107 protein-coding genes, 2 tRNA genes and 1 pseudogene (1 of these 110 running past the window's edge) are annotated in these 110546 nt (G+C 68.8%); 50 read left to right on the forward strand and 60 right to left on the reverse strand.

The annotated features are described in order from the left end of the window. Positions 1–31: 31 nt before the first annotated feature. Genes H6A23_RS03505 through H6A23_RS03520 form a run of 4 tightly spaced genes read right to left on the reverse strand, consistent with a single transcriptional unit; the run spans position 32 to position 4068 of the window. Positions 32–1519, reverse strand: coding sequence for a nicotinate phosphoribosyltransferase (locus tag H6A23_RS03505; protein WP_204830822.1), 1488 nt, complete (start codon positions 1517–1519; stop codon positions 32–34). An 8-nt stretch (positions 1520–1527) separates the two neighbouring features. Next, the gene (locus tag H6A23_RS03510) at positions 1528–1839 is read right to left on the reverse strand and encodes a hypothetical protein (protein ID WP_204830823.1); all 312 of its coding nucleotides are present in this window, start codon (positions 1837–1839) and stop codon (positions 1528–1530) included. A gap of 38 nt (positions 1840–1877) precedes the next feature. After that, a complete protein-coding gene (locus tag H6A23_RS03515) occupies positions 1878–2882 on the reverse strand; it encodes a radical SAM protein (protein ID WP_353653002.1) in 1005 nt (334 codons plus the stop codon). A gap of 1 nt (position 2883) precedes the next feature. Beyond that, positions 2884–4068, reverse strand: a complete 1185-nt coding sequence (locus tag H6A23_RS03520) for a glycosyltransferase family 4 protein (protein ID WP_204830824.1) — start codon at positions 4066–4068, stop codon at positions 2884–2886. Positions 4069–4843: 775 nt separating this feature from the next. Between H6A23_RS03520 and H6A23_RS03525 the strand changes: the two genes are divergently transcribed. After that, positions 4844–4919, forward strand: a tRNA-Ala gene (locus tag H6A23_RS03525). 152 nt (positions 4920–5071) lie between these two features. Here the strand turns inward: H6A23_RS03525 and H6A23_RS03530 are convergent. Continuing rightward, a complete protein-coding gene (locus H6A23_RS03530; RefSeq protein ID WP_204830825.1) occupies positions 5072–5926 on the reverse strand; it encodes an ABC transporter ATP-binding protein in 855 nt (284 codons plus the stop codon). Positions 5927–6045: 119 nt separating this feature from the next. On the opposite strand from H6A23_RS03530, the gene ilvA reads away from it, so the two are divergent. Next, complete coding sequence (gene ilvA, locus H6A23_RS03535) at positions 6046–7266, forward strand: threonine ammonia-lyase (protein ID WP_204830826.1); 1221 nt, start codon at positions 6046–6048, stop codon at positions 7264–7266. Positions 7267–7349: 83 nt separating this feature from the next. Here ilvA and H6A23_RS03540 read toward each other — a convergent pair whose 3' ends face one another. Continuing rightward, positions 7350–8090, reverse strand: coding sequence for a transposase (locus H6A23_RS03540; RefSeq protein WP_204830827.1), 741 nt, complete (start codon positions 8088–8090; stop codon positions 7350–7352). Between the two features lie 427 nt (positions 8091–8517). Here H6A23_RS03540 and ilvD point away from each other — a divergent pair, with 427 nt between their 5' ends. The 4 genes from ilvD (at position 8518) to ilvC (ending at position 13673) form a co-directional block, all read left to right on the forward strand. After that, the gene (gene ilvD / locus H6A23_RS03545) at positions 8518–10182 is read left to right on the forward strand and encodes a dihydroxy-acid dehydratase (RefSeq protein WP_204830828.1); all 1665 of its coding nucleotides are present in this window, start codon (positions 8518–8520) and stop codon (positions 10180–10182) included. Further along, entirely contained in the window at positions 10179–12059 is a 1881-nt protein-coding gene (gene ilvB, locus H6A23_RS03550) for a biosynthetic-type acetolactate synthase large subunit (protein WP_204830829.1), read from the forward strand. Before ilvD ends, ilvB begins: the two co-directional genes overlap by 4 nt. Beyond that, the gene (gene ilvN, locus H6A23_RS03555) at positions 12059–12538 is read left to right on the forward strand and encodes an acetolactate synthase small subunit (protein ID WP_204830830.1); all 480 of its coding nucleotides are present in this window, start codon (positions 12059–12061) and stop codon (positions 12536–12538) included. Before ilvB ends, ilvN begins: the two co-directional genes overlap by 1 nt. Positions 12539–12674: 136 nt before the next feature. Continuing rightward, a complete protein-coding gene (ilvC, locus tag H6A23_RS03560) occupies positions 12675–13673 on the forward strand; it encodes a ketol-acid reductoisomerase (protein WP_204830831.1) in 999 nt (332 codons plus the stop codon). 513 nt (positions 13674–14186) lie between these two features. On the opposite strand, the gene H6A23_RS03565 is transcribed toward ilvC, so the two are convergent. From H6A23_RS03565 to H6A23_RS03585, 5 genes are all read right to left on the reverse strand, one after another. Next, positions 14187–15548, reverse strand: a complete 1362-nt coding sequence (locus tag H6A23_RS03565) for a LuxR C-terminal-related transcriptional regulator (protein WP_204830832.1) — start codon at positions 15546–15548, stop codon at positions 14187–14189. A gap of 174 nt (positions 15549–15722) precedes the next feature. Then, positions 15723–16088, reverse strand: coding sequence for a 50S ribosomal protein L20 (gene rplT, locus H6A23_RS03570; protein WP_075280384.1), 366 nt, complete (start codon positions 16086–16088; stop codon positions 15723–15725). Between the two features lie 46 nt (positions 16089–16134). Next, positions 16135–16332 carry a 50S ribosomal protein L35 gene (gene rpmI, locus H6A23_RS03575; protein ID WP_075280385.1) on the reverse strand — a complete coding sequence of 66 codons (198 nt, stop codon included), beginning with the start codon at positions 16330–16332 and terminating at the stop codon, positions 16135–16137. A gap of 1 nt (position 16333) precedes the next feature. Continuing rightward, the gene (infC, locus tag H6A23_RS03580; protein ID WP_204830964.1) at positions 16334–16906 is read right to left on the reverse strand and encodes a translation initiation factor IF-3; all 573 of its coding nucleotides are present in this window, start codon (positions 16904–16906) and stop codon (positions 16334–16336) included. Positions 16907–17252: 346 nt separating this feature from the next. Then, positions 17253–17771, reverse strand: coding sequence for a ferritin (locus H6A23_RS03585; RefSeq protein WP_075280387.1), 519 nt, complete (start codon positions 17769–17771; stop codon positions 17253–17255). A 110-nt stretch (positions 17772–17881) separates the two neighbouring features. Here H6A23_RS03585 and H6A23_RS03590 point away from each other — a divergent pair. Then, a tRNA-Leu gene (locus H6A23_RS03590) sits at positions 17882–17966 on the forward strand. A gap of 302 nt (positions 17967–18268) precedes the next feature. Here the strand turns inward: H6A23_RS03590 and H6A23_RS03595 are convergent. From H6A23_RS03595 to H6A23_RS03620, 6 genes are all read right to left on the reverse strand, one after another. After that, on the reverse strand, positions 18269–18901 hold the full coding sequence (locus H6A23_RS03595; protein WP_204830833.1) for an MBL fold metallo-hydrolase: 633 nt from the start codon (positions 18899–18901) through the stop codon (positions 18269–18271). Positions 18902–18989: 88 nt separating this feature from the next. Beyond that, positions 18990–21353: a RelA/SpoT family protein gene (locus tag H6A23_RS03600; protein WP_204830834.1), complete on the reverse strand. Its 2364-nt coding sequence runs from the start codon at positions 21351–21353 to the stop codon at positions 18990–18992. 19 nt (positions 21354–21372) lie between these two features. Further along, the gene (gene recJ / locus H6A23_RS03605; RefSeq protein ID WP_204830835.1) at positions 21373–24663 is read right to left on the reverse strand and encodes a single-stranded-DNA-specific exonuclease RecJ; all 3291 of its coding nucleotides are present in this window, start codon (positions 24661–24663) and stop codon (positions 21373–21375) included. After that, on the reverse strand, positions 24664–26121 hold the full coding sequence (locus tag H6A23_RS03610) for a SecDF P1 head subdomain-containing protein (RefSeq protein WP_204830836.1): 1458 nt from the start codon (positions 26119–26121) through the stop codon (positions 24664–24666). 88 nt (positions 26122–26209) lie between these two features. After that, entirely contained in the window at positions 26210–27349 is a 1140-nt protein-coding gene (gene tgt / locus H6A23_RS03615) for a tRNA guanosine(34) transglycosylase Tgt (protein ID WP_353653004.1), read from the reverse strand. 219 nt (positions 27350–27568) lie between these two features. After that, the gene (locus tag H6A23_RS03620; RefSeq protein WP_075280393.1) at positions 27569–27841 is read right to left on the reverse strand and encodes an HPr family phosphocarrier protein; all 273 of its coding nucleotides are present in this window, start codon (positions 27839–27841) and stop codon (positions 27569–27571) included. A gap of 252 nt (positions 27842–28093) precedes the next feature. On the opposite strand from H6A23_RS03620, the gene H6A23_RS03625 reads away from it, so the two are divergent. Then, positions 28094–29428 (forward strand): hypothetical protein, encoded by a 1335-nt coding sequence (locus H6A23_RS03625; protein WP_204830838.1) that lies wholly within the window; start codon positions 28094–28096, stop codon positions 29426–29428. Between the two features lie 22 nt (positions 29429–29450). Here H6A23_RS03625 and queA read toward each other — a convergent pair whose 3' ends face one another. From queA to H6A23_RS03645, 4 genes are all read right to left on the reverse strand, one after another. Beyond that, positions 29451–30617, reverse strand: coding sequence for a tRNA preQ1(34) S-adenosylmethionine ribosyltransferase-isomerase QueA (gene queA, locus H6A23_RS03630; protein ID WP_204830839.1), 1167 nt, complete (start codon positions 30615–30617; stop codon positions 29451–29453). Between the two features lie 325 nt (positions 30618–30942). Continuing rightward, the gene (locus tag H6A23_RS03635; protein WP_204830840.1) at positions 30943–31917 is read right to left on the reverse strand and encodes a magnesium transporter CorA family protein; all 975 of its coding nucleotides are present in this window, start codon (positions 31915–31917) and stop codon (positions 30943–30945) included. 227 nt (positions 31918–32144) lie between these two features. Further along, positions 32145–32762, reverse strand: a complete 618-nt coding sequence (locus tag H6A23_RS03640) for an epoxyqueuosine reductase QueH (RefSeq protein WP_204830841.1) — start codon at positions 32760–32762, stop codon at positions 32145–32147. A gap of 156 nt (positions 32763–32918) precedes the next feature. After that, positions 32919–33449, reverse strand: coding sequence for a DUF3267 domain-containing protein (locus H6A23_RS03645; protein WP_204830842.1), 531 nt, complete (start codon positions 33447–33449; stop codon positions 32919–32921). A 106-nt stretch (positions 33450–33555) separates the two neighbouring features. Between H6A23_RS03645 and H6A23_RS03650 the strand changes: the two genes are divergently transcribed. Then, positions 33556–35583 (forward strand): class I tRNA ligase family protein, encoded by a 2028-nt coding sequence (locus tag H6A23_RS03650; RefSeq protein ID WP_204830843.1) that lies wholly within the window; start codon positions 33556–33558, stop codon positions 35581–35583. Positions 35584–35858: 275 nt separating this feature from the next. Then, positions 35859–37352 (forward strand): bifunctional alpha/beta hydrolase/GNAT family N-acetyltransferase, encoded by a 1494-nt coding sequence (locus H6A23_RS03655; protein ID WP_204830844.1) that lies wholly within the window; start codon positions 35859–35861, stop codon positions 37350–37352. A 161-nt stretch (positions 37353–37513) separates the two neighbouring features. On the opposite strand, the gene H6A23_RS11650 is transcribed toward H6A23_RS03655, so the two are convergent. The 8 genes from H6A23_RS11650 to H6A23_RS03695 form a co-directional block, all read right to left on the reverse strand. After that, positions 37514–38905 (reverse strand): sensor histidine kinase, encoded by a 1392-nt coding sequence (locus H6A23_RS11650; RefSeq protein ID WP_204830845.1) that lies wholly within the window; start codon positions 38903–38905, stop codon positions 37514–37516. Between the two features lie 65 nt (positions 38906–38970). Then, positions 38971–39669: a response regulator transcription factor gene (locus tag H6A23_RS03665; RefSeq protein WP_286165783.1), complete on the reverse strand. Its 699-nt coding sequence runs from the start codon at positions 39667–39669 to the stop codon at positions 38971–38973. Positions 39670–39689: 20 nt separating this feature from the next. Continuing rightward, on the reverse strand, positions 39690–40382 hold the full coding sequence (locus H6A23_RS03670; RefSeq protein ID WP_204830846.1) for a phosphate signaling complex PhoU family protein: 693 nt from the start codon (positions 40380–40382) through the stop codon (positions 39690–39692). After that, positions 40382–41176 (reverse strand): phosphate ABC transporter ATP-binding protein PstB, encoded by a 795-nt coding sequence (gene pstB / locus H6A23_RS03675; protein WP_204830847.1) that lies wholly within the window; start codon positions 41174–41176, stop codon positions 40382–40384. The genes H6A23_RS03670 and pstB (H6A23_RS03675) overlap by 1 nt, the downstream gene beginning before the upstream one ends. A gap of 11 nt (positions 41177–41187) precedes the next feature. Beyond that, complete coding sequence (pstB, locus tag H6A23_RS03680; RefSeq protein ID WP_204830848.1) at positions 41188–41982, reverse strand: phosphate ABC transporter ATP-binding protein PstB; 795 nt, start codon at positions 41980–41982, stop codon at positions 41188–41190. Further along, positions 41979–42920 (reverse strand): phosphate ABC transporter permease PstA, encoded by a 942-nt coding sequence (gene pstA, locus H6A23_RS03685; RefSeq protein WP_204830849.1) that lies wholly within the window; start codon positions 42918–42920, stop codon positions 41979–41981. Before pstA ends, pstB (H6A23_RS03680) begins: the two co-directional genes overlap by 4 nt. After that, complete coding sequence (gene pstC / locus H6A23_RS03690) at positions 42913–43812, reverse strand: phosphate ABC transporter permease subunit PstC (protein WP_204830850.1); 900 nt, start codon at positions 43810–43812, stop codon at positions 42913–42915. Before pstC ends, pstA begins: the two co-directional genes overlap by 8 nt. A 75-nt stretch (positions 43813–43887) precedes the next feature. After that, entirely contained in the window at positions 43888–44832 is a 945-nt protein-coding gene (locus H6A23_RS03695) for a phosphate ABC transporter substrate-binding protein PstS family protein (protein ID WP_204830851.1), read from the reverse strand. 421 nt (positions 44833–45253) lie between these two features. Here H6A23_RS03695 and H6A23_RS03700 point away from each other — a divergent pair, with 421 nt between their 5' ends. The 6 genes from H6A23_RS03700 (at position 45254) to H6A23_RS03725 (ending at position 53326) form a co-directional block, all read left to right on the forward strand. Further along, positions 45254–47104, forward strand: coding sequence for an ABC transporter ATP-binding protein (locus H6A23_RS03700; RefSeq protein ID WP_286165784.1), 1851 nt, complete (start codon positions 45254–45256; stop codon positions 47102–47104). After that, the gene (locus H6A23_RS03705) at positions 47094–49118 is read left to right on the forward strand and encodes an ABC transporter ATP-binding protein (RefSeq protein WP_204830852.1); all 2025 of its coding nucleotides are present in this window, start codon (positions 47094–47096) and stop codon (positions 49116–49118) included. Before H6A23_RS03700 ends, H6A23_RS03705 begins: the two co-directional genes overlap by 11 nt. A gap of 214 nt (positions 49119–49332) precedes the next feature. Continuing rightward, a complete protein-coding gene (locus tag H6A23_RS03710; RefSeq protein WP_204830853.1) occupies positions 49333–50019 on the forward strand; it encodes a TetR/AcrR family transcriptional regulator in 687 nt (228 codons plus the stop codon). 86 nt (positions 50020–50105) lie between these two features. Continuing rightward, positions 50106–51359: an MFS transporter gene (locus H6A23_RS03715; RefSeq protein ID WP_204830854.1), complete on the forward strand. Its 1254-nt coding sequence runs from the start codon at positions 50106–50108 to the stop codon at positions 51357–51359. Positions 51360–51784: 425 nt separating this feature from the next. Beyond that, positions 51785–52567, forward strand: coding sequence for a 4Fe-4S binding protein (locus H6A23_RS03720; protein WP_204830855.1), 783 nt, complete (start codon positions 51785–51787; stop codon positions 52565–52567). Positions 52568–52639: 72 nt separating this feature from the next. Further along, positions 52640–53326, forward strand: coding sequence for an XRE family transcriptional regulator (locus tag H6A23_RS03725; RefSeq protein WP_204830856.1), 687 nt, complete (start codon positions 52640–52642; stop codon positions 53324–53326). A 42-nt stretch (positions 53327–53368) separates the two neighbouring features. On the opposite strand, the gene H6A23_RS03730 is transcribed toward H6A23_RS03725, so the two are convergent. Next, a complete protein-coding gene (locus tag H6A23_RS03730) occupies positions 53369–53665 on the reverse strand; it encodes a Txe/YoeB family addiction module toxin (RefSeq protein WP_204830857.1) in 297 nt (98 codons plus the stop codon). Between the two features lie 2 nt (positions 53666–53667). Then, positions 53668–53919: a type II toxin-antitoxin system Phd/YefM family antitoxin gene (locus H6A23_RS03735; protein ID WP_204830858.1), complete on the reverse strand. Its 252-nt coding sequence runs from the start codon at positions 53917–53919 to the stop codon at positions 53668–53670. 540 nt (positions 53920–54459) lie between these two features. Here H6A23_RS03735 and H6A23_RS03740 point away from each other — a divergent pair. Next, positions 54460–55575: a GNAT family N-acetyltransferase gene (locus H6A23_RS03740; RefSeq protein WP_204830859.1), complete on the forward strand. Its 1116-nt coding sequence runs from the start codon at positions 54460–54462 to the stop codon at positions 55573–55575. A gap of 41 nt (positions 55576–55616) precedes the next feature. On the opposite strand, the gene H6A23_RS03745 is transcribed toward H6A23_RS03740, so the two are convergent. After that, positions 55617–56159, reverse strand: a complete 543-nt coding sequence (locus H6A23_RS03745) for a DUF3795 domain-containing protein (protein ID WP_204830860.1) — start codon at positions 56157–56159, stop codon at positions 55617–55619. 206 nt (positions 56160–56365) lie between these two features. Between H6A23_RS03745 and H6A23_RS03750 the strand changes: the two genes are divergently transcribed. After that, positions 56366–56752, forward strand: a complete 387-nt coding sequence (locus H6A23_RS03750; RefSeq protein ID WP_204830861.1) for an MmcQ/YjbR family DNA-binding protein — start codon at positions 56366–56368, stop codon at positions 56750–56752. A 28-nt stretch (positions 56753–56780) separates the two neighbouring features. Here H6A23_RS03750 and H6A23_RS03755 read toward each other — a convergent pair whose 3' ends face one another. Beyond that, positions 56781–58121 carry an ATP-binding protein gene (locus H6A23_RS03755; RefSeq protein WP_204830862.1) on the reverse strand — a complete coding sequence of 447 codons (1341 nt, stop codon included), beginning with the start codon at positions 58119–58121 and terminating at the stop codon, positions 56781–56783. 376 nt (positions 58122–58497) lie between these two features. Between H6A23_RS03755 and H6A23_RS03760 the strand changes: the two genes are divergently transcribed. From H6A23_RS03760 to H6A23_RS03780, 5 genes are all read left to right on the forward strand, one after another. Next, positions 58498–58920, forward strand: coding sequence for a YjdF family protein (locus H6A23_RS03760; RefSeq protein WP_204830863.1), 423 nt, complete (start codon positions 58498–58500; stop codon positions 58918–58920). A 274-nt stretch (positions 58921–59194) separates the two neighbouring features. Then, entirely contained in the window at positions 59195–59959 is a 765-nt protein-coding gene (locus H6A23_RS03765; RefSeq protein ID WP_204830864.1) for a MerR family transcriptional regulator, read from the forward strand. Between the two features lie 216 nt (positions 59960–60175). Further along, positions 60176–60640: a MarR family winged helix-turn-helix transcriptional regulator gene (locus tag H6A23_RS03770; protein ID WP_353653005.1), complete on the forward strand. Its 465-nt coding sequence runs from the start codon at positions 60176–60178 to the stop codon at positions 60638–60640. After that, positions 60637–62487: an ABC transporter ATP-binding protein gene (locus H6A23_RS03775; protein ID WP_204830865.1), complete on the forward strand. Its 1851-nt coding sequence runs from the start codon at positions 60637–60639 to the stop codon at positions 62485–62487. The genes H6A23_RS03770 and H6A23_RS03775 overlap by 4 nt, the downstream gene beginning before the upstream one ends. Next, positions 62480–64408, forward strand: coding sequence for an ABC transporter ATP-binding protein (locus H6A23_RS03780; RefSeq protein WP_204830866.1), 1929 nt, complete (start codon positions 62480–62482; stop codon positions 64406–64408). Before H6A23_RS03775 ends, H6A23_RS03780 begins: the two co-directional genes overlap by 8 nt. 98 nt (positions 64409–64506) lie before the next feature. Here the strand turns inward: H6A23_RS03780 and H6A23_RS03785 are convergent, their stop codons facing one another. Both H6A23_RS03785 and H6A23_RS03790 read right to left on the reverse strand, forming a co-directional pair. After that, positions 64507–65025: an NUDIX hydrolase gene (locus H6A23_RS03785; protein ID WP_204830867.1), complete on the reverse strand. Its 519-nt coding sequence runs from the start codon at positions 65023–65025 to the stop codon at positions 64507–64509. Positions 65026–65032: 7 nt separating this feature from the next. After that, on the reverse strand, positions 65033–65239 hold the full coding sequence (locus H6A23_RS03790; protein ID WP_204830868.1) for a hypothetical protein: 207 nt from the start codon (positions 65237–65239) through the stop codon (positions 65033–65035). Between the two features lie 127 nt (positions 65240–65366). On the opposite strand from H6A23_RS03790, the gene H6A23_RS03795 reads away from it, so the two are divergent. Further along, on the forward strand, positions 65367–65759 hold the full coding sequence (locus H6A23_RS03795; protein WP_204830869.1) for a MerR family transcriptional regulator: 393 nt from the start codon (positions 65367–65369) through the stop codon (positions 65757–65759). Between the two features lie 15 nt (positions 65760–65774). Here H6A23_RS03795 and H6A23_RS03800 read toward each other — a convergent pair whose 3' ends face one another. Continuing rightward, positions 65775–66617, reverse strand: a complete 843-nt coding sequence (locus tag H6A23_RS03800; protein ID WP_204830870.1) for an MBL fold metallo-hydrolase — start codon at positions 66615–66617, stop codon at positions 65775–65777. A gap of 144 nt (positions 66618–66761) precedes the next feature. Between H6A23_RS03800 and H6A23_RS03805 the strand changes: the two genes are divergently transcribed. After that, positions 66762–67238 (forward strand): universal stress protein, encoded by a 477-nt coding sequence (locus H6A23_RS03805; RefSeq protein WP_204830871.1) that lies wholly within the window; start codon positions 66762–66764, stop codon positions 67236–67238. Positions 67239–67366: 128 nt separating this feature from the next. On the opposite strand, the gene H6A23_RS03810 is transcribed toward H6A23_RS03805, so the two are convergent. Next, the gene (locus H6A23_RS03810; RefSeq protein WP_204830872.1) at positions 67367–68044 is read right to left on the reverse strand and encodes a Crp/Fnr family transcriptional regulator; all 678 of its coding nucleotides are present in this window, start codon (positions 68042–68044) and stop codon (positions 67367–67369) included. A 112-nt stretch (positions 68045–68156) separates the two neighbouring features. Here H6A23_RS03810 and hcp point away from each other — a divergent pair, with 112 nt between their 5' ends. Further along, the gene (gene hcp / locus H6A23_RS03815; protein ID WP_204830873.1) at positions 68157–69722 is read left to right on the forward strand and encodes a hydroxylamine reductase; all 1566 of its coding nucleotides are present in this window, start codon (positions 68157–68159) and stop codon (positions 69720–69722) included. A gap of 72 nt (positions 69723–69794) precedes the next feature. Then, positions 69795–70163, forward strand: coding sequence for a DUF488 domain-containing protein (locus tag H6A23_RS03820; protein ID WP_204830874.1), 369 nt, complete (start codon positions 69795–69797; stop codon positions 70161–70163). A gap of 166 nt (positions 70164–70329) precedes the next feature. Here H6A23_RS03820 and H6A23_RS03825 read toward each other — a convergent pair whose 3' ends face one another. Beyond that, positions 70330–70929 carry a TetR/AcrR family transcriptional regulator gene (locus tag H6A23_RS03825; RefSeq protein WP_204830875.1) on the reverse strand — a complete coding sequence of 200 codons (600 nt, stop codon included), beginning with the start codon at positions 70927–70929 and terminating at the stop codon, positions 70330–70332. 151 nt (positions 70930–71080) lie between these two features. On the opposite strand from H6A23_RS03825, the gene H6A23_RS03830 reads away from it, so the two are divergent. Next, positions 71081–72523: a radical SAM protein gene (locus H6A23_RS03830; protein ID WP_204830876.1), complete on the forward strand. Its 1443-nt coding sequence runs from the start codon at positions 71081–71083 to the stop codon at positions 72521–72523. Between the two features lie 183 nt (positions 72524–72706). Here the strand turns inward: H6A23_RS03830 and H6A23_RS03835 are convergent, their stop codons facing one another. Then, positions 72707–73540: an alpha/beta hydrolase gene (locus tag H6A23_RS03835; protein ID WP_204830877.1), complete on the reverse strand. Its 834-nt coding sequence runs from the start codon at positions 73538–73540 to the stop codon at positions 72707–72709. Between the two features lie 116 nt (positions 73541–73656). On the opposite strand from H6A23_RS03835, the gene H6A23_RS03840 reads away from it, so the two are divergent. The 3 genes from H6A23_RS03840 to H6A23_RS03850 are packed head-to-tail and all read left to right on the forward strand — an operon-like array spanning position 73657 to position 76983. Beyond that, positions 73657–74829: an ABC transporter substrate-binding protein gene (locus H6A23_RS03840; protein WP_204830878.1), complete on the forward strand. Its 1173-nt coding sequence runs from the start codon at positions 73657–73659 to the stop codon at positions 74827–74829. 1 nt (position 74830) lies between these two features. Then, complete coding sequence (locus H6A23_RS03845; RefSeq protein WP_204830879.1) at positions 74831–75868, forward strand: FecCD family ABC transporter permease; 1038 nt, start codon at positions 74831–74833, stop codon at positions 75866–75868. After that, positions 75865–76983 carry an ABC transporter ATP-binding protein gene (locus H6A23_RS03850; protein ID WP_204830880.1) on the forward strand — a complete coding sequence of 373 codons (1119 nt, stop codon included), beginning with the start codon at positions 75865–75867 and terminating at the stop codon, positions 76981–76983. Before H6A23_RS03845 ends, H6A23_RS03850 begins: the two co-directional genes overlap by 4 nt. A 5-nt stretch (positions 76984–76988) precedes the next feature. On the opposite strand, the gene H6A23_RS03855 is transcribed toward H6A23_RS03850, so the two are convergent. From H6A23_RS03855 to H6A23_RS03865, 3 genes are all read right to left on the reverse strand, one after another. Continuing rightward, entirely contained in the window at positions 76989–77801 is an 813-nt protein-coding gene (locus H6A23_RS03855; RefSeq protein ID WP_204830881.1) for a CHAD domain-containing protein, read from the reverse strand. Between the two features lie 116 nt (positions 77802–77917). Continuing rightward, complete coding sequence (locus tag H6A23_RS03860) at positions 77918–79243, reverse strand: lipase family protein (RefSeq protein WP_204830882.1); 1326 nt, start codon at positions 79241–79243, stop codon at positions 77918–77920. Further along, a complete protein-coding gene (locus H6A23_RS03865; protein WP_204830883.1) occupies positions 79243–80556 on the reverse strand; it encodes a putative ABC transporter permease in 1314 nt (437 codons plus the stop codon). The genes H6A23_RS03860 and H6A23_RS03865 overlap by 1 nt, the downstream gene beginning before the upstream one ends. Positions 80557–80781: 225 nt before the next feature. Here H6A23_RS03865 and H6A23_RS03870 point away from each other — a divergent pair, with 225 nt between their 5' ends. The 5 genes from H6A23_RS03870 (at position 80782) to H6A23_RS03890 (ending at position 84612) form a co-directional block, all read left to right on the forward strand. Continuing rightward, positions 80782–81189: a hypothetical protein gene (locus H6A23_RS03870; protein WP_204830884.1), complete on the forward strand. Its 408-nt coding sequence runs from the start codon at positions 80782–80784 to the stop codon at positions 81187–81189. Between the two features lie 162 nt (positions 81190–81351). After that, positions 81352–82287: a LysR family transcriptional regulator gene (locus H6A23_RS03875; RefSeq protein ID WP_204830885.1), complete on the forward strand. Its 936-nt coding sequence runs from the start codon at positions 81352–81354 to the stop codon at positions 82285–82287. 58 nt (positions 82288–82345) lie between these two features. Further along, positions 82346–83128 carry an SDR family NAD(P)-dependent oxidoreductase gene (locus H6A23_RS03880; protein ID WP_204830887.1) on the forward strand — a complete coding sequence of 261 codons (783 nt, stop codon included), beginning with the start codon at positions 82346–82348 and terminating at the stop codon, positions 83126–83128. 4 nt (positions 83129–83132) lie between these two features. After that, on the forward strand, positions 83133–84275 hold the full coding sequence (locus tag H6A23_RS03885; RefSeq protein WP_204830888.1) for a Gfo/Idh/MocA family protein: 1143 nt from the start codon (positions 83133–83135) through the stop codon (positions 84273–84275). A gap of 52 nt (positions 84276–84327) precedes the next feature. Beyond that, the gene (locus H6A23_RS03890) at positions 84328–84612 is read left to right on the forward strand and encodes a hypothetical protein (RefSeq protein ID WP_075280438.1); all 285 of its coding nucleotides are present in this window, start codon (positions 84328–84330) and stop codon (positions 84610–84612) included. 59 nt (positions 84613–84671) lie between these two features. On the opposite strand, the gene H6A23_RS03895 is transcribed toward H6A23_RS03890, so the two are convergent. Continuing rightward, positions 84672–85199 (reverse strand): flavin reductase family protein, encoded by a 528-nt coding sequence (locus H6A23_RS03895; RefSeq protein WP_204830889.1) that lies wholly within the window; start codon positions 85197–85199, stop codon positions 84672–84674. 57 nt (positions 85200–85256) lie between these two features. Between H6A23_RS03895 and H6A23_RS03900 the strand changes: the two genes are divergently transcribed. Next, complete coding sequence (locus H6A23_RS03900; RefSeq protein ID WP_204830890.1) at positions 85257–85919, forward strand: MBL fold metallo-hydrolase; 663 nt, start codon at positions 85257–85259, stop codon at positions 85917–85919. A 21-nt stretch (positions 85920–85940) separates the two neighbouring features. Then, positions 85941–86435 (forward strand): prolyl-tRNA synthetase associated domain-containing protein, encoded by a 495-nt coding sequence (locus H6A23_RS03905; RefSeq protein WP_204830891.1) that lies wholly within the window; start codon positions 85941–85943, stop codon positions 86433–86435. 348 nt (positions 86436–86783) lie between these two features. On the opposite strand, the gene H6A23_RS03910 is transcribed toward H6A23_RS03905, so the two are convergent. Beyond that, on the reverse strand, positions 86784–87404 hold the full coding sequence (locus tag H6A23_RS03910; protein ID WP_204830892.1) for a DNA-3-methyladenine glycosylase I: 621 nt from the start codon (positions 87402–87404) through the stop codon (positions 86784–86786). 63 nt (positions 87405–87467) lie between these two features. Here H6A23_RS03910 and H6A23_RS03915 point away from each other — a divergent pair, with 63 nt between their 5' ends. After that, positions 87468–87905, forward strand: a complete 438-nt coding sequence (locus H6A23_RS03915; RefSeq protein ID WP_204830893.1) for a DUF1810 domain-containing protein — start codon at positions 87468–87470, stop codon at positions 87903–87905. Positions 87906–87918: 13 nt separating this feature from the next. Here H6A23_RS03915 and H6A23_RS03920 read toward each other — a convergent pair whose 3' ends face one another. The 7 genes from H6A23_RS03920 to H6A23_RS03950 form a co-directional block, all read right to left on the reverse strand. Beyond that, positions 87919–89166 (reverse strand): MFS transporter, encoded by a 1248-nt coding sequence (locus H6A23_RS03920; protein WP_204830894.1) that lies wholly within the window; start codon positions 89164–89166, stop codon positions 87919–87921. 31 nt (positions 89167–89197) lie between these two features. Further along, positions 89198–89863 carry a response regulator transcription factor gene (locus H6A23_RS03925; RefSeq protein ID WP_204830895.1) on the reverse strand — a complete coding sequence of 222 codons (666 nt, stop codon included), beginning with the start codon at positions 89861–89863 and terminating at the stop codon, positions 89198–89200. Then, on the reverse strand, positions 89860–91005 hold the full coding sequence (locus H6A23_RS03930; protein ID WP_204830896.1) for a sensor histidine kinase: 1146 nt from the start codon (positions 91003–91005) through the stop codon (positions 89860–89862). The genes H6A23_RS03925 and H6A23_RS03930 overlap by 4 nt, the downstream gene beginning before the upstream one ends. Positions 91006–91052: 47 nt before the next feature. Then, positions 91053–92258, reverse strand: coding sequence for an ABC transporter permease (locus H6A23_RS03935; RefSeq protein ID WP_204830897.1), 1206 nt, complete (start codon positions 92256–92258; stop codon positions 91053–91055). Further along, positions 92245–93447, reverse strand: coding sequence for an ABC transporter permease (locus H6A23_RS03940; RefSeq protein WP_204830898.1), 1203 nt, complete (start codon positions 93445–93447; stop codon positions 92245–92247). The genes H6A23_RS03935 and H6A23_RS03940 overlap by 14 nt, the downstream gene beginning before the upstream one ends. Before the next feature lie 9 nt (positions 93448–93456). Then, positions 93457–94419 (reverse strand): ABC transporter ATP-binding protein, encoded by a 963-nt coding sequence (locus tag H6A23_RS03945; protein WP_204830899.1) that lies wholly within the window; start codon positions 94417–94419, stop codon positions 93457–93459. A 145-nt stretch (positions 94420–94564) separates the two neighbouring features. Further along, on the reverse strand, positions 94565–94993 hold the full coding sequence (locus H6A23_RS03950; protein WP_204830900.1) for a type II toxin-antitoxin system VapC family toxin: 429 nt from the start codon (positions 94991–94993) through the stop codon (positions 94565–94567). A gap of 73 nt (positions 94994–95066) precedes the next feature. On the opposite strand from H6A23_RS03950, the gene H6A23_RS03955 reads away from it, so the two are divergent. After that, positions 95067–95603: a DUF4143 domain-containing protein gene (locus H6A23_RS03955; protein ID WP_286165792.1), complete on the forward strand. Its 537-nt coding sequence runs from the start codon at positions 95067–95069 to the stop codon at positions 95601–95603. Positions 95604–95663: 60 nt separating this feature from the next. After that, positions 95664–95933 (forward strand): hypothetical protein, encoded by a 270-nt coding sequence (locus H6A23_RS03960; protein ID WP_204830902.1) that lies wholly within the window; start codon positions 95664–95666, stop codon positions 95931–95933. 33 nt (positions 95934–95966) lie between these two features. Here H6A23_RS03960 and H6A23_RS03965 read toward each other — a convergent pair whose 3' ends face one another. Continuing rightward, positions 95967–96866: an aldo/keto reductase gene (locus H6A23_RS03965; RefSeq protein WP_274958854.1), complete on the reverse strand. Its 900-nt coding sequence runs from the start codon at positions 96864–96866 to the stop codon at positions 95967–95969. A gap of 102 nt (positions 96867–96968) precedes the next feature. On the opposite strand from H6A23_RS03965, the gene H6A23_RS03970 reads away from it, so the two are divergent. Together H6A23_RS03970 and H6A23_RS11430 are read left to right on the forward strand one after the other, a co-directional pair. Continuing rightward, positions 96969–97388 carry a MerR family transcriptional regulator gene (locus tag H6A23_RS03970; RefSeq protein ID WP_204830903.1) on the forward strand — a complete coding sequence of 140 codons (420 nt, stop codon included), beginning with the start codon at positions 96969–96971 and terminating at the stop codon, positions 97386–97388. A 71-nt stretch (positions 97389–97459) separates the two neighbouring features. After that, the gene (locus H6A23_RS11430) at positions 97460–97585 is read left to right on the forward strand and encodes a hypothetical protein (protein WP_274958852.1); all 126 of its coding nucleotides are present in this window, start codon (positions 97460–97462) and stop codon (positions 97583–97585) included. A 75-nt stretch (positions 97586–97660) separates the two neighbouring features. Here H6A23_RS11430 and H6A23_RS03975 read toward each other — a convergent pair whose 3' ends face one another. The 5 genes from H6A23_RS03975 to H6A23_RS03995 form a co-directional block, all read right to left on the reverse strand. After that, positions 97661–98398 carry an alpha/beta fold hydrolase gene (locus H6A23_RS03975; protein WP_204830904.1) on the reverse strand — a complete coding sequence of 246 codons (738 nt, stop codon included), beginning with the start codon at positions 98396–98398 and terminating at the stop codon, positions 97661–97663. A gap of 331 nt (positions 98399–98729) precedes the next feature. Further along, complete coding sequence (locus H6A23_RS03980; RefSeq protein ID WP_204830905.1) at positions 98730–99725, reverse strand: helix-turn-helix transcriptional regulator; 996 nt, start codon at positions 99723–99725, stop codon at positions 98730–98732. Between the two features lie 439 nt (positions 99726–100164). Further along, positions 100165–100575, reverse strand: a complete 411-nt coding sequence (locus H6A23_RS03985; RefSeq protein WP_204830906.1) for a DUF2207 family protein — start codon at positions 100573–100575, stop codon at positions 100165–100167. A gap of 51 nt (positions 100576–100626) precedes the next feature. Further along, the gene (locus H6A23_RS03990; protein ID WP_204830907.1) at positions 100627–100884 is read right to left on the reverse strand and encodes a hypothetical protein; all 258 of its coding nucleotides are present in this window, start codon (positions 100882–100884) and stop codon (positions 100627–100629) included. Positions 100885–101185: 301 nt separating this feature from the next. Beyond that, positions 101186–102217 carry a DUF2207 domain-containing protein gene (locus tag H6A23_RS03995; RefSeq protein ID WP_204830908.1) on the reverse strand — a complete coding sequence of 344 codons (1032 nt, stop codon included), beginning with the start codon at positions 102215–102217 and terminating at the stop codon, positions 101186–101188. 356 nt (positions 102218–102573) lie between these two features. Here H6A23_RS03995 and H6A23_RS04000 point away from each other — a divergent pair, with 356 nt between their 5' ends. The 4 genes and pseudogenes from H6A23_RS04000 to H6A23_RS04015 all read left to right on the forward strand — a co-directional run bounded on the left by H6A23_RS04000 (position 102574) and on the right by H6A23_RS04015 (position 104347). After that, positions 102574–102783, forward strand: coding sequence for a helix-turn-helix transcriptional regulator (locus H6A23_RS04000; RefSeq protein ID WP_087216979.1), 210 nt, complete (start codon positions 102574–102576; stop codon positions 102781–102783). A gap of 5 nt (positions 102784–102788) precedes the next feature. Beyond that, positions 102789–103280 carry a hypothetical protein gene (locus tag H6A23_RS04005; protein WP_204830909.1) on the forward strand — a complete coding sequence of 164 codons (492 nt, stop codon included), beginning with the start codon at positions 102789–102791 and terminating at the stop codon, positions 103278–103280. A gap of 94 nt (positions 103281–103374) precedes the next feature. After that, positions 103375–103920 (forward strand): annotated as a pseudogene (locus tag H6A23_RS04010) (DUF4143 domain-containing protein); the annotation flags it as partial. A gap of 34 nt (positions 103921–103954) precedes the next feature. Continuing rightward, the gene (locus H6A23_RS04015) at positions 103955–104347 is read left to right on the forward strand and encodes a hypothetical protein (protein ID WP_204830911.1); all 393 of its coding nucleotides are present in this window, start codon (positions 103955–103957) and stop codon (positions 104345–104347) included. 130 nt (positions 104348–104477) lie between these two features. Here the strand turns inward: H6A23_RS04015 and H6A23_RS04020 are convergent, their stop codons facing one another. Beyond that, a complete protein-coding gene (locus H6A23_RS04020; protein WP_204830912.1) occupies positions 104478–105722 on the reverse strand; it encodes an MFS transporter in 1245 nt (414 codons plus the stop codon). A 12-nt stretch (positions 105723–105734) separates the two neighbouring features. Next, a complete protein-coding gene (locus H6A23_RS04025) occupies positions 105735–107348 on the reverse strand; it encodes a peptide chain release factor 3 (protein ID WP_204830913.1) in 1614 nt (537 codons plus the stop codon). A gap of 103 nt (positions 107349–107451) precedes the next feature. Between H6A23_RS04025 and H6A23_RS04030 the strand changes: the two genes are divergently transcribed. Next, entirely contained in the window at positions 107452–107964 is a 513-nt protein-coding gene (locus H6A23_RS04030; RefSeq protein WP_204830914.1) for a hypothetical protein, read from the forward strand. A 544-nt stretch (positions 107965–108508) separates the two neighbouring features. Beyond that, entirely contained in the window at positions 108509–109138 is a 630-nt protein-coding gene (locus H6A23_RS04035; RefSeq protein WP_204830915.1) for a helix-turn-helix domain-containing protein, read from the forward strand. A gap of 5 nt (positions 109139–109143) precedes the next feature. Here H6A23_RS04035 and H6A23_RS04040 read toward each other — a convergent pair whose 3' ends face one another. After that, positions 109144–110130 (reverse strand): helix-turn-helix domain-containing protein, encoded by a 987-nt coding sequence (locus H6A23_RS04040; protein ID WP_286165785.1) that lies wholly within the window; start codon positions 110128–110130, stop codon positions 109144–109146. A 134-nt stretch (positions 110131–110264) separates the two neighbouring features. On the opposite strand from H6A23_RS04040, the gene H6A23_RS04045 reads away from it, so the two are divergent. Beyond that, positions 110265–110546, forward strand: the 5' portion of a protein-coding gene (locus H6A23_RS04045) for an ABC transporter ATP-binding protein (RefSeq protein WP_204830917.1). Its footprint extends 1554 nt past the window's final position; only the first 282 of its 1836 coding nucleotides appear in the window; it begins with the start codon at positions 110265–110267; the stop codon falls past the right edge of the window.

Raw genomic sequence — 110546 nt, forward strand, 5'->3', positions numbered from 1 at the left:
AGATGTGTATAAGAGACAGCTTATCGCCCGTCTATGCCGTGGGGCGGCCGGACTCCGCGCGCTCCTCGAGGGCGAGGCGGCTGCGCAGGTCGGCAAGCCCGAGCTCAAGTCCAACGGGATAGGTCTGGGGGTTGAGGAATCGGGCGACCGCCGGGTCGAGCCGCATGAGGGCCTCGCGACAGCGCTCGCGAGCGACCTCGATGCCCTCGGGGCCTCCCGTGCGCCTGCCGTGCTCGACGAGCTTGACGAGCAGCTCCTCGGGCTCGCCCGAGAGGCGGTGCGTCAGGTACGGGTCGAGGATGTCGACCATCTCGCGCGGCGTCCCCTCGCGTGCCACGTCGTCGACGACGAGCATGTCGGCCGTGGGGCGGCCCGCCTGGTCGTAGTAGCGCAGGACGTGCTGGACGCCCGGAACGGTGCGCTTGTAGGACTGCTCGGAGAGCTTGATCACGGGCGTCCACGGCTCGCTCTTGTCGCGACGGACGGCGGAGAGCTTGTATACGCCGCCGAGCGAGGGCTGCGGGTCGCACGTGGCGAGCTTGGTCCCCACGCCGAAGGAGTCGATCGGGGCGCCCTGGGCGAAGAGCGACTGGATGGTGTACTCGTCGAGGTCGTTGGAGACCGAGATCTTGACATAGGGCAGGCCGGCCTCGTCGAAGGCGGAGCGGGCCTCCTTGGAGAGGCGGGCGAGGTCGCCCGAGTCGAGGCGCACGGCGGAGAGGCGCTCGCCGCTGCCCTCCATCTCCTTGGCCACGGTGATGGCGTTTCTGATGCCCTGGTGCACGTCATAGGTGTCGAGCAGGAGCACGCAGTTCTTGGGGCTCGACTTGGCAAAGGCGCGGAACGCCTCGAGCTCGTTCGGGAAGGCCATGACCCAGGAGTGGGCGTGCGTGCCAAAGACGGGGATGCCGTAGATCTTGCCGGCGAGGACGTTCGACGTGGACGAGGCCCCGGCGATGTAGGAGGCACGCGCCACGGCGAGGCCGCCGTCCGGGCCCTGGGCGCGGCGCAGGCCGAAGTCGGAGACCGGGTGGCCCTCCGCCGCTCGCACCACGCGAGCGGTCTTGGTGGCCACGAGCGTCTGGAAGTTCACGAGGTTGAGAAGCGCCGTCTCGATGAGCTGGCAGTCGATGACCGGGCCCTCCACCCGCACCATGGGCTCGCGCCCAAAGACGATCTGGCCCTCGGGGACGGCGTGGATCGTGATGTCGAGACGGTGGTTGCGCAGGTACTCCAGAAACTCAGCCCTGAACATGGGCCCGCCGCCGGGCGCCTGGATGCCGGAGAGGTAGGCGATGTCGTCATCCTCGAAGACGAAGTTCTCAACGAGGTCGGCGATCTGGCCGGTGCCGCAGCACACGGCGTAGCCGCCGTCGAAGGGACAGTCGCGGAAGAAGGCGTTGAAGCAGGCCTCCCCGTCGGCAAGCCCCGCCTCCCAGAACCCCTGGGCCATCGTGAGCTCGTAGAGGTCCGTGTTGAGGCAGACGTCGGTGGGCTTGGTGCGGTCGGTGAGAGACATGGCTCCTCCTATCCAAGGACCGTGGCCGCGAGCCAGACGATGGCGACGCCCACCACGGCGAGAATGACGACCTTCTGGCCGAGCGGCATCCTGAGGTCATCGTCGTCGGGCTCCATGAGGGCGCGCCCGCGCTCCCGGGCCTCGGCGTCGCGCGCGGCGCGGGCCCGATCGGCCTCGCCCTCCGCCCGCTGCTTGCGCAAGCGCTCGAGCTCGGCGCGCTCCGCGGCGTCGCGCGCGGCCTGCTCGCGCGCGGCCTTCTCGGCGCGCAGCTCCTCGAGCTCGGCGCGCTCCTCGTCGGAAAGACCGGTCCTGTCCGCCATGCGACCTCCGTCAGTCGTGCTGCTGCAGTGACAACAGTTTATACCCCAGCCGGGCCGCCCGGCGCGCCGAGCTCGGGGCCGGCCACGCCCGTGGCGTCGAAGGCGGGCACGAAGCTCTCTGACACGGTGCCGCCCTCCTGCCACCAGATCCGCTCGAAGCCCAGGTCGTCGGCATGGCAGAGCACGAGCTCGTACTCCTCCTCAGTGACCCCGCGCGCGAGCGCACCGCCCGCGCGGCGGCACGCCTCGTTGGGCGTGTACTGGTTCATCACGGAGAGGTCGGCGTCGTTGCCGCAGATCTCCCAGACGAGGTCGAGCGCGGCGCACGAGTCGTCCGCGTGCTCGGGGAGCACGAGGTGGCGCACGATCACGCCGCGCCGCAGGGCGCCGTCCGGCGCGCAGGCGCGCCCTCCCGCCGCGCGCACGGCGTCGACCATGACCGCGAGCGACGCGGCGGCGACCTCGGGATAGTCCCCGGCGCGTGAGAGCTCCTCGGCGAGCGCGGGGCTCGCGTACTTGAAGTCGGTGAGCCAGACGTCCACGACGTCCGCGAGCGCCGAGACCACCTCGGGCAGCTCGTAGCCGGACGTGTTGCAGACCACGGGCAGCGCAAGCCCGGCGCCCCGGGCGAGAAGGACCGCCTCGCGGACGTGGGGCGCAAAGTGGAGGGGGGTCACCAGGTTGACGTTGAGCGCGCCCTGCGCCTGGAGCTCGAGCATCATCTCGGCGAGGCGCGCGGAGCTCACCGGCAGGCCGAAGCCCCCGCTCGAGATCTCGTGGTTCTGGCAGAAGACGCAGCGCAGCGGGCACCCCGAGAAGAAGATCGCGCCGGAGCCCGCCTCCCCGGATATGGGCGGCTCCTCCCAGAAGTGCAGGGCGCTTCTCGCCACGGTGAGCTCCGAGGTCATGCCGCACATCCCGCGCCGCCCCGCCGAGCGCGCGGCCCCGCAGCGCCGGGGGCAGAGCTCGCAGCGGTCGTAGGCCGTCCGGCCGAGGTCGGCGGCGGCCGGGGGCGCGGCGCCGGGGCCCTTCTCGCCCGCCACGCTAGCCGTCCCTCCTGTGCCGGCGGAGGTTCTCCCTCTCCTCCTCGAAGGCGGCGTCCCCCGGCGCGACGAGCTCGTCGGCGCCGGTCTTGGGGTTGTAGTGGTGCAGCAGGACCGGCTCGAAGAGGTGGAGGTGGCGCGCGAAGGCGACCGAGACGAGCAGCAGCAGGCAGAAGATGGCGATGCGCGGGACGGTCTCCACCTGCGTCATCACGAGCGACCCCACGCACATGAGGCCCGTCCAGGCATACATCAGCAGCACGGCCTGCCGCTGGTCGAAGCCCTCGTCGATGAGGCGGTGGTGGATGTGGCCGCGGTCCGCGTGCCCGATCCCCGTGTGCCCGCGCAGGCGCCGCACGATGGCGGAGAACGTGTCGATGATGGGCACGGCGGCGATCACGAGCGGCACGATGATGGTGGTGAGGCCCGCGAAGCGCGTGACCGAGAGCAGCGACACCGCCCCGAGGGCGAAGCCGAGCGTGAGCGCGCCCGAGTCGCCCATGAAGATCGAGGCCGGGTGAAAGTTGTAGCGCAGGAAGCCGAGCGAGGAGCCGGCCACGGCCACGGAGAGCGCGGCGGCGTCGAGCCGGCCCGCCCAGACGGAGAGCACGAACATCGTGAAGCTCGCGATGGCCGAGATCCCGGCGGCAAGCCCGTCGAGGCCGTCGATGAGGTTGATGATGTTGGTGTAGGCCACGAGGTAGACCACGGTCACCGGGTAGGCGAGCCACCCCAGGTGGATGAAGCCGCCGGAGACGAAGGGGTTGGAGATGTCCCCGATGACGAGGCCTCCCGCCACGGCGATGACGGCGGCGAGGACCTGCCCGAGGAGCTTCTGGCGCGGCGAGAGCGAGAAGCGGTCGTCAAGCAGGCCGGTGAGGAAGATAACGACAAACGCGAGCACGAGCAGCCAGTAGTTGACCTCGAGCCGGGGCGACGGCACGAGCACCACGGGCCAGCCCCAGAAGGTGGTCCCCAGGTACTGGACGACGAAGGCGGCCACGATGCCGAGGAAGATGGCGACGCCCCCCATGCGCGGGATGGGCCTCTTGTTGATCCTGCGGGCGTTGGGGTAGTCCACGGCGCCGCACCAGACGGCAATCCTGCGGGCCAGCGGCGTCGAGACGAGCGAGACGAGGAAGGATGCTGCGAGAAGGCACAGGTACGGTATCAAATCTGAATCCACCTTGCCCCCTTCCCGGCACGTTATCTCGGCAGTTGCCCTGCCATGATAGCGGAAATCCGGACACGGGCGCGCCGGAGGGCCCCAAGCTGCGACATAACCGCGCGGCGCACACGCTCACACCAACTTTTACGAAGAACGGAGGCCATGTCAAGACTGGTATCCCCCACGAGAACCCCTATAGTAGGTTGTGTCGTCCCCCTGCGGCCAAACTGGGTGAACCGACAAGCGTTACGAGGGAGTCCGATATCTCGTGTTCAGTACGGGTATTCCCCGTTGATGGGAAAGCCGGAACGCGCGATGGGGACACCCACCTTTGAGAGGTGGGTTCATTATTCGCCGCAGGGGGCGTCTTTGTGCCGCGGCGACGTCCTTCTCGCCCTTCTCTCCCCTTGCCCGCGCCCCGCTACGCGCACCCCCTGCGATTGGGTGGCATTCTTGATGGCCCACCCCACCGCCAACGCCCCAAAGGCGCTCGCGGGCCCGATTTGCCCCAGACCAGGCGCGATTGGGCACCCTTCTTGATGCAACCGCCGCCCCGACATCAAAGGTGCCACCCAATCGGGCAGGGATCTTGGCAGGAGGGGCCCGCCCACGAGCGCGCGACCGGCCAATCACCCAATCTCCCCGCGTTTCTGGCGGCATGTGGAGGTCGCATGCGGAGGCCGCGTGCGGACACGACGCCAGGGCGCCGCAATCCGCCCGCGCGAGGCAATTGCCAATTGGCGCTTGACATCTCCGAGGCGCCCTGCCACAATAGCCAACGCGCAATGCGCCTGGGGACGTAGCTCAGCTGGGAGAGCGCTGCCTTCGCAAGGCAGAGGCCGGGGGTTCGAATCCCCTCGTCTCCACCAGGTCATGTCAGGCGGGTGCCCGTATAGGGCGCCCGCCTTTTTCGTGCGCGCCAGCAGGAGGAGAGCATGCCGCGGCGCACGGACGGGGCCCTCTGGCGAGAAGAACCGTGCGCCGAGGCATGCCCGGGCACGGGACGGTCAGGAAGGGCGCCTCACTCCCCGTACTCCCCGCGCAGGGAGTACCAGCCGCACGACTCCCCCACCACGAGCGGCACGTCGAAGAGCCGGCTCATGACCGGGCCCGTGAGGAGCTCGTCCTTGGAGCCGTCGGCGAAGACCTCGGCGTCCTTGATGAGCAGGACGCGCCCGATGGCGGGGATGATGTCCTCGGGGTAGTGCGTCACGAGCACCACGGAGCGCCCCTCGGCCGCGAGCGTCCCCATGGTCTGGCGGACGTGGTACATGCCCTCGGGGTCGAGGCCGGTGCACGGCTCGTCGAAGATGAGGACCTGCGGGTCGCGCACGAGCTCGCGCGCCACGAGCACGCGCCGGACCTGCCCCGTGGAGAGCGTCATCACGTCGCGGTCGGCGAGCGCGGCGATGCCGAGCCGCTCGAGCGCGTCGGCGGCGAGCGCGCGGTCACGCTCCCCCACCTCGCCGCGCAGCGGCACGCCGAGCGTGCCGAAGAGCCCTCCCACCACGATGTCGATGACCGGCAGGTGCACGCGCACCTGGTCGTGCATCGTGGAGCTCACGATGCCGAGGGTGCGCTTGATGTCGGCGAGCCTCGGGCGCGCCGCGCCGCGGAAGCGCACCGGGGGCTCCTCGCGCCAGAGCGGGAAGACCTCGCGCGTGAGCAGCTGGATGAACGTGGACTTGCCCGCGCCGTTAGGGCCGAGAAGCGCCACGTGCTCGCCCTCGGCGAGCGTGAAGTCGCCCACGTGCAGGATGGTCTTGCCGCCGCGCACCACGCTCGCGTCGTGGATCTGGAAGAGCGGCGTGACGTCGTTCTTCTCGCCCGCCGCGCCGTTCTTCTCGCCCGCGGCGTCACTCCCGATGGTTTCCATTTGATGCCCCCTCGCGTCGCGCCGGGACAGGCGCGCCCCGGCAGGTCTACTATAGGCAGACCGCAACTGCGCCCGCGCGCCAACCGGCGCGCCGTCACCAACTGGCAAAGGAGCCCGCCATGGCAGAGATGCTCACGCTCGAGGCCTTCGAGGAGGCGTCCGAGAAGGTCCGCGAGGTCACGCTCGAGACCAAGCTCGTGGAGAGCCCGCACTTCTCCGCGAGCACGGGCAACCGCGTCTGGCTCAAGCCCGAGAACATGCAGCGCACGGGCGCCTACAAGGTGCGCGGCGCGTACTACAGGATCTCCACCCTCTCGCCCGAGGAGCTCTCCCGCGGCATCATCACCGCGAGCGCCGGCAACCACGCGCAGGGCGTGGCCTTTGCCGCCACGCGCGCCGGGGCGCGCTCCGTGGTGGTCATGCCCGAGACCACGCCGCTCATCAAGGTGGAGCGCACCAAGCACTACGGCGCCGAGGTCGTGCTGCACGGCGACGTCTACGACGAGGCCTGCGACCACGCGCTCGAGCTCGCCGAGCGCGACGGCCTCACCTTCATCCACCCGTTCAACGACCCGTGCGTCTCCACCGGCCAGGGCACGATCGCCATGGAGGTCGTGCAGGAGCTGCCGCTCGTGGACACGATCCTCGTGCCGGTGGGCGGCGGCGGCCTGGCCTGCGGCGTGGCCACCTTCGCCAAGCTCTACAACCCCAAGATCCGCGTGATCGGCGTGGAGCCCGAGGGCGCACCCTCGCTCACGGCGGCGCTCGAGGCGGGCCACCCCGTGAAGCTGCCCTCCGCCAACACCATCGCCGACGGCACCGCGGTGCTCGAGGTGGGAGACAAGGTCTTCCCGTACCTGCGCGACAACCTCGACGACGTCATGTGCGTCCCCGACGACGAGCTCGTGGTGGCCTTCCTCGACATGGTGGAGAACCACAAGATGGTCGTGGAGAACTCCGGCCTGCTCACGGTGGCGGCGCTCAAGCACCTGCCCGCGGAGAACAAGCGCGTGGTCTCCATCCTCTCCGGCGGCAACATGGACGTCATCACGATGAGCTCCGTGGTGCAGCACGGCCTCATCATGCGCGACCGCATCTTCACGGTGAGCGTGCTGCTGCCCGACCGCCCGGGCATGCTCGTGCGCGTGGCGCAGGTCATCGCGGGCCAGAACGGCAACGTCATCAAGCTGGAGCACAACCAGTTCGTGAGCACCAACCGCAACGCCGCCGTGGAGCTGCGCGTCACGATCGAGGCTTTCGGCGCCGACCACAAGGCCCAAATCGTGGACGCCCTCGAGGCCGCGGGCTTCTCCCCCACGCTAGTACAGACGTCGCTGTAGTGTCCCAAAGGGGGACAGGACGAAATTGGGACACCTCTGGGTGTCCCAATTTCGTCCTGTCCCCCTTTGGGACACCTCTTGGGTCACGTCGTCGCTCGCGTGATGGTCTTCGCCCCGATTCCGGTAAGCCTCTCTATCTGCCGGACGGAGAGCCCTCCCTCGCGAAGGGCGAGGAGCCTCTCGTTTCTCTCGCCCATGGGAAGCGTCTTCACATCGTAAGCGGGGATGTCCCCGAGCACGGCCCTCGCCACCTCCCTCATCTCATCGTCGGGAATCCGTACGCCGCCGGAGAACCGATAGTTGACCTTAGGCGCCGCGGCGCAGAACTCCTTGAAACCCTCCTTTCCGCCGAGCATATCGAGAATGACCTCCCGCTTGGAAATTCCCGAATCGGTCGCGTACTCCGAGTAGCTGCTCCACCGGTACTTGTCGGCAGGACAGATGCCGCCCCTCTCGGGATTGTTGTGAACATAGCGGACGGCCTCGAGAAGATACGCGTCGCTCTCTATGGGGAAGCTCTTAAACCTCTCCTGGAAGACGTGCCCAACGTGTCCGGTCCGTGCATTGAAGCGCTGCGCATAGCGCATGGCGAGCGATCCGACGGCTTTGCTCAGACATCCCTCGGAATCGCAGAGCACAAGATGGACGTGGTTGTCCATCAGGCACCAGGCGACCACGTCCACCCCGCGATCGATTAGCTGCCGGGAGAGCAGCTCGAGAAATGCCCTTCGGTCGTCATCGTCCTCAAAGATGTTGCGCCTGCCGTCCCCGCGCAGAATCACGTGATAATAGCCCGACTCCGATACCCTTCTCGCCGCGCGCACGCCTGCCCCCTTCCCCCGGTTCTTCTCTGATACCCGCCTGAGGGACAATCGGGCCCTGAAAGGGCGTCCCATTTGTATCCTGTCCCTATTTGGGACACCGCTCGCGGGGGAAACACGACCGTTCACGGGTGATTACCCGCCGGAAACACGAGCCGCGTAGAGTAGCCGCCACTGAGCAAATGCGATGACAGGGCCAGTACGGGCCGCATCCGTCCCACAGCGAGCGGGCAGCGTGAGAACCCGCGCCGGACGGCCCCGAAGACTCCCTCGAGCAGCTCGCGAGAACCTCCGCGCCGCACGGCGGGCCACCCCCGCCGAGGCGCCGAGAAGTACCGCGCGCCGGCGGCCACCGTGACGGCTTCGAGGTTTTGTGCCTCGCATTTCTCGCCAGACGCAGAAGCACGCGCAAGAGAAAGCGAGGGGGAACGTGGAACTGAGAAGCGACGCCATCAAGCGGGGCCTGGCGCGCGCGCCGCACCGCAGCCTGCTCAAGGCAGACGGCCTCACCGACGAGGAGCTCGACCGGCCGCTCGTGGCCGTGGTCTCCGCCCAGAACGAGGTCATCCCCGGCCACATCCACCTGCAGCAGATCGCCGACGCCGTGAAGGCCGGCGTGCGCATGGCCGGCGGCACCCCGCTGCAGGTCAACACCATCGGCGTGTGCGACGGCATCGCCATGAACCACGCCGGCATGCGCTACAGCCTCACCAGCCGCGAGGTCATCGCGGACAGCGTGGAGTGTGCCGTCCAGGGCCACCAGTTCGACGCGATGGTCCTGATCCCCAGCTGCGACAAGATCGTCCCCGGCATGCTCATCGCCGCGGCGCGCCTGGACATCCCCACCGTCCTCGTCTCCGGCGGCCCCATGCTCGCCGGGCGCGGGCGCAACGGCGAGCAGACCGACCTCAACTCCCTCTTCGACGCCGTGGGCCAGGTCACCGCCGGCACCATGACCGAGGAGGAGTGCCACTGGCTCGAGGGCACGGCCTGCCCCACCTGCGGCTCCTGCTCGGGCATGTTCACCGCAAACTCCATCTGCTGCCTCGCCGAGGCCCTGGGCATAGCGCTTCCCGGCAACGGCACCGTGCCCGCCGTCTACTCCGAGCGCATCCGCCTGGCCAAGCATGCCGGCATGAAGGTCATGGAGCTCGTCGAGAAGAACCTCACGGCCCGCCAGATCCTCACGCCCGCCGCCATCCACAACGGCATGGTGCTCGACATGGCCTTCGGCGGCTCCACCAACACGATGCTCCACCTCACGGCCATCGCGCAGGCCGCCGGCTGCCCCGTCACGATGGAGGACTGGGACCGCGCTTCCGCCGAGACCCCCAACATCGTGCGGATAGCGCCGGCGGGCCCGCTCCACATCCAGGACCTGAACGACGTGGGCGGCGTCTCGGCCATCATCGGCGAGCTCGGCCGCACGGGGCACCTCGAGATGGGCGCCCTCACCTGCCACGGCACCATGGCCGAGTGGGTGGCCGCGTGCCCGCCCGTGGACGGCGAGGTCGTCCGCAGCGTGGACAACGCCTACTCCCCCGACGGCGGCCTCAAGGTCATGCGCGGCAACCTCGCGCCGGACTGCGGCGTGGTCAAGAAGAGCGCCGTCGCGCCCGAGATGTGGACCCACTCCGGCCCCGCGCGCGTCTTCAACTCCGAGGAGGAGGCCTGCAAGGCCATCTTCGGCGGGGCGATAAACCCGGGCGACGTGGTGGTCATCCGCTACGAGGGCCCGGCGGGCGGCCCGGGCATGCGCGAGATGCTCACCCCCACCTCCGCCATCTGCGGCATGGGCCTCGCGAGCTCGGTGGCCCTCATCACCGACGGGCGCTTCTCCGGCGCCTCCAAGGGCCCGTGCATCGGGCACGTCTCCCCCGAGGCCGCGGCCGGGGGGCCAATCGCGCTCGTCCAGGAGGGCGACGTCATCGACATCGACATCCAGGCCGGCACGCTCGAGCTGCGCGTCGCGGACGACGCCCTCGCCGAGCGGCGCGCCGCGTGGGAGCCGCCCGCGCCCAAGTACACCACGGGGGTCCTCTCCCGTTACGCAAGGCTGGTCACGAGCGCAGACAAGGGGGCATACCTCTCATGATCACCACCGAGGAGAAGATCGCCCGGCGGCAGCGCGCCATCGAGGGGCGCCCGTTCGGGCCGGGAAGCCACACCGAGCACGAGGGCAAGACCATGACCGGGGCGCAGGCCATCATCGCCAGCCTCGAGGCCGAGGGCGTCGACACCATCTTCGGCTACCCCGGCGGCCAGGCCATCAAGATCTACGACGCCCTCTACGACTCCAAGAAGATCCACCACGTGCTCGCCCGCCACGAGCAGGGCGCCACGCACATGGCGGACGGCTACGCGCGCGCCACGGGCAAGGTGGGCGTGGTGCTCGTCACCTCCGGCCCCGGCGCCACCAACACCGTGACCGGCATCGCCACGGCCTACATGGACTCCGTGCCCATGGTCGTCATCACGGGCCAGGTCACGCGCGGCGTCATCGGCACGGACGCCTTCCAGGAGTCCGACATCGTGGGCATCACGATGCCCATCGTCAAGCACAGCTTCCTCCTGCAGTCCACCGACGAGCTCACCCGCACCTTCCGCGAGGCGTTCTACATCGCCTCGACCGGCCGGCCGGGCCCCGTGCTCATCGACATCCCGAGCGACCTCTCCGGCTCCGAGATGGTCTTCCACTACCCGGACACCGTGAGCATCCCGAGCTACCGGCCCACCTACAAGGGCAACGCCAAGCAGGTCAAGCAGGCGGCCGAGCTCATCTGCCGGGCGGAGCGCCCGCTCATCATGGCCGGCGGCGGCATCGTGGCGTCGCACGCCTGCCCCGAGCTCGTGGCGCTCGCCGAGCGCATGCAGATTCCCGTGGTCACCACCCTCATGGGCAAGGCGGCCATCCCCTGCTCCAACCCGCTCAACCTCGGCCCCGTGGGCATGCACGGCTCCAAGTACGCCAACATGGCCGTCACCGAGTCCGACCTCATCATCGCCTGCGGCGCGCGCTTCTCGGACCGCGTGACCGGCAAGGTCTCCGAGTTCGCCCCGCACGCCAAGATCATCCACATCGACATCGACCCGGCCGAGATCGGCAAGATCGTGAACCCGGACGTGCCGATCGTGGGCGACGTCAAGGTCGTGCTCGCCGCCGTGAACGAGCGCCTGGAGAAGATGGACGCCCGCCCGGTCGCCGAGGCGTGGCGCGACGAGGTCTTCAGCTGGCGCGAGCGCTGGCCGTTCTACACCCCCGACTTCGCCGACTACGAGGGCAAGATCGCGCCCGAGGTCCTTCTCGAGACCCTCTCCGAGAAGCTCGACCCGCATGCCTCCATCGTCACCACCGAGGTCGGCCAGCACCAGATGTGGGCCCTCCAGAACATCCACCGCGAGCACGCCCGCACCTTCCTCTCCTCCGGCGGCCTCGGCACGATGGGCTTTGGCTTCCCCGCCGCCATCGGCGCCAAGATCGGCTGCCCGGACGAGCAGGTCGTCTGCATCGCCGGCGACGGCTCCTTCCAGATGAACAGCCAGGAGATGGCCACCGCCAAGATCAACGACGTGCCGGTCAAGGTCCTCATCATCGACAACCGCGCGCTCGGCATGGTCCACCAGTGGCAGCACCTCTTCTACCACGACCGCTACTCGTTCACCGAGCTCGCGGACAACCCCGACTTCGTCAAGCTCGCCGACGCCTACGGCTGGCGCGCGAAGCGCATCGAGAAGCCCGAGGAGGTCGACGCCGCCCTCGACGAGATGCTCGCCTCCGACGAGCCGTACCTCCTCGACGTCATGATCCCCGCGCAGCAGACCGTCTACCCCATGGTCGCGCCCGGGGCCCCCATCGACGACATCATCGGCGCCCTCGACGTGACCCTCGGCGGCGTCCGCGTCACCGAAAAGGGCTTCGGCGAGTCCGGGCGCCCGCGCGTGAAGCCGTCCCACGAAGGAGTTGATGAGTGATGAACTACCTGCTCTCCGCTCTCGTTGAGAACAAGCCGGGCGTGCTCTCCCGCGTCACGGGCCTCATCAGCCGCCGCGGCTTCAACATCGAGTCGCTCACCGTCGCCCCCACCGAGGACGAGAGCCTCTCGCGCATGACGATCATCGTGGAGGCCGACGAGGTTGGCTTCGAGCAGATCACCAAGCAGCTGCACAAGCTCGTCTCGGTCTACAAGATCTCCGACCTCACCTACGAGGAGGCCGTCGAGCGCGAGCTCGTGCTCTTCAAGGTGCAGGCCTCCCCGGAGCGCCGCCACGAGGTCATCGAGATCGCCAACGTCTTCCGCGCCAAGGTCGTCGACGTGGGCAAGAACTCGCTCACGATCGAGGCCACCGGCACCGCGAGCAAGCTCGACGCGATGGAGGACCTCTTCCGCGGCTATGGCATCAAGCAGCTCACGCGCACCGGCAAGATCGCGATGTCGCGCGGCGCGCAGTAGCAGGGTTTCTCCGTTCGTGACAATGGTGTCAGGGCAGATTGTCACGAACAGATAAACGTTGAAATGGAAGTCCGCACATCGAGTTCGTGACGATTTACCCTGACACCATTGTCACGATCCCACTAAGGAGAAGAACATGGCCGTCACCATCTACTACGAGAACGACGTCAACCCTGAGGTGATCCTGGGCAAGAAGGTCGCCATCATCGGCTATGGCTCCCAGGGCCACGCCCACGCCCTCAACCTCATGGACTCCGGCGTGGACGTCCGCGTGGGCCTGCGCGAGGGCTCCGCGTCCGCCCAGAAGGCCCAGGAGGCCGGCCTCAAGGTCATGAGCATGGACGACGCCGCGGAGGAGGCCGACGTCATCATGATGCTCGTCCCCGACGAGACCCAGCCCAAGGTCTACGAGGAGCACATCAAGGACCACCTCAAGACCGGCGACACCCTCGCCTTTGCCCACGGCTTCAACATCCACTACGGCTACATCAAGGCCCCCGAGGACGTCAACGTCATCATGTGCGCGCCCAAGGGCCCGGGCCACATCGTGCGCCGCCAGTACACCGAGGGCTCCGGCGTGCCCGACCTCGCGTGCGTGGCGCAGGACGCCACCGGCGACGCGTGGGACATCGCCCTGTCCTACTGCTGGGGCGTCGGCGGCGCCCGCTCCGGCATCATCAAGGCCACCTTCAAGGAGGAGACCGAGGAGGACCTCTTCGGCGAGCAGGCCGTGCTCTGCGGCGGCCTCGTCGAGCTCGTCAAGGCCGGCTTCGAGACCCTCACCGAGGCGGGCTACCCCGAGGAGCTGGCCTACTTCGAGGTCTACCACGAGATGAAGATGATCGTCGACCTCATGTACGAGTCCGGCATCCACTTCATGAACTACTCGATCTCCAACACCGCCGAGTACGGCGAGTACTACGCCGGCCCGCAGGTCATCAACGCCGAGTCCCGCGAGGCCATGAAGAAGATCCTGGCCCGCATCCAGGACGGCTCCTTCGCGCAGGAGTTCGTCGACGACTGCAACAACGGCCACAAGTGGCTGCTCGAGAAGCGCGAGGAGATCAACTCCCACCCCATCGAGAAGACCGGCGAGAAGATCCGCTCCATGTTCAGCTGGATCAAGAAGGACTAGCGAGAAGACCGTTCTTCTCGGCACGCCCTTGGGGCCCGGCGTCGGATGATGCCGGGCCCCTTTTTGGCCTCCCCTGCCGTCGTCGCGCACGAGGATGCTGACAAAGGTGCCGGGGGCGTTTGTCATGTTTTTCATGACAAACGCCCCCGGCACCTTTGTCACGTTTGTCAGCACTCTTGCCTCTGGCACAAAACAGGGGCGGCGCCCCATTGCGCCGCCCCGCCTCATTACGTATTAGGGTGGAATCACCTGTCTCAGGAGTTAGTGGGCTGACAAGGCAATTCAATGTCTGGACCCGCTCCTAGCGCTTCTTTCAACGGCCTAAATCCGATGCTAATGTCGGAGAATGTCGGCGAGTGCGCTCGCCCAAAGTCTAACGGGCCTCGGTCGCGCGGAAGGCGGGCCAAACCCTGCTATCTCTTCTGTGTTCACTGGACTCGCCTCCTCTGACGGTCGCTTTGTGGGTAGCGACGATGTTCTTTGTTACTGTTCTTGTTCCCTCCGGGCGACGCCTTACTCAGTCGTGACAGAGTCATCCGCGGACGGTCGTGTTTTGCCGGCGGACGGCACGCGTCCCACGTCCCGGGCAAGAAGGTCGATGAGCTCGCGGCTGCTGTGCAGCCCCAGAACCTCGTAGCCCTGCGCGCGATAGGCGTTCACGGTGCCGCGCGCCACGTGCAGGGACTCGCAGATCTCCGGCGTGGTTCGACCGAGCGCGATCTCCGTGAGCACGTGGGCCTGGAGCTCCCCCGCCCCGCGGCCGCGAAGGTAGAGCACGCAGCGCTCCTCGTCGAGCGACGTGGTCACGCGCTCGCGCGGCCAGAGGAGGTAGGGCGCAAGCGCCGCCACCGCGCAGGCGTTGCCGATGATGCCGAGCGCATTGAGGCTGAGGAACCCGCCGGGCACCTGAACCTCGAGCCCGTACCATCCGCCTCCGGCGAGCAGCCCAAAGAGGGCAAGCGCGAGCAGCACGAGACCGAGCCGCGAGGTTGCCCAGCGCGGGCGCACCCGCATCCCGCGCAGGCGCGCGTAGACAAGGAGCACGGCCCAGGGCACGGCCAGGGAGGCGGGGACGAGGAGGAGCCCAAGCGCCTGGTCCCACGAGCTGCCGCTCGTCATTGTCACGCGGGCGAGCAGGCGCAGGGATAGGCCGACGCAGAGCGCCATCGCCATGAGCGCGGGCGCGCCGGGCGAGGCCACGTCAAAGGCCGCGGGCACGGCCCCCGCGCCCCACACGACCGGGCGCAGCTCGTCGAGCGAGGCCACGCCGAGCTTCTCGCATGCGCGCGAGCGATACGTCATGACGGTGGACGCGCTCAGCCCCAGCGCGGCGGCCACCTGCGCGACAGTGCTTCCCGTGGCGAGCGCCTCCGCAATTGCGCGCTCGCGCTCGCTGAGGGCGTCTGCCCCGCCAAGCCCGTCGAGCGGAGAGGCCGAGGCCGTGGGCCTCACCGCGGCACGAAGCGCCCACACGGGAAGCGCCGTGCCCCAGAGGGCCCATGACCCCCAGCGTAGGATGCGCTCGGCCCAGCCGAGGGCGCGCACGAGACCGCCCATCTTCCAGGGGAACCACAGGTAGTACACCGCCGCAACCAACGCGTAGGCGAGAAGAACCGCAAGCCCGGCGCCCGTCAGAGCGCATCGCCGGCACTCGAGACGATCGCGGAGCGCCCACGCAACGGCCGCCGTCACCGCAGAGAGCGGAATCGCCGACGTCCAGAGAAAGTAGCTCAGCGGCAGCCCGTAGCCCTCCCAGCCGGAGGACAGCTGCACGTTGTACCTATACGCCTGATAGGCCGCCGGCAGCAGTAGGAGCGCCAGACCCCATGCCGCCCACAGCGCCGTCCGCGCCACCGTCCGTAACCGCTCGCCCATGGGAACCCCTTTCCGTCCTTCTCGCCTGACTACCAAATCGTAGGCCCCGAGCAGGTCGGATGTCATGTCGTAAAGGTTATGCGAGTGGCGTGACACGGCCTCTCCGGCCAAAAAAAGCGCCCCGGGTGAGAAACCCGGGGCGCGCGATGCGAGGGGACGGTCCCCTTGCCTCATCTACTCCGCGTCGGCGAGGGCCTTCTTGGCGACCTCGGCGATGTCGGCGAAGGTCTGCTCATCGCTGTAGGCGATCTCGGCGAGGACCTTGCGGTCGAGCTCGACGCCGGCGAGCTTGAGGCCGTGCATCAGCTTGCTGTAGGACAGGCCGTTGATGCGGGCGGCGGCATTGATGCGCTGAATCCACAGGGCGCGGAACTCGCGCTTCTTGTTGCGACGATCGCGGTAGGCGTACTGGCCGGAGTGCTGGGCCTGCTCCTTCATGCCGCGGAAGGTGCGGGAGCGGACTCCGTAGTAGCCCTTGGTGCGCTCGACGAGCGTCTGACGCTTCTTACGGCCGGCGACGGCGCGCTTGACTCGTGCCATATCTGATCAACTCCTTGGTGAGACTGAATCGAGGACGCTCGCGCGCCTAGTTGGAACCCATGCGCTGGGAGACGGTCTTGACGTCCGCGGGGGAGATGACGGTCTCCTGGCGGAAGCCGCGGATGCGCTTGGGGGACTTCTTGGTCAGGATGTGGCTCTTAAACGCCTTGGCGCGCATAATCTTGCCAGAGCCGGTGCGGCGGAAGCGCTTGGCCGTACCCTTGTGCGTCTTCATCTTGGGCATGCTAGTTCTCCTTCTCCGTGGTGACATCGCCGTCCCCATCAGCCTTCTTCTCGAAGGCGCCCTTGATCGGGACGATCGTCATGTGCATGTTGCGACCCTCCATGAGAGGCTTCTGCTCGACCGTGGCCACGTCCTTGAGGTCCTCAGCGAGGCGATCGAGCACCATGCGACCCTGCTCGGGGTGCGCCATCTCACGACCGCGGAACATGATCGTGATCTTGACGCGGGCGCCCTTCTTGAGGAAGCGGATGACGTGACCCTTCTTGGTCTCGTAGTCGCCCACGTCGATCTTGGGGCGGAACTTCATCTCCTTGACCTCGACCCTGGCCTGGTTCTTGCGGGCGGCCTTGGCCTTGCGGTCCTGCTCGTACTTGAACTTGCGGTAGTCGAGCATCTTGCAGACCGGGGGCTCCGCGTTCGGCGCAATCTCGACGAGGTCGAGATTCTGGTCACGCGCGATGCGCAGGGCGTCGCGCACGCCGAACAGACCAAGCTGCGAGCCGTCGATGCCAATCAGGCGGCACGTGCGGGAAGTGATCTCCTCATTGATGCGAGGACCGTCGTTCCTGGCTATCGTTCACACCTTCCTCTCGTCGCGGCTCTCGCCGCATAGAAAAACTCCCAGCGCCATGCAGCATCCGGGAGACGACACACGCCCCCACAGGGGCGAGAAAGCTACGTTGTCTGACCAGACAGCTGCCCGCGGGCGCCGTGTAGGTGGGGACCGAAGTCCCGCTTCGCAAAAAGCACACTAGAGGAGAATAGCACGCGAGAAGTGCTGGGGCAACAGGTTTTTCTCGCCAGACAACCTCCACAATATGGGATTTGGGGACGGGTTATTCCCGACAGACGAAACGGGACAGGCCGCACGGAAGGCCTGTCCCGTTTCGTCTGTCGGGAATAACCCGTCCCCAAATCGCCTAGAGCTTGAGGGAGGCGGACTGCACGTAGGTGCGGGCCTGGTACTCGCGGTCGAGGTCGTAGAGGCCCTTCGGGTCGCAGCCAAAGAGCTTCATGTTGGTAATCATGTCGCGGGCGTTGGTCTCCTCCTCGCCCTGTTCCTCCACGAACCAGTCAAGGAACTTCATCGTGCGGACGTCGTGCTCGGCATGCGCGACCTCGTAGCAGTGGTGGATGAGACTCGTGACGTACTCCTCGTGCTCGAGGCCAGCCTCGAGGGGGGCGAGGTCGTCGTCGAACGCCTTGTCAGGCTTGGCTATGGCCTCCATCGTGGGCTTGAAGTCGTTGTCCAGCAGGTAGCGGCGGATGGCCAGCGCGTGGTCCATCTCCTCCTTGGCCTGGATCTCATACCAGTTGGCGAAGCCCTTGAGACCGCGGTCGTCGTAGTAGTCGGCGAAGGTGAGGTAGAGATAGCTGGAGTAGAGCTCCTTGTTGATCTGCTCGTTCAGGACGGCGGTGACCTCGTTGGAAAGCGCCATGGGAGTTCCTCTCTCTTGTGGGATGTTCAACTACGCTAACTATATACCCCACTGGCGACAAAAACGCGCCGTCTGCTATAGTTCTTCTCGCGCACACCACGCGCCCTCAGGCCCGAGTGGCGGAATTGGCAGACGCGACGGTCTCAAAAACCGTTGGGGAAACTCGTGCGGGTTCGAGCCCCGCCTCGGGCACCATTGGATTTCCCCTTCCCTTTCCTCGCGCATCCTTGGGCCGCCGCCCGCCGCGATTCTCCGGCGCGCCCTCCCCGCGGCTTCTCCCCGCGATTGGGTGGCATACTTTATATAGAGATTCCAATCTATATGAAATCCCACCCAATCGCAGCGAAAACGTGGCGATTAGTTAATCCATTGCTTTAAGATTGGCCCACACGCCCGGGCAGCGGTCGCCTAGGCATCAAACATGCCACCCAATCGCGCCGGGGCTTAGGCGACGGAGGGCATCCGGAAGACGCGGGCGCCGCGACGTGGCGCGCCTATCACAGAAACGGGTTCTGGGCGAGCTCGCGCGCCATCGTCGTGGCGGGGCCGTGGCCGCACAGCAGCGTGGTCTCGGGCGCGATCTCGGCCGCCATCCGATGCAGCGACGCCATGATCTGGCCCTCGTCGCCGCCGGACAGGTCCGTGCGGCCGTGGCTGCCGGGAAAGAGCGTGTCCCCGACGAAGGCCACCCCCTCGGCCGTGCCGCCGCCCACGAGCACCACGCCTCCCGGCGTGTGGCCCGGCGTCTCCACCACGGTGAAGGCCGCGGTCCCGACGCGCAGCACGTCCCCCTCGGCGAGAAGGACGTCAGGCTCCGGGGCGTTCTCGTCGTAGCTCCTGCCGACCTCGCTCATCTCGCCGGCATGGGCCGCGAGCTCGGCATCGGCCGCATGGATGGCGAAAGGCGCACCCGTCGCGCGAACGAGCGCCGCGACGCCGCCCACGTGGTCGCCATGGCCGTGCGTCGCCGCCACGCAGGCCACGCGAACGTCCGCGAGGTGCTCGGCCACGGCCGCGCCGGAGCCGCCGGGGTCCACCACGAGGCACTCCCCCGCGCTCACGTACGCGTAGCAGTTGGTCTGCAGCGGCGTCACCACGAACTGCCGCAGCTCATCGTTCTTCTCGGCCATCTCTCCTCCTCTATCGTCCCAAAAGGGGACAGGGTCAAATTGGGACAAATCAATATGTCCCAATTTGACCCTGTCCCCTTTTGGGACATCACTTCACGCGCTGCTTCATCTGGTTGGCGCCCTCGCCGGGCATGATGCGGCGGGCGTCGTAGACCGAGGGCACGCGGCTCACGGCGGCCAGCAGCACGTCGAGCAGGCTCGCGTCGGAGATGGCCACGAGGAAGCGCAGCCGCGCCACGCCCTGCGAGGTGGTCTGGGTGGCCGCGGAGAGGATGTTGGCCCCGGCGTCGCCCACGGCGACGGTGATGTCCCTGAGCAGGCCCATGCGGTCGGTGGCCTCCACGACGATCTCGACGCGGAACTCGGTCGCGCCCGAGGTGTCCCAGGCGACCTCGATCATGCGCTCGGGGTTGCGCCTGAGGTCGGCCACGTTGGGGCAGTTCGCGCGGTGGACCGATACGCCGCGGCCGCGCGTGATGAAGCCCACGATCTCGTCTCCCGCCACGGGGTTGCAGCAGTGCGCGAGGTGCACGAGGAGGTCGGCGTCGCCCTTGACCACCACGCCGCAGTTGCTCTTCCGGCGCTTGCCGCGCGTGGCCTGGGTGAGCGCGTAGGACTTCATGACCGGCGCGCCCGAGGACATGGCCCGCTCGTGGGCGGCGTGGCGCTCCGCCTCGGCGGCGGCCGCGGCCAGCTGCTCGGGCGAGCCCTCCTCGAGGATCTCCTCGATGCGGTTGGCCGCCTGCTTGACCGAGACCTTGCCGGTGTGGACACAGGCGAAGAGGTCCTCGGGGCTCCTCAGCTCGAAGTGCTCGCAGACGCGCTCGATGGCCTTGACCGTGCGGCGCGTGGAGATGCCGTAGCCGCGCTTGCGCAGCTCGTGGGCGAGCTCGGTGCGCCCCTGCTCGGCGTCGTCGTTCTTGGTCTGGGTGGAGAAGTACTTGCGGATCTTGGCGCGGCTCGACGGCATGGCCACGAGCTGCATCCAGTCGCGCGACGGCTTGGCGTTCTTGTTGGTGAGGATCTCCACGCGATCGCCCATGTTGAGCTTGTAGGAGAGCGGCACCACCGAGCCGTTGACCTTGGCGCCCACGCAGTGGTTGCCCACCTCGGTGTGGACGGCATAGGCGAAGTCGAGCGGCGTGGCGTCGCGCCTCAGGCTCATGACCTCGCCCTTGGGCGTGAAGACGAAGATCTCGTGCTCGAAGAGGTCCACGCGCAGGTTGTCGAGGAACTCGTGCGGGTCGTCGATGTCGTCCTCGGCGGCCCAGTCGAGGGTCTTGCGAATCCAGTTGATCGTGGAGTCGATGGCGCGGTCCTCGGCGCTCATGCGGCCGCGCGAGTTGCCCTCCTTCTTGTAGAGCCAGTGGGCCGCGATGCCATACTCGGAGGCCTCGTGCATCTCCACGGTGCGGATCTGGATCTCTATGGGCTTGCCGTCGGGGCCCACCACGGTAGTGTGCAGGCTCTGGTAGAGGTTCGCCTTGGGCGTGGCGATGTAGTCCTTGAAGCGGCCGGGCATCGGGTTCCAGAGCGAGTGCACGGCGCCGAGCGCCGAGTAGCAGTCCCCCACCGTCTGCGTGATCACGCGCAGGGCGATGAGGTCGTAGATGTCGGAGAACTCGCGGCCCTTGCGCGTCATCTTCTGGTAGATGCTCCAGAGGTGCTTGGGCCGGCCCGTGATCTGGTAGTTCCTGAGGCCCGCGGACTTGAGCTCGTCGTCGAGCGTCTTGATGGCGGCCTCGGTGTCGTCCTCGCGCTGGGCGCGCGAGTCCTGGACCATGCGGGCCACGCGCTGGTACTCCTCCGGCTCGAGCCAGAAAAACGCCAGGTCCTCGAGCTCCCACTTCACCGACGAGATGCCCAGGCGGTCGGCGAGCGGGGCGTAGACGTCCATCGTCTCGCGCGCCTTGAACTGGCGGCGGTCGGGCGGGAGCGCCGCGAGGGTGCGCATGTTGTGCAGGCGGTCGGCGAGCTTGATGATGACCACGCGGATGTCGCGGCTCATGGCAAGGAACATCTTGCGGAGGTTCCAGGCCTGCTTCTCGTCCATCGAGGAGACCTGGATGGAGGTGAGCTTGGTCACGCCGTCCACGAGGTCCGCCACGGTTGCCCCAAAGAGCTCGGCCAGCTCGTCCTTGGTGGCGGGCGTGTCCTCCACCGTGTCGTGGAGCAGGGCGGCGCAGATGGTGTCCTCGTCCATGCGCAGGTCGTGCGCCAGGATGAGCGCCACCTCGACGGGATGGTTGATGTAGGGCTCGCCGGAGCGGCGGCGCTGGTCGCGGTGGTACTCCGCGGCAAAGCGATAGGCGCGCTCGACCTTCTCGCGCCCCTCCTCGTCCAGGTACGTCGCGCATGCCGCCTGGAGCAGGCGGTAGTTCGCCGCGTCGGGGACCCCCTTTTTGGGGTCGCGCGCCGCCGCAGGGGCGGCCGTGTACTCGTTAGCGCTCATGGCTTCCCCTCCTTCCCCCTCACACGATGATACCGAAGTCGGGCGTGATGGGTCGGCTCACGCGGGCAAGAAGCTCGTCCGGGCTCGCCTGGAGCGCCCAGGAGCAGAACTCGGAGAAGGCGCGCTGGGCGCGCTGCCCCTCCGCGTAGCACGCGGACTGGGAGAGCTCCATGCGCGCGGGGGACGGCGCCATGGAGATCCGGCGCGCCTCGCCCCAGCCCGTGACGGAGGCAAAACCGAGCTCCGAGAAGACCGCGAGCCCGGAGGAGACCTCCGAGGCGTCGAGCGCGACGCGCGGCTCGAGCGCGCACGCCTCCCGGGCGATGCCGTCGTCGTCGAGGGCGATGGGGCCACCGGAGCGATAGAGCGCCGAGAGGGCGCGATAGAGCGCCACGAGCTGCGGGCGTGCGGGCGCTGCCGCCGAGAGGATGCGCTCGCCGGCGTAGACGTCGCGCGAGCCAAAGAGCACGTGCACCGTGGCTGGGGCGCCGTCGCGCCCGGCGCGCCCGCTCATCTGGTTGAACTCGACCTCGCCGAGGGGCAGGCCGAGGAGCACCACGTGGCGCACGCCCGGGAGGTTGACCCCCTCGCCGAAGGCGCTCGTGGACACGATGCACGCCAGGTCGTCGGCGCGGAAGGCGCGCTCCACGCGCCCGCGGGCGTCGCGGGAGAGGCCGGCGTGGTAGAAGGCGACGCGGTGGGCGAGCTCGGGCACGCGGTGGCGGAGCGTCCGCACGAGCGAGACCGCCTGGTCGCGCGAGCTCACGTAGACGATGGTCTTCTCGCCGAGCGCCACGATCGAGGCGAGGGCCGCGTCGCGGTCCCTGAGCTCGCGGCAGTCGTCGAGCGCGAGGTTGGGCCGCGAGGACTCGTCCACCACCACGTCGGCCCGGTCGATGGCGAGCAGGTCGCAGACGCGCGACGCCACGTCCGGGGCCGCCGTGGCCGTCACGGCGAGCGCGACGGGCCGGCCGAGCTCGGCCATGATGGCGGGCAGCTCGAGGTAGGCGTCGCGCTCGCCGGGCTTGGCGAGCCCGGCGTGGTGCGCCTCGTCCACGACGACGAAGCCCACGCGACGCGACTCGGCAAGCTCGGAGCGGTGGATGGCGAGAAACTCGGGCGTGGTCAGCACCACGTCCACGGACCCGGAGGCGAGCCCCGCGAGCACGCGGGCCCGCTCGGCCGCGGGCGTCTCCCCGGTGAGCACCTCCACCGAGACGCCGTCCGCGGCGAGGCCCTCGCGCAGGTGGAAGGCCTGGTCGGCCACAAGCGCCCGGAGGGGGTAGACGAAGATGCTCGCCCGGCCGCGGGCGATGGCCTCGCGCGCGGCGTGGAGGTGGAACACGAGCGACTTGCCCCGGCCCGTGGCCATGACGGCGAGGCAGGAGCGCCCCGCGGCGAGCCGGTCGAGCGCCGCGCGCTGGGCGGCCAGCAGCGGCGCCTCGCCGATGAGCGAGCGGCGCAGGACGTCCGTGAGATCCCCGTAGGAGAGGCGCGCGAGCTCCGCGCGGCGGTCCGCCGCGGGCGTCACGGCGCCGTCCCCCGGGGCGGCGGGCGCCTCGAGCACGCCGTCGGGGACCACGGGGCGGGCGGGGGCGTCGGGCAGGCGGTAGAGGATGTCCCTCACCATGAGCTTGGGCTTGGTCCTGCCCTGCCAGGTCTCGTTGACCGCCTCGTAGACGAGGTCGACGACGCCCTCCCACGAGCAGGCGCGCTCGGCGTCCGGGGCGCGGAACATGATCGCCGGGACGCAGCTCGCGCCGTCCGTGGCCACGAAGCGCACGTGGGCGCCGTCGGCCCCGACGCGGGCGCGGCTCCTCATGCTCACGCCCACGGAGGCGAGCAGCGGCTTCTTGTTGCCCTGGCCGAAGGGCTGGAGGAGCTCGAGCGAGGAGATGCTCTCCACGGAGAGCTCGCCCAGCCGCACGACGGCCGTGACCTCGCCCGTGTCCTCGAACTGCTCGGCCGGGAGCTCCTCGAGCGCGCGGCACAGCCGCTCGCGGAACTCGTCGACGCGCCCCTCCTCGCAGGTCACGCCCACCGCCCCGGCGTGCCCGCCAAAGCGCACGAGCACGTCCGAGCACTGCTCGACGGCGTGGAAGAGGTCCACCGAGCCCACGGAGCGGCCCGACCCGCGCGCGACGCCGTCCGAGACGGAGAAGACGATGGCCGGGACGTGATAGCGGTTGACGAGGCGCGAGGCCACGATCCCCTTGACCCCCTCGTGCCAGCCCTCGCCGGCCACCACGACGGCGCGCTCGCCGCGATAGGTGCGCTCCGCCTCCGCGAAGGCCTCCTCGGAGAGGGCGGACTCGGTCTCCTTGCGCTCGGCGTTTATCGCCTCGAGCCTACCGGCGAGGATCGTCGCCTCGGAGACGTCGTCGGTGAGGAGCAGCTCGAGCGCCACGTCCGTGGAGCCCATGCGCCCCGCCGCGTTGAGGCGCGGGATTACGGAGAAGGGCAGGCCGTCGGCCGTGACCTGCGCGAGGTCGACTCCGGCCGTCGCGGCGAGCGCCACGAGGCCGGGGCGCGCGGTCGCGCGCATGCGCAAGATCCCCTCCGCCACGAGCGCGCGGTTCTCGCCCGTGAGCGGCATCATGTCCGAGAGCGTGCCGAGCGCCGCGACGTCGAGGCAGTCGAGCCAGAGCTCGGGCGCGCCGCGCCTGCGGCCGAGCTCGCAGACGAGCTTCAGGGCCACGCCGGCGCCCGCGAGGTCGCGCGAGGGGCAGTCCTCGGCGAGCTTGGGGTCGGTCACGGGCACGCCCTCGGGGACGAGGTCGGCCGGCTCGTGGTGGTCGGTCACCACCACGTCGACCCCCTCCCCCACGAGCCACGCGACCTCGCGCGCGGCGGCTATGCCGTTGTCGACGGTCACCACGAGGTCCGGCGAGCAGGCGGCGCGGACGCGGGCGAGCGCCTCCCGGGAGAGGCCGTACCCCTCGCCGAAGCGATGCGGTATGAAGGGGTGGACGTTTGCCCCAAGGCGCCGCAGGGCGAGCGTGAGCAGGCAGGTCGAGCTCATGCCGTCGACGTCGAAGTCGCCGAAGACGGCGATCGCCTCGTGCGCGTCGAGCGCGCGCTCGACGCGGGAGACCGCCTCCGCCATCCCCGGTATGCAGAGCGGGTCCGCCCAGTCCCGCGCGAGCGAGGGCGTGAGGAACTCCCGTGCCGCGGCGACGTCCGTCACGCCGCGGGCCGCGAGGACGCGCGCCACGAGCGGGCTGACGCCGAGCGCCCCCACGAGCGCCCGCTCCGCGGCGGCATCGTGCGGCAGGACCGCCCAGCGGCGGCTGTCCGCGAGGCCGGCCATCTAGCGGTCGCCCTCCTCGCGCGCCGCGACGCCCCAGGCGTCGGGGTTGGCGCGCATGGCGCGGGCGCAGAGCCGCGTGAGCGGCAGGCAGACCATGAGCAGCGCGAGGGCGCCCGCCACGGCTGCGACGGGCCAGGCGAGCCCGGCGGGGCCGGACGCGAGCCCGCCGTCCGAGACGAGGAAGAAGAGCAGTAGGCCACCCACCACGAACGAGCCCGCGGCGATGGCGAGCTCCCGGCCAAAGCGCCGCAGGGCGACGCGGCCGGCGTCGCGCGGGTCGGTGCCGCCGCGCACGCACGAGCGGACGCGCCACAGGACGCGGAGCAGCTCGAGGAAGGTCGCGCAGGTGACGATGACGGCCACGACGTAGGCGGTGACGGTGGGGACGAACAGGCCCGCGCGGGAGAGCGCGGCCAGGCCGCCCACCTGGAAGACGGCGACGCTCACCAGCCCCGCATACGCCACGAGCCCGAGCAGGCGCATGGTGGCGAGCAGCGCCGCGAGAACGACGAGCGCGGCCGCGCCCGCCACGACCCCCACCCGGAGGAGGCCCGCCTGCGAGACGGCCGGCGCGAGCCCCGAGACCGAGGTCTCCGCGAGCGCGGCGGGCAGCACGCCCGTCCTGGCCGCCGCCTGCATGCCCGTGGCCTCGGCGAGGGAGATGCCGGCCGAGACGGTCACCACGCCGTCCGTGATGGGGTCGCTCACCCCGGGGGCCGCGACCACGGTGCCGTCGAAGACGACGGCGATCTGGCCTCCCACGGGGGCGAGCTCGTCCGTCACGGCGGCAAAGGCCTCGGCGCCCTCCCTCGTGAAGGTGATCTGGATGCCGTAGAGGTCGGAGGATGCGGAGAGCCTCACCGGCTCGATGGACGCGATCGAGGAGCTGTCGAGGAAGGCCTCGTAGGTGCCCTCGGCGAGCGCCACGCCGGACGCGCCGGACTGCACCCGGGCGAGCGCGTCGGCGTCCGAGACGGCGTCGAGCCGCACGAGCTCGACCCTGCCCGGCCGCGTGGCCGCGGCGACGGCCTGCCCGGCGTCCTGGTCGGCGGGGACCTCGACGGTCACGCCGTCACCCTCGGCCGTGACGCGCGCGCCCCGCACGCCGAGCGTGGAGAGGCGCGACCTCACCGCCGCGGCGCTCGCCCAGGCGTCCGCCGTCTCGTCGGAGAGCGCGTAGGAGTAGGACGTCCCGCCGGCGAAGTCGGCGCCCCAGCCGAGGACCTCGGCGGGCGGCAGGGCGAGAAGGACCGAGGCGACGAGCAGGGCCAGCGCCGCCGCGAGCACGCCGATCTGCGCCCGCGCGTCAGCGGGAACGCCCGCGCGCGCCCTCCCGGCCCGGCCCCTCGGCGCGGACCCCGCCGCCGCGGACCAGCGGCTGACGCCCGTCGCGCCCTTAGCGCCCTTAGCGCCCTTAGCGCCCTTCGCGTTCTTCTCGTCCCTCATGGCGTCTCTCATGGCATGCCTCTTCGGTTGGATGGCGCGTCGGCGCCCTGTCAATCCGAATTATCATACCGCAGCCGGACAGAAACGCCGGAGGCGGCCCCTACCAGTCGCGCGCTGCGGGCGACGCCATCCAGTCCTCGACGAAGGCGGCGTAGGTGCCCGCCGCCACGGACCTGCGCACGCGGCGCATGAGGCCGAGCAGGTAGAAGATGTTGTGCTGCGAGATGAGGATGGAGCCGAGCATCTCCTTCTGGCGCACCAGGTGGTGGAGGTAAGCGCGCGAGAAGCCACCCGTGCAGGTGGGGCAGGAGCACGCCGGGTCGAGGGGCCCGTGGTCGTGCGCGAAGCGCGCGTGGCGGAAGTTGAGCCGCCCCTCGCTCGAGAAGGCCGAGCCGGTGCGCGCCGTGCGCGTGGGCAGCACGCAGTCGAACATGTCCACGCCGCAGGCGACGGCGCGCACGAGCGTGGTGGGGTTGCCCACGCCCATGAGGTAGCGCGGCTTCTCGCGCGGCATGTGCTCGGAGACGAGCGGCGCGAGCGTCTCGAACATGGTCTCGTGGTCCTCCCCCACCGAGTAGCCGCCGATGCCGAAGCCGGGGAAGTCGCCGATCTGCTCGAGGTGGCGCAGGCTCCGCAGGCGCAGGTCGAGGTGCATGCCGCCCTGGACGATGCCAAAGAGTGCCTGGTCGGGGCGGGTATGGGCCGCATAGCAGCGCTCCGCCCACAGGCTCGAGAGCTCCACGGAGCGCTCCACCTTGCGCCGCGGCGCCGGGTAGCCCACGCACTGGTCGAGCTGCATCACGATGTCGGCGCCGAGCTTCTGGGCGATGGCCATGTTCTCCTCGGGCGTCCACTCCACCCAGCGGCCGTCGTAGTCCACCGCGCGGAAGCGCACGCCGTCGCGCGAGAGCCTGAAGAACTCCTCGTGGCTGAACACCTGGAAGCCGCCGGAGTCCGTGAGGATGGGGTGGTGCCATCCCATGAAGTCGTGGAGGCCCCCCATCTCGGCCACGAGGTCGGCGCCCGGGCGCATGGAGAGGTGGTAGGTGTTGGCCAGCAAGATCTTGGTCCCCAGCTGCTCGAGCGTGGACGGCATGAGGCCCTTCACCGTGGCCTTGGTCCCCACCGGCATGAAGATCGGCGTGGGGACGTCGCCGTGCGGGGTGTGCAGGACGCCCGTGCGCGCGTGCGTCGTCGGGTCCTCGGCGAGGACGTCATACTTGAACAGGCTGGTATCCACGGCTTCCTCCGCTCGCGTGGAAGGCTGGCGAGAAGGGCGACGAGGTCCGGCGCTCAGACAGCCTGCCGCAGAAGGCGCGGCAAGAACTCGCGGCGGACCTCGTCGTCCTTCTCGCCAGCCCCATGGCCGAAACAATGACCCATCCCACACAAAGGGACCCGGCGTCACACTGACGCCGGGTCGAACCATCGAGAAAAGGTGATGGGTGTCGCCGATCGACTACTCGCCGAAGCCGGAGTCGATGAGGGCGATGAGGGCGTCCAGGGCCTCCTGCTCGTCAGCGCCGTCGCAGGCGACCTCGACCTTGGTGCCGGTGCCGAGGCCGGCGGCCAGGATCATCATGATGGACTTGGCGTTGACAGGAGCGGAGTCCTTGTCGACGTTCTTGATGGTGACGTTGCACTGGTACTTCTTGGCCTCGGTCACGAAGACGGACGCGGGACGGGCGTGAAGGCCGGTGGCGTTGATGATGCTCGTCTGCTTAGAAACCATGTTGCGGACTCCCTTTCCAATACTCCTAAACGATCGGGGACGTCTGCATCCCCCTGAGAAACACATAGCACATCCTAGCAAACAAGAGACGCTTTGACGCCAAACTTCTGGCCAAGGGTGCAATCTCTGGGGATAAGCGGAATCAGGCCGGGCGGCGCGCGGCCGTGCGAGACAATGTGGGAGACGGCGTCGCCCGCCGTCGCAAAGAACGGCGCGCCGCGAGCGCTCGCGGCTGAGAGGAGCGGAAAACCCATGGCACACGATCCCGAGGACGAGGAGCGGCAGGGTCCCGAGGGGGCCGAGAAGGCCGAGGCCGCCGAGGCGGAGACCGAGGCCGGGGCAAAGGCCGCGGACGCCGAGGCCCCGGTCGCGGACGCCGGCGCGGCGCGCGCGGCGGATGGGGCCGGGCAGGAGGGGGCCGGCTCCGCCCTCGACGTCGCGCTCGGGGCCGCGCGCGACGCGGCCGGGACCGCCGCCGCGACCCTCATGAACGGCCTCTCCGCCGTCAAGGACGTCCGCGAGGCCGCGAGGCGGCACGGGTCCGCGCGCGCCCGGCTCCGCGAGCTGCGCGAGACGCTCGAGGCCGACGAGGCGGAGCTCGCGCACCGCGAGGAGGTCGAGGGCGGCTACGAGGGCATCGTCCGCGAGCAGGGGGCCATCGTGGCCGAGGCGAACGAGGCGCTCGTGGCCGAGCAGGGCGCGGTCGAGCGGCTCGAGGGGGAGGCCCGCGCGCTCGAGGAGCAGCTCGCGCGCATGAAGGTCGGCCACGAGCAGGAGATCCGGCCCTACAAGCGCCTCGCGGACTCCGCGCGGGAGCGCCACGACGAGGCGAGCCGCGTCGTGGCCGAGGCCAAGCGCGCCATGAAGTCGGCGGAGGCCCAGCTGAAGAGCGCGACCGACCGCAGGGAGCAGGGCATCGCCGCGGCCAACCGCGCCGTTGACAGCTCCCAGGCGCGGCTGCGCAAGGTGCAGGAGGAGCTCAGGCGCGCCCAGGAGGCCGACCCCACCTCCAACGCCGTCTCCCAGCTCAAGAACGAGATCGTGACCGAGCTCGCCCACGTGGAGGCCGCGCGCTCCGACGTCGGCGCCACCACGCACGACGCGCAGGAGGCGGTCGACGCCGCGAGCACGCACCTCTGGACCCAGCGGCAGTCCCTCGAGAGCGCCCAGCGCGAGGCGGACGAGGCCCGCAGGGAGTACGAGGGGAAGAAGGGCGAGTACGACGAGCTGCAGGCGAGGGCCCGCGCCGAGGAGAAGGCCCTCGAGGAGCGCATCACCGCGACCCGCGAGGGGACGGAGGAGGCCAAGGCGGCCTACGACGAGGCGGCCGAGCGGCACGACGCCGCGCAGGCGCTCCTCGACGAGGCGGAGCAGATCCACGCGACGCCCGAGGTGAGCGAGGAGCTCCGGGAGAGCATCGAGGGGCTGCGCGCGCAGATCGCCGACCAGGAGGCCATCGTCGAGGGGCTCTCCGAGGCGGAGCGCGGCCTCAGGGCGCGGACCCGCCGCGAGCGCGTCGCGCTCGGCGCGGCCGTCGTCGCCGTCATCGCGGTCGTGCTCCTCATCGTGCTGCTCGTCGTCCTCTAGCCCCGCCCCGGGGCCCGGGGTCCTACTCGATCAGCATGGCGTCGCCGAAGGAGAGGAAGCGATAGCGCTCCTCGATGGCCTCGTGATAGGCCACCATGATCTGCTCGCGCGTGGCGAAGGCCGAGACGAGCATCATGAGCGTCGAGCGCGGCACGTGGAAGTTCGTAATCATGGCGTCCACCACGTGGAAGGCCGAGCCCGGCATGAGGTAGAGGTTGGTGGTGGCGTTCTCGCGCGCCACGATGTCGCCGGCGCCGGCCGCGCCCTCGAAGCGACGCGCGCTCACGGGCGGCTCGCTCGGCGCGGCGACCGGGTCCCACGCGCTCTCGAGCGAGCGGACCGAGGTCGTGCCCACGGCGATCACGCGGTGCCCCGCCGCCTTGGTGGCGTGCACGGCGTCGACGACCCCCTGGCTCACGTGGTAGCGCTCGGTGTGCATGACATGCTGGGTCGGGTCGTCCTCGGTGACCAGGCGGAAGGTGTCGATGCCCACCTCGAGCTCGACGGTCGCCCAGCCCACGCCCTTCTCGCGAATCCGCTCGATGAGCTCCGGGGTGAAGTGGAGCCCGGCCGTGGGGGCGGCCGCCGAGTGCTCCTCCGCCATGGCGTAGACGGTCTGGTACTTCTCGGGGTCGCCCTCGTACTGCGTGATGTAGGGCGGCAGCGGCACGTGGCCGGCCGCGTGGATGGCCTCGTCGAGCGTGCGCGGCGAGCCGTCGTCCTTCTCGCCCACCGGCGAGAAGCGCACGAGCCGGCCGCCCTTGCTGCCCTCGACGAAGTCCATGATCTCCCCGGTGAGGACCACCGGCGCGGACTCCGGCGCGTGGAGGCCCCCCGCGCGGTACTCGATCACGATGCCCGGCTGGCGCAGGCGCTTGCCGGGGTTGACCAGGCACTCCCAGACGCCGCCGAGCGCATCCACGTCCTCGCGGCGGCGGAGCAGCAGCGTCTCGCAGACACCGCCCGTGCCGCGCTTGCGCCCGACGAGGCGCGCCGGCATGACGCGCGTCTGGTTGGCGACGAGAAGGTCGCCCGGCTCGAGGTAGTCCACGATGTCCGTGAAGCGGCGGTGCTCCACCGAGCCGTCCGCGCGGTTGAGCACGAGCAGCCGGCAGGAGTCGCGCGGCTCGGCCGGGGCCTGGGCGATGAGCTCGTCGGGCAGCGGGTAGTCAAAGTCGTCAGTGCGCATGGGTTCCTCCTCGCGGTTTCCAGCGCCCTACGATAGCACGGCGCGGACGGCACCTCACGCTCTTCTCGGCCCGCCGCTCGCCGCGTCTCCCGGAGAGCCGCCCGCGCCAGACTCCCCGGGCGATTGGGCGGGATGTTTTATGCAAAGCCGGCACTCCCGGAGGGCACTCGACGCACTCGAACCATCTACCTGCGGATTTGCAGGCCCTACACACGCGTGGGGCCATCGAGTGCGGTCCGCGTATCAAGGATGCCACCCAATCGCACGCGATTTTGGCGGGAGGGCGAGCGACGGGCGGCGCGCGCCCGCGCCGCGGGCCGAGCCGCTAGTGCCACATGCCCTTGCGCTTGAAGATCCAGGCGGCCACGAGGCACCCCACCGCGGCCAGCAGCAGCGGGAAGGCCCAGTTGTCGAGCAGGGGCACGCCGTCAAAGGGCAGGTCAACGTTCATGCCGTAGAAGCCAAAGACGATGTTGGGGATGGCCATCACGATGGTGATGACCGAGAGCACCTTCATCACGATGTTGAGGTTGTTGGAGATGATGCTCGCGAAGGCGTCCATCGTGCCGGAGAGGGTGCCGGAGTAGATGTTGGCCATCTCGATCGCCTGGTGAATCTCAACGAGCACGTCTTCGAGGAGCTCCTGGTCATCCTCGTAGAGTGGGATGATGCGGCCCTGCATGATCTTGTTGAGCGTCATCTCGTCGGACTTGAGCGAGGTCGAGAAGTACACGAGCGACTTCTCGAGGTTGAGCATCTGGATGAGCTCCTCGTTTCTGACCGACGCGTGCAGGCGAGCCTCGGTGCTCGAGGAGAGGCGGTCGATGCGCCGCAGGTAGACGAGGTAGAGCTGAGAGATGTGCAGCAGCGCCTGCAGCAGGAAGCGCGTGCGGTAGCGGGTGTCGACGTTGCGGACGCGCCCGCCCGCCAGGTCGCGCACCACCTCGTTATCGAGGATGGAGATGGTCGCGAAGAGGCCCTTCTCGGGGAGAAACACCATGGTGAGCGGCATGGTGTCGTACTGCAGCGGACTCTGGGGGCGCACCCCGACGCCGTCCTCCCCCACCACGGGGTAGTCCACGATGACAAAGATCTGGCGCGCGTCCTCGTCGTAGTCGATGCGGGAGGTCTCCTCGTCGTCGAGGGCCGAGCTCACGAACTCCGGAAGCACCCCGAGCTCGCGCTCCAGCAGCTCGCGCTCCTCGGCCGTGGGCGCGACGACGTTGACCCAGCAGCCAGCTTCCGGCGCCGCCAGCCGCTCCATCGTGCCGTCGGCGCCCGTCTTGAGGTACTCGATCATGGTCCCACCGTCCTTCTCGCTCCGGGGCTGGTTTCGTGACACCTCACCATACGGCAGCGAGACGCCCGCCCGACGAGAAGAACCCCCGACTTGCCAAAACCCTTACAACTGGGGCCGCCGGCGGAGGCGACATCTTGACCCCGGCGCGCTGGCCGCCTCGTCATGAAAGGAGCCGGGCGGCGCCCGCGCATCCTGCGCGAACACGTCGGACCAGAGCCGCTCTATGCTTACTGAGCGCCCTCCATTCCGGCCGCGTCCCCCGAGCGCCTCTCGGCTTTTGCGCGCTTGCGGGCATCGCGGGCCTCATGGCGCTCGATCGCCGCCTCGGCGGCGGAGAAGCGGCAGCCGCAGTAGTTCTGGCGATACATGCCCAGCTCGCGGGACTCGCGCGTGGCCTCGGGATAGTACGGGCGGAAGTCGCGCCAGACCGGCGTGAGGCCGTGGGCCGCAGCCGTGGCGGCGAGAATCTCGCCGCAGGCGTCAAAGAGCTGGTAGGGCGAGACCGCGAGCGTCGTGGAGATGTGCTCGAAGCCCCGCTCGCGCGCGACGCGGCACTCCTCGGCCAGACGCAGCGCGTAGCAGGCGCGGCAGCGGCGCCCGCGGTCAAAGCCCGCGGGCGCGCAGGCGCGCTCCCAGGCGGCGCGGTCATCGCCCGCCTCGATCACCTCGACGTTCGCCACCTCCGCCGCCCAGACGCGCAACGTGTCCAGGCGCCGGCGCCACTCGGAGACGGGCTGGATGTTGGGGTTGGTCCAGAGAATCGTGGGCTCGAAGCCCTCCTCGCGCAGCAGGCGCACCGGCTCGAGCGAGCAGGGGCCGCAGCACGCGTGCAGCAGGAGCGGCACGCGCCCCTCTGCTGCGCGCGTGTTTCCGGTTCTAGGTGTTTTTTGCAGGGACCCCACGATATCCCCCTCCACGCGCGCAGGAAAAGCCCAGCTCAGAAAATGCCATCGACATGATAGTACTTGAGACACGCCGCAAAAAACACCTAGAACCGGAGCTCAGTCCTCGGCGAGCAGGTCCAGGCCGACGTCCGTGTCCCGAACGTGCGTGCAGCCGGGCTCGCGCAGGGCGGCCCGCGCCATGAGCGCGTCCCCCGAGCAGCCGGAGAGGTGCGCCCCCGCGAGGATGGCCGCGAGCACCGGGCGGCCCGCGCAGAGCGCCGCCGCCACGAGCGCGCCCGTCACCAGGAGCGCCGGGGCGAGCAGGATCGCCACCATGCGCCCGCGCAGCGCCACGGCGCCGTCGGTCTTGGTGTAGAGAAAGGCATCCTGAAAGCCGAAGCTCACGCGGCAGCCCGGGCAGAGCAGCTTGAAGGCCGCGGCGTGCACGAGCTCGTGAACCGGGAGCGCCGCGAGCGTCCCCGCGGCGAGCGCGACCCACCACCAGACGTCGATGCGCTCGCCTCCCCGCACGACGGCAAGGGCGACGGCGAGCGCGAGCGCCACCGCGATGACCGCGAGCGAGAGGCGCAGCACGCGCCGCTGCAGCCCGTCGTCCCCCAGGATGTCTATGCGCTCGATGAGTCTCATGGCGCCCATTCTAGACGAGCCCGCGCCACGGAGGGGACGGCACCCGTGCGCCCGAGCGTGAGAAGTGCGAGAATGGGAGGCTGCAACCGAGCAATAAGGAGCGCCCATGCCCGAGACCAGCTCACGTCCGAGCTTCCCCCGTCGCGCCGTCATCACCGGCGGCATGCCCTACGGCAACAAGAACCTGCACTTCGGCCACATTGGCGGCGTCTTCGTGCCGGCCGACTTCTTCGCGCGGTTCCTGCGCGACCGCATCGGGCCGGAAAACGTCATCTTTGTCTCCGGCACCGACTGCTACGGCTCGCCCATCGCCGAGGGCTTCCGCAAGAAGGTCGAGAACGAGGGCTACGCCGGCACCATCGAGGACTACGTGCGCGCCAACCACGACGCCCAGAAGGCCGCGCTCGACGCCTACGGCATCTCGCTCGACCTCTTCGCCGGCTCCGGGCTCGAGCCCGCGGCAGACGTCCACGCCCGCCTCACCGACGAGCTCATCCGCCGCCTCCACGAGCGCGGCTACCTGCACCGCCGCACCACGCGCCAGTTCTTTGACGTCGAGGCCGGCACCTTCCTCAACGGCCGCCAGGTCCAGGGCCGCTGCCCCGTGCGCGGCTGCAAGTCCGAGAAGGCCTACGCCGACGAGTGCGACCTCGGCCACCAGTTCGACCCCGAGGAGCTGATCGCCCCCGTCTCTCAGCTCACCGGCACCACGCCAGAGCTCCGCCCGGTGGACAACTGGTACTTCGACCTGCCGGCCTTCCGCGAGGAGCTCGAGCGCCTCATGGACGAGTGGGACACAGACCCGCAGGTGCGCGCCGTGGTCACCAAGACCGTGCGTGAGAGCCTCGTGGACCCCGTGATCTATATCCAGACCAAGTTCCGCGAGGCCTACGACGCCGTCGCCGCGGAGCTGCCCGAGCACGTTCTTACGGAGGCCGAGAAGGGCCAGCAGTCCTTCTCGCTCACCTTCTCCGGCTGGGAGGCCCGCGACGAGGCACGCGAGAAGCTCGACGCCGCCGGCGTGCGCTTCCGCACAGGCAAGTGCCTGCTGCCCCTGCGCATCACCGGCAACATCGAGTGGGGCGTGCCCGCGCCTGACCTCGAGGGCAGCTCCGGGCTCACCGTGTGGGTGTGGCCCGAGAGCCTGTGGGCGCCCATCTCCTTCACGCAGACGGCGCTCGGCCTCGCCGAGGACGGCCGTTACTCCTCGACGGACTGGCGCGACTGGTGGTGCGCAGACGACGCGCGCGTCTACCAGTTCATCGGCCAGGACAACATCTACTTCTACTGCGTGGCGCAGCCCGCCCTCTGGGAGGCGCTCGGCTGGGGCCTCACGCAGGACGTCCCCGTGGCCAACTACCACATCCTGTTCATGAACAAGAAGGCCTCGAGCTCCGGCAAGATCACCCCTCCCATGGCGGCCGAGCTGCTGGAGCACTACACCCCCGAGCAGCTGCGCGCGCACTGGCTCTCCCTCGGGCTGGACCAGAAGGCCGTCTCCTTCAACCCCAAGGCCTTCGACACCTCCGTCAGCCACAAGGACAAGGCGACCGGCGAGGACGTGCTCGTGCGCGACGACCCGCGCGTGGTTGACCCCGCCCTCAAGGAGAGCGCCTTCCTCACCAACATCTTCAACCGCCTGGCGCGCAGCTGCTTCTACGGCGCCGCCAACGTCTGCGACGCGCACCTGCCCGCCGTTGCCCCGAGCGAGGGATCCGTTGCCGCGGCGCGCGAAGCCACGCTCGCCTTCGAGCGCCGCGCCTACGAGTTCGACGCCCACGGGGCGCTGGCGGTGGCCGAGGAGTTCTGCCGCGCCGCGAACAAGCGCTGGGACGAGGCCTCCAAGGCCGCGCGCGGCGACGACGCCGCCTACGAGGCCGCCCTCGCGGACGCCTTCTGCGCGCTGCGCACCGCCGCGCTGCTCATGCACCCTGCCGTGCCCGCAGGCTGCGAGAAGATCTGCGAGCACATGGGCTTCTCGCCCGAGGCGTTCTTCTCCTGGGAGCACGCCCTCGAGGGGCCGGCCGAGCTGGCCGCCGCACTCGGAGAGACGCCCGAGCAGCACGCCATCGTGCCCCTGCCCCCGCGCTTCGACTTCTTCGAGAAGCACCCGTCGCAGGTCAAGGGCAGGTAGCGAGAAGGACGTCACCGCACCGCCAGAAACCGTCGCGACGCCCCCGCAGAGCGAAGTTGCGGGGGCGTCGCGACGTTTTTCTCACCACTTCTGTCGCAATACCCCCGCAGCGCAGCTCTACGGGGGGCGTCGCGACGTCTGGCGCGGCCTGGGTGTCGCGAGTCCCCCGCACCCAGGCCAAGCGGAGGGCTCGCGACGTTTTTCGTCGGGCCGCGGCCAGACGGAAGCAGCCCCCGGTCTATCATGGTCAGAGACCAACGTGAGAAGGAGCCCCCATGCCCGTCGAGTTTCCGCCCGTGCACGTCCCGCGCCCGTACGCGCTTCCCGCCACCGCGCTCGCGGCGCGCGTCGAGGTCCCGACGGAGGACGGCGCCGCCATCGTTGCCTGGACGTACGCACCTGAGGGCGTGGTAGACGCGCCGGGCACGCCCTTCGGCATCGACCTCTCCGTGCCGCCCGTGCTCATGCTGCACGGCAACGGCGAGGAGCACGGCATCTTTGGCCCCGTGATCGACGCGGTGTGCGCCACGGGCCGCGCGGTCATCGCCCTGGACTCGCGCGCGCAGGGCGCGAGCACGCGCGGCACGGCGCGGCCGCTCACCTACGAGCTCATGGCCGCGGACGCCATTGAGGCCTGCGCGCGGCTCGGCGTGCCCGAGGTCCACGTGCTCGGCTTCTCCGACGGCGGCATCCTGGGCCTGCTCCTCGCGCGCGACTGGGGCGACCACGTCCTCAGCCTGACCGCGCTCGGGGCCAACCTCACGCCGGCGGGGCTGCCCAAGGAGGACACCGACTGGATGGCCTTCGCCGCGGCCGAGAACCGCCGCTGGGCCGCCGAGGGCCACGAGGGAGCCACGCTCGAGGACGGAACGCCGGTGCCCTCCCCCGCCGAGTCCGCGCAGATCGCCGAGCTCCTGCAGCTCATGGTGGAGAACCCGCAGATAGACGCCGCCTCGCTCGCCTCCGTGGGCTGCCCCGTCGCCGTGATGGTGGGAGAGTTTGACGAGATCCTCCCCGAGGAGACGAACCGCATCGTGGCGGCCATCCCCGGAGCGCGCAAGGTGGTGGAGCCCGGCATCGACCACAACCTGCCCAAGATGGCGCCCGCCGCCGTGGCGCGCGAGCTTCTGGCCACGGTCGAGAGAAACGACGTGCGGCACCCCCGTCGCGCCATCGAGCAGCCCGCCGGCATCGCCATCTGCCGCATCCCCGTCTCGGGGCGCTGGGCCGAGAAGCTCGACGAGCTCTACCGGCGCGTGGACGCCGAGCCCGGGACCTCGGGCTGGGTGCAGGACGTGTGGCCGCCCGCCGGGATGGCGGCAGAGCTGCTGGCCGCGGGCGCGTACTGGGGCGCCTTCGACACCGCGGCCGTGCGCGACGGCAAGCCCGCGGACGACGCCGCCCTTCTCGGCGCCGTGGCCGTGGACCACGACGCAGACATGGGAGACGGCACTGCCCCCGGACACGGCTCCGGCCTCGGCGGCCCCTCCTGGGAGCGACGGGCCGAAAAGGACGTGGCGTGCTGGCACCTCCTCGCCGTGGACCCCGCCGCACGCGGACGCCACGTGGCCGACGCCCTTCTCGTCGCCGGCATGCGCGGCGCGCGCGAGATCGGCGCCCGCGCGGTGCGCCTCAACACGAGCGTGGCCAACGTGCCCGCCAACGCGCTCTACGCCAGCCGCGGCCTCACGCGGCACCGCCCGCTCTGGCTCCCCTACCCGGGGCTGCCCCTGCCCGGCTGGACCAATCTCTGGGAGCTCGCACTGTAGCGCTGCCGGGACGCCCGCGCTCGGCGCTTCGCCCGCCGCATCAAATCTGGCCGCGGCGTTTTGGCACTTTCCGCACCCCCAACGGGCTCCAAAGTGCCAGAAATCCGCGGCCCAGATTTGATATCCTCCCTGCACGGGCACGCAGGGCGAGAAGGACGCGCCTACTGCTTGGGGAACGTCACCGTGATCGTGGTGCCCTCGTCCACCTTGCTCTCGAGGCGGATGTCCGCGCCGTGGTAGGTCGCCGCGTGCTTGACGATGGCCAGGCCCAGGCCCGTGCCGCCCATGTCGCGGCTCCGCCCTTTGTCCACGCGGTAGAAGCGCTCGAAGACCTTGTCCTGCGCCTCGGGCGGGATGCCGATCCCCGTGTCGCTCACGCGCAGGCAGGGCCGCCCGCCCTGCGGCAGCACCCACACGAAGACGCGCCCGCCCGGGTGGTTGTAACGGATGGCGTTCTCGACGAGGTTGCTCACGAGCTCGTCGAGCAGGCGCGCGTTGCCCATGATGGGCGTGGAGACGCCGGAGACCGTGATGGTCACGTCATACTTGCGCTGCGCGCGGCCGCGCAGGCGCTCCGCGACGTCACCCGCCACGGACATGAGGTCCACGCGCTCGACGGGGCCAAAGACCTCGCGGTCGCCGGCGCGCTCGGACTCGTCGAGCTTGGAGAGCATGAGGATGTCGCTCACCAGAAGCGACAGGCGGTGCGCGTCCTTGTAGATCCGCCCGGCGAACCCCTGGACGTCCTCGGGCCGGGCGATGCCGTCGCGGATGAGCTCGGCCGCGCCCTGGATGGAGGCGATGGGCGTCTTGAGCTCGTGCGTCACGTTGGCCGTGAAGTCGCGGCGCATGTCGGCCGCGTCCTGGATGGCGTTCATGCGCTGCACGAGCTCCTTGTGTTGCTCGTTGAGGCGGCTCACGAGCGGGTCGAGCTCCACGTAGGGCGCCACGCCGTCGCCGGAGGCCGGGTCTATCTCGAGGATCGGCCGCACGAAGCGGCGGGAGAGCCGGCGGGAGACCACCCAGCTCGCCCCCACGAGCAGGACGGCAAGGGCGCAGAGCATCGCCAGGTCCTGGAAGAGGAAGGCCACGACCCCCGCGCGGTCGACGGACAGGCGGACCACCTCGCCGGACTCGAGCCGCACGGCCTCGTAGAGGCTCATGTACCCCACCGTGTCGCTCGAGCGCTCGGAGGAGCCCTCGCCCTCGGCGAGCGCCGCGGCGACCTCGGGGCGGTCCGCGTGGTTGGGCAGGTCGGCGGCATCCGCGCCCGAGTCGTAGGTGACGGCGCCGTCGGGGCTCACGAGGGTCACGCGGATGTCCCCCATGTCCAGCTCGCCGAGGACGGACGCGTCGTCCTCGGCGAGGTCGAGCAGCGAGGCGATGGTGCGGCACTCGCTCGCGAGCTGCTCGTGCTCGTCGGAGAGGAAGGCCGACTGGTAGATGAGGGAGGCCGCCGCGGTAACCGCGACGGCCACGAGGGCGCACGCCACGACGAGCGCCACGAACATGCGATGCGAGAGCGAACCCTTCGCCCCGGGCTCCCTGGTCACGGCGCCCCCTTCCTCAGATCATGACAAACGACCCGGTCACCTTTGTCAGGTCCCCCTGTCGGGAGTCAGCCGCGGGCGCGGTAGCCCACGCCGCGGACGGTCTCGATGAGGTCCGACGAGGCGCCGAGCTTGGCGCGGACCTGCTGCACGTGGACGTCCACGGTGCGGGAGCCCCCGTCGAAGTCCCAGCCCCAGACCCGCTGGAGGAGCGTCTCGCGCGAGAAGACCACGCCGGGCGAGCGCATGAGGAACTCGAGGAGGTCGAACTCGCGCATGGTGAGCTGGACCTCCCGGCCGTCGACGGTCACCTCGCGGCGGTCGGGCCAGAGGGTGACGTCGCCCACCGTGAGCGCGGCGGGCTCCTCCTGGGCAACCTGCTCGCGCGCCGCGCGGCGCAGCAGGGCGCGCGTGCGGCTCACCATCTCCATCATCCCGAACGGCTTGGAGAGGTAGTCGTCCGCCCCGGAGTCGAGCGCCTTCACGGTGTCGAGCTCGGTGTCCTTGGCGGTGAGCATCATGACCGGCACGTGCGAGAGCCCGGGGGTCCGGCGCAGGCGCGCCAGGATCTGGAGGCCGTCGGTGTCGGGGAGCATGATGTCGAGAAGGACGGCGTCGGGCGTGCGCTCGGCGCAGGCGCGGCGGAACTCGGCGTCGTTCGCGCAGCCGCGCGCCTCGATGCCGCCCTGCCCCAGCGCATAGACCGTGAGCTCACGGATGTTCTTGTCGTCCTCGACGTAGTAGACCACGCTGCCCGCCTTCCCCATCGTGTCCTCGACTCTCGATTCTACTGCTCCGCGGGGGCCTGCTGGCTCGCCTTCTCGGCGACGGTGTGCTCCCCCGTCACGCGGAAGACCGCCCAGGCCGCGATGCGCTTGGCGAGGTCGCCGATGCGCTCGAAGTACTTGGCCACCATGAGCAGCTCCGGCAGGTACTGCGCGGAGGACTTGCCGTCGCGGATGAGGCCGACGAGCTTCTCCTCCACCGTGACGTAGAGCTCGTTCACGGCGGTGTCGGCCTCCATGACCTGCTGGGCCGCCTCGACGTCGGCGGCGCAGAAGGCGTCGACGGCCTTCTCGACCATGTCGGCGGCGTCCTGGCTCATGCGCGAGATCTCGCCCTCGATCTTCTTGGCGGCCTTCTCGGGGATGTCCTCGGAGAGGAAGACCGCGTCGCGCGTCATGGAGTCGATGTGGGAGAGGTCGCTCACCATGCGGAAGGCGCCCGAGACGAAGCGCAGGTCGACGCCGATGAGCGGCTGCTGGAGCAGCATGATGTCGAGGCAGGTGTTCTCGATCGCGGAGCGCAGGCGGTCCTCCGCCTTGCGACCGTCCATGACGCCCTCTGCGGCGCCCTTGTCGCCCTGGGCGGCGAGGCCGGCGGCGCGGACATCCGCCACGGTCTTCTCGCCGAAGCGGCGGATGTAGCCCTCGACCTCGTTGAGCTGGTCGGTGAACTTGGTGCGGGTGCTGATGACCATTAGCTGAACCTCCCTGAAAGGTACTCTTGCGTGCGCTGCTCCTTGGGGTTGCCGAAGAGCTCGCGGGTGGGGCCCTCCTCGATGAGCTCGCCCAGGTAGAAGAAGGCGGTCTTGTCGGCCACGCGGGTGGCCTGCTGCATGTTGTGCGTCACCACGACGACGGTGTGGTCGCGGGAGAGCTCGCACATGAGCTGCTCGACCATGCTCGTGGAGATGGGGTCGAGGGCGGAGGTGGGCTCGTCCATGAGCAGGATGTCCGGGTCGGTGGCAAGGGCGCGCGCGATGCACAGGCGCTGCTGCTGGCCGCCGGAGAGCCCCAGGCCGCTCTTGTCGAGGCTGTCCTTGACCTCGTCCCAGAGCGCCGCGCGGGTGAGGCAGCGCTCGCAGATCTCGTCGCCCTCGGAGCGGGAGATGCGGCGCTGGCGCTTGGGGCCGTAGAGGATGTTCTCGCGGATGCTCATGGGGAACGGGTTGGGGTGCTGGAAGACCATGCCCACGTAGACGCGCAGGGCGTTGGCGTCCATCTGGAAGATGTCGCGCCCGTCGAACTCGATCGTGCCCTCGGTGCGCACCGACTCCACGAAGTCGCACATGCGGTTGAACGTGCGCAGGAGGGTCGACTTGCCGCAGCCGGACGGGCCTATGAAGGCCGTGGCGCGGTTGCGCGGGATCTCGAGGTTGACGTGCTTGAGCGCCTGGAAGTCGCCGTACCAGAGGTTGAAGTCGCGGACGGTGATGGCGGTCTCAGCCCCCTCGACGTCGCGCTGGGCTCCTTCGGTGATCTCTTGTGCCATGTTGCCTCCCATCAGCCGAAGCGGCCCGTCAGGTAGTCCACCAGACGCTGGTCGTGCGGGTTGCTGAAAATCTGCTGCGTGGTGCCCGTCTCGACCATGTCGCCCACGTAGAAGAACGCGGTGCGGTCGGAGACGCGCGTGGCCTGCTCCATGTTGTGCGTGACGATGATCTCGCAGATGCCCGACTCCGCGATCGTGCGGATGGTCTCCTCGATCGCGAAGGTCGAGATGGGGTCGAGCGCGGAGCAGGGCTCGTCGAAGAGCACCACGTCGGGCTTCATCGCCAAGGTGCGCGCGATGCACAGGCGCTGCTGCTGGCCGCCGGAGAGGGCGTGGGCGGACTGCTTGAGCTTGTCCTTGACCTCGTCCCAGAGCGCGGCCTGCCGAAGCGACGTCTCCACGAGCTCGTCCTCCTCGGCCTTGCTCTTCACGCGGCCGTGCTTCTTGGGCGCGAAGAGGATGTTCTCGCGGATGGACTTGCGGAAGGGCGTGGGCTGCTGGAAGACCATGCCGATGGACTTGCGCAGCTCGAAGAGGTTCTCCTTGGGCGTGTTGATGTCGTGGCCGTGATAGTAGATCTGGCCGCCGATCGAGCACTTAGGAATCTCGCGGTTCATGAGGTTCAGGCAGCGCAGGAACGTGGACTTGCCGCAACCCGAGGGTCCGATGAGCGCCGTGACCTGGCCGGCCTCGAAGGAGAGCGACGTCTTGTGCAGGGCCTCGTGCGTGAGGTCGTAGGTGACCGTCACGTCATTGGTGACGAGCAGCGAGCCCGCGGCCGTCGGGGTGCTGGTGGTGTCTGTCATTCGGCGGTCAGCCTCCTCGAGAGGAGCTTGCCGAGCAGGCGGGCAAGCAGGTTGAACAGAAGCACGCAGGCGAGAAGGACCGTGGCGGTGCCCCAGACGATCTCGGTGGAGCCGGCCGTGGGCTCGGAGGTGAGGCGCCAGATGTAGACGGCGAGCGAGCAGGCCGGGCGGAAGATGTTGAAGGGGTTGGTGGGGCTCAGGAAGTTGACCGAGGCGAAGTTCAGGCGCGCCGGGGCCGAGCCCGCGGTGAAGATGAGCGCGGCGGCCTCACCGAAGACGCGGCCGGCCGAAAGCACGATGCCGGTCACGATGGCGGGCATGGCGGCGGGCAGCAGAACGTTGATCGTGGTCTCCCAGCGCGTGAGGCCCATGGCGAGCGCGGCGTCGCGCTGGCTGCGCGGCACGTCCTCGAGCGCCTGCTGGATGGTGCGCACCAGGATGGGGATGTTGAACATCGTGAGGGCGCAGGCGCCGGCGAGGATCGAGATGCCCCAGCCGAGCGTCACCACGAAGAAGAGCGAGCCGAACATGCCCACCACGATCGACGGCAGCGATGAGAGCGTCTCGATGGCCGTCTTGGCCGCGGAGGTGACCCAGTTGTCGGGCGCGTACTCCACGAGGAAGATGGCCGCGCCGAGCGAGATGGGCACCGAGATGATGAGCGTCACGATCAGCATGTAGAAGGAGTCCCACAGCTGGTAGAGGATGCCCGGGACCGCCTCGTCGTTGTAGGGGTTGGTGAGGAAGCCGGGCGTGAGGGCGGTGCCCGCGCCGCGGACGAGGATGTAGGCGATAATCGCCACGACGAGCAGCATCACGAGGCCCACGATGACGGTGAGCACGCCCGTGGCGACCTTGTCCTGGGTGTCGATGCGGCGCACGTGGGCGTCGAGCGACGCGGAGCGGGCGCTCGGGGCGGCGCTGGTTTCGCTAGCCATTGGCCTTGGCCCCCTTCCTGCCGATGAGGTGGATGATCAGGATGAAGATGAGGGACATGGCCAGAAGGATCAGGCCGAGCGACCAGAGGGCATGGTAGTAGACCGAGCCGGAGACCGCGTTGGAGAGGCCGGCCGTGAGGGCCGCGGTGAGCGTGGAGGCCGGGTCGAGCAGGCCCATGGGCATGGAGCGCTCGACGCCGCCGATGACCATCTGCACGGCGAGCGTCTCGCCGAAGGCGCGGGTCATGCCCAGGATGACGGCCGTCATGAGCGAGGGCAGGGCGCTCTTGAGCACCACGTGCCAGGTGGTCTGCCAGCGGGTGCAGCCGAGGGCGTAGGAGCCCTCGCGGTACTGGTTGGGCACGGCGCGCAGCGCGTCCATCGAGAGCGTGGTGATGGTGGGCAGAATCATGATCGCCAGCACGATGGCGCCGGACAGGATGCCCGCACCCGTGGGGGCGGCGTCGCCGAAGATGGCCTTGATTAGGGAGTTGACCACGTAGAGGCCGAGAACGCCGTAGACGACCGAGGGGATGCCCACGAGCAGCTCGATGAAGGGCTGGAACACGCGGCGGCCGAAGGTGGGGGCCACCTCGACGACGAAGATCGCCGAGCCGATGGCGACGGGAAGCGCGAGGGCGGTCGAGAGCAGGGTCACCGCGAAGGAGCCCACGATCATCGGCAGGGCGCCGTAGCGCTCCTGCTCGGGAATCCAGTTCTGCCCGAAGAAGAAGTCAGCCGGGTTGAGGCCATCGACGAAGAACGTGGTGAGGCCCTGCTGGGCGACCATGAAGATGAGCGTGACGACGACGAGCGCGACGAGCGCGACGCAGAAGCCGGTGATTCCCAGACCTATGTTCTCGAGCCTCCGCTTGGGCATGAGGTTTGCCATGAGGGAGAGCCTTTCTCGTCAAGGGAACGGCGGCGCCCCTCAAGGGGACGCCGCCGCAGGGAGGGTGGGTCGCGCCTAGGCGGCAGTGATGTTGCCCTCGGCGTCCTTCTTGACCTGCATGTCGGCCATCGGGATGAAGCCCTCCTCGATGACGGTGGCAGCGAAGTCGTCGGACATCATGAACTCGATGAAGGCCTTGGTCACGGGCGCGGTGGACTCGTCCTCGTCCTCGCGGGTGTACATGTGCTCGTAGGCCCAGATGGTGAACTCGCCGTTCTCGACGTTCTCCTGCGTGGGCTCCACGCCGTCGACGGTGAGGGCCTTGATGCCGTCGCTCTCCATGTAGTTGAAGGCGACGTAGGAGATGGAGCCGGTCGTGGCGGCCACCTGCTCCACGACGGTGCCCGAGGAGTCGACCTCGGCGACCGGGCGGAAGCTGTCCGGGGCGACCTCGCCGCCGAGCACGGCGGCCTCGAAGGTGGCGCGGGTGCCGGAGCCAGCCTCGCGCTGGATGACCTGGATGGCGCCCGCGGTGCCGCCGACCTCGGACCAGTCGGTGATCTGGCCGAGGAAGATGCCCTTGAGCTGGTCGGTCGTGATGTCGTCGATGTCGACATCGGCGTTCACGATCGGGCCCATGCCCACGATGCAGACCTGGTTGTCAACGAGGCCCTCGAGCTGGTCGGCCTCGAGCTTCTCCTCGGCGAAGACGTCGGAGCGGCCAATCTGCACGGAGCCCTCGGCGACCTGGGAGAGACCCTGGCCGGAGCCGCCGCCGGAGATGGCGACGGAGACGTCGGGGTTGGCGTCCTGGAAGGCGTCGCGGGCCTTCTCGACGAGCGGCTGGAAGGACGTGGCGCCGGAGCAGGAGATGGAGCCGACGAGCGCGGCGGAGTCGCCCTCGGAGGTGGTGTCGGTGGTGGTGTCGCCCGTGCCACCGCAGCCCACGAGGCCGAGGCCGGCCACGGCGGCAACGGCGCCGGAGAGGCCGAGGAACTGACGACGAGAGAGATCAGACATGGTACTCCTTCCCAAGGATGTGGGCCTGAGCCCCGCGGGACCCGGCCGTTTCGGCATGAATCCTAGGTTCTTCTCGCCCGTGCGTCCGCCTCGTTTCCGATGGATTACGACCGCCTGACAACGGCTTACATTCGACTTACAGAAGGGCTTACATTTGCCGCCAGCTTTGTAAGCTCCCCGCACAATCCTCCTTACATATCTCTCTGACCTGCTCTTTTCCGACCTTACAATCCGCGGGAGGCCGAGCGAGCGGACCCGCTCCCGCGCCTAGCCCAGGGGCGGGGCCAGGCTGCGCGGGCACTCCGGGCGGCGGGGCCGGGGCCGTGCGGGCCCTATTTGAAGGTGCCGTGAGATTAATCGCACGGTACCTTGAAATCTACCGTTCAGCGGCGCAAAATGACCACTTGTCGAAAGGAGTCATATGAAGAAAAAGAAGGCAGGACAGGGCCCCAGCGGCCGAGAGGTGATACGCACCCTTGGCGGGAGCATCCGCGAGTTCAAGGGGGCGTCCGTCGCCACGCCGATCATCGTGTCCGGCGAGGTCGTGATGGAGGTTGCCATCCCGTTTGTGACCGCGCAGCTCATCAACTCGATCCAGGCGGGCGCCACGCTCGGCGAGATGCTCCCCTACGCGGGCGTGCTCGTGGCGATGGCCCTCGCGTCGCTCGCCTTTGGCATCGGCGCGGGCGTCACGTGCAGCCAGGCCTCGTGCGGCCTGGCCATGAACCTGCGCCACGACGTCTTCGCCGCGGTGCAGCGCTTCAGCTTCGCTAACATCGACCAGTTCTCGTCGAGCTCGCTCGTGACGCGCCTCACCACGGACGTCACCAACGTCCAGCTCGCCTACATGATGATCATCCGCACGGCGATCCGCTGCCCGTTCCTCCTGCTCGCGGGCATCGTCATGTCCTTCATCATGGCGGGCCCCCTGGCGCTGGTCTTCGTGATCATCGTGCCGATCCTGGGCTTTGGCCTCTACAAGGTCGTCCGCACCGTGCACCCGATCTTCCGCTCGGTCTTCCACAAGTACGACGCGCTCAACGAGTCCGTCGAGGAGAACGTCACCGGCATGCGCGACGTCAAGAGCTACGTGCGCCAGGACTATGAGAAGGAGAAGTTCGGCCGCGCCGCCCAGGACGTCTGCGCCGACTTCACCCGCGCCGAGAAGATCCTCGCGCTCAACACGCCGATGATGAACTTCGCGGTCTACGCGGTCTTTGCCGTGGTGCTGCAGTTCGGCAGCTACCTCATCATCTCCAGCCAGGGCACGCTGCTGAACGTGGGCCAGCTCTCGGCGCTCACCACCTACGGCTTCATGATCCTCATGGCGCTCATGATGGTCTCCATGGTCTTCGCCATGATCACGATGGCCCAGGAGTCCGCGGAGCGCATCTGCGAGGTGCTCACCACCGAGCCCACGATCAAGAACCCCGCCCACCCCGAGACCGAGATGCGCAACGGCTCGATCGACTTCGACCACGTGACCTTCAAGTACTCCGAGAAGGCCGAGCACCGCGCCCTCGCCGAGGTCGACCTGCACATCAAGAGCGGCGAGACGATCGGCGTCATGGGCGGCACGGGGTCTGCCAAGACCTCGCTCGTGAACCTCATCAGCCGCCTCTACGACGTCACCGAGGGCTCCGTGAAGGTCGGCGGCGTGGACGTGCGCGACTACGACCTCGAGTTCCTGCGCAACAACGTGGCCGTGGTGCTGCAGAAGAACGTGCTCTTCTCGGGCACCATCAAGGAGAACCTGCGCTGGGGCAACCCGACCGCCACCTACGACGAGCTCGTGGAGGTCTGCAAGCTCGCGCAGGCCGACGAGTTCATCCAGCAGCTCCCCAAGAAGTACGACTACTACATCGAGCAGGGCGGCACCAACGTCTCCGGCGGCCAGAAGCAGCGCCTGTGCATCGCGCGCGCCCTGCTCAAGCACCCCAAGGTGCTGATCTTGGACGACTCCACCTCGGCCGTGGACACCAAGACCGACGCCCTCATCCGCGAGGGCCTCAAGACCTACCTGCCCGACGCCACCAAGATCATCATCGCGCAGCGCACGAGCTCGGTGCAGGACGCCGACCGCATCCTCGTGCTCGACAACGGCCACGTGGCCGGCCTCGGCACCCACGAGGAGCTCATGGAGAGCTGCGCCTTCTACCGCGACACCTACCTCGCCCAGAACCGCGCGAGCCAGGACGAGGGCGCGGACGAGAAGGACGACGCGGCCGCGAGCGCCGCGGCGACGAAGGGAGGTGAGGCCGATGCGCGCTAGCAACAACTCCGCAGAGAGCATCCTCAAGAGCGTGACGGGGTCCAACCAGCCGACCGAGCCCGAGAGCGAGCCCGAGCGCCAGAACGTCGCCGGCCGCCAGGTGGAGCGCCCGCGCCGCAGGAGCACGCGCGCCCACACGCTCGGGCGCCTCATCAAGACGCTCTTCTCGTTCTATCCCAAGATGCTGCCGCTCGTGGTCCTGTGCATCGTGGTGTCCGCCGTGCTCTCGGCGCTTCCCGCCACGTTCATGCAGCGCACGCTCGAGATCGTGACCGCGCACTGGCAGAGCGGCGACTGGGGGGCCGTGGCCGGTCAGGTGACCTCGCTCGTGCTCACGCTCGTCGGCATCTACGTGGTCTCGCTCGCCCTCAACTTCACCTGGACGCGCGCGATGGCCGTCATCACGCAGGGCTCGCTCGAGAAGTTCCGCGAGCGCCTCTTCGGCCACATGCAGGACCTGCCGATCAGCTACTTCGACCAGCACCAACGCGGCGACATCATGAGCCACTACACCAACGACATCGACGCCCTGCGCCAGATGATCGGCCAGTCGCTGCCCAACATCACGCTCACCATGGTCACGCTCGTCTCGGTCTTCTCCGTCATGATCTACTACAGCGTGTGGATGGCCGTGGTTATCGTGGCGGGCATGCTGTTCATGGCCTACATGACCAAGGTGCTGGGCTCGCGCTCCGCGCGCAACTTCGTGGCGCAGCAGAAGGAGATCGGCATCGTCGAGGGCCACGTCGAGGAGGTCATGAACGGCCAGCGCGTGGTCAAGGTCTTCTGCCACGAGCAGGCGGCCCAGGAGGACTTCGACGTCCGCAACCGGCGCCTGTTCGAGGCGAGCCGCGCCGCGAACATGTACACCAACACGCTCGGCCCCATCCTCATGAACCTCGGCAACCTGATCTACGTCATCGTGGCGCTCGTGGGCGGCGTGTTCATCGAGACCGGCGTGCCCAACCTCTCCATCTCGGGCCTCCCCTTCTCGATTGCCGTCACGGTGCCCTTCCTCAACATGACCAAGCAGTTCGCCGGGCAGATCGGCCAGATCTCCCAGCAGATCAACTCCGTGGTCATGGGCCTCGCAGGCGCCGAGCGCATCTTCGAGCTTATGGACGAGGAGCCCGAGCACGACGAGGGCTACGTCGAGCTCGTGGCCTGCACGGTCGACGCGGACGGCGCCGTCCACGAGTGCGACCGCCGCGACGAGCGCTGGGCCGGCCAGTGGGCGTGGCGCCACCCGCACGGCGACGGATCGCTCACCTACACCCCGCTCGCCGGCGACGTGCGCCTCTTCGACGTCGACTTTGCCTACCGCCCCGGCCACACCGTGCTCCACGACGTGAGCGTCTGGGCCAAGCCGGGCCAGAAGGTCGCCTTCGTGGGCGCCACGGGCGCGGGCAAGACCACGATCACCAACCTCATCAACCGCTTCTACGACATCGAGGACGGCAAGATCCGCTACGACGGCATCAACATCAACAAGATCAAGAAGAGCGACCTGCGCCGCAGCCTGGGCGTGGTGCTCCAGGACGTGAACCTCTTCACGGGCACCGTCATGGACAACATCCGCTTTGGCCGGCTCGACGCCACCGACGACGAGTGCATGGCGGCCGCGCGTCTCGTGGGCGCCGACGGCTTCATCAAACGCCTGCCCGAGGGCTACAACACGATGCTCTCCGACAACGGGTCCAACCTCTCCCAGGGCCAGCGGCAGCTCCTCTCCATCGCCCGCTGCGCCGTGGCCGACCCGCCCGTCATGATCCTCGACGAGGCCACGTCCTCGATCGACACCCACACCGAGGAGATCGTGCAGCGCGGCATGGACGCCCTCATGACGGGGCGCACCACGTTCGTGATCGCGCACCGGCTCTCCACCGTGCGCAACTCCGACGCGATCATCGTCCTGGACCACGGCCGCATCATCGAGCGCGGCAGCCACGACGAGCTCATCGCCAAGAGGGGCACGTACTACCAGCTCTACACCGGCGCCTTCGAGCTCGAGTAGCGAGAAGGACCTCGCGCGGGGACCGGCCCCGGCATCCCTTTGAGAAGTGCGCCGCGCGGAACTTCTCTTCAGGGTGCCGGGGCCGTCCGCGTTCACCTGACAAAGGTGCCGGGGCAGTTTGTCATGAACCACTTCATGACAAACTGCCCCGGCACCTTTGTCAGGTCATACATACCTGTGGTATGTTTAGCACGGCGAGAAGGACGGAGGGCCCATGGCGCGCAACAAGTACCCGGAGGAGACGGTCGAGAAGATCCTCGACGTGGCCGAGCGGCTCTTCGTGGAGCGCGGCTACGAGCACACCACGATGGCCGACATCGTCGAGGGCCTCGGCGGCCTCACCAAGGGCGCCGTCTATCACCACTTCAAGAGCAAGGACGAGATCTTCGAGGCGGTCTTCGAGCGCGCCACCCGCGGGGTCGCGGCCCGTGCCGACGAGATCCTCTCCGACGGCTCGCTCACGGGCATCGAGAAGATCAGGGCGCTCGACGGGGCATCCGCCGATGGCCCGTCCGCCGACATGTGGAGGTCCATGCGCCCCTCGCCCGACCCCATGAGGAGCTCGCGTCTCCTGGCGCGCGAGTTCGTGGACGCGCTCGAGGTGGCGCACCGCTACGTGGAGCCGGCGATCCGCGAGGGGGTCGCCGACGGCACGGTGAGCTCCGAGTACCCGCGCGAGACCGCCGAGGTGATGCTCCTTCTCGCCAACATGTGGATGGTTCCGCTCTTCCACCCCGTCGCCGACGCGGCCGAGTTCGGGCGCCGCGCGGCGGTGCTCGTGCGCGTGATGCACGCGCTTGGCGTGGACCTCGCGGACTGGGAGTCCTTCGACCCCGAGCGCATGTGGGGCGACTCCTGGGGCGAGCTCGCCCGCGACCTGACGGAAGGAGCGGAGGCCTAGCCAGGGCTTCACGAAAGGACGCCGCGCGAGCGGCTTTCTTTCGCGGCAATATACATACCAACCGAATGTATGAAAGAGAGGAAGCGATGACAAGACGAGACGAGAAGAACCGCACGGGCGAGAAGAACGGCGGCATCGCGACCCCGCGCTTCGCGGCGCTCATGGCGTCCCAGGCGCTCAGCCTGCTCGGCATGGAGATCCTGCAGTTCGTGCTGCCGCTTCACCTGCTCAACCTCACGGGGTCGGGCGCCCTCTACGGCGGCGTGGTGGCGGCGGGCTTTGTGCCCTACACGCTGCTTGCGCCCGTGGGCGGCGTCATCGCGGACCGCACGCGCAAGCGGGGCGTGATGGTGGCCGTGGGCGCGGCCCTTGCGGCGGCGATGGCGGCCTACCTCGCGTTTGCGGCAACGCCCGCGGTCGTGCCGGCGACGGTCGCCGTCCTCATGCTCGCGTTCGCGGCGCAGGCGCTCGAACAGCCCTGCGTGCAGTCGGCGATCCCGCACCTCGTGCCACCTGCCGAGGTGGAGCGCGCCGTGGCGCTCGTGAACCAGATGGGCATGCTCACGGGCATCGGCGGGCCCGTAGTGGGCGGGCTGGCCTTCGGCTTCTTCAGTCTCTCCCCCATCGTCGTCGCGTGCGTGGCCTGCTTCGTCGCGTCCGCCTTCGTGGCGGCGCTCCTCGTGCGCATCCCCTACGAGCCTCCCGCGCGCACGGCGGGGGCCGTCGCCACCGCCCGCGCGGACCTCGCCGAGGCGCTCGGCTTCCTGCGCTCGAGCCCGCTCATGTGGCGCACCATCCTGGGCGCTACGCTCGTGAACCTCTTTGGGTCGTCGTTCTTCAACGTGTGCTCGCCCTACATCGTGACCGAGACCCTCGGTCTTCCCAACCAGCTCATGGGCGCGCTCCAGGGCGCGCTCGCGGTGGGCGGGCTCGCGGGCGGGGCCGTCGTGGCGGCGGCCCCCGGCAGGCTCGGCATCCGCTCGGTGCCGAGGCTCCTCGCGGGAGTGGCCGGTGGCATCGCGCTTATCGCCGCCGCGCTCGCGATCCCGATGCCGGCGCTCGGCACCTTCGGGGCGCTCGCTGCGCTTTACCTCCCCACGATGGCCGTCTGCATGTGCATGAGCGTCGTGGCCACGAGCTACCTGCAGATGGAGAGCCCGGGCACCCTCGTGGGCAAGGTAATGGCACTCACCCTCATGCTGGCCAACTTCGCCACGCCCTTGGGGCAGCTCGGCTACGGCGTGGCGCTCGACCACGTGCCCGCGTGGGGCATCGCGTTTGTCGCCGCCCTCGCGACGGCCGCCGTCGCGGCCTGGCTCGCCCGCGCCGCGCGGAGCTGAGACGGGCTTCTGCTCCGCCGTCCTTCTCGCCCGGCGCGCCGGTCTGCGCGCCCCGTCCTTCTCGTCTTGCACGATCTCTTTGGTTTTGGGTGGCAAGTTTTATGCGGCGTCCCCTCGTGCACGTTATCCTTCGCGCGCCGAGCGGGACGACCTGCGGAAACGTTGTCGGCCCCCACCGGGGTCAGCTGGGTTTTCCGGGAGTGCGCGCTCCCGACATAAAACATGCCGCCCAAAACCAGCCCGAACCTGCCTGATGCGGCGTCCCCGCGAGCGCAAGGCCGGAAATCTCGCCAGGCGGGCGCATCTGAGTCAAAAAAGATGAAAGCATCGACCTCTGAGAGGGGGAGCCGCCGCCGCGCTCCCGCCGACAGACAGGGCTGCATATGCTTCAATTCTACGTGGGCAACGTGAGACGAGGGGGTCACATGGAGGTCAGGGCAGCCACGCTCATCTACTTCAGCGGGGCGGGAACCACGCGGTTCGTCTCCGAGCGGTGCGCGCGGGCGCTCGGCGTCCCGGCGAGGCTGGTGGACATAACGCCCGCCTCCGCCGAGATGCCGACGCTCGCCGCGGACGAGCTCGCCGTCTTTGCCGTCCCGTCCTACGGCGGGCGCATTCCCGCGCCCGTCCACGAGCGCCTGGCGCGCTGCGCGGGCAACGGCACGCCCGCGGCGCTTCTCGTCACTTACGGCAACCGCGCGATCGACGACACCCTGCTCGAGCTCGCCGACGCCGTTGAGGCAAGGGGCTTTGTGCCGGTGTCCGCGGCGGCTGTCGTCGCACACCACTCCCTCATGACCAACGTCGCGGAGGGCAGGCCAGACGCGCAGGACCTCGCGGTAGTGGACGAGCTGGCGCATGTGACGCTTGCGCGTCTGGCGGCGGCGCCCACGGCGGCCGAGGTCAGGCTGGCCAACCTTCCGGGCAACCGTCCGTACCGCGCGTTCGGCGGCGTCCCCTTCCACCCGCAGGCCGACGCCTCCCGCTGCACCCGCTGCGGAGCGTGCGCGGCGCAGTGCCCGACGGACGCGATTGACGCCGCGCGGCCCGCGGGGACCGACGACGCGCGCTGCATCTCGTGCATGCGCTGCGTCGCGGAGTGCCCCGCCGGCGCCCGCTCGATCGGCGGCGGGGCGGCGCTCACCGCCGCCCGCGCGGCGTTCGCGCTCAGGTGCGCGGAGCGTCGCCCCTCGTACCTCGTGGGGTGACGTGCGCCGGCCTGAAACGCAAGGCGACACGGCGGTAGCGTCTGCGGCAAGACCCTGCCCGATGTCCAGAGCATGCTCCTGCTCGCGAACCTCTTCGGCACCACGATCGACGAGCTGGTGAGGGGAGACGTGGACGAGATGCACGAGATGGTCGAGAAGAACGAGCAGAGAACGAAGGCATTCGCCATGGCGCTGGGGGCGGTGGAGGTGGCCGTCATTGCCGTGCTCGCCATAACGGCGGTGGTGGGGCGCGCGTACCTGGAGCCAGTGCTGCGCCTGCTGCTCGCGGTGCTGGTGCTGGCATCCGCCGTGGTCGTCCTCGTCGCGCGGCGCCAGGAGGGCGGGCGTGAGGCCAAGAGCGCGGCCGAGCTTCTGGGGGCGGCGTCCGGCGACCCCGTGGAGGCGGCGCAGGAGAGCGCCTCCGCCAACGTCATGCGATTGGTGCTCCAGGTGTTCGTGGGGCTCGCTGTGGGCATCGGCGTGCTCGTGCTTGGGGACCTGATGCTTGACGTGCGGCAGTTCATCGGGCTTGCGGCGGCCGTCGGCGTCGTTGTCGCGCTGGTGGCGGCGCGGATGCTGGGCCGTTACGCCCGCCCGATGTGGACGGCGGCCATCCTGCCGGCGCTCTGGGTCGCAGGCGCCATCGCCCTCGGCGCCGCCACGGGCGGTCTTGGCTCGCCGCGCGGCTGGATCGCCGTCGCGGGCAGTGCGGTCTCGCTCCTCGCGTTCTGGGCGATCGGGCGGAAGCGCCGGGGGTAGGCGCGGATCGTCCTGTTGCCCTGCGCCATGGCGGCCTGTGCCCTACCGGACCCCCTCGTAATGTGTCCACATGCGAACGACCTTGACCGTGCCCTGGAACTGCTTGCCGTTAACGGTGACGGGTGTAGCGTCTACGGTGTAGACAAAACGATGCTGCAGGGAGATGCGGCGCGAATAGAGCCCTTCAAGGCTGCCGACAGGGCCCTCAAAGGCAGGAGGCGTTCCAAACGGGTTGGCGCGCACGACCTCAACGAGCTGCTTGCCCTTTTTCTCCAGTCCCGCCGCCTTGAGCTTTTCTGCATCTTTGGCTGCCTGTTTGGTGAAGACGACGCGCCACATGCTCACCACTCCAGGGAGCTCTCGTCAACGCATTCCTCGATGGGGGCGTCGCGGCCGTCGATGAGCGACTGCGCCATGCCGGGGATGCCCATGAGGTAGAGGGTCTCCTCGATGGCCGCCCACTCGTCCTCGCCCACGAGTACCGCCCCCTTGCCCTTGGTGTTGGTGATGGCGATGGGCGCGCAGTTCTCGTTGGTCTGGGCGATGATGTTGTAGAGGTCCTTGCGCAGAGCGGTCGCGCTGATTGAGGTCATGGCTGCTCCTAACGTACGTTGTCGCGTACGTTGATTCTAGCGTACGCAACAACGTACGTCAATCAAACGTGAGTTGGAACTGGATATGTCCTGCGCCTACCTGAAGACGCATATCCCGCTAGCGACTGAGCTTGGGCGTTCCCCGTTCGGGCGGCGTGACAGGGCTCGACCAAGGGAAGCACGCCATGGATCAAAAGCGCAGTCGATGTCTTAGAGACGAAGCGAAATCGCTCGGCCTTTATAAAGGCCCTTTGCGCGGACTTTTTTCGAGTACGCCTGAAGCTTTGTACATCTAAGCAGTAGGTTTCAGCTATACCTGAAACTTCGATGTGCGTCGTAGGGGCGGAATCGCCCCCTAGCCCGGATGAACCGTCGGGCGCCCCGCGGGAGCCTCCCGCGGGGCGCCCCCGTCTCCGCGCATCCATATGCCCCTCTGCGGGTAGAATCACCCCAGATGTCCCCTCCCGAGGAGGCAACATATGACGACAGACCTCTAGCCGATGACGCCAGACGCTTTCGCTATCGGATGGAGGGACAGGTATGTCGAGAATCAGGGAGATGCTGCCCGGTGAGTACGGGCTGCTGGACGAGTTCCTGTACCAGGCGATCTACACCGAACCGGGCGAGCCGCGCCCGCCGCGCGCCGTGCTCGCGGACCCGTCGCTGCGCGCCTACGTCGAGGGCTTCGGCCGCGCCGGCGACGTCGCCGTCTGCGCCGAGGAGGACGGCGAGGTCGTGGGGGCCGCGTGGGCGCGTCGCATGCGCGGCTACGGCTTTGCGGGGGACGGCGTGCCGGAGCTCGCCGTCTCCGTCCTGCCGGGCCATCGCGGTCGCGGCGTCGGGACCGCGCTGCTCTCCGCCCTCGTCGAGCGATGCCTCGAGCTCGGCTACCCCGCGCTGTCGCTCTCGGTCCAGCGCTCCAACCCCGCCGCGCGCCTCTACGAGCGACTTGGCTTTCAAGAGGTCTCTGGCGACGACAGGGAGGCCGTGATGGTGCTGCCGCTCGGCGGGCGTGACGAGGGTACCCGCGGGGGAGCCCCCTTCGAGCAGGCGCGTGCGGCCGCCCTGCGGGTGCTGACCGCCCCCGGCCTCGCCGGGAGGGCGTACCTCCAGGGAGGGCTCGTGCCCTGGGTCGCCTCCGGGCGCGACTCCGGGAGGCCCCACGGCGACGCGGACGTCTCGGTGCGCCTGGGCGACATGCCCGCGGTGCGCGCCTGGCTTGCCGCCGAGGGCCTGTACGACCCCGCGCTCGACTCGCTCAGCCTGGGATGCAACGAGGGCCGTGGCGACTTCGGCGTCCACGCGATCGTCGACGGCGTGCTCGTGAGCTTCTGCCCGTTCCGCTTCGAGGGTCGCGATCTGTGCCAGCGCAACGCCGCGCTCGCGGCGACCGACGGCTTCGACGCCCTGCTCGAGGCGGTCGTCCCCGGCGTCGAGGAGGGCGACCTCTTCGAGGGGCGCGCGCTGCCGGGCGGCGCCGTCGTCGGCTGCGCGACGCTCGAGTCCGTCCGCGCCGCCAAGGTCGCGAGCGGGCGCGAGAAGGACGCACATGACGTCGCCGAGATTGACCGCATCGGCTTCGACCCCGCACGCTACGCCCGCGTTGCCGCCGCCTACGCCGCCATGCGCATCGAGTGCGTGGCCCACGGGGAATAGGCTCTTTCTGGGGGCTGGGTGTCGTTGGCCGGCGCCCAGCTTCAGCGCTTCAGCTTCTTGCGGAGCTTGAGCTCGATTCCCCTCCGAGCGGCAATCTCCTTGAGCGCGCATGCCATGCGCGCCGCCCGCTCCCTGATGGGTGCCTCCCCGACGGAAGCCTCGCACTCCCTGAGGGCCGCCTCGACATCCCCGATATCGAGCAGGTTGGTTGCGACGCAGTAGAGCGTCTTCCTGCGTCCGTCGTTGTATCCGGAGAGGAGGCGATCGAGCAGCAGGCGCTTTCGCCGCTGCTCCTCCCCATAGGCGGCGGTTCCGACAGCCTGCGCTTTCTCGAGGTCGCGCAGCTGGTTGCGATGGGTAATGAAGGAGTCATGCTCATCCGCGTCGTCGTACTTCTCGCATGGAAAGCTGGGGCACTGAAAGCAGTATTCGAAAGAGCCGTGCTCAAGGCTGCATCGCGCTGCGGGGCACGATTGGTTGCCGTTTCCGCACCCTCCGCAGTGCCCGCCGAGTTGCATGGGGCAGAGCAGGCAGTTGAGCCCGCAGAGCGAGAGGCTGCGGTCGGCCCTGGAGAAGCCCCTCATGTTGTCACCTCGATCCTGTCAGACGGAGGCCCACTGCCGCAGGGCGCGCAGAGCGTTTTTCGTCCCTGTGGTACTTGTACTCGAAGTCCGGCTGCTTGCCGCTCGGCTTCTGGTCCCCGATCGCTCCCATTATCCCATGGGTGCGTCGGGGTCGGCGACACGCCCGGTATAATCAGGAGCGTGAGCCCGACCAGAGGAGGCACGCCATGGACCTCACGCGCATAGACGCCCGCCTGCTCTCGCGCCCCGGCGCCAGCAAGGCGTTTCACGAAAAGTGGGGCTGGATGGTGTACTGGGTGGGCAGCAGGCAGTTCGCCTGCGAGTTCACCGCCTCGCCCGACGCCAAGCCGCCCTACGCTGGGCGCCACCTGCTGTCGCTCAAGTGCGACCCCGACCGCATCCTTGAGCTGCGCGCCGAGTACCCGGGCGCGGTGCTGCCCGGCTACTACTCCGACGGGCGCACGTGGGTCTCCGTCGACCTTGACGCAGACCTGCCCGAGGACCTCGTGCTCGGCCTCTGCGACATGAGCTACGGCCTCGTCTTTTCCAAGCTGCCCAGACGCACGCAGCGAGAGATCACCGGGACAGAGTGAGAGACGCGGTCGGTTCTGGAGCAGTCCCTCATTCCGCCGCGTCGATCCTGTCGGGCAGGAGCCCGGCGGCGTAGAGCGGCACGTTGGTCATCCACGGCTGACTCTCGAACCCCGAGAGCGACAGTCTGATGCCACGCTCCAGGTGGAACCGGTCAAGAAACGCCTTCAGGCTCTTTGAGCGGAGGTTCTGCTCGGCTTTGACCTCTACGGGCACGACTCGACTCTTCCATTCGTATACGAAGTCGACTTCACCCGTCGAGTTTTCAGCGGACCAGTATCGTGGGACCACCTTGCTCGATGCGGTGAGCGCCTGGCACACGTAGTTCTCGGCAAGCGCTCCCTTGAATTCGGTGAACAGGCGGTTCCCTGCCAAAATTGTTGACGCATCGAGTCCGCTCGCTGCTCCCAGGAGACCCGTGTCAAGGAGGTAGAGCTTAAAGGCGCTTGGGTCCTCATAGCCGGAGAGGGGGAGTCCTGCCTTGGTGATGCGCCTCACGCGCAGGGCGAGCCCCGCGTCAACGAGCCACTGTATGGCTTCCTCGTAGCCACGGGCCCGCGCGCCGGGTCGCACGGCCGAGTAGATGAACTTCTTGTTCTCACGGGCGAGCTGAGATGGCAGCGACTGCCAGACGTAGCGGATGCGCTCGCTGACCTGAGGGGTGGTGTATTTTGAAAAATCTAGTTCATAGGCAGTGAGCAGATTTGTCTGGACGTCACGGACGGCTGAGTAGTCATGGATTTCTGCGTAGGTCCTGACCGCCTCCGGCATGCCGCCCACGAAGTAGTACCGACGCAGATGGTCGGTAAAGCGTTCAGAGAACGCGTCGAGAAGGGACGTGTTGGCCTCGCTGATTACGCTCGCCATGCGGCTCTCGCCCACGGCGTCGAGGTACTCCTTGAACGTCATGGGGTACATGGTGAGAAAGTCAACCTTGCCGACGGGGAAGGAGATGCGCGGTTCGTCGTTCCCCGACTGCCTTCGCCCGTGCAGGGCAACGCCAAGGAGCGACCCCGCCGCGACGATGGGCACGTCGGGCCGCCGCTCGCAGAAGGTCTTAAGCGAGCTGAGGGCTCGCGGGCACTCCTGAATCTCGTCGAGCACAACAAGGACGTTTGACTCTCCCGCGTCGGTGCTTGTTCTGAGGGAGATTGCCTCAAGGAGGCGCTCCGGATCGAGGCTTCCGTCAAAGACGGCCTTCATGTCCTCGTCGGTGAGAAAGTCAACGTAGGCTATATCGTCGAACTCACGTCGCGCAAACTCCTTGATGGCCCAGGTCTTGCCCACCTGACGCGCACCCTGAACGAGCAGGGGCTTCCTTGTTGGACGCCGCTTCCACTGGACAAGCTGGTCTAGGACATTTCTTTTCATGGCTGCCTCCCACCTTCTTTCATCATTATATGGCGGAAGAAGCTTGCTACCAATAAATAGTCCATAAGATTGGCAATATAACCAAAAAAACGTCCTTAAAAATGGCTATAACACCAGAATCACGTTCTTTTTTCGTTTTAGTCTGTTCATATAGGATGTTCTATCGGGCGCGGCAGCAGTGTGCTCACATGCGGACGGCCTTGAGCGTGCTCTGGGGCTGCTTGCTGTCAGCAGTGACAGCTGCGCTACAATCGACACATCGGAGATGAAAACACGACCCCGTCGGGTAGTCGGGGTGCGGGCGCCGCCCGTCAGTAACCTGCCTCCTTGGTTGTCCCTTCTCCGCGTGGCTCTCTACATAAAGGAGGGATTCGCCATGCGGAAAACAGCCGTGTCCTCCACCCTCGTCGTGTGCTTCGACGGACAGTTCTGGGTGGGGATCGTGGAGCGCGTCGAGGACGGCGCGCTGAGCTCGTGCCGTGTCGTCTTTGGCGCCGAGCCCTCGAACGAGGAGGTTCTCCACTTCGTGCTCAGGGAGTGGGCGAGGCTCCCCCTCGGCCCTGCCGTCGCCTGCGAGGAGCGGGCGATGGCGAGAAACCCGAAGCGCCGGGCGCGCCAGGCCGCCCGCGAGCTGAAGCAGCACGGCCCCTCGACGAGGGCCCAGATCGCGCTCGCCGAGCAGCGCGAGGCCCTGACGCAGAAGTCCGCCGCCCGAAAGAAGGAGCGCCGAGAAGAGGAGAGACGCCGGCGCTTCGAGCTGGGGCGGGAGAGGGCGAAGCGGAAGCGCCGGGGACGCTAGCGGGCCCTCCCGTCAGAGGCCTTGCGGAGCGGCGGGGCCCACCTCTTGGACCGGAGAGCAACGGCGTGCATAGCCACTCTGCCGCCAGGACGCCAAGAGAGAAGATGTCCCGCACCGCAAGGCCGCTCGGCATCCCCCCTCGCTGAACCGGGCGGCCTTCTTCGCCAAGTTCTTCTCGGCAGGAAACGGGCGTGCAGAGCCACCGTGAGCGCCGGCAGCCGCTTGACCCTTCCGCTACGGGAGGGTTTATCGTCTCTGGGCAGGGAGGTGCGAGATGGAAGAGGGCTACACGGTGGGCGAGCTCGCGAGGCTTGCGGGCACGTCCGCGCGGGCGCTCAGGTTCTACGAGGAGTCGGGTCTTCTCGTCCCGGGGCGCGACCCAAGGAACGGCTACCGGCGCTACGGCCCCGGGGACGTCAACCGCCTGCAGGAAATACTGCTGCTGCGCAGCCTCGGCGTGGCCGTGCGCGACATCGCGCCGCTCCTGAGCACGTCGGGCGAGGCGCGGCAGGCGTCTCTCTCCCGCCACCTTGGGGCCCTCAGGGCGGAGCGCTCGCGCCTGGACGCGCTGATAGCGACGGTCGAGCGCACGCTCGCCGCGATGAGAGGAGATGCGGACATGACCGACGAGGAGAAGTTCGAGGGGCTCAAGCGCGAGCTCGTCGAGAAGAACGAGGGCCGCTTCGGCGCGGAGGCGCGCGGGCGCCACGGCGACGCGGCCGTCGACGAGGCAAACCGGAGGCTGCTGGGCATGAGCGAGAGGGACTACGGCGACTGGCAGGCGCTCGACGCGCAGATTCGCTCCGCGCTCGAGGCGGCGGTGACCGCGGGCGTCGACCCCGCGGGCCCGGAGGGCGAGCGCGTCTGCGGCCTCCACCGCCGATGGCTTGCCCGCACGTGGCCGAGGTACTCCGCCGAGGCGCACCGCGGCCTGGCCGAGTCCTACGTGGCCGACGAGCGATTCCGCGCCTACTACGACCGCGAGGTCCCCGGCTGCGCCGCCTGGCTTCGCGACGCGATCGCGCGACATGCGCGGTAGGGCCTAACGAGCCAGCCGCATCAGGTCGCGACCCAAGCGTGCCCGCCACAATGCCCTCTCCCCCTTCTTCCTGACAAAGGTGTCAGGGTCATCTGTCAGGTATCGCCCCGCGCCCCGCGCGCGGAAAGGTTTTTCGCATGGTACCTTGACTTCTTGGGTCGACGGTCTCAGAGTGGGCTTGGACCGTTTTCAGATTGGTGAGGAAAGGGGGCTGCCGTGTGCGATAAGGGGGAGAAGGACCCCGGGCAGAGCACCGAGATGCGCATCCTGCGCAACCTCGGCTACTTTGGCTACTATCTCCACGTCCATTGGGGCGGCAGAAACGGCAAGCAGCACATTCTCATCGAGCTTCACGCCCATGACGGGCAGATGACGCAGCGCGACCTGCAGGAGGCGTCGTGCATCACCTCCGCCTCGCTCTCGGAGGTCATCGCAAAGCTCGAGGCCGAGGGGCTCGTCACGCGCGAGCGCTCGGAGACGGACCGCCGGCAGCTGACGGTCACGCTCACGGAGGAGGGGTCCGCCCGTGCCCGGGAGGTCATCCGCACGCGCGCGGAGTTCGAGCGGGCGGCCTTCGACTGCCTCTCCCCCGAGGAGACGGCGCGCCTCGCCAGCACGCTCGACCGCGTGGCCGCGCGATGGATGGAGATAGAGGCAGAGAAGAAGGGGGATGAGAGATGAGCCTGCTTCCGAAGAAGCCGGTCATCGACCAGGAGTTCGTCAAGACCGCGGCGCACGTGGGCTACGGGACGGTGGGCCGCAGGCTCACGCAGAGCGTGCGCGAGTACAAGACCGCAGCCATCGTCACGCCGCTGCTCGTCCTCGGCGAGGTCGTCTTCGAGGTCATGATCCCGCTCTACACGGCCGACCTCATCGACGCCATCAAGACCGGGGCCGACCTGGGGCAGATCCTCTCCACGGGCGGCGTGCTCGCCCTCATGGCGCTCGTCTCGCTCGCATTTGGCGCGGCGGCCGGCCTCACCTGCGCGAAGGCCTCCACGGGCTTTGCCAAGAACCTGCGCAAGGACATGTTCTACAACATCCAGACCTTCTCCTTCGCGGTGATCGACCGCTTCTCGAGCTCCTCGCTCGTGACGCGCATCACCACGGACGTCATGAACGTCCAGATGGCCTACATGATGCTCATCCGCACGGCCATCCGCTCGCCGTTCATGCTCGTGCTCGCCTTCATCGCCGCCTACAGCATGGCGGGCTGGCTCGCCCTCGTCTTCGTGGTCATCATCCCGGTGCTCGCCGTGGCGCTCTTCGCCGTGATCCGCAAGGTCGTCCCGGTCTTCCGCCGCATCTTCCGCAAGTACGACGCCCTGAACGAGCGCGCCGAGGAGAACCTCGCCGGCATCCGCGTGGTCAAGTCCTACGTGCGCGAGGAGTACGAGAAGGAGAAGTACGAGCGCGCCGCGACCGAGGTCCAGGGCGACTTCACCTACGCCGAGCGCATCCTCGCCCTCAACGCCCCCATCATGAACTTCTGCGTCTACACGGTCATGGTCTTCGTGATCTACGCGGGCTCCTACGCCATCGTCTCCACGCGCGGCGAGCTGCTCGACGTGGGCCAGTTCTCGTCGCTCATCACCTACGGCTTCATGATGCTCATGCAGCTCATGATGCTCTCCATGATCTTCGCCCAGGTCGTCATGAGCGAGGAGAACGCGCGACGCATCTACGAGGTCCTCGACGCCAAGACCACGATCGACCAGCCGGCCGAGCCCGTGCGCGAGGTCGCGGACGGATCTGTCGACTTCGACGGCGTCGGGTTCTCCTATCGCGGCGACAAGGACCACGAGGCCCTGCGCAACATCGACCTGCACATCAGGAGCGGCGAGGTCATCGGCGTCATCGGCTCGACGGGGTCGGCCAAGTCGACCCTCGTCCAACTCATCCCGCGCCTCTACGACGTCACGGAGGGGTCCGTCCGCGTGGGCGGGCGCGACGTGCGCGAGTACGACCTCGAGTCCCTGCGCGACGCCGTGGCCATGGTGCTTCAGAAGAACGTGCTCTTCTCGGGCACCATCGCCGAGAACCTGCGCTGGGGCAACGAGCACGCCACCGACGAGGAGGTCCTCGAGGCCGCACGCCTCGCCCAGGCCGACGAGTTCGTCCAGACCTTCCCCAAGAAGTACGACACCTACATCGAGCAGGGCGGCACCAACGTCTCCGGCGGCCAGAAGCAACGCCTGTGCATCGCGCGCGCCCTGCTCAAGAAGCCCAAGATCCTCATCCTGGACGACTCCACCTCGGCCGTGGACACCAAGACCGACCGGCTCATCCGCGAGGGGTTCCGCAACTATCTGCCCGAGACCACCAAGATCATCATCGCGCAGCGCACTTCGAGCGTGGAGGACGCCGACCGCATCGTGGTCATGGACTCCGGCACCATCAACGACATCGGCACCCACGAGGAGCTCCTGCGCAGGAACGCCATCTACCGGGAGGTCTACCTCTCCCAGAACAAGCAGAGCCACGACGAGCGCGAGCTCGGCGAGCTGGAGGTGAGCGCCGATGAGTAGGAACATGCACCGAGGCCGTGCGCCCAAGTCCATGGGCAGGACCGCCCTCAGGGTCCTCAGGATGCTGCGCGGCTTCTACCCGGTCATGCTGCCGGCCGTCGCATGCTGCATCCTCGTCCAGTGCATCGTCCAGGCCATGCCCAACGTCTTCATGGAGCGCGCCCTCACCGTCGTGGGCCAGACCTGGGAGTCCGGCGACTGGGCGGCCGCGCAGCCCGAGGTCTTCGCCAACGCCGCCATTCTCGCCGTCCTGTACTTTGCGAGCCTCATCTGCAACGCGGTGTGGCAGCAGTGCATGGCCATTATCACCCAGGGCTCGCTCAAGAAGTTCCGCTGCCTCATGTTCGACCACATGCAGGACCTGCCGATCAAGTACTTCGACACGCACCAGCACGGCGACGTCATGAGCTACTACACCAACGACATCGACGCCATGCGCCAGATGATCGCGCAGTCGCTGCCGCAGCTCTTCCTCACGACGCTCATGCTCTGCTCCGTGGGCTGCATCATGCTCTGGTACAGCCTGCCGCTCACGCTCGTCGTGGTGGGAGGCGCCGTCATCATGGCCCTTCTCGCCAAGGTACTCGCGGGGCGCTCGGCCAAGAACTTCCTGCGCACGCAGCGCGCGGTCGCAGCCGTGGAGGGCCTCGTGGAGGAGGTCATGAACGGCGAGAAGGTCGTCAAGGTCTTCTCGCACGAGCGCCAGATCGAGGCCGCCTTCGACGAGCTCAACGACGAGTACCAGGACGCCGCCTGTACGGCCAACTCCTATGCCAACACGCTCATGCCGATCCTCATGAACGCCGGCAACCTGCTCTACGTGATCGTGGCCGTGGCCATCGGCGTCTTCCTCGTGCTCGGCATCCCCAACCCGGCCATCTCCGGCCTGCCGCTCACCATCGCCGTGGGCGTGCCCTTCCTCAACATGACCAAGCAGTTCGCCAACCAGATCGGCCAGATCTCCAACCAGGTGAACTCCGTGGTCATGGGCCTGGCGGGCGCCGAGCGCATCTTCGAGCTGATCGACGAGCCGGTCGAGCAGGACGAGGGCTACGTCGAGCTCGTTGCCTGCACGATCGACGCGGACGGCGCCGTCCACGAGTGCGACCGCCGCGACGAGCGCTGGGCGGGCCAGTGGGCGTGGCGCCACCCGCACCAGGCCGACGGCACGGTCACCTACACCCCGCTCGCCGGCGACGTGCGCCTCTTCGGCGTGGACTTTGCCTACGAGCCCGGCCACACCGTGCTCCACGACGTCTCGCTCTACGCCAAGCCGGGGCAGAAGGTCGCCTTCGTGGGCGCCACGGGCGCGGGCAAGACCACGATCACCAACCTCCTCAACCGCTTCTACGACATCGAGGACGGCAAGATCCGCTACGACGGCATCAACATCAACAAGATCAAGAAGCCGGACCTCAGGCGCTCGCTCGGCGTGGTCCTGCAGGACGTGAACCTCTTCACGGGCACCGTCATGGACAACATCCGCTACGGCCGGCTCGACGCCACCGACGAGGAGTGCATGGCGGCCGCGCGCCTGGCCGGGGCGGACGACTTCGTCCGCCGCCTGCCGGACGGCTACGAGACCATGCTCACGGACAACGGCACCAACCTCTCCCAGGGCCAGCGCCAGCTCCTCTCCATCGCGCGCGCCGCGGTGGCCGACCCGCCGGTCATGGTGCTCGACGAGGCCACGTCCTCCATCGACACGCGCACCGAGGCCATCGTCCAGCGCGGCATGGACGCCCTCATGACGGGGCGCACCACGTTCGTAATCGCGCACAGGCTCTCCACGGTCCGCAACTCGGACGTCATCATCGTGCTCGACCACGGCCGCATCATCGAGCGCGGCACGCACGACGAGCTCATCGCCAAGCGCGGCACGTACTACCAGCTCTACACCGGCGCCTTCGAGCTCGAGTAGCGAGAAGGACATCGCGCCGGGGCTGCCCCCAGGTTTCCTGACAAAGGTGACAGGGTCGTTTGTCATGAAAATCATGACAAACGACCCTGTCACCTTTGTCAGGAAACCGTCCGGCGGAAGAAGAGGGCGTGGGGGTCGCCGGAGGCGGAGCGACGGCGGAACTCGGCGACGGTGGCCATGCGCTCCACCGTCGAGGCGGCGAGCGGCGCCGGGAGCGCGTCCGGGAGGAACCAGCCCACCTCGAGGCTCTCGTCGTCTGCCACGCGAGGCTCGGAGCTCCCGCCGGGGGCGATGCGACACGTGAACGTGAGGTCAAGGTACTGCGTCCGGTCCCCGTTGGCGTAGGTCGTGACGTGGTCGGCGGCGCGCACGCTCACGAGCTCGAGCGGCTCCGCGTCCACCCCGGTTTCCTCGGCCACCTCGCGCACCACGGTGTCCGCCGGCTCCTCGCCCGGCTCGTTGATGCCGTAGACGAGCGCCCACTCCCCCGTGTCGGCACGGCGGCCCAGAAGGACGCGGCCCTCCGCGTCCTCCACGTAGGCGGTCACGCCGATGAGCCACAGCAGGTCGTGGCCGATCTTCTCGCGCAGGCGCAGGATGAACTCGGGCGTTGCCATGGGGAGCCTAGTCCCGCTTCCCGGGCAGGCACCTGTCCGGGAACTCGATGCGGACCTTGCCGCCCTTCGCGAAGAACAGCACCGCGAGCCCCAAAAGCACGATCGGCAGCAGGCTCAGGGCGCCGAGGATGACGTTCACCACGAAGGACACGATAAGCGATATGACCGCCGCCACGAGCAGAAGCGCGGCGATCCTGATGAGGGTCTGTGACATGGGACCTCCCGTCCGGCTCACTGAGACGAGTATAGCGGTGCCGGCGGCGCTAAACCCGCAGGTTCTTCTCGCTTGACGCCGACGTTGCGTCGCGTTCTAACCTGAGGCAACCAGGAAAGGAGACCTCATGAACGCACGCGGCTACACCGTCGGCGAGCTCGCGGACCTCGCCGGGGTCACGGTATTCACCCTGCGCCACTACGACCAGCTCGGCCTGCTCCACCCCTCCCGCGACGCGCACAGCAGGTACCGCCACTACGGCCCCAAGGACGTCGACCGGCTGCAGGAGATCTTGCTGTTCCGGCGCATGGGGGAGCCGCTCTCCGACATCGCGCCGCTGCTCAAGGGCAGCCGCGACGCGCGGCGCGCGGCCCTCGCGCGGCAGCTGGAGGCGCTGCGCGCCGAGCACGAGGAAACGGACCGCCTCATCGCCACCGTCGAGCGCTCGATCGACGCGCTCGACGGCAAGGCCAAGATGACCGACGAGGAGAAGTTCGAGGGCCTGCGCCACACGGCGTAGCGCCCCTCCCCGCCCTCACAGCTCCGCGCGGCTCCCCACCTGCAGGTAGCGCACCCGCTCGCCCAGCTCGTCGCGCAGGAGGGCGAAGGCGTCGGTGCCGGTGCAGTGGCACGTGAGGTAGCACGCCCGGCGCGCGGCGAGCTCCGTCGCGAGCGAGCGCGTGAGGGCGGCGTCCTCCACTCCCCCGCCGCTCGGGTCCGTGAGGTGAAGACCCGCCACGACCGCGTCGAGCGGCGCGCCCAGGATCTCCTCCGCCTCGTCCATGATGTTGAGGATCCCTCCGTGCGAGCAGCCGGAGACCAGGGTCCTGCGCCCTCCCTCCTCCACGAGCAGGCTCTGCTCGTGGAGGAAGCGGTCCGGCGCGAGGTCCTTCTCGCCCTCCCGCCGCTCCATGAGCCGCGCGTTGGACCGCGCGGTCGGGTGCGAGCGTCGCCTCGTGGCAAACAGCGTGAGCCCGCCGCCCAGGTCATGCCGCTCCCCCACCGCGCGCACGCGAGGGTCCGCCGCGAGCGCCGGGTCGAGCCCGATGTCATGGTGGCGCGCCGGCGTCCCCGAGACATGCCCCTCGAAGGCGTGCTCGCGCACGTAGACCGGGACCTCCTGGCCCGCCGCCGCGCACGCGCCGAGAAACGCCGCGAGGCCGCCGCCGTGGTCGTAGTGGCCGTGGCTCACCACCGCGAGGTCCGCCCCGGTCACGTCCACGCCGAGCGCGCGGGCGTTGGCGAGAAACCCGTCATCCGGCCCCAGGTCGAAGAGCGCGCGCCGCCCGTCGGCGAGCTCGAGCCAGAGCGAGAGCCCGTGGGCCGCCCGAAGGCGGCTCGAGGGCGTCGAGTTCTCCATCAGCACCGTGACCCGCATAGCAACCTCCGCGTGACGCGATCCTCTTGCCCCACATCATACGCCCGCGGACAACTCCGCCGCGCTCGCCGAGGCGTCGGGCGCGGCGGCGCCCGGGGGGTATAACCACCTCAAGCGTCACGCTCCGTCACGAGGGAGGTAGCCATGTACTTCAAGAACATCCTGGTGCCCTATGACGAGTCCGACCACGCCAAGAGCGCCCTGCACATCGCGCTCGGCCTGGCGGGGCCCTACCCGGAGGCGCGGGTGAGCGTGGTGACCGTCATCCCCTCGGCGGCCCTGCCCAACCCCACGCTGCTCGGGGACGGGGGCATCGGCACGCCCTACGCCATCGCGGACCCCGCGACCTACGAGCGGCTCATGGACTCCGTCGTCAAGAACGCCTGCTCGGACGCCCAGGAGGTCATCGACCAGTCCCTCGACGACGCGCAGTGCAAGGTCGTGGCCGACGCGGTCATCTCAAACTCGCCCGTCGAGGGCATCGCGGACTACGTGAAGAGCCATGACATCGACCTCGTGGTCATGGGCCGGCGCGGCCTCGGCGCCCTGCGCGGCATGATCGGCAGCGTGAGCTTTGGCGTCCTGCGCTCCGTCGACGTGCCGGTCCTCACGGTGAAGTGACGCGACGAGGGCGGAGGGCCGCCACCGCCGCGCCCCCGTCACAAGCGCCCAGGCAGAGCCAGCCGACGCTTTTCTCCCCTTCCGGGGCGGAATGCGTCGGCTGGCTCTGTCTGGGCGAGATGGGAACGTCAGCCCCGGCGCCCACCCGGGCCGGCGAGAAGCTCGAAGTGGCTCCTGCGGGTCACGATGAGCCCGTCGCGCTGCATGCGCGAGAGCTCGGCGGACAGGGCGCTTCGGTCCACCCCGAGGTAGTTCGCGAGCTCCTGGCGGGAGAACGGGATGACGAAGGAGCGCGACCCGCGCTCGACCGCCTGCTCGGAGAGATAGGAGAGGACGCGCTCCCTGATGGTGCGCGGGGCGATGTGCATCATGCGCCGCGAGAGCGCGACGTTCTTCTCGGCGGAGACGCGCAGGAGGTTGCCGATGACGCGGTGGTGTCGGGAGCAGGCGCGCTCGCAGGTGGCGAGCAGGGAGGAGGTCCGCAGCAAGAGGACCGTCGCGTCCTCGGCGGCCACGATGTCCACCAGGGTCTCGCCGCCCGGGATCGCCGAGTACGCCTCGGCGAAGATCTGCCCGGGGCCGAGATGCGCGAAGATGGCCCGCTCCCCCCAGTAGTAGTTCGCCTCGACGTTCACGCTGCCCTCGAGCACGACCCCCAGGCGCGTGACCACGTCCCCCGCGCGATAGACGCGCTCCCCTCGCCCCAGCCTCAGCTCGCGCGCGTCCAGACAGGGGAGCATCCCCTCTATGTCCCCGGGGTCCACGCCCTCGAAGAGCGCGGAGTGTGAAAGCGCGATGTAGTCCATGGGAGCCTCCCTTTATGTTGTAGAAACAACATACTCCTTCCCCCGCGAGCGGTAAACCTTGTCAGGAAGAGGCCGTCCGCCGGATGGCCGCCCCGAGGGCAAGGAGGCCCAGATGGCTACGACAGGAAACGAGATGTTCTGCTTCCAGTGCGAGCAGACCGCGGGCTGCAGCGGGTGCACCGGGAGGGCGGGCGTGTGCGGCAAGCCCGCCGACGTCGCCCACCTGCAGGACGAGCTCACGGGGGCGCTCGTGGGCCTCGCGCGCGCCGTGAGCGAGGAGGGCGCCCCCGCCGGGGTCGCGAGGCTCGTCCTCGAGGGGCTCTTCACCACCGTCACCAACGTGAGCTTCAACGCCCAGACGGTGCGCGAGCTCACGGCGCGGGTGCGCGGCGCGCGCGAGGCCCTCTCCCCCGCCCGCGACGCGAGGGAATACGACCTCGACCTCATCTGGAACGACCCCGACGAGGACGTGCGCTCGCTCAAGTCGCTCGTGCTCTTTGGCCTCCGCGGCATGGCCGCCTATGCCTACCACGCCATGGTACTCGGGTACACGAGCGACGAGCTCGACCGCTTCTTCCTCAGGGCGCTGCGCTCGCTCGGCGAGCGGCTCGGCCAGGACGAGCTGCTGCCCCTCGTGCTCGAGGTCGGCGAGAAGAACTACGCGTGCATGGAGCTCCTCGACCGCGCCAACACACAGACGTACGGCGTCCCCGAGCCCACCGAGGTCTCGATGCGCATCGAGCGCGGGCCCTTCATCGTGGTCTCCGGACACGACCTCTTTGACCTGCACGCCCTCCTGGAGCAGACCGCGGGCACCGGGGTCTCCGTCTACACCCACGGCGAGATGCTCCCCGCCCACGGCTACCCCGAGCTCAGGAAGTACCCCCACCTCAAGGGCAACTTCGGCACCGCGTGGCAGAACCAGCAGCGGGAGTTCGACGGCATCCCGGGCGCCGTCCTCTTCACCACCAACTGCCTCATGCCGCCCCGCCCGAGCTACGCCGACCGCGTCTTCACCACCGAGGTGGTCTCCTACCCCGGGCTCGTGCACGTCGGTGACGACAAGGACTTCTCGCCGGTCATCGAGCGGGCGCTCGAGCTCGGCGGGTATCCCGAGGACGTGCAGATGACCGGCATCAACGGCGGCACCACGCTCACCACGGGCTTCGGGCACGGCGCGGTGCTCTCCGTGGCGGACAAGGTGGTCGACGCGGTGAAGTCCGGCCAGATCAGCCGCTTCTACCTCGTGGGCGGATGCGACGGCGCCAAGCCGGGGCGCAACTACTACACCGAGCTCGTGGAGCGGACCCCCGCCGACAGCGTGGTGCTTACGCTCGCCTGCGGCAAGTACCGCTTCAACGACCTCGACCTCGGCACGGTCGCCGGGCTGCCGCGCCTCATGGACATGGGGCAGTGCAACGACGCCTTCAGCGCCGTGACCGTGGCCTTGGCGCTGGCCGACGCCTTCGGGTGCGACGTCAACGAGCTGCCGCTCACCATCATCCTCTCCTGGTACGAGCAGAAGGCTGTGTGCGTCCTTCTCACCCTGCTCTACCTGGGCATCAGAAACATCAAGCTCGGGCCCACGCTGCCCGCCTTCGTCTCTCCCAACGTGCTCGCCTACCTGGTCGAGCACTTCGGGATCTCCCCGATCTCCACGCCGGAGGAGGACCTCTAGCCCCGTGCGGGGGCGGGGCACCCGCCGCTCCGCCCCCGCACGAATTGACCGATCGAGAGAGGGGGACAGGGCATGTTCGAGCTGAGGTGCAGGCGCGTCTATGACGGCCCGGAGGCGGGCGACGGGGCGCGCGTGCTCGTTGACCGGCTCTGGCCGCGCGGGCTGCGCCGCGAGGCGGCGGCGCTCGACGCATGGGAGAAGGGCGTCGCCCCCTCGACGGAGCTCCGCAGGTGGTTCGGGCACGACCCGAGCCGCTTCGAGGAGTTCTCCGCGCGCTACCGCGCCGAGCTCGACGCGAGCGAGGCCGCGGCCGAGTTCTCCGAAAGGTGCCGCGCCCTGCTCGCGCGCGGGCCGGTCACGCTGCTTTACGCGGCGCGCGACGAGCGCTGCAACCACGCCCTCGTGCTCGCCGGCTGGCTGCGCGAGCGTCTCATGGCGTGACGGGGGCGGCCTCGCCGTCCCCGCGCCCTCCCTGTCGCATTCGCCCAGACAGAGCCAGCCGACGTTCTTCTCCCCTCCCGGGGCGTAATACGTCGGCTGGCTCTGTCTGGGCGAAATGGGGACGTCAGCCCCGGCGCCCGCCCGGGCCGGCTGAGCGGAGGGGCCGTCACACGCCGGCCTCGAGGAGGGCGCCGGCGCGGCGCGTCACCTCCTCGAGCGGTACGCTGCGGTCCGACAGCAGCCACCAGCGGTACAGCGAGAGCAGGCCGCCGACGCCGAATGCGAGCAGCATCTCCAGCTCCGTGTCCGAGAGCTCGCCGCGCACGAGGCCGCGCGCGGCGATCTGGTGGGCGAGCGGGCGGGCGAGGTGGTCGAAGAGCAGCTCGGTCGGCACGTGCTCGCAGTAGCGCTGCCGGAGCACGGCGTTCTTTCCCAGGTGCACCGAGAGCGCGTCGAAGAAGGCGGACAGCGGTCGGACGTCCTCGCCCGCCCCCACGCGACCGCGCATCGTCTCCTCCACCTCGTCGAGCAGCTCCGACACCGCCTCCTCGACGATGGCGTCGAGGATCCCGTCGACGCCGCCGAAGTGCTGGTAGACGGTCTTCCTGTCGACGTCCGCCTCGCGCGCCACGGCGCTCACGGAGATCTGCTCGAAGGGCGTCGTCATGATCAGCCGGTCGAAGGCGCCCATCATGGCGCGGCGGCTCCGGCGCACGCGCCGGTCCACGGCCCGACCGTTCTTCTCGCCCTGTGCGCAATCCCCCATTGTCCGCCCCTCTGTGGAATAGTGGCCAACTCGCTCCCCTTCATGGAAGAGACATACCTAGTATTCCACAGTTGTGGATTTATTACTAGATGGGTATAAACAGCACCGTTCGGTTCCAGAAACCATAGGGATCGCGTCGGAAGGACCAAGGATGTCGCTTACCCAGACGGCGGAGCGCGCGGCGCTCTACAAGCTCATCGACTACGTGGACGAGGACCCGGAGGCCCGCATCCCCAAGATCATGGACACGATCGACCGCTACACGCCCAAGGACGTCTTCCCCACGCAGCGTGCGGCCTTCAGGAACGCCATCGACGGGCGCAGCAACTGGTACGAGCTCATCCTCAAGGCGTTCCGGCTCAACCCCGAGGTGCGGACGCGTCTGCTCAAGGCCCTCATCGTGGACGCCAACATCCTCGCCTGGCCCGTCCAGGAGAAGGCGCGCGAGAAGTACGAGTGCAACATCCCGTGGGCGATCCTCCTGGACCCCACGAGCGCCTGCAACCTGCGCTGCACCGGCTGCTGGGCGGCAGAGTACGGCCACGCGCTCAACCTCTCCTACGAGGACATCTGCTCGATCATCGACCAGGGCCGCGAGCTGGGCTGCCACATCTACATCTACACGGGCGGCGAGCCGCTCGTGCGCAAGGCCGACCTCATCCGCATCTGCGAGAAGTACCCCGACTGCGTCTTTCTCTGCTTCACCAACGCCACCCTCATCGACGAGGCCTTCTGCCAGGACATGATCCGCGTGGCCAACTTCGTGCCCGCCATCTCCGCCGAGGGCAACGAGCACACCACCGACGCGCGCCGCGGCGACGGCACCTACGCCAAGATCGAGCGCGCCATGGACCTCCTGCGCGAGCACGCGCTGCCCTTTGGCATCTCGGCCTGCTGGACGCGCGCCAACGCCGACGCCATCGCCACCGAGGAGAACATGGACTGGATGATCGAGAAGGGCGCGCTCTTCTGCTGGTACTTCCACTTCATGCCCGTGGGCCGCGCCGCCTCGGCGGACCTCATGCCCACGCCGGAGCAGCGCGAGCGGATGTACCGCTTCGTGCGCGCGATGCGCGACAAGAAGCCGCTCTTCACGATGGACTTCCAGAACGACGGCGAGTTCGTGGGCGGCTGCATCGCCGGCGGACGGCGCTACCTGCACATCAACGCCGCCGGGGACGTGGAGCCGTGCGTCTTCATCCACTACTCCAACGCCAACATCCACGACGTGAGCCTGCTGGACGCGCTGCGCTCCCCGCTCTTCATGAAGTACTACGAGGGCCAGCCGTTCAACACCAACCACCTGCGCCCCTGCCCCATGCTCGAGAACCCCGACGACCTGCCGCGCATGGTGGCCGAGACGGGCGCCCGCTCGACGGACCTCGTGGAGCAGGAGACGCCCGAGCAGCTGCGCGAGAAGACCGCCCCGGCGGCGGCCGCGTGGACGCCGGTGGCCGAGCGCCTGTGGGAGGACGAGGCCGACCCGATGCACCAGACGCGCCAGAAGTGGAACGAGGGCCAGGCCGCGACGGACGTCTCGCGGCTCGCGCGGCTCGGGCGCGACCTCACCGAGCAGCCGGAGCCGCGGCTGTAGGGCGGCTCGGCGCCGCCCTCCCGGCTGCGTCGGCCAGCGTCGGGGACATCAAATCTGGCTGCGGCGTTTTGGCTGTCTTGCGCCTCCCGGAGGGGCCCAGATGGCCAAAACGCCGCAGCCAGATTTGATATGCGAGAAGGACGGGCCGGCCGCGGGGGCACTGGGGGCCGCTCTTCTCGCCCGTCAATCGCCGCGGGCGCCGAGCTCGCCCAGCCACTCGGCGGCGAGGTCGAGCCAGCGCGCGGCATGGGGGCTCACGCAGTCCGCCCAGCGCGCCGACTGCTCGGTGGCGAGCGAGAGCCCGTGGCGCCCCGCGTGGAAGACGTGGCACTCGTGGTCCACGCCGTGCGCGGCGAGCGCCTCCGCATAGCGGTAGGCGTTGCGCACCGGCACGGTCTCGTCCGTGGCCGTGTGCCAGAGGAAGGTGGGCGGGGTCGCGGGCCCCACGAGGCCCTGCGCCGCGCGCAGGGGCGAGCCCTCGGGGCAGATGCGCGCGGCGTAGGCGGCGTCCGCCGGCCAGCCGGCGTCGAGGTCGATCACCGGGTAGCAGAGCACCTGCCAGTCCACGCGCGCCTCGGCCGCCGAGACGCCCGCGCGTGCGAGGAGCGCGCCCTCGCCCATGAGGCCCGCGTACGTGGCGCACAGGTGCGCGCCCGCGGAGCAGCCGAGGGTCCCGACGAGGGCCTCGTCCACGTACCACTCGGCCGCCCGGGAGCGCACGAGCGCCACCGCCCGGGCGAGGTCCACCTGCGGCGCGGGAAGGAGCGGACCCGGCTCGGCGGCGTCGAGCACGGTGTAGTCGAGCACGAAGGCCTGGAGGCCGCGGGCGAGAAGCGCGAGCGCGATCGGCTCCGCCTCGAGGTCGGAGCAGAACTCGTAGCCGCCGCCGGGGCAGACCACCGCCGCCGGGCGAAGGCGGCCCTCCTGCGCGCCCACGTTGTCCTGGACGTAGGCCGTGAGCGCGGCGGCCCCGGGCCCATATCCCGAGCTCGGAAGCTCTATTCTCTCGACGCGCATCAGCACCTCCCAAGGTTGGCTCACCCCATCATACCGGCTGGCGCCCCTCCCGGGGCAGGCCGACGGCCCGCCCGGCGTATCATGGGAGGGAACACATCGGGGAAAGGAGCCCTCCCATGTCCTTCTCGCTCACGCGCAGAGACGCCCTGGGGCTTGGCGGGGCGCTGCTCGCGCCGATTGTACTCTCTGGCTGCACGGGGTCGGAGGGGGCCGGGCCGGAGGCGCCGGGAGAGGCGCCCGGCGAGGGCCTCGCCGCGCTCGGCGACGCCACGCCCGTCCCGCTCGCGCACGCCACGCAGTTCACGCTCGACGCCTACGACGGGGGCTTCCAGCTCGCGACGCTGGCCAGCGGCGAGCGCCTGCTCGTCGTGCCCGAGGGCGCGGAGCCGCCGGCGGGCCTGCCCGGCGACGTAGGCGTGATCCGGCAGCCGCTCGAAAACGTCTACCTGGTCTCCACCGGCATGATCTGCCTCGTGGACGCCATCGGCGCGCTCGACGCCGTCTCCGTCTCCTCGGTCAAGGCCGAGGACTCCCCCGTCGACGCCTTCACCGAGCGCCTGGAGGACGGCACGATCGCCTACGGCGGCCTCTACCGCGAGCCCGACTACGAGCTCATCACCGCCACGGGCTGCCCGCTGGCCATCGAGAACACCAACATCGACCACGTACCCGAGGTGCGCGCCAAGCTCGAGGAGCTGGGCGTCACCGTCCTCATGGAGCAGTCGAGCCGGGAGGACGAGATGCTCGGCCGCCTGGAGTGGATCCGTCTCATGGGCGCCGCCTTTGGCCGCGAGGACGAGGCGGCGGCGGTCTTCGACGACGTGGCCGCGGGCGTGGAGGCCGCATCGCAGGGCGGCCCGACGGGCAAGACCGTGGCCTTCTTCTACATCAACGAGGACGGCGCCGCCGTCACGCGCCGGGCCGGCGACTACTTCTGCCAGATGATCGAGGCCGCGGGCGGCGAGTACGTGAGCTTTGCCGAGGAGGGCGCCACCGACTCCTCCCCCACCACCGTCACCGTGGAGATGGAGCGCTTCTACGAGGGCGCGCGCGACGCCGACGCCATCATCTACAACGGCACGATCGACGACGGCGTGACCTCCCTCGAGGCACTCAGCGAGAAGAACCGGCTGATCGCGGACTTCAAGGCCGTGCGCGAGGGCAACGTCTGGACCTGCGACGCCAACCTCTACCAGCAGATGACGAGCATGGCCGACATCATCGAGGACTTCCGCGCGGCCTTCTCCGGCACGGGCGAGCCCACCACCTTCATCTGGAGGCTGGGCTAGCATGGCGCGCGCCGCGGGCGAGAGGGCCGGGCGGGGTGGCCGGACCTTGGCCTTCGACCTCGCCGTTCTTCTCGCCCTGTGCGCGCTCTTCGTGGCGAGTCTGTGCCTGGGAAGCGTTGAGACCACGCCCGCGGAGGTGCTCGGCATCCTGGCCGCGGGGCCCGGGGACGCCTCCACCGCCGCGCAGGTCGTCTGGCAGATTCGCCTGCCGCGCGTCATCGAGGCGGTGCTTTTGGGCGGCGCGCTCTCGCTCTCCGGGTTCCTCCTGCAGACGTTCTTCGCCAACCCCATCGCCGACCCCTTCGTGCTGGGCGTCTCCTCGGGCGCCAAGCTCGTGGTGGCGGTGGTGATGATCGTGGTGCTCGGCGCGGGCCAGGTCATGAGCCCCGCGGCGTCCGTGGGCACGGCGTTTCTCGGCTCGCTCGTCACGATGGGCTTCGTGCTGCTCATCTCGCGGCGCGTGCGCACCCAGGGCATGCTCATCGTGGCGGGCGTCATGGTGGGCTACATCTGCTCCGCAGTCACCAACTTCCTGATCGCCTTCGCCGACGACCAGGCGATCGTGAACCTGGACAACTGGTCGCGCGGGAGCTTCTCGGGCGCCACGTGGGCGGACGTGGGCGCGATCGCCGTGGCGACGCTCGCCATGTCCGCGGCGGTCTTCGCGCTCTCCAAGCCGCTCGGCGCCTACCAGCTCGGCGAGCCCTACGCGCAGAGCGTGGGCGTGAACGTGCTCGGGCTGCGCATGCTGATCGTTTTGGTGTCGAGCCTGCTCTCCGCGTGCGTGGCCGCCTTCGCGGGGCCGGTCTCGTTCGTGGGCATCGCCGCGCCGCACCTCGCCCGGCGCGGCGTGGGCTCGTCGCGGCCGCTCCTCGTGACGCCGGCGTGCTTCCTCACGGGCGCGGCCTTCTGCTGCGGCTGCGACCTCGTCGCGCGCACGCTCTTCTCGCCCGTGGAGCTCTCCGTGAGCGCCGTCACCGCCGTCTTTGGCGCGCCCGTCGTCATTGCCCTCATGCTCCGCGGGAGGGCGGGACGATGAGCGCCGAGAAGAACACGGGCTCGCAGCACGCGCTCGAGCTGCGGGGGCTTGACGTGGGGCACGGACAGCGGGCGCTCGTGCGCGACGTCTGCCTTGCCGTGAGGCCCGGTCAGGTGGTAGCGCTGATCGGCCCCAACGGGTCGGGCAAGACCACCATCCTGCGCACCGTGGCGGGGCAGCTCCGCGCGCTCGGCGGCGTGGTGGAGCTCTTCGGGCGGGAGCTGGGCGGCATCCCCGCGGCAGAGCGCGCCCGCGCCATGTCCGTCATGCTCACGGGCCGCCCGTCAACCGAGCTTCTCACCTGCCGCGACGTGGTGGAGGCCGGCCGCTACCCGTTCACCGGGCGCCTCGGGGTGCTCGGCGAGAAGGACCACGAGGCCGTCGCCGCCGCGATGTCCGCGACGGGCGTGCTCAACATCGCGGAGCGCGACTTCGCGCACGTGAGCGACGGCCAGCGGCAGCGCGTCCTTCTCGCCCGCGCGCTCTGCCAGGAGCCGCGCGTGCTGCTGCTCGACGAGCCCACGTCGTACCTGGACGTACGCTCGCAGCTGGACGTCCTTCAGCTCCTGCGCCGCGAGGCGCGCGAGCGCGGGACTGCCGTGGTGGCCTCCCTCCACGAGATCGACCTCGCCCAGAAGGCCGCCGACCACGTGATCTGCGTACACGATGGCCACATCATGTGCCAGGGGACGCCCGACGAGGTGTTCACCGCCGAGCGCGTGGCCGAGCTCTACGACCTCGCGCCAGGCGCCTACGACCCCGCCTTCGGCAGCGTCGAGCTCGCGCGGCCGGAGGGAGATCCGGAGGTCTTCGTCATCGCCGGGGGCGGCACCGGCGCCGCGTGCTTCCGGCGGCTCGCGCGCGAGGGCACGCCGTTCGCCGCGGGCGTGCTCCACGAGCACGACACGGACGGCCTGCTCGCGCGCAGCCTCGCGACGCGCGCCGTCTTCGAGCGCGACTTCGAGCCCGTGAGCGACGCGGCCGTCGCCGAGGCGCGCGAGGCCCTTCTCGCCTGCCGCGAGGTCATCTGCTGCGTGGGCGAGTTCGGCACGATGAACGCCCGCAACGCCGAGCTCCTCGACGCCGCGCGCAAGGCCGGCATCCCCGTTCGCTGAGCGGGTCAGCCGGCGGCCGCCCCCGACCCGCTGACGAAGGAGTCCACGAGGGCCTGGTTCTGGGCGAGAAGGACCTCGAGGGCGCACCGCGCCTCGTCAGAGAGCCCCCTCGTGGGAAACTCGCGCGCCATCGCCACGTTGACGCGGGCGTCGCAGATGTCCCCGAGCTCGTCCTGCACGCCCTTCATGCGCGCCCCCTCGGCGACGGCGTCGGGCCCCAGCAGCTCGGCGAAGCTCTCCCCGACGTAGCGCACGCGCTTCGCGCGCTTGCGCAGCGTGTGCACGGCGTCGGCGTCCGCACGGTCAACGCGCGCATAGCGCTCGTCGACGCTGCGGACCAGCTCGTCGAAGGCCGCGCGCACGTCCTCCCGCGTCACGCCCCTCTCGCGCACGCGCCGCCTCCAGGGCAGTCGCTCCATCGCCTTTCTCACACGCCGCAGCGCGCGCCGCGCATGCCGGCCGCGCATGACGTCGACGACGTGGTTGCGCTCGAGCTCGCGCAGCTCGCCGATCTTCTCGTCAAGCTCGCCATAGGGGACGTCGAGCGCGCGGACCTGCCTCAGCAGCACGTCGTACTCGCGCAGGCGCGAGGTCTCTATCACCACGGAGCGCAGGTCGTCCTGGAGCAGCCGGTGACGGCGGCGCCTGAGGAACGGGGAGGCAAACGCCAGCAGGCTCCGCAGCGTGCGGATGGAGATGCGCAGCCGGTGGATGGTCTCCGGATCGTCCGGGCGGGCGAGAAACGCCTCGAGCCGGCGCTCCACCGTCCGCTCGCCCTCACGCAGCACGCGCGTGAGCTCCCTGCGCACGTCGCCCATCGCCTACCTCCCGTGCCAGTTATGCCAGTCACGTCAGGTTCGTTTGGCATGCCATTTTAACCGGGTTCGTTTGGCATGCCAAACGAACCTGACGTGATTGGCAGTGATTGGCGGGCTTAGCTGGTGCGAACGGTGTCGAGCGACTGCATCCAGGCGATGTAGACGCTCGGGTAGTGGCCGTAGAGCACCTGCACGGGGTTCACGTCGGCGAGGAGGTCGTGCGCGAGGGAGAAGACCCCGCCCGCGCTCGCGAGGTCGTCGGCCGTGGGAATCTCGCGCGCGAGGTCCCCCACCAGCCTGTCCACGCGCTCGCGGTCCTCGGGAACGTAGGGGCACCCCACGCCGGTGTTAGCCTCGAAGATCTTGCACATAGCCTCGTACTTCTCGCCAAAGCCCTCGTCGCCGTGGCCGGGAAGCCAGAGGTCGTGCCCGTAGCGCTCGTAGCCCCAGGAGGCGAGCGGCAGGCGCGGTACCAGGTCGCTCGGGTTCATGACGTTGAAGACGTTGTCGTAGAGGGCGTCGCGCGCGTTGTCGAAGGTCGTGACCTCGGGCGTGGCGAAGGTGTAGCAGTAGATGCCCCCAAGCGGCGCCAGCACGCGCAGGCCCTGCGACATCTCGTCGGCGTACGCGGCGGCGATGTTGGCCACGGCGGCTCCGCGCGAGTGCCCGGTGAACAGCAGGCAGATGTCGTCCGTGCCGTCGAGGCCCGCCTCCTCGGTGACGCGCTCGGCGAGCACGTCCACGATCTCGCGCGCGGCCTGGGCAAAGCCCTCGTGCGTGATCTCGTCCATGTCGTAGGCGGCCGCGTCGCCCATGTTGAGGTCGCTCAGCCACTCGGAGCCGTAGCTCCCGCGGATGGACACGAGGAAAAGGGTCTTCTCGGCGCCGCCCCCGCCCGTCACGCGCTTGGCGGCAACCGAGTAGGCAACGACGTCATCCGTGCCGGTGATGAGGTCCACGACCTCGTCGAAGATCTCGCTGCGGTATTGATACGACGCCGTGGAGATCTCCTCGAAGCCCAGCGCCGCGAGCGCGGCCTCCATGTAGGCCGGCGAGTCCGAGCCCGCCTGGTAGTACGCCGACTCGGAGTTGGCCACGGCAGAGAGCACCGAGCACGTGGTGGCAAGATCGTGGTTGTAGACGGTGGGATCCCGGAAGAACCAGTCGTCGTCCCAGGCCACCTCCGTGGAGATGGTCTCCGAGCCCGTGGCCATGCTCGTGAAGTCGATGCGCGTCGAGAAGGACCCCGTGCGCCCGGACGAGCCCTCCAGCGCCGCGAACTCGCTCGGGGCCTGGACCACGCCCAGGCCCGCCTCCCTCTGCGCGAGGCGCCGCTGCACCGCCAGCCCGAGCGCGACGACGGCGACGGCCAGGGCCGACAGCAGGGCAAGAAGGACGCGCCGCCCCCAGCGCGGCCTCGCCGGGGCCTCACCCGGCGCCATCATGCCTCCGGGGCCGCCGAGACGTCAGCCACGGCGCGCGCCGCCCCGTCCACGCGCGCGGAGTCGTCCGGCGTGATGGTCATGGACTCGAAGCGCCGCGCCATGTAGTCGTTGCCGTAGTGCTCGGCGTAGAACCGCTCGACGGGCGTGGTCTGCGGGATGCCGGAGAGGCGCTCGAACCAGCAGTCGAGCGCCTCGAGCGTCATGACGCCGTTCACGAGCATGAGGGCGGCGCAGAGCGCGGTGAACGAGTAGCGGACCTTCCACGGGATGAGGTTGATGAGTTTGAGCATCCACGGCAGGCAGAGCCTGATCCACACAAGGCCGAGGGCGCCCCACATGCACATGAAGAGGGTCGAGGTGCGCCCGCCAAAGAGCAGGGCCACCGGGTCCGGGAAGAGCCCGAAGATCGTGGAGCCCGAGTAGTCCCAGGCCACGGCGCCAAAGCCCAGCTCCATGAACCAGGCCGTCGCCGCCTCGAAGAGCCCGCCGATCACGGCGGAGACGAGAAAGACGATCGCCGGACTCGCCCGGTAGAAGCGGTTGAGCGCCACCGTCATGAGCACCGCGCCAAAGCCATAGATGGGCGAGAACGGCCCAAAGAGCAGCCCCGCGCGGTCCTGGACCTCGCCGGGGACCACGACGACGAAGTGGTAGACGGTCTCGATGACGAGGCCGAGCACGCAGCAGGCCACGAACACCCAGAACAGGTTGAAGAAGTTGAGCTCGATGTAGCCCTTGCCCCCGAGGTCGCGCCCGAGCATGCCCTCCTCGGCGGCCTCGCGGTCCACCAGGTCGCGCACGCGGCGCTTGAGCTCGCGCTCGCGGCGCAGCGACGGGTCCACGGTGACGGAGATCGCCAGGAGGATGAGCAGCTGGACGGCATCGGGGACGAGCGTGGCGTCGATGCCCTGCAGCATGATCTTGAGCAGGACCTGGACGACCGACGTGCCGATGAGCACGTGCGACCAGCGCGCCGCGTTGCGGCGCCGGCTCTTGCGCAGCGAGCGCCCAAAGACGACGAGCGCCGCGCCGTTGCCAATGGTGACGAGGTAGCTGATGGCGAGAAGGACCACGGGCAGCGTGGGGTCGGTGCCCACGATGATCAGGGACGGGTCGGTCTGGAGCGCCCACGTCATGAGGGCGGCGAACACGATGACAGAAAACAGGGTGAACACGCCGAGGACCGTGCAGAGGGCCCCGTAGAGCCGCATCGCGAGCGGGATCTTCGCGGCCGCGGCGTCGCCCTCCGAGGCGGGGGCGCCCGCGCGCATGTCGGCGTCGATGGTTTCTGGCTGCGCCTTTGGGGTCATGTGAGCTCCTCGAGGCCCGGTCCAACCGAAGGGTAAGCAAGCGTTCCCACGATAACCGAGAGGCCCTCTCGCCCCGATGGGAAGGGCCCCGCCGCCCCATACTCAAGGAATCGTTGATATCACCCCGTTCTTCTCGCCCCGATTGACCGGGCGGAGGCCGCCTGCGTATACTTTCTGGTTTGATGTGCAGCCAGCCCCACGACACGGCACCACGGAGGGAAGCCCATGACCAAAGAATGCAGCATCGTGAAGGGAATCAGCTTCTTCCTTTCCCTTATCGGCATCGCCTCGATCGCGATGGCGGCGATCGCCTACTTCCTCGGCCCCACCATCGACCTGGGCATCGATGACCAGGGGGCGATGGTCCTCGCGGCCGCCGTCGTCCTGCTGTTCATCGGGGCGCTCGAGCTTGTCACGGGCGTCATGGGCATCCGCCTCTCCAAGGACCCCGCGCGCCTCAAGCCCTTCGTCGTCTCCGCGACCATCCTCACGCTCGTGAACCTCTTCGAGGTCTTCATGAAGATCGGCTCCGACGAGGACGGCCCGATCTGGGTCAACCTGCTCTACGCCGCGCTCGCCTTCACGGCGATCGTCTATGCCTCGCGCGCCATGAAGGGTGTCGACGCCCAGTAGCGCCCCTTGGCCTCGCCCGCCCCAGGAATCCGGGACGGGACGTCGGCTATAGTCTCTGTATGGCCGAGACCAGACGGTCCTTCTCCGGCCGCCGCCACCCCCGACATGGCGGCGGCCGCACTCTTTGCCGGAACATATCTCCTTGCCGGGACATGGGGGCGCATGAACGTCAGACAGCTCAGATTCTTCTGCCTCGCCGCCCGCGACGGCACCTTCTCCGCCGCGGCGAGGGAGGAGGGCGTCACAGTCCAGGCGGTCTCCAAGTCCATCCACGAGCTCGAGGAGGAGCTGGGCGGGGCGCTGTTCGTCAGGGCCGGCAAGGGGATGGCCCTCACGCCCCTTGGCGAGAAGATCCTCGAGCCGGCGCGCGCCGCGGTCATGAGCTTCGAGTCCGTGGAACGCGTCGCGGGCGCCGGGCGCGCGGCCGAAAGGAGGGACGGCCTGGAGCTCGCCCTCGTCTCTCCGCCCTTCTCCAAGCATGAGTTCATCTGCGGCGTCATCTCTCGGCTCGCGACGCATGCCCTCGGGGTCAAGACCCGCCTCTCGGTCTCGGTGGGGGCCAAGGCGCTCGCGGGCCTTCGGGCGGGAACGGTGGACGCACTGTTCACCATCGGCCGGCTCCGCGCGCCGCAGTGCGAATGCACGCAGATCGGGTCGGTCTCGCCGGGCGCCTTTCTGGGGAGGGGCCACCCGCTGCGCGGGAAGGGGGCGCTCTCCTTTGCGGACCTTGAGCCGTACCCCGTCCTCTGGTCAGACGAGGTCGACGGGTTCAACGAGACGGTCCTCGTCACCTGCCAGAGGGCCGGGCTGAGCTCGCCCGTGGTCCCCATCGAGACGAGCGAGGAGGTCGTCGACTTCCTCGAGAGCCGCAACGGGTTCATCATGGGCGTGAACCTCAAGGCGCTCAGCATCAGGCCCTTCGCCATGATGCACGGCCTCGACCCGGCGGACGCCCCCTCGGTCCCCGTCTGCATTGTCACGCTCGAGGGATCGTGCCGCCCGGAGGTGGAGCGCCTGAGGCAGTTCGTCTGCAACGAGTTCTCCCTCCTGGCGCGCACGCTGGGGACGGCCTCCGGCCCGCAGAAAGACCTATCATAAAGTCGGACAGGCGGGGGACCGTTCCCAGCGCGCGCCGCCGCGCGGAAGGAGGCCGACCATGACCGACATCGCAATCGTCACCGGGGCGTCGTCCGGCCTTGGAGCCGAGCTCGTGCGTCTGCTCGGCGAGGGCGCCTTCGGGCCGCTCGACGAGGTCTGGGCCGTCTCGCGCCATGCCGCGCGCACGTCCCCGCGCGTGCGCCCGTTCGCGCTCGACCTCACGGAGCCGGCGTCGTTCGACGCGCTCGAGGCGGCGCTCGCCGAGACGCCCGGCGCCCGCGTGGCGCTTCTCGTCAACAACGCCGGCTTCGGGACGTTCGGCGACTTCGCGGACATGCCCGCGGCCGACAACGCGGACATGGCGCGCCTGCTCATGCTCGCGCCCGTGGAGCTCACATACCGCGCGCTGCCGTACATGGCGGCGGGCTCGCGCGTCCTCAACGTGGCCAGCGTGGCCGCCTTCATGCCGCAGCCGGGCCTCGCCACGTACTCGGCGGCCAAGCGGTTCGTCCTGGACTTCTCGCGCGCGCTCGACGCGGAGCTCGGGGACGTGGGCATCCACGTGACGGCGCTCTGCCCCAAGTTCATGCGCACGGGGTTTCTCGACCACGCGGGGGCGGGCGACGTCGCCGCGCGCATGGCGGGCCTCACCGGCTTCGAGGACGTGGCGCGCGTGGCGGAGCGCGCCCTCGCGGCCGCCCGCGCCGGGCGGGCGCTCTGTATCCCCTCCCCCGACATGCGCGCGTTCTACGTCGCCGCCAAGCTGCTCCCCTACCCGCTGCTCCTGCGCGCCGAGCGCGCCCTCATGGGCCTCGGGGCCGCGCGCGGGGAAAGGGGCTGACGCCATGGGCGAGAAGGACCTGGGCGGGGGCGCCGCCACGAGGGACCGCGGCGCGGCGGGCGCCCGCGCGGTGCGCTGGGGGATCGTCGGCGCGGGCAGGATAGCCCACCGGTTCGCGCGGAGCCTCGCGCACGAGGGGCGCTCCGAGCTCGTGGCCATCAGCTGCCGCCGCGCCGGGCGGGCGGAGGCCTTCGCCCTCGAGCACGGCGTCCCCGAGGGCGGCGCCCTCTCCGACGAGGCGCTCGGCGGAGTCGCGGGGGCGGCCCACGCGGCCCTTCTCGCCCGGCCGGACGTCGACGCCGTCTACCTCGCCCTCCCCCATGCGATGCACCTCGAGTGGGCGCTCGCGGCGCTGCGGGCGGGCAAGGCCGTGCTCTGCGAGAAGCCGGCCTGCGTGGACGCCGAGGAGGCGCGCGAGCTCGCGGGCGCGGCCCGCGAGACGGGGACCCTCTTTATGGAGGCGATGAAGACGCGCTTCTCCCCGCTCTACCGGCGTGTGCGCGAGCTCGTCGCGGAGGGCGCCATCGGCGAGGTCCGCCGCGTGGAGGCGCTGCTCGAGAACGACATGGGGGAGCGCATCGCGCGCGGGGGCGACTACCTCTCCGCCGCGCGCGGGGGCGGCATCCTGCTGGACTCCGGCATCTACTGCGCCTCCTGGGTGGAGGACTACCTGGGCGGCCCCCTCGAGGTCGTGGGCGCGGCCGCGCGCTGGGACCACGGCCACGACTGCTTTGTCGAGGCCGAGCTCGCGCGCGGAGAGATGACGGCGCGGCTCGTCACCGCCGCCGACGCGGCCGGCCCCCGGGAGGCCCGCATCATCGGGGCGGCGGGGACCATCGTGGTGGAGGACATGCACCGCCCGCAGCGCGCCCGCCTGGAGCGCCCGGGCGAGGACCCCGTCGGGCTCGAGCTCCCCTACCCCGTCGACGACTTCTACGACGAGATCGGGCACTTCGTCGACCTCGTGGTCTGTGGAAGGGCGGAGTCTGACGTCATGCCGCTCGCGGCCACGCTGCGCTGCGCCGAGCTGCTCGACGCCGTGCGGGCCGCCATCGGACCGGAGGGGGACGGGCCGCGCGCGGACCGCCCTCAACCGCCCGCGGACGCCGGCCGAACGCGGCTCGCCCCCGAGCGGGCCAGCAGGTAGTCTAGAGCCCCAGAGTCGAACGCGCCCCCGGCGCCCAAAAGAAAGGACCCCCATGGACATCCAGGCCATCATCTCCCAGGTCTCCGCCGCCCTCGCGGACGCCCCCGAGAGGCTCCAGGACCTCCTTGCCGACCCCAAGGGCACCATCGAGGAGCTCACCGGCCAGCCAATCGGAGACGCCGACCTCTCGCAGATCGTCGACGGCGTGAAGAGCGGCATCGCCGACGGCAGCCTCGACCTCGGCGCGCTGGACCTCGGCAACCTCGACCTCGGCGCGCTGGCCGGCGGCCTCGGCGGCATGCTCGGCGGCCTGGGCGGCCTTTTCGGCAGGAAGTAGCGCCCGCATAAGCGCGTGACAGGGGGACGGAGCGGTGACAGGCCCTCCGTCCCCCTGCCCTATCTCAGGACGTAGGCGGAGACGATCTCCGCATAGTACGCGGTGTGCGAGGCGTCCGTGGAGTAGTACCTCCCGCGCAGGTCCTCGCGCAGCAGCGACTCGTCCTGCTCGCGCCTGTAGAGCACGCGGCACTCCAGCGTGAGCGGGAGCTCCCGGACGGCGGGGGCGCCGACCTCCTCCCCCTCGACGAGCGTGAGGCCGAGCTCGGCCACCTTGTCCAGGTCGCGCCCGCTCTTGGAGCCGCAGACCGCAAGGATCTGGCTGATACGCCGGTCGTGGTCCTTCTCGCCTGCGCGCATGGGCACGCTCACCGTGAACTCGCCGCTCTTCTCGATGAGGCCGTACGTGAAGCGGCTGCTGCGGACGTAGGCCACGAAGAGGGGCTTGCCCCATTCGACGCCCAGCGTGCCCCACCCGATGGTCATGGGGTTGGCGCGACCGCCCGCGCGGGCGGTGAGCAGCACGCCCTTGGGCAGCTCCCGCAGGATGGTGGGTGCGTACTCGGTGACGTCGATCTTCTCGCGCATGCGTGCCTCCCGCCCAACGTACAATCAGATAACCCGATTATAAGGAGGGGAGCCGCCATGGGCAGCCTCGAGAGCGTCCGCGTGTTCACCCAGAGCGCCATCCGGATCGAGGGGGCGGGAGGGACGGTCGCGTACTTCGACCCCTTTTCGCTCGCGGCCGCCGAGGCCGCGCACGACGCCGACTACGTGCTCATCACCCACGCCCACTACGACCACCTCTCGCCCGAGGACTACGCGCGCGTGGCCGGCGAGAAAACCGTGGTCGTGGCGCCCGCGGGCATGGCCGGCGAGGTCGCGGGGCTGGGCGCGGCCGCGACGCACCTCGTGCGCGCGGGCGAGAAGCTCGAGCTGCCGGGGATCCGCGTGGAGGCCGTGCCCGCCTACAACGTGGAGCCCGAGCGCCTGGGCATGCACCCGCAGGCGAACGGCTGGCTCGGCTACGTGGTGACGCTCGACGGCGACCCCACACGCTACTACGTCACCGGCGACACCGACCAGAACCCGGACAACGAGCGCGTGGCCTGCGACGTCATGTTCCTGCCCATCGGCGGCACCTACACCTGCGACGCGCGCCAGGCGGCCGCCTTCGTGAACGCGGTGCATCCTGCCGCCGCGGTGCCCACCCACTACGGCAGCATCGTCGGCACCTACGCCGACTTCGACGCCTTTGCCGCCGAGGTCGACCCCTCCATCGCCGTCATCCGCAAGCTCGAGCGCTGACGGCAAAGGGGACGGTCGCTTTTGCGCGCCTTCGGCAAGGCGGAGACGATCGCGCTGCTCGACCAGGGCGGAATCGCCTACGAGCTCTACGAGCACGAGGCCGTCTTCACCGTGGAGCAGGCGCATGCCGCGGGCATTCCCCACCCCGAGCTCGGCGCCAAGAACCTCTTCCTGAGGGACGACAAGCACCGCGCGTACTACCTCGTCTGCCTTCCGGACGAGAAGAGCGTATCGCTGCGGGAGGTCCAGGAGCGCCTGGGCTCGCGCCGCCTCTCGTTTGCGAGCGAGAAGGACCTGGGGGAGATGCTCGGCCTCGTGCCGGGCTCCGTCACGCCGCTCGGGGTGCTGAACGACGCCGAGCGGCGCGTGGAGGTCGTGATCGACCGGGAGCTCGTCGACGCCGGCCGCGTGACCGTGCACCCGTGCGACAACACCGCCACTGTCCTTCTCGCCACCACGGACCTGATTGCGCTGCTGCACGGGCGCGGCCGCACCGTACGCGTGGTCGACCTCTAGAAGTTGCGACCTGCAATCTCCCGGTTTTTTAAGCGGCAAATGCAATCGTTCTACCTGCTATTATTCGAGTTTCCGCAGGTAGAAAGCTGCTTAAGAATCTGGGGTAGTTGCAGCTCATCTCACAGCGAGAAGAACACTCCCGCGGTGGGAGACGCCAATTCGAGACACGGCGCGTCTCGAATTGTGCACACGATGTGTGCACTTTCTTGACGCATTGCGTCAAGAATCCTCAGCCCAAGGATTCGGCACACGGTGTGTGCCGAATCTGAATTGTGAACGCATTGAGCTCACAATCAGACTGTCGCAAACTTCGCGTTCTGATCCAAAAGGGGCCTGTCCCCTTTTGACCTACTCGTAGTGCCGCACGTCCTTCTCGAGGTAGCGGCGCCTCTCGACCGTGGGGCCCATGGCGTTGACCGCGGCGTAGCGCGGGCACTCGCGGGCGTGGTCGTTGATGATGCCGCAGGCCTGCAGGTGCGAGTAGACCGTCGTGGGACCCAGGTACTTGAAGCCGCGACGCTTGAGGTCAGCCGCCACGCGCGCCGAGAGGCCGTTGCTCACCGGAATCCACCCGTCGGCGTGCTTGTTGTAGAGGATCGTCTTGCCGTCCGAGAAGCCCCAGAGATAGGCGTCAAAGCTGCCGAACTCCTCACGAACCTGCTGGAAGCAGCGCGCGTTGTTGATGATAGCCTCAACCTTGCGGCGGGAGCGGATCATCCCCGGCGTCTCCAGGATGCGCTCGACGTCCTCCGGCCCGAACGCCGCCACGGCGTCGTAGTCGAAGCCCGCGAAGCACGCGCGGAGCACCTCGCGCTTGTGCAGCATCATGGTCCAGTTGAGCCCGCACTGCATGACCTCGAGCGAGAGGAACTCAAACTGCCCGCGGTCGTCGTGCAGGGGCACGCCCCACTCCTCGTCGTGGTAGCGCAGGCAGAGCTCGTCGGTGGTGTCCCAGTCGCAGTAGGACATACAGGTCTCCGCTCTTCTCGGCAGGCAACGGGTCTATTATCTGACAAACGGGAGGGGTGGCGCATGACCGCAGGCTTTGACATCGAGCGCTTTGTCCGCGCGCAGGCGGGCGGCGTCTTTGAGCAGGCGCTCGCCGAGATTCGCGCCGGCCGCAAGCGGAGCCACTGGATTTGGTTCGTCTTCCCGCAGGCGCGCGGGCTCGGACGCAGCCCCCTGGCGGAGCGCTATGGCATCGCCAGCCACGACGAGCTTGACGCATACGTCAACCATCCCCTGCTCAGGGGGCGTCTTCTTGAGATCTCGCACGCACTTCTCGCCCTGCCGGGAGGCGACCCCATCGCCGTGCTGGGGAGCATCGACGCCCTCAAGGTCCGCTCGTCGATGACGCTCTTCGAGCTCACGGGCGTCGACCCCGTCTTTGGTGATGTGCTGGACAAGTACTATGCCGGCGGCCGCGACGAGCTCACGCTGAGGATTGTGAACGAGTCCTGGGCTCGGTAAAACACGTCCCCAATTACTCCTCGATGCGGCGGATGGCGGGGATTGACCAGGTCACGCCGGCGAGAAGGACCATCGCAGCCCCGGCGCCCACGAACCACGCCGGGGCGCCCACCGCGTCCGCAAAGACGGACGAGAACGCCAGGCCCAGCGGCAGCGCCCAGGACATGATGGCACCGTAGAGGCCGAAGACGCGCCCCAGGTACTCGGGCGGGACCTTCTCCTGCATGAGGGCGGTCTGCGGGCCGGAGTAAAAGGGCGAGCTCAGGCCCATGAGGAAGCTCATGGCGAGAAACGCCATGAAGCCGCCCACCCCAAGCAGGCCCGCCGCGAGCGTGGCTACGCCGTAGAGCGCCGTCGCCGCCACGACGGTGAGCGCACGGTTCTTGAGGCCGCCCGTTGCCGCGAGCAGGGCCGAGCCCGCGATCATGCCCACCGAGAACACGATCTCCGCCGTGGCGGCGTCGCCCGTGGTGCCGCCGAAGTGGTCGAGCGTCATGAGCGGGAAGAGCGCCGAGATGGGCGAGAAGACCAGCGTGAAGACGAAGCCGCACCAGAGCAGCGCGAAAAGGCCACGGTAGCCGCGCAGGACGCGATAGCCGTCGGCGGTCTCGGCCGCGAGGGCTCGGGCCTGCGCCGCAAGGCCGAGGTCCTTCTCGCCCGCCTGCGCGCCCTGCCCCGCGCCCCCCACGTCGAGCCGAGCCGCCAGCACTGCGACCGTCGCGATGAGCGCCCCGGCCACGTCGAGCGCAATCATGGCCGTGAGCCCCCAGAGCGGGTAGATCACCGCCGCGACGGCCGTGCCGAGGATGTAGCCGCCGGACTGGACGGCCTGCGTCACGCCAGCGAGGCGCGTGAGGTGCTCGGCCGGCGCCACGAGCGGCGTGAGCGCCTGGAAGGCCGGCGTGTGGAAGGCGCTGCCGATGGCCCGCACGAAGAGCGCGGCCATGACCACCCACACGGGGAGCGCGCCCGAGGGCGAGACCACCGCGCAGGCGGCGCTCACTGCGGCGATGAAGAGGTCTGCCCCGATGAGCGTGACCCTGAGCGGCAGGCGGTCCACGATGGCCCCCGCGAAGGTGCCGAGGAGCGCGAGCGGCAGGAAGCCCGCGAGGGACGCCAGCGAGAGCATGCTCGCCGAGTTCGTGGTGAGCGTGATGTGCCAGACGAAGCCCATCTGCAGGACGGAACTCGTGAGCACGGAGACCAGCTCGCCGCCCCACACGCACGCGAGCTTGGCCTTCCAGCTGCTCTCCTCGTTCATTGCACTCCCTCTTTGGTAATTGGGGACGGGTTCATCTGAGCGCCCTCCAGTATGCCACGGCGATCTGCGTGCGGTTGCGCAGGTGCAGCTTGGCCAGGATCGAGCTGATGTGGTTGCGGACGGTGCCCTCGCCCATGTAGGCGGCCGCGGCCACCTCGCGGTTGTCGAGGCCCTCGGCGATGAGCGCCACGACCTCGCGCTCGCGGTCGGTGAGCTGCGGAAAGATCGTCGCGAGGTCGGGCTTCTCGGCTGTCGCGCCGGACGCGCCGGACGCCCCGGTCGCCCCGCCCGCGCCGAGCGCGACCGCCCGCTCGAGCACCTCGCCCTCGAGGACGCTCCGCCCCGCCATGACCGCGCGCAGCGCCGGCGCCACGCCCGCCACGTCCTGCTTGATGAGGTAGCCGGCCGCCCCCAGGGAGAGCGCCCGCACGATGTACTCGTCATCGGAGAAGGTGGTGAGAAAGACCACGCGCGGCGGCTGCGACGCGGCGAGGATCTGCTCGGCGGCGGCCAGGCCATCCACGCCAGGCATCTGGATGTCGAGAAGGACCACGTCGGGCGCGGCCTCCGCCGCCAAGCGCACGGCGTCGGCCCCGTCCGTCCCGCAGCCCGCGACCTCGATGTCCGGCTGCGCGTCCAGTACGATTCTGAGCGACTCCACCACCACGGCGTCGTCGTCTGCGATGACCACCCTCATGTCTCTCCCCTCGAGCGTGGAAAAGCGACGGCCCCCTTTCCACGCGGGACGCTGGCAAAGACGGTCCAGCCGCCGCGCTCCCCGGGGCCGGCGCGGAAGGTGCCGCCGAGCGCCCGCACGCGCTCCTCCATGGAGGCGAGCCCCATGCCGGAGCCGTCGCCGCGCCCGGCGCCCCCGCGACCGTCATCTGTCACCGTGAGCCGCCAGAGGCCGGGATGCTCCACGAGCTCCACGCCCACGTGGCGCGCGTCCGCGTGGCGCAGCACGTTGGAGACGGCCTCGCGCACGACCGCCGTGAGGCAGCTCGCCACGGCGGCCGGCGCCTCCCCCGCCTCCGCGCGCACCGTGGGCGCGAGCGGCGTCCCCGCGCAGGCGCGCTCCACGACGGCGCGCACCTGCACCGAGAGGTCGCACGCGTCGTCGCGCAGGTCGTGCACGCTCGCGCGCACCTCGTCGAGCGCCGCGCGCACCGTGTCCGCCACGGCCGCGAGGTCCTGTGCCACCGGCTCCCCGGCATGCGCCACACGGTACGCCTCCGCCTGCACGACGGCACGCGTGAGCAGGTGGCCCACGTTGTCGTGGATGTCACGGGCGATGCGCGCCCGCTCGGAGAGCGTGGCCAGACGCACCTCGTAGTCCTGGGCGTCCAGGAGCTCGCGGTTCTTCTCGGCCAGGGCGAGGCGCGCGGCGGCGAGGTCGTCCCGCGTGCGGAGGGCGTCACGGCGGCGCAGCTCAAACGCCCCGACGCGGAGGCCGAGCCATCCGCCCACAGCAACGCCAGCCACGGCGAGAAGGACCGCGGGCCCGCCCGGCGTGCCACGTGCCGCGCCCCAGGCGAGCGGCACGAGCAGGGCGGCGGGCACAGCGCGCAGCCGCCCCCTCTCCCCGGCGACTATCCGGCACAGGTCGTAGGCCGCCACGCCGAGCAGCGCCACAGCCTCGGGCAGGGCGCACGCGAGGGCGCAGAGGGCAAGGGGCGGCACGAGGGCCGCCCGGCCGCGGGCGAGCTCGCAGAGAGCCGCCAGGGCGACCGTTGCCAGCAGCGCGACCACGAGGCCGACACCCGCCGTCCCGCCCGCCGCCGCAGCGAGCGCGGGCAGGCAGGCGACGAGCGCCACGAGCTTGTCGGCCAGTCTCTCCATGGGGCGATTCTAGCAGCGCGGCCGGACAGCAACGCGCGTCGCGTCGCTCACGCCGCGCCGGCGGCGCGACGGCGGGCGCGACCGAGCGAGAGCCCCACGGCAAAGAGCGTCACCGCAAAGAGCAGAACGATCCCCAGGCACGTTACCAGCTCGGCGACAAGCTCGGGCGTGAGCTCGCGGGCGTGCAGCGCCGACGCGACCGCCTGGCTCACCCAGTACGAGGGCGAGAGGCGCGCCGCCGCCTGCACGGCCTCCGGCAGCATGGAGAGCGGCACCCACGCCCCGCCGAGAAACGAGAGCACCATCGCGCCGATGTTGCCGCACGCGTTGACCGCGTCCTCGCTGAGGCCGAGCTGCGCGAGCAGAAACGCCAGCGCGAGCGGCACCAGGGCAAAGGGAAGCACGCTCCCAAGCGCGCAGGCCACGAGCGCCGGGTCCGTCCCGGCGAGCGCGCCCGCGCTCGATGCGAGGGCCACGGCGCAGGTCCACGCCCACACGGCCACCGCGAGCACGAGGCACGCCGCGACCTGCCCCGCGGAGAGGCGCGCGGGCGAGACGGGCCCCGCCGCCGTACGACGCCGCAGCTCAGGCCGCTGGAACGCCGCGAGCGAGACCCCGGCCACCACCACGATGGAGCTCATGACGGAGTATGTGGAGAAGTTCAGGTACGTGGCGAGCCTATCGGCGCCGCCGAGCGCGCCCTCGGACTCCCGCACGCCCACCTCGGCCCGCTCCGCCGCCGCAACCAGCGCGAGGTCCGCGACCTCGGTCGCTGACGCCGTCGGCTCGAGCGCCGCAGCGCCCGCCGCGAGCGAGACCCAGCGCGACGCCGCCTGCGCCGCGAGCGCCCCCGCCTGCACGTCCTGGCCGTAGGCAACCTCGAGCGCCGGCACCTCGTCCCCCGCGCGCGCCGCCTCGAGCAGCTCCCGCTCAAAGCCCTCCGGCAGCACCACCAGGCAGTCCACCTGGCCCGTCGCCACGCCGTCCTGCAGCGCGAGCGGCTCGTCCGCAACGTCCACGAGCTCGAAGGCGTCTCCCGCCCACGCCGCGAGCGCACCTGAGAGCGCCGTGCCGTCCCGGTCCACCACGGCGACGCGCGCCTCGTAGGCGGCATAACCGTCCTTCTCGCCTGCGGTGGCCGTGCCCATGTCCCCCACCACGAACACGCCCATGAGGGAGAGAAACACCACGTAGAGCGCGAGGTAGATGGGGTGTCCGGCAACCACGCGCAGGGCGGTCCTAAAGGTGCTCATAGCTCTGTCTCCTAAAGATGGCGCCGGCCACGGCGAGAAGGGCGAGCGCACCCGCCACGCAGGCGGCGAGGCGCGCGGCGAACGGCGCGAGCGAGGTGTAGTAGTAGAGCGCGTAGAACGTGTCGCACACGAGCTTGGTCGGGTTCACCCAGCTCGTCCACGGCAGCGTGTGGGCGAGGTTGTCCGCGAGCTCCATCGCCGCAGTTCCATAGAGACCGGCAAAGAGCGAGAGCACGCAGGTCAGCGCCGTGAGGATACCCGAACGCGCGGAGATGCCAGCCGAGAGGGGCAGCGCCCCCACGCACGCACCGAGCGCCGTGGCGAGCAGCGCGCAGACGGCAACGGCCACGAGGGCAAGTCCTTCTCGGCCGCCAAAGTCCACGCCCGCCACAAGGCGCAGGAACGCAAAGGCCAGCGTCAGCGTCACGGTCGAAACCGCCCACGCGCCGAGCGCGCAGCCGGCGAGCTGCCGCAGGCGCGAGGTGCCCGAGACCGCCCGGCGCGCCCCGAGCGCCGAGACGCCGGGCTGCGCATACGCCACGGCGAGCATGCCCGCCTGGGAGGCCATGAGCGTGGACATGCCGAGCAGGGCGTAGTAGTAGCGCACGATCTCCTCGGGCCGGGCGTGCGTGATCTGCACCCGCTCGACCGCCACCTGGATGCCCAGGGCGTCCGTCACGGCGGCGGGGTCCGCGAGCGCCGCCGGATCGCGCTGCGCCACCTCCTCCAGCAGGGCGCGCGACTGCACGTAGGAGCTGGCGACGGTCTCCAGGATCGTGCGGTTGACCGCCGACGCGCCGTCCGCGCTCGCGAGCGTGTAGGCCGAGCCCACCGTGAGCGCGGGCGCGCCGTCAGAGGCAATCTCAAAGTAGCCGTCAATCTCCCCACTGGCGAGAAGGGACTCAGCCTCGTCGGCGGTCCCCACACGCCGCAGGTCGAGCAACTGGTCCTTCCCCGGCTCCGCGAGAGCCTCTGCGACCTGGGTGAAAGAGCCCGCAGACGCATCGTCCTTCTCGTCCGCCGGAGCCACGAGCGCCACCGGCACCGGGTCCACCACGCCGTCCGTACGCATGCCGGAGAACATGAAGAGGAAGATGGCCGACATGATGAGGGGAAACGCCAGCACCCATACGATCACCGAGGGCGTGCGCACGAGGCTCTTGACGCTCACCAGAAACGAGGTTCCCATGGCAGCCCCCTAGTCGCGCAGCTCGCGGCCGCAGAGCTCGAGGAAGACATCGTTCAAGGTGGGCGGCTCGGACCACACGCGCCCCAGGCGCACGCCGGCCGCGGTCAGCACGCTGAGCGCGTCGGTGAGGTTGTGAGCGCTCGCCTCGCAGGTCAGGCGCAACATGCCGTCCGCGCAGTCCGCTGAGAGCACGTGCGAGAGGCCGCGTAGGCGCTCGAGCGTGCCCTCGGGAAGCTCGCCCACCTCAGCCGTGATCTTCTCGCCGAGGCTGATCATGCGCTTGAGCTCGTCGGCGGTGCCCTGCGCCACAGCGCGCCCGCGGTCGCAGATCATGATGCGGCCGCAGATCTGCTCGACCTCCTCCATGTAGTGGCTCGTGTAGACCACCGTGGCGCCCTCGTCGCGCAGGCGGCAGATGCCGTCCAAGATGTTCGCGCGGCTCTGCGGGTCCACGGCGACGGTGGGCTCGTCGAAGAAGATGAGCTCCGGGCGGTGCGCGATGCCGCAGGCGATGTTGAGCCGTCGCGCCAGACCGCCGGAGAGCTTGGCCGGGCGGAAGCGCGCGTAGTCGCCGAGGCCCACGAAGTCGATCGCCTCGTCCACGAGCTGGCGGCGCCGGCGGCGGTCGCGCACGTAGAGCGCGCAGAAGGCGTCCACGTTCTCGCGCACGGTGAGCTCGTCGAAGACGGCCACCTGCTGCGGGACCACGCCCACACGCGCCTTGAGGTCGTAGCGGCTCGGCGCCATCGGCTCGCCAAAGAGCTCGATGGTGCCGCGGTCGTAGGAGAGCAGCTGGAGGATGCAGTTGATGGCCGTGGTCTTGCCCGACCCGTTGGGGCCGAGAAGCCCGAAGATCTCCCCACGGCGGACGGCGAGGTCCAGATGGTCAAGCGCGACGAGCTCGCGATAGCGCTTGACGAGCCCGGTGACACGGACGACGTCTTGTGATGGTGCGGTCTGCGTGTGTGGCATGGCGGCCCCTTTCTCTTGGCGCCATTGTCACCGGCTGCCCGCGCCCGGGGAAGTGAGTTTTGTCACGAGTGCGGCCCCGCGTGGTGGGCGAGACAAGGGGGACAGATCCATTTGTCTCAGACGTTTACGCGCGACTGGACAATCGCTAGCCAAAGGTCTCGAGGTACTCCGCGCAGGTCATGGCGCGGACCTTGGAGCGCTTGTACGCGCCCGCGTCGCGCGTGAGGATGACGTCCGCGTCGTTGAGCTCGGCGCAGGCGCGGATGAGGCCGTCCTCGAAGTCCGGCTCGCCGCAGCCGAGCGAGAGCTCGCACTCCTCCGCGCCCATCGGCGCGATCACGAGCAGCTCGCGCAGCCACTCGATCGATCTTCTCGCCCGCGCCTCGCCGTACTGCCGCCGCAGCACGCAATACGCATCCTTGAGCGACCCCACGGCAACGAGCCCCAGGTCTCCCCCGCCGTTGCAGCGGCGAAGGACCTCGCACGCCTCCGCCGACTGCGGGCGCTCCCTGCAAACCGCGTCGAGAAGAACGCTGGTGTCGAAGAGCAGCCTCCTGCTGTTGAAGTCACGCATAGCGATACAATTATCCTCGATAATTGTCTCCTAAACGCCAAAGGGCGTTGACCCCTCCTACTACCAGCACTCGCTGGCACCCTATCTCACCTTCTTCAAGGATCAGTACTTCGTGGAGGAGCAGCGCGGATGGGATGCGCCAGTCAAGGCGAAGTCCCGAGTGAGATCAAAGCCAAAGAGGACCTTCGTCGACCCCTCTCTTCCCGCCTCCCTGCTCTCGATGACCCCAGAGCGCCTTCTTCGAGAGACGCAAGTCTTTGGGACGCTCTTCGAGGAGCTTTGTCTCAGAGACGTGCGAGTGTACTGCTCTGCGCTCGGGACGATCCCCGACGCTGAAGTGCGCTACTACGGAGACGCCGACGGCCTCGAAGTTGACATCATCGTTGAGCTTCCTGACGGAAGGTGGGGCGCTTTCGAGGTGAAGCTGAGCGAGGAGAAGGTGCCCGCAGCAGAGCGCAACCTCCTCAGACTGCGCGACAAGATTGCACGCAACCCCGCCGCACGTAACGCGAATCCCTCGTTCCTTGCGGTCCTTGTCGGCAAGGCGTCCTTCTGCAGAAGGACGCCCAACGGAGTGTTTGTTGTCCCCATTACCGAGCTAGGGGCATAAGGAAACAACTTGCGCGGCACGACGTTCTCGCTCGGGGCGCTACCCCTCCCGGCGAAACGCGTGCATGAGCGTCAAGACGATACCGCAGACGAGGCCACCCACGACCCACGACATCCAGAACCAGTTCTGCGCGGGCGGCGGCGCACAGAAGAGCAGGAGCGCGCCTTCAACGAGCAGCTCGAGCACGAACGGGCGCACGCGGAGGGGTCCGCCGAGCTCGAGGAGGTGTGGCGCGAGCGCGACATGATGCGGCAGCGGAACTCCCGCCTGTGCAGGAAGTACGGGCTCAAGGGGCGGCGGGAGCGGAAGGGCATGGGGCCGCTGGAGTAGCTACCCCATGCCCGCTAACCGCCCCTTGGGCTTCTACCAGTTCTTCTTCTCCTTTGAGCTGTCGTGCTGATGCCTGCGCTCCTCGACAATCCCGGCGAACCACCTGACCATCTCGGGGTCGCGGTGGTCGAAGAAGCTCGAGGTCTTGGTGTCGAGCGCGGCAATCCGCGCCATCTCGTCCTCCGAGAGCGCGAAGTCAAGCACGTCGAGGTTCTCCTCCATGCGCTCGCGATGCACGGACTTGGGCAGCACGATAACGCCGCGCTGCAGGTTCCAGCGCAGCATCACCTGCGCGGCGCTCTTGCCGTGGGCGGCTCCGATCTCGGCGAGCACGGGGTTCTCGAAGAGCCCGCCGCGCCCCTCGCCGAAGGGCGCCCACGCCTCGGGCCGCACGCGGTACTTCTCCTCCCACTCCATGAGCTCCGCCTGCTGGTTCAGCGGGTGCGTCTCCATCTGGTTGACCATGGGGGCAACGTCGTTGAACTCGCAGAACTCCACCAGCCGGTCCACGTAGAAGTTCGAGACGCCGACGGCGCGGACCTTGCCCTCCTCGTAGAGGCGCACGAGGTCGCGCCAGGCGCCGTACGCGTCGCCGAACGGCTGGTGGAGAAGGACGAGGTCGACGTAGTCGGTCCCGAGCTTGCGCAGCGAGTCCTCCACCGAGGTGCGCGTGGCGCCCTCGCCGTAGTGCTCGAGCCACACCTTGGTGGTCAGGAACACGTCCGCGCGGTCGACGCCCGAGGCCGCGACGGCCGAGCCCACCTGCTCCTCGTTGAAGTAGCTCTGCGCCGTGTCGATGTGGCGGTAGCCCACCTCCAGGGCGTCGCGCACGCAGCGCTCGCACTCGTCCTGCGTCACCTGGTACACGCCGTAGCCGATCTGCGGGACCTCGACGCCGTTCGAGAGGGTGACGTACGTCATGCTGTCTGCCATGGTTGCCTTCCTTCCTGTTTGCCTGCGGTACAATGCTGTTATAACAACCGGTTGTAACTATCGGTCAAGCGGAATCGGCGACTTTTCTTTCGGGAGGTGCGCATGGCGGAGGAGAGGCTCTTCACCATGATGCAGGTGTGCCGCGAGCTTGGCATGACCTATCAGACGCTCAAGTTCTACTGCAACCAGGGGCTCGTCCCCAACGTGAAGCGCGACAGGAACAACCGTCGCGTGTTCAGCGCGAACGACGTGGAGTGGCTCCGCGGCCTCACGTGCCTCAAGCGCTGCGGCATGAGCATCGAGGAGATGCGGACGTACCTGGGCCTCTGCCTCGAGGGCCCCGCAAGCATCCCCGAGCGCAAGGCCATGCTCGCCGAGAAGCGCGGGCGCCTGGTGGAAAAGCTCGCCGAGGTGCGGTCGAGCATCGACTACATAGACGCCAAGCAGGCCTTCTACGACGACGTCCTCGCAGGGCGCACGGAGTACGTGAGCAACCTGCTGCCGAGAGCGAAGGGGCGCTAACCCCCTCGCTTTGTGACGCGACGCGAGAATCCACCGTGACGAGGTCTTTCGACTTTCACGGGGGTGATTGCATGGCGAGGCGTCCGAAGCTGACGCAGGAGATGGTGGACGAGGCGATCCGTCTCAAGGCGGACGGCAACGACCATAGCATCGACGCGGTGAGCTACGCGATGATGGACGACGTGCTGAGGGGCTAGCGACGCGAGCGCTCTTCTCGTCCTATTTTGATACGCAACGCCCTGCATCTGCCGTAGCGGCACTCGGGCGCTTGCTTATGGGCGACCCTCGAGCGCCTCGAGATAGACCCCGGGATGCCACAAACTCGCCTCGCCGTGCCGCCAGCCAGGGTGCTCGACAAGCGTGCTGCCCGGCATGGCCTCAGCCAGGGCGCGCGCCGAGCGCACCATGATGCGGGGCTCCCTCCCGCCGACGAGGATGGTCGCCCGCGCCCCGCAGCCCGCGAGCTCGGGTCTCAACCGGTAGGAGCTGTTCGCCCGCATGAAGGCGATCATGTCCCGCTTCGATATGGCGCAGCTGTCACGGTAGTAGGACTCGTAGAGCTCCTCGGGGAGATGGAGGCTCGCGAACTGCGCCCGCGAGAACCAGGGACGCCGCACGAGCGGGTGGCTCAGGGCGACGGCGGGCGCGACGAGGGCGCGGGCGGCGCGCATGGGGAGCACGAGCGCGCTCTCGATGACGGCGCGCCCCGCGATCCGCGGCCGCTGCGCGAGAGCGTCGAGGGCGACCTGCGCCCCGAGGGAGACGCCGCAAAGCGCGTCGACGCGCCCGCCGAGCACGCGGTCGATGAGGGCGACGAGCTCGGAGGCGTTGTCCTCGATCGAGGTGAACGGTCGGTCCGAGCCGGCGTGCCCGTCGAGCACCGGGAGCACGACGCGGTACCCGTTGGCGGCGAGCAGGTCGGCGACTGCCCGGTAGTTCCACCACGAGAGGCCGCCCCCGTGCAGGAGCACTGCCGTCCGCGCGCCCGTGCCGAGCGTATGAGTGACCATCTGAATCCTTTCGACGGCGACGTGGCCCGGGCGACGCCGTAGGAAGCGGGCACGCGCTTAGGCCAGCGCATGGTCGCGCGGTTCTTCTCGCCCCGTGCGGCCATTATACGGGGCACATGCGGGAGTTTTCCACATTGGGGCCTCCGGCCGTCCTTCTCGGCATGAGACGCTTTGGAACACGGGGCGACGATTCGCGCGGAGCGGCGGAAGCGGAGGATCGCTGCCGCTCCACTGCGACGGTGGCATCAACCTAATCACGGAGACAGGGGTCCTCGACTGCTTCGTGGCGACGGGCTCCGAGCTGCAGCGCACGCAGGTGACGATGGAGGCGCTACCCCTCCCGGCGGAACACGTGCATGAGCGTTGAGACGATGCCGCAGAGAAGGCCGCCCACGACCCACGACATCCAGAACCAGTTCTGAGCGGGCGGCTGGGCGCAGAAGAGCAGGAGCAGACCAACGATCGTGGCGAAGATCATGACGGCGCCGCAGATCGCACCGATCTTCTCGCCCTCCCGCTTCTGGGCGAGAAGGACGTCGCGCCGAGCCTCGTCCAGCTTCGCGGTGACGATGTCCTCCACCTCGAGGTCCTCGGCAACGGAGCGGTTGTACTCCTCGACGTTGACCCGCCCGAGCAGCATGCCGCCGCGCACGATCCACCACACGCCCAGGGCGATGAAGAACATGAGGAAGAAGAGCCCCCAGTTCTCCGCCGTCCTCTCGAGCATGAGCAGGCAGCCGATGCCCGCGAAGATGAGCGCGAGGCCCGCGATGAGCGCCGCCGAGAACTGCCGGCGCGCGGCGGCGCGGTCCTCGTCCGTGTAGAAGTCCTCCACGTAAGGGTGCGCCTTCTGGAACGCCGTATGCTCCATGCCTGCGGGCACGAGAAACGCGAGGCCCGCGAGGACGCCCACGAGCACGATGATCACGAAGAGGCCGTCGCGCCCGTTCCAGGACGCCAGCTCGACCGAGCCCTCGAAGAGCAGGCCGAGCGCGATGCCCAGGAGGATGAGCGCCGCGCCGGTGGGGACCTTGAGCGCCATCATGCGCTGGTGCTCCTCGTAGCCGCAGACGTCGGTGGGCGGGCCGGCGGGGATGGGGGCGGCGGTCGCGGGCGCGGCGCGGCCGGTGAGGTCGCCCGTCACGAGCTCGTCGAGCGTGCAGTCGAAGATCTCGCACATCTTGAGGAGCTTGTCCATCTCCGGCTGGCTCCTCTCGGCCTCCCACTTCGTGACGCTCTGGCGGGAGACGCCGAGCAGCATGGCCAGCTGCTCCTGGGTCATGTTGCGCTCTGCGCGCAGGTGCTGGAGGTTGTCGCGAAAGCTCATGGTCTGCCCTTCTTCGGGGGTGTGCGCTGTCTGCCGGCACCTTGTATTCTGCGGGCGCGCACGGCGCAATTCTACCAACCGACGGTAAGCAATTTGGCAGTTTTCGCGGCAACCAGAGGGCGCCCGCCGGTTGCGCGCCGCAGGTAGAGGGGCTTGTCGGCCACGCGAACTTCTCGCCAATCAATCGAGTGTGCATGAACCGAGAAAAACGCCCCGTCTTGAGCCTCATTTCTTCGATTCCTGAACGCTCGACGAACAGAACAACCCCCAAATGATACGAAGGGACTGTCCCTTCGTAATACATGGACGAGTGGGCGCCGCTCGGAGAGGTCGAGAAGAGCGCCGCACCACCGAGCTCGCCGAGGGCGAGACGTGCCAACGTCGAACGGCGGCGCACGCCCGCGCCTGCGCCAATCGGAACAGGCTAACTACCGGGCATTCATTGGACGGTGACGGGGCGTGACGGACGCGAACTGGCATTCTTCTTGTCATGGGCACGCACGTAGGCAACGTACCAGTCGGGCGCCGCGGGGGCGCGGCTGGACTCAATCTTGGGGAAGAGATCGCGCGGAGCGGCTCCCACAGCGTTGACGGCAACGCCATAGACCAGCTGCTCGCCCCACAGCGCGGCGTCGGTAAGGCGCGCGTCGCGCATACTCGTGAGCTCAACGATGTAACGCTTGAACGCATGGCAGCGCGCGAGCAGCGCGCGGCCTTCGACTGTGTAGACCTCGCGCGGCCGCGAGTACGCGACCATCATGGCAAGCCCCGGCAGTCCAAAGAAAATCATGGGCAGCACATCAAAGCCCACGAACAGGAAAGCCACGAGCGCATAGAAGGCGAGAAGCACGACAGCAAGCCAGAAGAGCGACGGCGATACCCCCTCGACGAGGTGGCGCTCCTACACGTCGCGCGTCGCCTTGCCCGATAGGCAGTGGCTCTGTCGCGTGAGGTAGGCGGGAAACTCCCGCCGCGCCTCCGATAGCTCCTCTGCTGTGATGCTCGTGCGACCGTCAACAAAGACAAAGTCAAGCGTCATGTGCTCGTACTCCGTAAGGCGCTTCGTGGACACGTTGGGAGCAAGCGAGACGCGGACGGTCTCGCGCTCGAGACCAGCTGCGCGTTGGGCGAGCGTCTTGGCCGCGTGTGTCTCGTCCATCCGATCGTTGATCCTCAGGCGACACCACGCCGTGGGAACGCGCTCGATACGCACGACGCCCTTGTGGTCTAGGGAGAGTAGGGTCGCTGTGACTCCGGAGCGCACGAAATCCTCGTCCATCACGCGCGCCAGAAACATTGGCTCGTCGGTGCTGGGAGGCTCGCACAGATGGCCGTCGCGAATGTCCGAGCTGTCGACATGCGCAAAGCGCGCGGTCCGAAAGACGTACCATGACGAGGGCGAGCACGTACGGCAGGATGATGTAATAGAGGAAGTTGGTGATGACGCTCATCTTGGCTCCCTAGCTGTCACTCATGCGATCGTTCTCGTGGACCGCCACTTCAAAGAGTTTCTCGAGCGCACGCAGCGGCGAGGGAAAGCCCTCTGCCGGCTCAGTGAGAAACCACTCGATGTCTTCGTCGCCCGAGCGACGCGCGAGCTCGGCTACGACCTCATCGCTGAGCCCAAACGCCAACGCAAAGCGAAGCGTTCGATCGACACGCTTCGCCGATCCCGGAAGTGCCTCGCCCGAGCGGTAGCGCTGCACAATCCAGCGGCGATGCGCGTCAGCGCGAGCGAGCACGTCTTGGAGCTTGTCGGCGTTAACGCTCGTCCCAAGCGAGCCCTGCGTAAAGATCAGGGCTACGAACCCACCAATCACGACTGCAATGGCAGAGAGTCTGGGCAGCGTCGTGAACGCAATGAAGCACGACCCCACAATCATCTGCGCTAGCATGAGGACGACAGTCGCGTTGCCGCTACCACCATCCTTCTCGGAAAGATAACCCGCCCTGAGAACCTGGTCACCAGTGCACCTAGTAAAGTCGTGCACAGGGCCGCATGCGTCGTCGGGTTTTTTCACGTAGCGCGCGATTGCCCCACCGACCGTCTTGTCGAGCGAGCCCGCCGGCAGACAGACGCGCGTAGTCGCGGAGGCGAGGCCCGCCTTCGACAGCATGCCTTGGTCGAGCACGTCAAAGCGGTATGCCCCCTCTGCCGGGGAACTCGTTGGTCTCATGGAGAGACTACCGTCGCGAAGCAGGGAGAGCACCGAGAGCGCAAAGACCCGACCGCCGACCTGACCGCAAAACGGAACCCCTAGCACCTCCGGCTTCATGCTCTCGGGAAGCTCGTCAAGCAAATCGCCCGAGAAGAGTGTTGCCCTAGGAATCCGCTCCCCAACACGATTACGACGCACCGCACAAATACGCGCAACGAGCAGGGCAACGAGCGGAATGCCAAAAAACACCCCGACAAAGGCACTATTGACGAGATCCTGCGAGATCGGGACGCCCGCAATGCTCATATGCCCGAACAGCGCCTCAATGCCCAACGCTCCCACCCCCTTCTTAGGGGCATGATGGCAGGCCAACGTCAGCGAGAAGTAAGGTGTGACAAGGGGCGTCACGCCAAGGGCGCACGACAGTCATGCGTCCCTCCTGTCACACCTAGCAGCCGATGAGTTCCGCAGCTGCCGTCGTGCACATCGCCTTGCGCACGTCAAAGGGGCAGCGCCCCTCGCAAGCGCGGCGCGCGAAGCAGTCCGCCGGCGTGGCGCCGAGCGCGCTCACACCGCACATTACATTCTGATTGCAAAGTTGACTTGTCATATTTTGCAAAGCTCGCTATTCTAGAGATGCAAAGCGCGCTTGTCATCTCTGTCGGACGCAACGCGAGAGGAGTGATGCCATGCGAACGCGCATCCGCGAGCTGCGCCGCGAGCGCAAGATGAGCCAGGCCGAGCTCGCCGAGGCAGTGGGTACCACGCGGCAGACCATAACCTCCATCGAGGTCGAGAAGTACACCGCCTCCCTGCCTCTCGCCTACAAGATCGCCCGCTACTTTGGCCTTGCAATCGAAGACGTCTTTGACTTTTCTGAGATAGACGAGGAGCTGTGATCGCCATGAAGAAGACCGTCGAAACCCTGAGCGCCGACATCCGCCGCCGCCTGCGTCGCGAGGGCGTCTCGCTCGCCATCATCCTGGCCGCGATTGCCATCATCGCCGCCATGGCCGTCGCCGGCATCTTCCCCGCTGGGGGAGACGACTACGTCACGAGCTTTGCCTCGGGCTTCCTGATCGGGCTTCTTGCCTTTGCCGCAGGGTTCACTGTAAAGCAGATTCGCAAGCTCCGGGGAGCCCTCTCAGACGACACCGCGCTGCGCGCCCTTCTTGCCGCAGAGAACGACGAGCTCGAGGCATACCTGGCACGCGAGGTGTCCCGAACCTTCGTCCATCTCATCCCGCCGCTCTCCGCCGTCATCGTGGTCGTATCTGCGCTCGTTGGCCGCGAGGCCATGCTCTCCGCCGTGGGCACACTGCTCTTTCTGTGCACGGCGCTGCTGGTCGTGAGGTTCGTCTACAAGCGCCGCCTCATGGGTCCCGAGACGGAGTAGAGAAGCGTCACGCGCACTGGCGGAACTTCTCGTTCGCGCGTCCGAAAACTCCTGAGGTTGCCATGCGAGCCTCTCTGCGGGCAACCTCTTCTCAACCAACAAGGTTGTCCGCGTCCTTGCAAGCGCACGGAAAAAGACCAGTTCAAAGACTGTCGACAACTACATCGACGCGCTCGAGAAAGCCTATGTCATCTCGGAGGCGCCTCAGACGGGACTTCAGGGCAAGGAGCTGCTCTCGCCCCTGCGGAAGTTCTATCCCGTTGACCAGAGCCTTAGGAACCTCGTGACGCGCTTCTCGGCGGACAGCATCGACTTCCAGCTGAAAAACGTCATCCACAACGAACTCGTTCGACGTGGCCATTCCGTTGAGGTGGGAACATTCAGAGTGGGCGAGGTCGATTTTGTGGCGAGAAGGGCCGACGAGACCGTCTACGTCCAGGTTTGCGAGACGATGATCGACCCCGCCACGCGCGAACGCGAGCTGGGTCCGCTCCGCGCCATCACAGACGCGTTCCCCAAGTGCGTGATTACCCTCGACCGATACGGCCCCGGTACCACCAGCGACGGGATCAAAGTGCTGGGCGCAATCGACTGGCTGCTCGGACGCAACGAGACGGACTACTTATTTTCTCCTGGGTAGACTGACAACAACGGCACGACCGAGGAGGTGCCCCATGAAGAAGCGTCTCGTCAGGGCCGCGATCGTCTACGGCGCAGTCTGGCTCGCATGTCTTGCGTTCTACTGGGGCAGCCTCGCGACGGGCGCACTCGGCGGGGGCGGAATCATGGGCTACGTGATTCTGACGCTCGGCATTGCCCTGTCGATTGCCGGTGTCGTGGCGGCGTTCCAGGTCGGCCGCATGACTGAGCTGGGCCGGTGGCGTCTCGCCGCGCCGGTCGCAATCGCCGCGCTCTACGCGCTCCACACCGTGACGACGTTCAAACTCTCGAACGCCCTCGATCTCACCAACATCGCGCCGGCCGATTTGGTCACCTTCATATACGGCCTCGTCCCCGCCGCAATCGGCCTCGCTGTCGGCTGGGGCATGTCACTGCGTAGCCGCTGATCCGGAGCCCACGCGTTCTGCTCGTCCACCAATTCGCCGAGGCGGAGCAACTACGGAAAACGGCGCTCGCTGAGGCCAACTTTTCCGTAATTCCTCCGTCTCGGTGACGGGAATGGCGACGCGCCCGCAGCTACGCGTGGCGGAGCTGGCGCCGGCAGGCCAGGTACACGACAAGCGCGGCCGGCACGCAGAGCATGAGCACAGGGTAGAAGAGCTCCACGTCGAGCGAACCAAAGAGCGCGCCGCCAAGCATGGGGCCAAGCGACATCCCCAGGTCGAGCCCGATGTAGTAGGTGCCGTTGGCAAGTCCCTCGGCATCCGGGCGCGCGAGCTTCAAAGCCGTGGACTGGCAGACCGAGCTCATGACGCCGTAGCCGCCGGCAAGGCCGAGCGCGGCCACCATGAGCAGGGCGTCATTGGCGGCCACGGCGAGCGCGCCGATGCCCACCGCAGCCGAGACCGACGCCGCGCCCACAAAGAACGGGAAGGGCCTCGTGTCAAAGAGGTCACGCAGGGCCACGCGCAGCACAAGCAGGATGACGGCATAGGCCGGGAAGAACAGGCCCACGCTCACCGCAAGCCCGCGCGCGGCCACGTAATTCACGAGAAACGACTGAGTGGCGCAGTAGGGAATCGCAAAGAGCATGATGATGAGCGCCACCGGAACCACGCGCGGCTCCACGAGGCACGGGCGGGCAGCGGAAGCGCGGCCCTTCTCGGCCCCAGCGTCCTTCTCGGCCTCCGCTCCCTTCTCGCCCGACGCAGCGCGCGGCGGCAGGCCCCGGTCACCCACAAACTGCACGAGCACCATGATCGCGGTCGAGAAGAGCGCTGCCACCACAAAGGCCGGTCGGTAGCCCACGCTCCCCAGAAGCGCCACGCCGAGCGCCGGCGCCACCGCCATGCCGAGCGCGTTCATGGTGCCGTAGATGCCCATGCCCGAGCCCACGCGCCCGGGTGGCAGGAGGCTGCAGAACCACGTGGACATGGAGACCGAACAGCACGAGAACCCCACGCCGTTGGCCACGCGCGCGACCACGACCACGGTCGGATTCGGTGCCATCACGTAGAGCGCGCAGGCGAGCGCCATGCAGGCTGCGCCCGCGAGGGAGAGTCGATAGCGGCTCACGCGGTCCGCCAGCCCGCCGAGCAGCGGCCGGCACACGAGAGAGACCACGTTCATGAGGCCGCCCACGACGCCCATGAGCGCTGCGCTCCCGCCGAGACTGCCCGTGAACCCCGTGATGAGCGGCGTCACGAGCATGGGGCTCGAGAAGTAGCAGAAGCCCGCCGCCAGAAGCAGCAGCGTGTCGCGAGAGAGCATGGGGCCGTGCGCATCCGCGGGCGCCGCGGCCCGCCCGGTCCTTCTCGCCATCGCGATCGCCCCCTAGAACGTGACGTTGCCAAACTCGGAGAGGCGCAGGCCCTCGTTGTGCTCCTCGGCCCAGCTGAGGTTCCACGGGCTCGTGAAGAGGAGCAGCTTGCCGCCGCGCATGTCCTCCACGCGCAGGGTCTCGCGCGTGAGGTTGAGCCTGGCCACGTCGACCTCGCCGTCCTTCTCGTCAATCCAGCGGATGAGGCTGTAGGGCAAGGGCGAGCGGCGCACCTCGACGTGGTACTCGCTCTTGAGGCGCTGCTCCAGGACCTCGAACTGCAGCACGCCCACCACGCCCACGATGACGCGCTCCATGCCGGCGCCGAACTCGCGGAAGATCTGGATGGCGCCCTCCTGGGCGAGCTCCTCCATGCCCTTCACGAACTGCTTGCGCTTGAGGGTGTCCACCTGCTCGATGCGCGCGAAGTGCTCCGGCGCGAAGGTGGGGATGCCCGCAAACTGCACGCGGCGGCCCACCTTGCAGAGCGTGTCGCCGATCGAGAAGATCCCGGGGTCGAAGAGGCCCACGATGTCGCCGGCGCACGCCTCGTCCACCGTGGCGCGGTCGTCAGCCATCATCGCCGTGCCCGTGGCCAGCTTGATTTTGCGGTCGCCCTGCACGTGGAAGGCGTCCATGCCGCGCACGAAGCGCCCCGAGCAGATGCGCAGGAAGGCGATGCGGTCGCGGTGGTTCTTGTCCATGTTGGCCTGGATCTTGAAGACGAAGCCCGAGAAGTCCGGGTCCGTGGCCTCCACGGGCTCGCCCGTGAGCGCATCCGTGTGCGCGCCGGGAGCCGGCGAGAGGCGTAGGAAATCGCGCAGGAACGGCTCCACGCCAAAGTTGGTGAGCGCCGAGCCAAAGAAGACCGGCGTGAGCTTGCCCGTGCGCACGGCCTCGAGGTCGAACTCGTGGTCCGCGCCGTCCAGAAGCTCGATGTCGTCCATGAGGGCGCGGTGGTTCTCCTCGCCGATGAGCTCGTCGAGGGCGGCGTCGCCAAGCTCCGCCTCCACCTCGGCCACGCGCTTGGTGGCGTTGGCGCGGCCGTCGCCCTCGAAGGCGAGCACGCGGCGGCTCGCGCGGTCGAAGACGCCGCGGAACGTCCGCCCGTTGCCGATGGGCCAGTTCATGGGGTAGGTCCCGATACCCAGGACGCTCTCGATCTCCTCCATGAGGTCAAAGGGGTCGCGCGTCTCGTGGTCGAGCTTGTTCACGAAGGTGAAGATGGGGATGCCGCGCAGCGCGCACACCTTGAAGAGCTTGACGGTCTGGGCCTCCACGCCCTTGGCGCCGTCGATCACCATGACCGCGGAGTCCGCGGCCATAAGCGTGCGATAGGTGTCCTCGGAGAAGTCCTGGTGACCCGGGGTGTCGAGGATGTTCACGCAGTGGCCCTCGTAGGTGAACTGCAGGACGGACGAGGTCACGGAGATGCCGCGCTGCTTCTCGATGTCCATCCAGTCGGAGACCGCGTGCTTGGCGCTGGCCTTGCCCTTGACCGAGCCCGCGCTCTGGATGGTGCCGGTGTAGAGCAGCAGCTTCTCCGTGAGCGTGGTCTTGCCCGCGTCCGGGTGCGAGATGATGGCAAAGGTGCGGCGAGAAGAGATCTCCTCCTCAAGGCTTGGCATGTGGTTCCTCCGTGGCAGTTGGTTTGAGCCCAGCTATTGTAGCCGGTATGATGACAAAGGTGACAGGGTAAACTGTCATGAACTTCCACGTGAGGAGATTCCCATGAGCCACCGCCGCATCGCCGCGCTCGCCCTCGTAGCCGCGCTGTCCCTCTCGCTTGCCGGGTGCTTCGGGCTGGGCGAGAAGGTCGACGAGGCCCAGAGCCTCGCCGACTCCCTCACGGATATGGCGGAGAACGCCACGGAAGTCGCGCAGACACTCGAAGACATCGACTGGGGCAAGACCGTCCGTGCCGTCGTGCGCGACGCCGCGACCGGCGAGGAGCTCGCGGAGATCACGGACCAGGCGCAGATCGACGAGATCTTCTCGCCCCTCTCGCAGGTGAACGGCATGGCGCCCACGCCGGACGCGCCGGAGGAGTACGTCGTGGAGATCTGGGAGCCCGAGACCATCAAGCTCGGGCAGTCGGCGGATGACGTGGGAGAGTACAAGGGCCTTGAGGTCGTCACCTACGAGGGCTCCGACGTGGTTACGCTCACCGTGGTGCCCATCGACCTCTCGATCAACCTCGCAAGCGAGGGCGGCGTCGCCGAGGCCATCCGCGAGCTCGCGTAAGCCCGCCGCGACCGGCGAGGGCCGGACGGCGGGGCCCGCGCACTCACCGCGCCACTGGCCAGTAGCGTTGCCCGGGCGCCCGTGGAACCCGGCCCGCGGGCGCCCGGGTCCCACGGGGCGCGAAGGGTCCTCGGGACGGCGCTTTGCGGACGAGCTGCCATCTAGGCCGACTTGTGCACTGATTTGCGCGGGATGGAGAGTCACGCGCGCTTTTTCTGGCCAGAAAACCCCAGTTGCCATCCACCGCAAGGCGGGCGCCCGAGGCCAATCCCGCAGAAACCGGTGCACAAGTCGGCCTAGATGGCAGCTCCTCGCGCAAAATGGCCCAAACGGCGCCGGCCCAGGCGGGACGGCACCGGGCGGAAGGCGCGGAGCCCAAGGCGCCACGTCCAGAAAACGCGCAGCTCAGACGCTATGTAAGGAACATTTGACACCGCCTGTGCGCGCTGCGCGCGGCCCTGTCGGGCACCTTTGATGGTACGCTTGCACCCGACACGGCACGCTCTTCTCGACAGGGTCGCGCCAAGACGGAAGGGAGGCAGGCATGGAGCTTGGGAGCCACATCAAGGCGCACCGCGCGCAGCTCGGCATCTCGCAGGACGAGCTGGCGGGGCGCATCTACGTAAGCCGCCAAACGATCTCCTCGTGGGAGAACGACAAGACCTACCCCGACGTCCAGAGCCTGCTGCTCCTCGCCAACGTCTTTGGCACGACCATCGACGAGCTCGTGAGAGGAGACGTGGACACCATGAAAGAGACGGTCGAGAAGGACGTGCGGCTGGTCAAACGCCTGAGCTACGTAATGGTGGGCTTTCTTGCCCTCATGCTGCTGGCCATGGTCTGGTGGACGTATCAGGTGAGCATCGCGGACCTTCCGCTCGTGCAGACGCTGCCCACGGTGGTGCTGGCAGTCGTGCTCTGGGGAATCGCGATGTTTGCCTCGGTGTGGGTCGACCGCATCAAGCGTGAGCATGACCTTGTCACCTACCAGGAGGTTCTTGCCTTCTGGGACGGCAAGCCCGTGGACCGCGAAACCGAGCGCGGTCGGCGCGAACGGCTCATCCCCCGCTGGATGAAGGTCGTGCGCGTAGCAGGCCTCGCGCTCATCGGCGCGGCGGTGGGCTACTTCTTTGGTTGCGGCGTCACCTGGCTCATGGAGACTCTGCTCGGATAAGTGATTCAAAAGGGACTGTCACTTTTGACCCACGCGCGCGGGGACATGCCCGTGAAGTCGGAGAAGGCATGACAGAAGGCCGAGGGGCTTGGGTAGCCGAGAAGGACGGCAATCTCGGAGACGCTACGCTCCCCACCCTCGAGGAGACGGCACGCGCGCGCCATCCGCAGCCGGCGCGCATATGCGCCCACGCTCTGCCCTGTCTCGCGCCTGAACGCGTCACAGAGCCGCGATCGGCTCACGTAGAGCCTGCGTGCGAGCGCGTCGACGGAAGGTGGCACGCCGCCCTCCTCGACGGCAGCCGACAGGAGACTCCTCGCGTGACTCACCAGTGAACCCTCATCTTGTTCGGCACCTCTCCCGTCCGCCGCCAGAGACGCCATGAGGGAGGTGACGGTCGAGAGAAGCCCGAGCGACCCACCGGGGCCGAGCGGAGGACTCGCGGGTATGTTGCCGAGCGCATGACGAATCGCCCCCTTGGCCTCGGGACCCCAGGCACCGTCGAACGCCGAGAAGAGCCCACCGAACTCCCCCGGATAGCTACGATCCAGGTCGTCGAAGAAGTCGGGCAGACAGATGATGGAGCGGGAGCGGTAGGCGTGGCCGGCGAGCAGGCGACTTGAGAGCGAGCGGGGGCCGTGCTCAACGAACGTGGCCACTTCGTCATGCGGACGGCGTGCGCCATCCCCGGCGCCGACGAACCTGATCGGAAGTCCGCAGTCCCGCGAGCACGAAACCGCATCGTCCCCCATCGTACAGGCGCAGGCGTACGGCCCGAGCGACCCCTCGAAGAGCGGCATGTCCTCAAGCGGAGCGACGTCGTGACAGAGCACGAGGCAGTGCGGCGCCGGCGCGCAGAACCACATCGAGCCTGTCGCCACGGAGCCGCGCGCCTCGCCCACCCAGATGCCGCCCCGGCGCTCGAAGCGAACACCAAGCTGCTCGACCTGCGGCTCGAAGAGCGCAACGAGCTCGCGGGGAATGTCTCCCATGCCCGTCATCTTGAGGGTTCGTCCATCTCCCTTGAGGAATCGTCCAAGGTTAGTTAACCATAGCTAACAAGTAACGGCTCCCATGATACGGTGCGGCGGAATGCCAATCAAGATACGAGGGCAAGGAGGCTTCGATGTCTGACTCTCAAGCAACCAAGGCGAGCGGCGCCCGCGACAAGGGCGCCGTGAGCCGTTTGCTCGCCTTTGCCGGTCCGCGCAAGACGCTCACGTACCTGGGCTGCGCGCTCTCGGCCGTCTCGATGCTCGTGAGCTTTGGCCCGTACGTCTGCATCTGGCTCGTAGCGCGCGACCTCATCGCCGTGGCCCCCGACTGGGGCGCGGCCACTGGCATCGCCGCATACGGCTGGTGGGCGTTCGGCCTTTCTGCCGCGAGCATCCTCGTCTACTTCGCCGGC

It is taken from the genome of Olsenella uli (genome assembly GCF_016900775.1).
In the GTDB taxonomy this organism is placed as follows: Bacteria; Actinomycetota; Coriobacteriia; order Coriobacteriales; family Atopobiaceae; genus Thermophilibacter; species Thermophilibacter uli_A.

Excerpts from the sequence above, each read along its gene's own strand:
- H6A23_RS03505 (WP_204830822.1), bottom strand. The coding sequence starts at position 1,519 with ATGTCTCTCACCGACCGCACCAAGCCCACCGACGTCTGCCTCAACACG.
- H6A23_RS03510 (WP_204830823.1), bottom strand. The coding sequence starts at position 1,839 with ATGGCGGACAGGACCGGTCTTTCCGACGAGGAGCGCGCCGAGCTCGAG.
- H6A23_RS03530 (WP_204830825.1), bottom strand. The coding sequence starts at position 5,926 with ATGGAAACCATCGGGAGTGACGCCGCGGGCGAGAAGAACGGCGCGGCG.
- ilvA (WP_204830826.1), top strand. The coding sequence starts at position 6,046 with ATGGCAGAGATGCTCACGCTCGAGGCCTTCGAGGAGGCGTCCGAGAAG.
- ilvB (WP_204830829.1), top strand. The coding sequence starts at position 10,179 with ATGATCACCACCGAGGAGAAGATCGCCCGGCGGCAGCGCGCCATCGAG.
- ilvN (WP_204830830.1), top strand. The coding sequence starts at position 12,059 with ATGAACTACCTGCTCTCCGCTCTCGTTGAGAACAAGCCGGGCGTGCTC.
- ilvC (WP_204830831.1), top strand. The coding sequence starts at position 12,675 with ATGGCCGTCACCATCTACTACGAGAACGACGTCAACCCTGAGGTGATC.
- H6A23_RS03565 (WP_204830832.1), bottom strand. The coding sequence starts at position 15,548 with ATGGGCGAGCGGTTACGGACGGTGGCGCGGACGGCGCTGTGGGCGGCA.
- rplT (WP_075280384.1), bottom strand. The coding sequence starts at position 16,088 with ATGGCACGAGTCAAGCGCGCCGTCGCCGGCCGTAAGAAGCGTCAGACG.
- rpmI (WP_075280385.1), bottom strand. The coding sequence starts at position 16,332 with ATGCCCAAGATGAAGACGCACAAGGGTACGGCCAAGCGCTTCCGCCGC.
- H6A23_RS03585 (WP_075280387.1), bottom strand. The coding sequence starts at position 17,771 with ATGGCGCTTTCCAACGAGGTCACCGCCGTCCTGAACGAGCAGATCAAC.
- H6A23_RS03595 (WP_204830833.1), bottom strand. The coding sequence starts at position 18,901 with ATGGCCGAGAAGAACGATGAGCTGCGGCAGTTCGTGGTGACGCCGCTG.
- H6A23_RS03600 (WP_204830834.1), bottom strand. The coding sequence starts at position 21,353 with ATGAGCGCTAACGAGTACACGGCCGCCCCTGCGGCGGCGCGCGACCCC.
- recJ (WP_204830835.1), bottom strand. The coding sequence starts at position 24,663 with ATGGCCGGCCTCGCGGACAGCCGCCGCTGGGCGGTCCTGCCGCACGAT.
- H6A23_RS03610 (WP_204830836.1), bottom strand. The coding sequence starts at position 26,121 with ATGAGAGACGCCATGAGGGACGAGAAGAACGCGAAGGGCGCTAAGGGC.
- H6A23_RS03620 (WP_075280393.1), bottom strand. The coding sequence starts at position 27,841 with ATGGTTTCTAAGCAGACGAGCATCATCAACGCCACCGGCCTTCACGCC.
- H6A23_RS03625 (WP_204830838.1), top strand. The coding sequence starts at position 28,094 with ATGGCACACGATCCCGAGGACGAGGAGCGGCAGGGTCCCGAGGGGGCC.
- queA (WP_204830839.1), bottom strand. The coding sequence starts at position 30,617 with ATGCGCACTGACGACTTTGACTACCCGCTGCCCGACGAGCTCATCGCC.
- H6A23_RS03635 (WP_204830840.1), bottom strand. The coding sequence starts at position 31,917 with ATGATCGAGTACCTCAAGACGGGCGCCGACGGCACGATGGAGCGGCTG.
- H6A23_RS03645 (WP_204830842.1), bottom strand. The coding sequence starts at position 33,449 with ATGAGACTCATCGAGCGCATAGACATCCTGGGGGACGACGGGCTGCAG.
- H6A23_RS03650 (WP_204830843.1), top strand. The coding sequence starts at position 33,556 with ATGCCCGAGACCAGCTCACGTCCGAGCTTCCCCCGTCGCGCCGTCATC.
- H6A23_RS03655 (WP_204830844.1), top strand. The coding sequence starts at position 35,859 with ATGCCCGTCGAGTTTCCGCCCGTGCACGTCCCGCGCCCGTACGCGCTT.
- H6A23_RS03665 (WP_286165783.1), bottom strand. The coding sequence starts at position 39,669 with ATGGGGAAGGCGGGCAGCGTGGTCTACTACGTCGAGGACGACAAGAAC.
- H6A23_RS03670 (WP_204830846.1), bottom strand. The coding sequence starts at position 40,382 with ATGGTCATCAGCACCCGCACCAAGTTCACCGACCAGCTCAACGAGGTC.
- pstB (WP_204830847.1), bottom strand. The coding sequence starts at position 41,176 with ATGGCACAAGAGATCACCGAAGGAGCCCAGCGCGACGTCGAGGGGGCT.
- pstB (WP_204830848.1), bottom strand. The coding sequence starts at position 41,982 with ATGACAGACACCACCAGCACCCCGACGGCCGCGGGCTCGCTGCTCGTC.
- pstA (WP_204830849.1), bottom strand. The coding sequence starts at position 42,920 with ATGGCTAGCGAAACCAGCGCCGCCCCGAGCGCCCGCTCCGCGTCGCTC.
- pstC (WP_204830850.1), bottom strand. The coding sequence starts at position 43,812 with ATGGCAAACCTCATGCCCAAGCGGAGGCTCGAGAACATAGGTCTGGGA.
- H6A23_RS03695 (WP_204830851.1), bottom strand. The coding sequence starts at position 44,832 with ATGTCTGATCTCTCTCGTCGTCAGTTCCTCGGCCTCTCCGGCGCCGTT.
- H6A23_RS03700 (WP_286165784.1), top strand. The coding sequence starts at position 45,254 with ATGAAGAAAAAGAAGGCAGGACAGGGCCCCAGCGGCCGAGAGGTGATA.
- H6A23_RS03705 (WP_204830852.1), top strand. The coding sequence starts at position 47,094 with ATGCGCGCTAGCAACAACTCCGCAGAGAGCATCCTCAAGAGCGTGACG.
- H6A23_RS03710 (WP_204830853.1), top strand. The coding sequence starts at position 49,333 with ATGGCGCGCAACAAGTACCCGGAGGAGACGGTCGAGAAGATCCTCGAC.
- H6A23_RS03715 (WP_204830854.1), top strand. The coding sequence starts at position 50,106 with ATGACAAGACGAGACGAGAAGAACCGCACGGGCGAGAAGAACGGCGGC.
- H6A23_RS03720 (WP_204830855.1), top strand. The coding sequence starts at position 51,785 with ATGGAGGTCAGGGCAGCCACGCTCATCTACTTCAGCGGGGCGGGAACC.
- H6A23_RS03725 (WP_204830856.1), top strand. The coding sequence starts at position 52,640 with ATGCTCCTGCTCGCGAACCTCTTCGGCACCACGATCGACGAGCTGGTG.
- H6A23_RS03730 (WP_204830857.1), bottom strand. The coding sequence starts at position 53,665 with ATGTGGCGCGTCGTCTTCACCAAACAGGCAGCCAAAGATGCAGAAAAG.
- H6A23_RS03735 (WP_204830858.1), bottom strand. The coding sequence starts at position 53,919 with ATGACCTCAATCAGCGCGACCGCTCTGCGCAAGGACCTCTACAACATC.
- H6A23_RS03740 (WP_204830859.1), top strand. The coding sequence starts at position 54,460 with ATGTCGAGAATCAGGGAGATGCTGCCCGGTGAGTACGGGCTGCTGGAC.
- H6A23_RS03745 (WP_204830860.1), bottom strand. The coding sequence starts at position 56,159 with ATGAGGGGCTTCTCCAGGGCCGACCGCAGCCTCTCGCTCTGCGGGCTC.
- H6A23_RS03750 (WP_204830861.1), top strand. The coding sequence starts at position 56,366 with ATGGACCTCACGCGCATAGACGCCCGCCTGCTCTCGCGCCCCGGCGCC.
- H6A23_RS03755 (WP_204830862.1), bottom strand. The coding sequence starts at position 58,121 with ATGAAAAGAAATGTCCTAGACCAGCTTGTCCAGTGGAAGCGGCGTCCA.
- H6A23_RS03760 (WP_204830863.1), top strand. The coding sequence starts at position 58,498 with ATGCGGAAAACAGCCGTGTCCTCCACCCTCGTCGTGTGCTTCGACGGA.
- H6A23_RS03765 (WP_204830864.1), top strand. The coding sequence starts at position 59,195 with ATGGAAGAGGGCTACACGGTGGGCGAGCTCGCGAGGCTTGCGGGCACG.
- H6A23_RS03775 (WP_204830865.1), top strand. The coding sequence starts at position 60,637 with ATGAGCCTGCTTCCGAAGAAGCCGGTCATCGACCAGGAGTTCGTCAAG.
- H6A23_RS03780 (WP_204830866.1), top strand. The coding sequence starts at position 62,480 with ATGAGTAGGAACATGCACCGAGGCCGTGCGCCCAAGTCCATGGGCAGG.
- H6A23_RS03785 (WP_204830867.1), bottom strand. The coding sequence starts at position 65,025 with ATGGCAACGCCCGAGTTCATCCTGCGCCTGCGCGAGAAGATCGGCCAC.
- H6A23_RS03790 (WP_204830868.1), bottom strand. The coding sequence starts at position 65,239 with ATGTCACAGACCCTCATCAGGATCGCCGCGCTTCTGCTCGTGGCGGCG.
- H6A23_RS03795 (WP_204830869.1), top strand. The coding sequence starts at position 65,367 with ATGAACGCACGCGGCTACACCGTCGGCGAGCTCGCGGACCTCGCCGGG.
- H6A23_RS03800 (WP_204830870.1), bottom strand. The coding sequence starts at position 66,617 with ATGCGGGTCACGGTGCTGATGGAGAACTCGACGCCCTCGAGCCGCCTT.
- H6A23_RS03805 (WP_204830871.1), top strand. The coding sequence starts at position 66,762 with ATGTACTTCAAGAACATCCTGGTGCCCTATGACGAGTCCGACCACGCC.
- H6A23_RS03810 (WP_204830872.1), bottom strand. The coding sequence starts at position 68,044 with ATGGACTACATCGCGCTTTCACACTCCGCGCTCTTCGAGGGCGTGGAC.
- hcp (WP_204830873.1), top strand. The coding sequence starts at position 68,157 with ATGGCTACGACAGGAAACGAGATGTTCTGCTTCCAGTGCGAGCAGACC.
- H6A23_RS03820 (WP_204830874.1), top strand. The coding sequence starts at position 69,795 with ATGTTCGAGCTGAGGTGCAGGCGCGTCTATGACGGCCCGGAGGCGGGC.
- H6A23_RS03825 (WP_204830875.1), bottom strand. The coding sequence starts at position 70,929 with ATGGGGGATTGCGCACAGGGCGAGAAGAACGGTCGGGCCGTGGACCGG.
- H6A23_RS03830 (WP_204830876.1), top strand. The coding sequence starts at position 71,081 with ATGTCGCTTACCCAGACGGCGGAGCGCGCGGCGCTCTACAAGCTCATC.
- H6A23_RS03835 (WP_204830877.1), bottom strand. The coding sequence starts at position 73,540 with ATGCGCGTCGAGAGAATAGAGCTTCCGAGCTCGGGATATGGGCCCGGG.
- H6A23_RS03840 (WP_204830878.1), top strand. The coding sequence starts at position 73,657 with ATGTCCTTCTCGCTCACGCGCAGAGACGCCCTGGGGCTTGGCGGGGCG.
- H6A23_RS03845 (WP_204830879.1), top strand. The coding sequence starts at position 74,831 with ATGGCGCGCGCCGCGGGCGAGAGGGCCGGGCGGGGTGGCCGGACCTTG.
- H6A23_RS03850 (WP_204830880.1), top strand. The coding sequence starts at position 75,865 with ATGAGCGCCGAGAAGAACACGGGCTCGCAGCACGCGCTCGAGCTGCGG.
- H6A23_RS03855 (WP_204830881.1), bottom strand. The coding sequence starts at position 77,801 with ATGGGCGACGTGCGCAGGGAGCTCACGCGCGTGCTGCGTGAGGGCGAG.
- H6A23_RS03860 (WP_204830882.1), bottom strand. The coding sequence starts at position 79,243 with ATGGCGCCGGGTGAGGCCCCGGCGAGGCCGCGCTGGGGGCGGCGCGTC.
- H6A23_RS03865 (WP_204830883.1), bottom strand. The coding sequence starts at position 80,556 with ATGACCCCAAAGGCGCAGCCAGAAACCATCGACGCCGACATGCGCGCG.
- H6A23_RS03870 (WP_204830884.1), top strand. The coding sequence starts at position 80,782 with ATGACCAAAGAATGCAGCATCGTGAAGGGAATCAGCTTCTTCCTTTCC.
- H6A23_RS03875 (WP_204830885.1), top strand. The coding sequence starts at position 81,352 with ATGAACGTCAGACAGCTCAGATTCTTCTGCCTCGCCGCCCGCGACGGC.
- H6A23_RS03880 (WP_204830887.1), top strand. The coding sequence starts at position 82,346 with ATGACCGACATCGCAATCGTCACCGGGGCGTCGTCCGGCCTTGGAGCC.
- H6A23_RS03885 (WP_204830888.1), top strand. The coding sequence starts at position 83,133 with ATGGGCGAGAAGGACCTGGGCGGGGGCGCCGCCACGAGGGACCGCGGC.
- H6A23_RS03890 (WP_075280438.1), top strand. The coding sequence starts at position 84,328 with ATGGACATCCAGGCCATCATCTCCCAGGTCTCCGCCGCCCTCGCGGAC.
- H6A23_RS03895 (WP_204830889.1), bottom strand. The coding sequence starts at position 85,199 with ATGCGCGAGAAGATCGACGTCACCGAGTACGCACCCACCATCCTGCGG.
- H6A23_RS03900 (WP_204830890.1), top strand. The coding sequence starts at position 85,257 with ATGGGCAGCCTCGAGAGCGTCCGCGTGTTCACCCAGAGCGCCATCCGG.
- H6A23_RS03910 (WP_204830892.1), bottom strand. The coding sequence starts at position 87,404 with ATGTCCTACTGCGACTGGGACACCACCGACGAGCTCTGCCTGCGCTAC.
- H6A23_RS03915 (WP_204830893.1), top strand. The coding sequence starts at position 87,468 with ATGACCGCAGGCTTTGACATCGAGCGCTTTGTCCGCGCGCAGGCGGGC.
- H6A23_RS03920 (WP_204830894.1), bottom strand. The coding sequence starts at position 89,166 with ATGAACGAGGAGAGCAGCTGGAAGGCCAAGCTCGCGTGCGTGTGGGGC.
- H6A23_RS03925 (WP_204830895.1), bottom strand. The coding sequence starts at position 89,863 with ATGAGGGTGGTCATCGCAGACGACGACGCCGTGGTGGTGGAGTCGCTC.
- H6A23_RS03930 (WP_204830896.1), bottom strand. The coding sequence starts at position 91,005 with ATGGAGAGACTGGCCGACAAGCTCGTGGCGCTCGTCGCCTGCCTGCCC.
- H6A23_RS03935 (WP_204830897.1), bottom strand. The coding sequence starts at position 92,258 with ATGAGCACCTTTAGGACCGCCCTGCGCGTGGTTGCCGGACACCCCATC.
- H6A23_RS03940 (WP_204830898.1), bottom strand. The coding sequence starts at position 93,447 with ATGGGAACCTCGTTTCTGGTGAGCGTCAAGAGCCTCGTGCGCACGCCC.
- H6A23_RS03945 (WP_204830899.1), bottom strand. The coding sequence starts at position 94,419 with ATGCCACACACGCAGACCGCACCATCACAAGACGTCGTCCGTGTCACC.
- H6A23_RS03950 (WP_204830900.1), bottom strand. The coding sequence starts at position 94,993 with ATGCGTGACTTCAACAGCAGGAGGCTGCTCTTCGACACCAGCGTTCTT.
- H6A23_RS03965 (WP_274958854.1), bottom strand. The coding sequence starts at position 96,866 with ATGGCAGACAGCATGACGTACGTCACCCTCTCGAACGGCGTCGAGGTC.
- H6A23_RS03970 (WP_204830903.1), top strand. The coding sequence starts at position 96,969 with ATGGCGGAGGAGAGGCTCTTCACCATGATGCAGGTGTGCCGCGAGCTT.
- H6A23_RS11430 (WP_274958852.1), top strand. The coding sequence starts at position 97,460 with ATGGCGAGGCGTCCGAAGCTGACGCAGGAGATGGTGGACGAGGCGATC.
- H6A23_RS03975 (WP_204830904.1), bottom strand. The coding sequence starts at position 98,398 with ATGGTCACTCATACGCTCGGCACGGGCGCGCGGACGGCAGTGCTCCTG.
- H6A23_RS03980 (WP_204830905.1), bottom strand. The coding sequence starts at position 99,725 with ATGAGCTTTCGCGACAACCTCCAGCACCTGCGCGCAGAGCGCAACATG.
- H6A23_RS03990 (WP_204830907.1), bottom strand. The coding sequence starts at position 100,884 with ATGGACGAGACACACGCGGCCAAGACGCTCGCCCAACGCGCAGCTGGT.
- H6A23_RS04000 (WP_087216979.1), top strand. The coding sequence starts at position 102,574 with ATGCGAACGCGCATCCGCGAGCTGCGCCGCGAGCGCAAGATGAGCCAG.
- H6A23_RS04005 (WP_204830909.1), top strand. The coding sequence starts at position 102,789 with ATGAAGAAGACCGTCGAAACCCTGAGCGCCGACATCCGCCGCCGCCTG.
- H6A23_RS04015 (WP_204830911.1), top strand. The coding sequence starts at position 103,955 with ATGAAGAAGCGTCTCGTCAGGGCCGCGATCGTCTACGGCGCAGTCTGG.
- H6A23_RS04020 (WP_204830912.1), bottom strand. The coding sequence starts at position 105,722 with ATGGCGAGAAGGACCGGGCGGGCCGCGGCGCCCGCGGATGCGCACGGC.
- H6A23_RS04025 (WP_204830913.1), bottom strand. The coding sequence starts at position 107,348 with ATGCCAAGCCTTGAGGAGGAGATCTCTTCTCGCCGCACCTTTGCCATC.
- H6A23_RS04030 (WP_204830914.1), top strand. The coding sequence starts at position 107,452 with ATGAGCCACCGCCGCATCGCCGCGCTCGCCCTCGTAGCCGCGCTGTCC.
- H6A23_RS04035 (WP_204830915.1), top strand. The coding sequence starts at position 108,509 with ATGGAGCTTGGGAGCCACATCAAGGCGCACCGCGCGCAGCTCGGCATC.
- H6A23_RS04040 (WP_286165785.1), bottom strand. The coding sequence starts at position 110,130 with ATGGGAGACATTCCCCGCGAGCTCGTTGCGCTCTTCGAGCCGCAGGTC.